The organism is Planctomycetia bacterium, assembly GCA_015075745.1.
Classification (GTDB): Bacteria; Planctomycetota; Phycisphaerae; order UBA1845; family UTPLA1; genus UTPLA1.
In genome coordinates, this window is record JABTTW010000001.1 from 2,018,499 (window position 1) to 2,133,841 (window position 115,343).

Annotated in this window: 90 protein-coding genes, 4 tRNA genes, 1 other RNA gene and 3 pseudogenes (1 of these 98 only partly in view); 45 read left to right on the forward strand and 53 right to left on the reverse strand. The window is 59.0% G+C overall.

Translation table 11 applies throughout. The features are described 5' to 3' along the window. Both HS101_07920 and HS101_07925 read right to left on the reverse strand, forming a co-directional pair. On the reverse strand, window positions 1-81 hold the start of the coding sequence (locus tag HS101_07920; protein MBE7506201.1) for a hypothetical protein. It extends 246 nt beyond the left edge of the window; the window shows 81 of its 327 coding nt (coding positions 1-81); it begins with the start codon at window positions 79-81; its stop codon lies beyond the left edge, outside the window. Then, entirely contained in the window at window positions 60-1,790 is a 1,731-nt protein-coding gene (locus tag HS101_07925; protein MBE7506202.1) for a right-handed parallel beta-helix repeat-containing protein, read from the reverse strand. Before HS101_07925 ends, HS101_07920 begins: the two co-directional genes overlap by 22 nt. A gap of 224 nt (window positions 1,791-2,014) precedes the next feature. On the opposite strand from HS101_07925, the gene HS101_07930 reads away from it, so the two are divergent. The 3 genes from HS101_07930 (at window position 2,015) to HS101_07940 (ending at window position 4,894) form a co-directional block, all read left to right on the forward strand. Beyond that, the gene (locus HS101_07930) at window positions 2,015-2,599 is read left to right on the forward strand and encodes a PEP-CTERM sorting domain-containing protein (protein MBE7506203.1); all 585 of its coding nucleotides are present in this window, start codon (window positions 2,015-2,017) and stop codon (window positions 2,597-2,599) included. Between the two features lie 783 nt (window positions 2,600-3,382). After that, entirely contained in the window at window positions 3,383-3,700 is a 318-nt protein-coding gene (locus HS101_07935; protein MBE7506204.1) for a helix-turn-helix transcriptional regulator, read from the forward strand. 138 nt (window positions 3,701-3,838) lie between these two features. Further along, the gene (locus HS101_07940) at window positions 3,839-4,894 is read left to right on the forward strand and encodes a prepilin-type N-terminal cleavage/methylation domain-containing protein (GenBank protein ID MBE7506205.1); all 1,056 of its coding nucleotides are present in this window, start codon (window positions 3,839-3,841) and stop codon (window positions 4,892-4,894) included. Between the two features lie 521 nt (window positions 4,895-5,415). On the opposite strand, the gene HS101_07945 is transcribed toward HS101_07940, so the two are convergent. The 5 genes and pseudogenes from HS101_07945 to HS101_07965 all read right to left on the reverse strand — a co-directional run bounded on the left by HS101_07945 (window position 5,416) and on the right by HS101_07965 (window position 9,488). Further along, a complete protein-coding gene (locus HS101_07945; protein MBE7506206.1) occupies window positions 5,416-6,492 on the reverse strand; it encodes a hypothetical protein in 1,077 nt (358 codons plus the stop codon). After that, the gene (locus HS101_07950) at window positions 6,482-6,931 is read right to left on the reverse strand and encodes a hypothetical protein (protein MBE7506207.1); all 450 of its coding nucleotides are present in this window, start codon (window positions 6,929-6,931) and stop codon (window positions 6,482-6,484) included. The genes HS101_07945 and HS101_07950 overlap by 11 nt, the downstream gene beginning before the upstream one ends. A gap of 387 nt (window positions 6,932-7,318) precedes the next feature. After that, on the reverse strand, window positions 7,319-8,080 hold the full coding sequence (locus HS101_07955; protein MBE7506208.1) for an HNH endonuclease: 762 nt from the start codon (window positions 8,078-8,080) through the stop codon (window positions 7,319-7,321). A gap of 115 nt (window positions 8,081-8,195) precedes the next feature. Then, window positions 8,196-8,282 (reverse strand) — tRNA-Leu (locus HS101_07960). Window positions 8,283-8,305: 23 nt separating this feature from the next. Then, window positions 8,306-9,488: pseudogene (locus HS101_07965) on the reverse strand (site-specific integrase). 442 nt (window positions 9,489-9,930) lie between these two features. On the opposite strand from HS101_07965, the gene HS101_07970 reads away from it, so the two are divergent. Then, window positions 9,931-10,170, forward strand: coding sequence for a hypothetical protein (locus HS101_07970; GenBank protein MBE7506209.1), 240 nt, complete (start codon window positions 9,931-9,933; stop codon window positions 10,168-10,170). Between the two features lie 8 nt (window positions 10,171-10,178). Beyond that, window positions 10,179-10,598, forward strand: coding sequence for a type II toxin-antitoxin system VapC family toxin (locus tag HS101_07975; protein ID MBE7506210.1), 420 nt, complete (start codon window positions 10,179-10,181; stop codon window positions 10,596-10,598). 329 nt (window positions 10,599-10,927) lie between these two features. Here HS101_07975 and HS101_07980 read toward each other — a convergent pair whose 3' ends face one another. Beyond that, window positions 10,928-11,236 (reverse strand): hypothetical protein, encoded by a 309-nt coding sequence (locus HS101_07980; protein MBE7506211.1) that lies wholly within the window; start codon window positions 11,234-11,236, stop codon window positions 10,928-10,930. 265 nt (window positions 11,237-11,501) lie between these two features. Between HS101_07980 and HS101_07985 the strand changes: the two genes are divergently transcribed. Then, entirely contained in the window at window positions 11,502-11,684 is a 183-nt protein-coding gene (locus HS101_07985; GenBank protein ID MBE7506212.1) for a hypothetical protein, read from the forward strand. A gap of 361 nt (window positions 11,685-12,045) precedes the next feature. Continuing rightward, window positions 12,046-12,372 carry an ankyrin repeat domain-containing protein gene (locus HS101_07990; GenBank protein ID MBE7506213.1) on the forward strand — a complete coding sequence of 109 codons (327 nt, stop codon included), beginning with the start codon at window positions 12,046-12,048 and terminating at the stop codon, window positions 12,370-12,372. Here HS101_07990 and HS101_07995 read toward each other — a convergent pair. From HS101_07995 to HS101_08015, 5 genes are all read right to left on the reverse strand, one after another. Further along, the gene (locus tag HS101_07995) at window positions 12,353-14,041 is read right to left on the reverse strand and encodes an FAD-dependent oxidoreductase (protein ID MBE7506214.1); all 1,689 of its coding nucleotides are present in this window, start codon (window positions 14,039-14,041) and stop codon (window positions 12,353-12,355) included. The two genes, HS101_07990 and HS101_07995, sit on opposite strands and share 20 nt — an antisense overlap. A gap of 3 nt (window positions 14,042-14,044) precedes the next feature. After that, the gene (locus HS101_08000) at window positions 14,045-16,606 is read right to left on the reverse strand and encodes a hypothetical protein (GenBank protein MBE7506215.1); all 2,562 of its coding nucleotides are present in this window, start codon (window positions 16,604-16,606) and stop codon (window positions 14,045-14,047) included. An 851-nt stretch (window positions 16,607-17,457) separates the two neighbouring features. Beyond that, on the reverse strand, window positions 17,458-18,330 hold the full coding sequence (locus HS101_08005; GenBank protein MBE7506216.1) for a DUF1738 domain-containing protein: 873 nt from the start codon (window positions 18,328-18,330) through the stop codon (window positions 17,458-17,460). Between the two features lie 388 nt (window positions 18,331-18,718). Next, window positions 18,719-19,609, reverse strand: coding sequence for a DUF4263 domain-containing protein (locus HS101_08010; GenBank protein MBE7506217.1), 891 nt, complete (start codon window positions 19,607-19,609; stop codon window positions 18,719-18,721). 41 nt (window positions 19,610-19,650) lie between these two features. After that, window positions 19,651-20,343, reverse strand: a complete 693-nt coding sequence (locus HS101_08015; GenBank protein MBE7506218.1) for an HNH endonuclease — start codon at window positions 20,341-20,343, stop codon at window positions 19,651-19,653. Window positions 20,344-20,915: 572 nt separating this feature from the next. Here HS101_08015 and HS101_08020 point away from each other — a divergent pair. Next, window positions 20,916-21,167 (forward strand): hypothetical protein, encoded by a 252-nt coding sequence (locus tag HS101_08020; GenBank protein ID MBE7506219.1) that lies wholly within the window; start codon window positions 20,916-20,918, stop codon window positions 21,165-21,167. Between the two features lie 338 nt (window positions 21,168-21,505). On the opposite strand, the gene HS101_08025 is transcribed toward HS101_08020, so the two are convergent. From HS101_08025 to HS101_08035, 3 genes are read right to left on the reverse strand one after another with little or no spacing between them, the layout of a single operon-like run. Further along, window positions 21,506-22,270: a site-specific DNA-methyltransferase gene (locus HS101_08025; protein ID MBE7506220.1), complete on the reverse strand. Its 765-nt coding sequence runs from the start codon at window positions 22,268-22,270 to the stop codon at window positions 21,506-21,508. Then, window positions 22,267-22,479, reverse strand: coding sequence for a hypothetical protein (locus HS101_08030; protein MBE7506221.1), 213 nt, complete (start codon window positions 22,477-22,479; stop codon window positions 22,267-22,269). Before HS101_08030 ends, HS101_08025 begins: the two co-directional genes overlap by 4 nt. A gap of 59 nt (window positions 22,480-22,538) precedes the next feature. After that, a complete protein-coding gene (locus HS101_08035; GenBank protein ID MBE7506222.1) occupies window positions 22,539-22,748 on the reverse strand; it encodes a hypothetical protein in 210 nt (69 codons plus the stop codon). A gap of 526 nt (window positions 22,749-23,274) precedes the next feature. Between HS101_08035 and HS101_08040 the strand changes: the two genes are divergently transcribed. From HS101_08040 to HS101_08050, 3 genes are read left to right on the forward strand one after another with little or no spacing between them, the layout of a single operon-like run. Next, a complete protein-coding gene (locus tag HS101_08040) occupies window positions 23,275-24,270 on the forward strand; it encodes a relaxase domain-containing protein (protein MBE7506223.1) in 996 nt (331 codons plus the stop codon). Continuing rightward, window positions 24,249-25,856, forward strand: a complete 1,608-nt coding sequence (locus HS101_08045; protein ID MBE7506224.1) for an AAA family ATPase — start codon at window positions 24,249-24,251, stop codon at window positions 25,854-25,856. Before HS101_08040 ends, HS101_08045 begins: the two co-directional genes overlap by 22 nt. 54 nt (window positions 25,857-25,910) lie before the next feature. After that, a complete protein-coding gene (locus HS101_08050; GenBank protein MBE7506225.1) occupies window positions 25,911-26,324 on the forward strand; it encodes a hypothetical protein in 414 nt (137 codons plus the stop codon). A gap of 44 nt (window positions 26,325-26,368) precedes the next feature. Here HS101_08050 and HS101_08055 read toward each other — a convergent pair whose 3' ends face one another. Continuing rightward, the gene (locus HS101_08055; protein ID MBE7506226.1) at window positions 26,369-26,758 is read right to left on the reverse strand and encodes a hypothetical protein; all 390 of its coding nucleotides are present in this window, start codon (window positions 26,756-26,758) and stop codon (window positions 26,369-26,371) included. A gap of 209 nt (window positions 26,759-26,967) precedes the next feature. On the opposite strand from HS101_08055, the gene HS101_08060 reads away from it, so the two are divergent. Both HS101_08060 and HS101_08065 read left to right on the forward strand, forming a co-directional pair. Next, window positions 26,968-28,443 carry a hypothetical protein gene (locus HS101_08060; protein MBE7506227.1) on the forward strand — a complete coding sequence of 492 codons (1,476 nt, stop codon included), beginning with the start codon at window positions 26,968-26,970 and terminating at the stop codon, window positions 28,441-28,443. 497 nt (window positions 28,444-28,940) lie between these two features. Further along, the gene (locus HS101_08065) at window positions 28,941-29,429 is read left to right on the forward strand and encodes a hypothetical protein (GenBank protein ID MBE7506228.1); all 489 of its coding nucleotides are present in this window, start codon (window positions 28,941-28,943) and stop codon (window positions 29,427-29,429) included. A gap of 19 nt (window positions 29,430-29,448) precedes the next feature. Here the strand turns inward: HS101_08065 and HS101_08070 are convergent, their stop codons facing one another. Then, a complete protein-coding gene (locus HS101_08070; GenBank protein ID MBE7506229.1) occupies window positions 29,449-30,798 on the reverse strand; it encodes a hypothetical protein in 1,350 nt (449 codons plus the stop codon). A gap of 543 nt (window positions 30,799-31,341) precedes the next feature. On the opposite strand from HS101_08070, the gene HS101_08075 reads away from it, so the two are divergent. Continuing rightward, the gene (locus HS101_08075; GenBank protein ID MBE7506230.1) at window positions 31,342-31,623 is read left to right on the forward strand and encodes a hypothetical protein; all 282 of its coding nucleotides are present in this window, start codon (window positions 31,342-31,344) and stop codon (window positions 31,621-31,623) included. Between the two features lie 33 nt (window positions 31,624-31,656). On the opposite strand, the gene HS101_08080 is transcribed toward HS101_08075, so the two are convergent. Together HS101_08080 and HS101_08085 are read right to left on the reverse strand one after the other, a co-directional pair. Further along, the gene (locus HS101_08080; protein MBE7506231.1) at window positions 31,657-34,950 is read right to left on the reverse strand and encodes a protein kinase; all 3,294 of its coding nucleotides are present in this window, start codon (window positions 34,948-34,950) and stop codon (window positions 31,657-31,659) included. An 11-nt stretch (window positions 34,951-34,961) separates the two neighbouring features. After that, entirely contained in the window at window positions 34,962-35,540 is a 579-nt protein-coding gene (locus HS101_08085) for a sigma-70 family RNA polymerase sigma factor (GenBank protein MBE7506232.1), read from the reverse strand. Window positions 35,541-35,751: 211 nt separating this feature from the next. Here HS101_08085 and HS101_08090 point away from each other — a divergent pair, with 211 nt between their 5' ends. The 6 genes and pseudogenes from HS101_08090 to HS101_08115 all read left to right on the forward strand — a co-directional run bounded on the left by HS101_08090 (window position 35,752) and on the right by HS101_08115 (window position 40,675). Then, the gene (locus HS101_08090) at window positions 35,752-36,570 is read left to right on the forward strand and encodes a ParB/RepB/Spo0J family partition protein (protein MBE7506233.1); all 819 of its coding nucleotides are present in this window, start codon (window positions 35,752-35,754) and stop codon (window positions 36,568-36,570) included. Between the two features lie 154 nt (window positions 36,571-36,724). Further along, on the forward strand, window positions 36,725-38,218 hold the full coding sequence (locus tag HS101_08095; protein ID MBE7506234.1) for a type IV secretory system conjugative DNA transfer family protein: 1,494 nt from the start codon (window positions 36,725-36,727) through the stop codon (window positions 38,216-38,218). 94 nt (window positions 38,219-38,312) lie between these two features. Continuing rightward, a complete protein-coding gene (locus HS101_08100) occupies window positions 38,313-38,912 on the forward strand; it encodes a hypothetical protein (GenBank protein ID MBE7506235.1) in 600 nt (199 codons plus the stop codon). 26 nt (window positions 38,913-38,938) lie between these two features. Continuing rightward, window positions 38,939-39,232, forward strand: a complete 294-nt coding sequence (locus HS101_08105; protein MBE7506236.1) for a hypothetical protein — start codon at window positions 38,939-38,941, stop codon at window positions 39,230-39,232. Window positions 39,233-39,535: 303 nt separating this feature from the next. Beyond that, window positions 39,536-40,129: pseudogene (locus tag HS101_08110) on the forward strand (recombinase family protein). 216 nt (window positions 40,130-40,345) lie between these two features. Continuing rightward, window positions 40,346-40,675, forward strand: a pseudogene (locus HS101_08115) (recombinase zinc beta ribbon domain-containing protein). Here the strand turns inward: HS101_08115 and HS101_08120 are convergent. Together HS101_08120 and ssrA are read right to left on the reverse strand one after the other, a co-directional pair. Next, window positions 40,604-40,993, reverse strand: coding sequence for a hypothetical protein (locus HS101_08120; GenBank protein ID MBE7506237.1), 390 nt, complete (start codon window positions 40,991-40,993; stop codon window positions 40,604-40,606). The pseudogene HS101_08115 and the gene HS101_08120 overlap by 72 nt on opposite strands. Before the next feature lie 152 nt (window positions 40,994-41,145). Continuing rightward, window positions 41,146-41,499, reverse strand: a transfer-messenger RNA (tmRNA) gene (gene ssrA, locus HS101_08125). Between the two features lie 275 nt (window positions 41,500-41,774). On the opposite strand from ssrA, the gene HS101_08130 reads away from it, so the two are divergent. Then, complete coding sequence (locus HS101_08130) at window positions 41,775-42,077, forward strand: YggU family protein (protein MBE7506238.1); 303 nt, start codon at window positions 41,775-41,777, stop codon at window positions 42,075-42,077. Window positions 42,078-42,184: 107 nt separating this feature from the next. On the opposite strand, the gene HS101_08135 is transcribed toward HS101_08130, so the two are convergent. Beyond that, the gene (locus HS101_08135; GenBank protein MBE7506239.1) at window positions 42,185-42,967 is read right to left on the reverse strand and encodes a hypothetical protein; all 783 of its coding nucleotides are present in this window, start codon (window positions 42,965-42,967) and stop codon (window positions 42,185-42,187) included. A gap of 752 nt (window positions 42,968-43,719) precedes the next feature. Here HS101_08135 and hslV point away from each other — a divergent pair. The 6 genes from hslV to HS101_08165 all read left to right on the forward strand — a co-directional run bounded on the left by hslV (window position 43,720) and on the right by HS101_08165 (window position 53,551). Continuing rightward, window positions 43,720-44,265 (forward strand): ATP-dependent protease subunit HslV, encoded by a 546-nt coding sequence (gene hslV / locus HS101_08140; protein MBE7506240.1) that lies wholly within the window; start codon window positions 43,720-43,722, stop codon window positions 44,263-44,265. A gap of 188 nt (window positions 44,266-44,453) precedes the next feature. Then, a complete protein-coding gene (locus HS101_08145; protein MBE7506241.1) occupies window positions 44,454-45,755 on the forward strand; it encodes a PEP-CTERM sorting domain-containing protein in 1,302 nt (433 codons plus the stop codon). Between the two features lie 194 nt (window positions 45,756-45,949). Continuing rightward, a complete protein-coding gene (locus tag HS101_08150; protein ID MBE7506242.1) occupies window positions 45,950-46,255 on the forward strand; it encodes a tetratricopeptide repeat protein in 306 nt (101 codons plus the stop codon). A 105-nt stretch (window positions 46,256-46,360) separates the two neighbouring features. Continuing rightward, complete coding sequence (gene mfd, locus HS101_08155; protein ID MBE7506243.1) at window positions 46,361-49,792, forward strand: transcription-repair coupling factor; 3,432 nt, start codon at window positions 46,361-46,363, stop codon at window positions 49,790-49,792. Between the two features lie 329 nt (window positions 49,793-50,121). After that, window positions 50,122-53,409: a hypothetical protein gene (locus HS101_08160; GenBank protein MBE7506244.1), complete on the forward strand. Its 3,288-nt coding sequence runs from the start codon at window positions 50,122-50,124 to the stop codon at window positions 53,407-53,409. Window positions 53,410-53,479: 70 nt separating this feature from the next. Beyond that, window positions 53,480-53,551: transfer RNA gene (locus HS101_08165), tRNA-Thr, on the forward strand. Between the two features lie 51 nt (window positions 53,552-53,602). On the opposite strand, the gene HS101_08170 is transcribed toward HS101_08165, so the two are convergent. The 17 genes from HS101_08170 to HS101_08250 form a co-directional block, all read right to left on the reverse strand. After that, complete coding sequence (locus HS101_08170; GenBank protein MBE7506245.1) at window positions 53,603-54,247, reverse strand: hypothetical protein; 645 nt, start codon at window positions 54,245-54,247, stop codon at window positions 53,603-53,605. Between the two features lie 51 nt (window positions 54,248-54,298). Beyond that, on the reverse strand, window positions 54,299-55,375 hold the full coding sequence (locus HS101_08175) for an NAD-dependent epimerase/dehydratase family protein (GenBank protein MBE7506246.1): 1,077 nt from the start codon (window positions 55,373-55,375) through the stop codon (window positions 54,299-54,301). A 304-nt stretch (window positions 55,376-55,679) separates the two neighbouring features. Further along, entirely contained in the window at window positions 55,680-56,033 is a 354-nt protein-coding gene (locus HS101_08180) for a nucleotide pyrophosphohydrolase (GenBank protein ID MBE7506247.1), read from the reverse strand. A gap of 128 nt (window positions 56,034-56,161) precedes the next feature. Next, window positions 56,162-57,328, reverse strand: a complete 1,167-nt coding sequence (locus HS101_08185) for a PEP-CTERM sorting domain-containing protein (protein ID MBE7506248.1) — start codon at window positions 57,326-57,328, stop codon at window positions 56,162-56,164. 188 nt (window positions 57,329-57,516) lie between these two features. Continuing rightward, entirely contained in the window at window positions 57,517-57,984 is a 468-nt protein-coding gene (locus HS101_08190; protein ID MBE7506249.1) for an EVE domain-containing protein, read from the reverse strand. A gap of 11 nt (window positions 57,985-57,995) precedes the next feature. Then, window positions 57,996-59,333, reverse strand: a complete 1,338-nt coding sequence (gene glmM / locus HS101_08195) for a phosphoglucosamine mutase (GenBank protein MBE7506250.1) — start codon at window positions 59,331-59,333, stop codon at window positions 57,996-57,998. 113 nt (window positions 59,334-59,446) lie between these two features. Further along, window positions 59,447-59,947: a hypothetical protein gene (locus HS101_08200; protein ID MBE7506251.1), complete on the reverse strand. Its 501-nt coding sequence runs from the start codon at window positions 59,945-59,947 to the stop codon at window positions 59,447-59,449. A 169-nt stretch (window positions 59,948-60,116) separates the two neighbouring features. After that, entirely contained in the window at window positions 60,117-60,956 is an 840-nt protein-coding gene (locus HS101_08205; protein MBE7506252.1) for a tetratricopeptide repeat protein, read from the reverse strand. A 5-nt stretch (window positions 60,957-60,961) separates the two neighbouring features. After that, on the reverse strand, window positions 60,962-62,737 hold the full coding sequence (locus HS101_08210; GenBank protein MBE7506253.1) for a protein BatD: 1,776 nt from the start codon (window positions 62,735-62,737) through the stop codon (window positions 60,962-60,964). Then, window positions 62,734-63,708, reverse strand: a complete 975-nt coding sequence (locus HS101_08215; GenBank protein ID MBE7506254.1) for a tetratricopeptide repeat protein — start codon at window positions 63,706-63,708, stop codon at window positions 62,734-62,736. The genes HS101_08210 and HS101_08215 overlap by 4 nt, the downstream gene beginning before the upstream one ends. Beyond that, entirely contained in the window at window positions 63,705-64,751 is a 1,047-nt protein-coding gene (locus HS101_08220; GenBank protein MBE7506255.1) for a VWA domain-containing protein, read from the reverse strand. The genes HS101_08215 and HS101_08220 overlap by 4 nt, the downstream gene beginning before the upstream one ends. Next, window positions 64,748-65,833: a VWA domain-containing protein gene (locus HS101_08225; protein MBE7506256.1), complete on the reverse strand. Its 1,086-nt coding sequence runs from the start codon at window positions 65,831-65,833 to the stop codon at window positions 64,748-64,750. The genes HS101_08220 and HS101_08225 overlap by 4 nt, the downstream gene beginning before the upstream one ends. Beyond that, on the reverse strand, window positions 65,830-66,888 hold the full coding sequence (locus HS101_08230; protein ID MBE7506257.1) for a hypothetical protein: 1,059 nt from the start codon (window positions 66,886-66,888) through the stop codon (window positions 65,830-65,832). Before HS101_08230 ends, HS101_08225 begins: the two co-directional genes overlap by 4 nt. 6 nt (window positions 66,889-66,894) lie before the next feature. Then, entirely contained in the window at window positions 66,895-67,770 is an 876-nt protein-coding gene (locus tag HS101_08235) for a DUF58 domain-containing protein (GenBank protein MBE7506258.1), read from the reverse strand. A gap of 112 nt (window positions 67,771-67,882) precedes the next feature. Further along, window positions 67,883-68,254 carry a four helix bundle protein gene (locus tag HS101_08240; GenBank protein MBE7506259.1) on the reverse strand — a complete coding sequence of 124 codons (372 nt, stop codon included), beginning with the start codon at window positions 68,252-68,254 and terminating at the stop codon, window positions 67,883-67,885. Window positions 68,255-68,341: 87 nt separating this feature from the next. After that, the gene (locus tag HS101_08245; GenBank protein MBE7506260.1) at window positions 68,342-69,226 is read right to left on the reverse strand and encodes a MoxR family ATPase; all 885 of its coding nucleotides are present in this window, start codon (window positions 69,224-69,226) and stop codon (window positions 68,342-68,344) included. Window positions 69,227-69,509: 283 nt separating this feature from the next. After that, complete coding sequence (locus HS101_08250) at window positions 69,510-71,411, reverse strand: hypothetical protein (GenBank protein ID MBE7506261.1); 1,902 nt, start codon at window positions 71,409-71,411, stop codon at window positions 69,510-69,512. 152 nt (window positions 71,412-71,563) lie between these two features. Between HS101_08250 and HS101_08255 the strand changes: the two genes are divergently transcribed. Both HS101_08255 and HS101_08260 read left to right on the forward strand, forming a co-directional pair. Then, window positions 71,564-71,636, forward strand: a tRNA-Ile gene (locus HS101_08255). A 461-nt stretch (window positions 71,637-72,097) separates the two neighbouring features. Further along, complete coding sequence (locus HS101_08260) at window positions 72,098-74,617, forward strand: matrixin family metalloprotease (protein ID MBE7506262.1); 2,520 nt, start codon at window positions 72,098-72,100, stop codon at window positions 74,615-74,617. Window positions 74,618-74,707: 90 nt separating this feature from the next. On the opposite strand, the gene HS101_08265 is transcribed toward HS101_08260, so the two are convergent. Continuing rightward, entirely contained in the window at window positions 74,708-78,295 is a 3,588-nt protein-coding gene (locus HS101_08265; GenBank protein ID MBE7506263.1) for a DUF5110 domain-containing protein, read from the reverse strand. Between the two features lie 381 nt (window positions 78,296-78,676). Between HS101_08265 and HS101_08270 the strand changes: the two genes are divergently transcribed. From HS101_08270 to HS101_08285, 4 genes are all read left to right on the forward strand, one after another. Next, window positions 78,677-78,749, forward strand: a tRNA-Lys gene (locus HS101_08270). Next, on the forward strand, window positions 78,718-80,034 hold the full coding sequence (locus tag HS101_08275) for an RHS repeat-associated core domain-containing protein (protein MBE7506264.1): 1,317 nt from the start codon (window positions 78,718-78,720) through the stop codon (window positions 80,032-80,034). The genes HS101_08270 and HS101_08275 overlap by 32 nt, the downstream gene beginning before the upstream one ends. Before the next feature lie 57 nt (window positions 80,035-80,091). Next, entirely contained in the window at window positions 80,092-80,637 is a 546-nt protein-coding gene (locus HS101_08280) for a hypothetical protein (GenBank protein MBE7506265.1), read from the forward strand. Window positions 80,638-80,674: 37 nt separating this feature from the next. Next, the gene (locus HS101_08285) at window positions 80,675-80,956 is read left to right on the forward strand and encodes a hypothetical protein (protein MBE7506266.1); all 282 of its coding nucleotides are present in this window, start codon (window positions 80,675-80,677) and stop codon (window positions 80,954-80,956) included. Between the two features lie 137 nt (window positions 80,957-81,093). Here the strand turns inward: HS101_08285 and HS101_08290 are convergent, their stop codons facing one another. The 3 genes from HS101_08290 to HS101_08300 all read right to left on the reverse strand — a co-directional run bounded on the left by HS101_08290 (window position 81,094) and on the right by HS101_08300 (window position 84,160). After that, entirely contained in the window at window positions 81,094-82,002 is a 909-nt protein-coding gene (locus HS101_08290) for a hypothetical protein (GenBank protein ID MBE7506267.1), read from the reverse strand. A gap of 15 nt (window positions 82,003-82,017) precedes the next feature. After that, window positions 82,018-83,514 (reverse strand): hypothetical protein, encoded by a 1,497-nt coding sequence (locus HS101_08295; protein ID MBE7506268.1) that lies wholly within the window; start codon window positions 83,512-83,514, stop codon window positions 82,018-82,020. Between the two features lie 160 nt (window positions 83,515-83,674). After that, window positions 83,675-84,160, reverse strand: a complete 486-nt coding sequence (locus HS101_08300; protein MBE7506269.1) for a hypothetical protein — start codon at window positions 84,158-84,160, stop codon at window positions 83,675-83,677. Between the two features lie 166 nt (window positions 84,161-84,326). Here HS101_08300 and HS101_08305 point away from each other — a divergent pair, with 166 nt between their 5' ends. Next, complete coding sequence (locus HS101_08305; GenBank protein MBE7506270.1) at window positions 84,327-85,421, forward strand: hypothetical protein; 1,095 nt, start codon at window positions 84,327-84,329, stop codon at window positions 85,419-85,421. 349 nt (window positions 85,422-85,770) lie between these two features. On the opposite strand, the gene HS101_08310 is transcribed toward HS101_08305, so the two are convergent. Further along, window positions 85,771-87,054 carry a NupC/NupG family nucleoside CNT transporter gene (locus tag HS101_08310; protein ID MBE7506271.1) on the reverse strand — a complete coding sequence of 428 codons (1,284 nt, stop codon included), beginning with the start codon at window positions 87,052-87,054 and terminating at the stop codon, window positions 85,771-85,773. 1 nt (window position 87,055) lies between these two features. Continuing rightward, the gene (locus HS101_08315; protein ID MBE7506272.1) at window positions 87,056-87,628 is read right to left on the reverse strand and encodes a thymidine kinase; all 573 of its coding nucleotides are present in this window, start codon (window positions 87,626-87,628) and stop codon (window positions 87,056-87,058) included. A 182-nt stretch (window positions 87,629-87,810) separates the two neighbouring features. On the opposite strand from HS101_08315, the gene HS101_08320 reads away from it, so the two are divergent. Further along, window positions 87,811-88,395, forward strand: coding sequence for a DUF1579 family protein (locus HS101_08320; GenBank protein MBE7506273.1), 585 nt, complete (start codon window positions 87,811-87,813; stop codon window positions 88,393-88,395). 103 nt (window positions 88,396-88,498) lie between these two features. Beyond that, window positions 88,499-89,992: an AAA family ATPase gene (locus HS101_08325; GenBank protein ID MBE7506274.1), complete on the forward strand. Its 1,494-nt coding sequence runs from the start codon at window positions 88,499-88,501 to the stop codon at window positions 89,990-89,992. A 32-nt stretch (window positions 89,993-90,024) separates the two neighbouring features. On the opposite strand, the gene HS101_08330 is transcribed toward HS101_08325, so the two are convergent. The 3 genes from HS101_08330 to HS101_08340 form a co-directional block, all read right to left on the reverse strand. Next, window positions 90,025-93,798: a hypothetical protein gene (locus HS101_08330; GenBank protein MBE7506275.1), complete on the reverse strand. Its 3,774-nt coding sequence runs from the start codon at window positions 93,796-93,798 to the stop codon at window positions 90,025-90,027. 19 nt (window positions 93,799-93,817) lie between these two features. After that, window positions 93,818-94,342: an HAD-IIIA family hydrolase gene (locus tag HS101_08335; protein MBE7506276.1), complete on the reverse strand. Its 525-nt coding sequence runs from the start codon at window positions 94,340-94,342 to the stop codon at window positions 93,818-93,820. Between the two features lie 130 nt (window positions 94,343-94,472). After that, the gene (locus HS101_08340) at window positions 94,473-95,639 is read right to left on the reverse strand and encodes a PLP-dependent transferase (GenBank protein MBE7506277.1); all 1,167 of its coding nucleotides are present in this window, start codon (window positions 95,637-95,639) and stop codon (window positions 94,473-94,475) included. A 115-nt stretch (window positions 95,640-95,754) separates the two neighbouring features. Between HS101_08340 and HS101_08345 the strand changes: the two genes are divergently transcribed. Beyond that, window positions 95,755-96,339, forward strand: a complete 585-nt coding sequence (locus tag HS101_08345; protein MBE7506278.1) for an aminodeoxychorismate/anthranilate synthase component II — start codon at window positions 95,755-95,757, stop codon at window positions 96,337-96,339. Window positions 96,340-96,408: 69 nt separating this feature from the next. On the opposite strand, the gene HS101_08350 is transcribed toward HS101_08345, so the two are convergent. Continuing rightward, entirely contained in the window at window positions 96,409-97,350 is a 942-nt protein-coding gene (locus HS101_08350) for a CvpA family protein (GenBank protein ID MBE7506279.1), read from the reverse strand. A 204-nt stretch (window positions 97,351-97,554) separates the two neighbouring features. On the opposite strand from HS101_08350, the gene HS101_08355 reads away from it, so the two are divergent. Beyond that, window positions 97,555-99,477: a HAMP domain-containing histidine kinase gene (locus HS101_08355; protein ID MBE7506280.1), complete on the forward strand. Its 1,923-nt coding sequence runs from the start codon at window positions 97,555-97,557 to the stop codon at window positions 99,475-99,477. Between the two features lie 169 nt (window positions 99,478-99,646). Continuing rightward, on the forward strand, window positions 99,647-100,618 hold the full coding sequence (gene xerD, locus HS101_08360; GenBank protein MBE7506281.1) for a site-specific tyrosine recombinase XerD: 972 nt from the start codon (window positions 99,647-99,649) through the stop codon (window positions 100,616-100,618). 42 nt (window positions 100,619-100,660) lie between these two features. On the opposite strand, the gene lpxD is transcribed toward xerD, so the two are convergent. Next, window positions 100,661-101,713, reverse strand: coding sequence for a UDP-3-O-(3-hydroxymyristoyl)glucosamine N-acyltransferase (gene lpxD, locus HS101_08365; protein ID MBE7506282.1), 1,053 nt, complete (start codon window positions 101,711-101,713; stop codon window positions 100,661-100,663). A 213-nt stretch (window positions 101,714-101,926) separates the two neighbouring features. Here lpxD and HS101_08370 point away from each other — a divergent pair, with 213 nt between their 5' ends. Together HS101_08370 and HS101_08375 are read left to right on the forward strand one after the other, a co-directional pair. Then, window positions 101,927-102,640 carry a response regulator gene (locus HS101_08370; protein MBE7506283.1) on the forward strand — a complete coding sequence of 238 codons (714 nt, stop codon included), beginning with the start codon at window positions 101,927-101,929 and terminating at the stop codon, window positions 102,638-102,640. Between the two features lie 61 nt (window positions 102,641-102,701). Next, window positions 102,702-103,919, forward strand: a complete 1,218-nt coding sequence (locus HS101_08375) for an ABC transporter permease (GenBank protein ID MBE7506284.1) — start codon at window positions 102,702-102,704, stop codon at window positions 103,917-103,919. 18 nt (window positions 103,920-103,937) lie between these two features. Here HS101_08375 and lexA read toward each other — a convergent pair whose 3' ends face one another. Next, complete coding sequence (gene lexA / locus HS101_08380; GenBank protein MBE7506285.1) at window positions 103,938-104,612, reverse strand: transcriptional repressor LexA; 675 nt, start codon at window positions 104,610-104,612, stop codon at window positions 103,938-103,940. Window positions 104,613-106,594: 1,982 nt separating this feature from the next. Here lexA and HS101_08385 point away from each other — a divergent pair. The 4 genes from HS101_08385 to HS101_08400 all read left to right on the forward strand — a co-directional run bounded on the left by HS101_08385 (window position 106,595) and on the right by HS101_08400 (window position 113,141). Then, window positions 106,595-108,151 carry a hypothetical protein gene (locus tag HS101_08385; GenBank protein ID MBE7506286.1) on the forward strand — a complete coding sequence of 519 codons (1,557 nt, stop codon included), beginning with the start codon at window positions 106,595-106,597 and terminating at the stop codon, window positions 108,149-108,151. A 110-nt stretch (window positions 108,152-108,261) separates the two neighbouring features. After that, window positions 108,262-108,582, forward strand: coding sequence for a hypothetical protein (locus HS101_08390; GenBank protein MBE7506287.1), 321 nt, complete (start codon window positions 108,262-108,264; stop codon window positions 108,580-108,582). Further along, a complete protein-coding gene (locus HS101_08395) occupies window positions 108,542-110,833 on the forward strand; it encodes a hypothetical protein (protein MBE7506288.1) in 2,292 nt (763 codons plus the stop codon). The genes HS101_08390 and HS101_08395 overlap by 41 nt, the downstream gene beginning before the upstream one ends. A 202-nt stretch (window positions 110,834-111,035) precedes the next feature. Continuing rightward, complete coding sequence (locus tag HS101_08400; protein MBE7506289.1) at window positions 111,036-113,141, forward strand: chloride channel protein; 2,106 nt, start codon at window positions 111,036-111,038, stop codon at window positions 113,139-113,141. Window positions 113,142-113,188: 47 nt separating this feature from the next. Here the strand turns inward: HS101_08400 and HS101_08405 are convergent, their stop codons facing one another. Next, window positions 113,189-115,246 (reverse strand): polysaccharide biosynthesis protein, encoded by a 2,058-nt coding sequence (locus HS101_08405; GenBank protein ID MBE7506290.1) that lies wholly within the window; start codon window positions 115,244-115,246, stop codon window positions 113,189-113,191. Window positions 115,247-115,343 lie beyond the last annotated feature (97 nt).

Here is a 115,343-nt window from a genome sequence, read left to right on the forward strand (position 1 = left end):
GAACATGCTGGAGTTGATGAAAATGCCTTCTTCAAAATCCTCGTCGGTCGTCCAGCGGCTTAAGGCGGGGCGATCTCGCATACGTCGGCGGATTCGTTTTCGTCGCAATCGTCGAGCGATTGCCCCGAGTCGTCGATGCAGTCGTGATTACAGTCCTCGAATTCGCAGTCGTCGGGGACGCCGTTCGTATTGCAATCGAAGCTCGTTCCGGAAGCGATGTCGCAATCATCGGGTACGCCGTTGCTGTTGCAGTCCGCGCCGCTGCCGATGGGAGTTACGTCGCAAATGTCCAAGATTCCGTTGTTGTTGCAATCCTTCGATGGGTCGGCGGCGATTTCCACGTCATCTGCCGTGCTGTTGGAATCGCAGTCGGTGGGGCCGCTGAGCGTAAAGGCCGATTCGTGCGCTCCCCGGTCAACCGTCGTGTCCATGATTCGCATACGGCCGTCAATGTCGGTCGAGACGCCGCTTACGTCGCTGTTGTTTCCGGAGTTCACACAACCTGAGCCTGCGGAGCCCAACCTGAGGTTGCCGACAGATGGATTAATGAACACCGGGTCGGTGTCAATGTTGAAGTTCGGCGAGCCGCTGCCGTATGGGATTGATCCGCCGGGAGCATCGTCCTGGATACATGAATACTTCACGTCAGGGCTGTTGCTGTTATCGTTGAACTGCGTCGCGCTGGACGCAGTTCCGTCTTTGTCGTGGTTGGACCACAGGACGATGTTGCGCAAGGTCATGGTGCCGTTCTGCATCCAGATTCCGCCAGCCTGCCATGCGGCGGTGTTTTCGCTTAAGGTGCAGCTACGGAGGGTAAGCGTGCCGAACGAGTTGCTATTGCTGAAGTTGTTGATTGCGCCGCCGTTCTGAGCCGACTCGTTTCCAATGAAGACGCAGTTGGTCAGCGTGGCGAGGCCTCCCTCATTGGAGATCGCTCCGCCGCCCTTGTAGGAATCGATTCCTTCGCCTGGGGCGGCATAGGCGATGTTATCAATGAACCTGCACTCACGAATCTGGACGCCGGGAGAACTTGTATAGTTGAGATTCTCGATTGCTCCTCCGCGCCAGTAAGCGACGTTGCCTTCGAATCGACATCGCTGAATTGTCGGAGCGAATGTTGACACCGAAGGCAGCCAGATGGCCCCGCCTTGTCTGGCGCGGTTGTTCTCGAAGACGCAGTCAATGACCTGTGCGGCGCTGTTTCCCTGAAAATGAATTGCGCCGCCGAACGAATCCGAACTGAAGTTTCTCGGGCCATTGCCGATGAATCGGCAGTTGACGATGGTCGGACCGCTTCCGCTAATGATAACCATGCCAGCTCCGGAGGTTCCAACGCCACCCGTAATAGTGAAGCCGTCTAGGATGATAAGGTCATCGCTCGTCTCATCCCGGATGACGTTTTCGCAATCGTCGGTAGTATCCGGAATGTCGCCGGTCAAAACCGACTTGTAGGTCAGAAAGTCGCGCTGGGCTTTCGCAGTCTCGCCTCCGCCCAGGCGACTTATCCCCTGAAAACCACCGTAGAGCGATAGTTCTGGAATCGATGAGATAAGGGTAAAAGAACTCGTCGGCGATGTTCCAGGCAAGTACGTTCCATCAGCGACCCATATTTCATCGCCGTTTGCTGCGGCGGCGAGGCACGACTGAAGATTATTGAACGCCAGTCCCCACGTGGAACCGTCTCCACCCGAGGAATCTTGGTCAACACGCAATATTTCCGCGTTTGCCGCAGCCGAGAAGAAGGCCAACAACACGACACTGATTCCCAACCTGTAATGCATTCTGGACATTTATTCTTCCTTTCTTCGTTCCCAAACTTGATTTTGATTGACCATGCACAATAGACTTAAGGGTTATTGGAGCAGCGTGAGGCACCATGTTTTGTTGGGGATGCGTTATTCCATACTTGCTCTTGCCCGGATTGCTCAGCACACAGGCTGATGCAAACTCCTTTTCAATTGACAATTGGGTTCTTGACATTCGTGTTGATGATTCCATCGATCGTGTCCGGAGCGTGCTTTTTGGGCCAAGTCCATCGCCGTTTCAGTCATCGCATCAAGTCGTCCGCAGTCCATCGCAGGCGACAAGTTATTACGATTTTTCCTGGACTCCCGATACCGCCTCCTTTCTGGTCGCCGCGTCGCACGTTGCTTTCGACGGAAACGGCGGAACACGTTCTGCCTCGACCGGCAACATCTACCTCACGCCATCCGTCGATCTGCTTCTGACCGCCACCGGCACCTACGCCTACGACCTGCCGGGGTGGGATATGGATGTTCGTTATGCATTTGTGGCCTATGACGGAAGTTTTGGATCAAGGTTCAGTCAGAGCCTTGGTGACTTCACGTTCAAAGGACCCACGAGCGGCAATTTCACGATTTCCAAGAGCGGCATCCTCCCGGCAGGTGAAGTCAGCATTCTCAATTACACGATCTATGTTGACGGATTTGATTCCACCGGCCTCCTCGCCACCGGCTCCGGCGACATTCTGTTCACGCTTCAACCAGTACCCGAACCCTCAACCATAGTTCTGGTTATTGCGACGACTCTTCTTAGCCGTCGCCGTTCCCGAATTCGCATCCGATGCAACAATTCCTAATGCTGGCCAACTAGCCCGCCTTAGCCTCGGGCAGTGGCGCTAGTTGCTTTCAACAATGATCTGTTACCGCATCGCAGGCGCTATCGCATCTCGTACTCAAGTCAACCTGTGATGGTTCATTCTTATTCTCGGGAAAGACATTTCACTTGAGGCATTGCCTGCGCGCGGAATCCGTGACCGGCATGACGTACTCCTATCCAAGGGCGTCATTACCGACAGACCGTCTTCGGCGTGGGCAAGGAGTCGTGCTGAGAGGGATTGGGGACAGCGAGCGTTGGCACTGCCGAACCGCATCTTAATAATCAGAATGAATCAATAGCGACTGGGGGCCCTCAAATGACTCGTCCATTGCCCGCGCGGACGAATGCTCCGATCCAAGTGTAGCCCATAACCAGGAGGCGGCAAGTTAATAATAAGAAAACTGAAGTACGCGCGTGAACTCGGTTGATCGAAGCGCTCATTGCGAATCGCGCACACGATCTGAGCGAATTGGTTGGGAATTAGCCATCGCAAAAGCTGGTGAGAAACGCCTCTGTGCATTGGTCCAACTCGCGTATAATTGACGAGCCGGTCTCGCGTTGCGAGTTCGGCGACAATTTGAATTGACGCGTTGTGCGTCAAGACGCTGCTTTCAGAAAAACCGCCAAATTTCCTTGTAGAGAAGCAGTGCCTTGAGCCGCGCCCCGAGACGGGGCGTCGGCCGGGGTACGTTCTCTACGCCCCTTGGCGGGGGTTTCTGGAGCGGCCTTGGTTCGACGCCCTCTTTGTTTCAGGGTGTGGCCGATGGCTCGAAAACGCCGAAAACCCCTTCAGAATGCGGCTTTGCTGCCGCGCACGCCCAAGCTCGACGACGACATCTGGGCACTCGTCGTCGAAGCACTTGGCCTTTCACCGCAACAGGCTCGCATCGTGGCGCTCATCCTTCAAGGTCATTGCGACAAACAAATCGCGTGCGAACTCGGCAAGAGTGTCGCCACCGTGCGAACGCACCTGGGCCGCATCTTCGAGCGAAACGATCTCGGCGATCGCGGCGAGCTCATCCTGCAAGTCTTCGCCGTCGCGCAGTCGTTCTGGATGTCGCGCTACTGTCATCATCCATGATGACATCACGCACGATGTAAACAGAATTGCCGTATTTTTTCTGCGGTTGGACTTGCGTACTCTTGACGGTGCGAGCGGCGAAGCTATCGGAGCAGCCGCGCACGCCCGGAACATTCCTCGCCCAAGGGAGAATCTCGCATGTCCACCAAGAGTCGCTCGGCGTTCACGCTTATCGAACTGCTCACCGTCATGGCCATCATCACGCTGCTCATCGGCATCCTGACGCCAGCGCTTGGCGCTGCCCGTGACCGGGCACGTCAGACCGGGGTCAAGGCTCAGATCAACGCCATGACCGTCGGCCTGGAGGCCTTCCACGCCGATCAGGGTTTCTATCCGCCGTCGAACGCCGGTCAGTACACCACCGACCCGTACAACACGGCCGGGACGCGCGCCGCACAGTTGGCCGATTGGGGGTTGGCCAATGGAGCGAACGTGCTTCAGGGCGCGAACCTGCTCGTCGATGCACTGGTCGGCCGTGACATGCTGGGGTACGATCCGAATCCCAGCGTCGCAGGTACAACTTACGACCGCTGGAATTCCAACAATGATCGCAGACGCCAATACTACAGCCCCGGCGACGGCGTCAGCACTTCCTCGATCAACAGTCCGCCGAGCGACTTCGGCGGGACCATCCCCAACACCCTCGGCGATCCGCAGCCGACCATCACCGGCAACAATCCGCAGCCGGGCAGTGTGCCGCTCCTGTGCCGAGTCTTTGTCGATCAGTTCGGCTGGCCGCTTCTCTACTACCGCGCCAAGCCTAGTGCCAATGCGAATACACCGATCATTTCGCAGTCAGACACGATGCCTCCGCCCGTCGATCTGAATCTGGTCGGCAACGGCGTTTATGACGGCCTGGATAACGAAGTGTTTACCAGTTACGACCAATTGAGCCCGTACACTCAGCGGCACCGCATCGCCGATGCTACATTTCCATTGGTGACGGCGGATTACGCCGGGCTGGGTGCAATCAACAACAAGATACCGGGGTCAGGCGGGCCCGGGTTCGCCGAGTTCATCCGCTCCCTTCGGGCGTCGACCTACACCTATCCGGCGGCCCCGGCTCCGCAAGTGATCCAGACACCCAGACCTGTCCGAATGGATAGCTTCATCCTGCTCTCGGCGGGCAAGGACGGCTACTACGGCAACCTGGACGATGTCGCCAACTTCTCGGTACTTTCGATGGATCGGTAGCGCCAGTATCAGGAATGGCCATTGGGGCGATGCTGATTCTCTATTCGGTTACCGGCTCATTCTTGAAGTGAGCGCTTCAACTTCTCGAATTCATGAAGACTGCATTACTGCTTGACGGCGATTGTCATCGTGTTAAGACGAAGACCTGTAATCTTCACTTCGACGCGAGCGTGGCCGACTCAAGCTCAATATTCATCATCGATCAAGATCAGTTGTTGAGAGATAGCGGGCTGATCGTATCTCAGCCAACGCGTCGTCTCGCAATTGCAGTTACTGACGAATGGAGCGAGACGCGAATTGGGGAATATCTCTGTTCTACATATGGTGCCACAGCGGAACGCACGCACATGAATCAACTGATTGCCTCGCGTACAGGCCTCGATACTGTTTCACTTGACAGCGGTTTTCTACTTAGATTCCTGAGCGACCCGAACATTGTTCATGCATCGTCGATTAGCGACATTCCTAAGAGAATGCGTCCGATCGAAATCGGTACAACCCCATCGCATTGATCCATGCTGTCAGTCACAGGTCGCCTGATAGGCTTGCAACAGGTTGTCTAGCGCCATTCGGCATTGGTGCTCGTCTACGATTGTTCTATATAGGGCTTGCCTGTTGATTTCACTCATGAGTGGCGGTGGAATAGCATCCTCCGCCGATGTTTTTTGGCCAATTCTTGCCTGCATCAGCGTCAAGTCTGAATCGAAGATTTTTCGGGCATGATGCCCGATGTGAGGATCATCTAAAACTCCCGCGAGCCGATTCAGGCGGCTGATTCGGTTAATGGTAAATGGGTGATCCATGGGGCCGTCGCCGGACAAGAATTCAAATTCTGAGAAGAGTTTGAGTGCAGTCCACACGAAAACAATGAATGCCGGTCTTGCCTCCGGAACTATTGCGTCGTAAGCAAATTGGTCGGCCTCAAATTCCTGCGCCTTTTGAGAGTTCATTGACTCGCTGCATGCCAGAAACGGGAGAGTTTGTTCGTGAAGAGCTGAGTCGCTCTTGTAGTGATTGAGTGCAAGGTGGCCAAGCTCATGAAAGAGAACGAATTGGAGCATTCCGCCGTGCCCCAATGTGGCATCCCGTTGAATATCTGGGTTCAGCTTGTCAACAATCCTGGGAAGTTGTCCGCCGTTTCGTAGGAAATGAATCGGCAGTAACACGGCGCGCACGGCATTTTCCTTGTAAACCCGCTCCGTCATGATGCCCAATTCAGTCAACTTCGGCAGTTGATGACGGAGGGCAGAAATTAGGTAAGAGGCTTCTAGCCTAAATGCCATTGCTTCAAGGAGGCCCTTGAAGATGATAATAGTCTGAGTCTGGGGATCGGCAATCGCATTGCAAATAGGCTCGCGGAAAACCTGTATCTGCGTCTGCTGAAGCATCTCAAAGTATCTTGGTCGTATCATGAATCGAAACGTTTCGATTGTCTGACGGATTGTGCCTGCTACATCCTCGTCCGGAGACAACGGAGAATCACACGCAAGGATGGCATTCACCGTCCGTTCGGTCAGCCCCCGGATGATTCCTGGCGAGTGTGTTGCACAGGTCTCGACCAACGAGCGCAATTGCTTCGCGTTCAATTCAGCTGTCATTCAAGAACTTGTCGATCAAGGGCATCAAGGTATCGCGCTCAATCGAATATGGGTCAAATTCGATTCGCCGACTTGCTTTGGTGACCACAATCTTGACCTTTCCGGCCTTGGAGAATGGAATCTGCGGATGACCACGCTTGCCGGTCGTTTTCCCCCCGACCAATTGCTCGCGCCCCTGAACGACTAGTTCCCAAAGGTAACTCGCCAATAAATTAGCCAAGGTCGCTGCCGGTATGGTTGATACTTGAAGTACGCCTATCCACTCAACGAATCCCTCCCAAAATCCTCTGTGCAGGACTGGTTCTCCCCACTTCACCTCCAATTGCGGCACATCGGGATTAGCAAGCGTATGCTGTTTGAGTTGATCCTCCAACGTCTCGGTTGCGGAATGCTCAATACTTGGCAGACGGTAGAGGCGTACTGAAATGATTATCGACATCTAGACTCACCCGTTTAAGCAAGACCACCTTGCCTCTAAGAAGATAGAACGCTTAAGACCTCGCCTATTGGCCTCGTCGGGAAAGTCTACCACAGCTTTGATCCGCATGACGCGACATATTCGATCAGGAGGGCATAAGCGACTTGGTTTCGCGATAGAGGCATTGTGGGTAATGACCCGAAAACGGCAAGATCTAAGGTCACAGGAACGCATACATATTGGGAGGGGATTCAATCTTACCCGAATCCGCAACCTTTGACGAAGTCTCAGTTTATCGCTCAACGTCAAGAGCGACAAAAACTTCGCGCGTTTCGCCGATGTATTACCTCGCCACGGTTTTTCAACGTCCTTTGGCGCGTTTTGAGGTCAGTTTGATGGCAGGCATGTTCAAGGACTAACGGCAGTCGTACCTTGCGGAATTTCCAATTTGATGATGCTGGGATCGGAAGCCCGAACAATTCTGATTAATGAAACTGGCCATGCTGACGAACCGAGTTTGCCTCCATCAAGACACTGAACCTCTCGCGCTCCGAATACCCAAAAGCCTGCCTGCTCAAGCTGCTGCAATAGGGCATTCAGTCTGAAAACGGCTCGTACACGATCTCCGGCTTCAAGATCTGACGATAGGTCAGCCCAATCTTGCAACTCTTGAAGGAAACCACTGAAGAGTTCGACCTCCTCTGGGGATTCTGGATCGTCGTGATCGAACGAACCAGCACAAGCATTTTCAACGATGGCGATTACGTCTCGGCCTGTCCTCAGACGGAGTAGGTGTTGAGGGACGTTTTCCTGAATCCGTCGAACCCGAACTTGTGGTTCATCGTCAAGGTGAGCCGAAACCCATTCTTCATGCTTAGATCGTAACGATTGAAGCTTCTGGACTGAAAACTTTTGATGTTGGTCGTCGACCATCTTGTGATGGACACGACACAAGAGAATTAGGTTGGATGGATCATCCAATTTCTCAGCGGGGTACTCGGGGTCATAACGCGGACCTTGGGGGCGACCGGAAACAATGTGGCACTCGTCGCCTACAATTGACTCATCGTCTCTCGAACTTGCCGCAATGAGTAGTTCGTGACGGCAAAAGGCGCACCGATTACCTGATCTTCCCCAAAGAATCTTTCGCGTCTTATCCGCAATCGGCATGGCGATGGATCCTTTCTTAGGTAATCGCGCGGTCAGTCATTAGGCCCTCAGCCATATGAGGACACAATTCTAGTGTAATCTCGCACATCGGCCAGAACTAGGTTGATGCTGATCTTGGTGCGGGCGGTCGGAATCGAACCGACAATTCCTTACGGAAACGGGTTTTTGAGACCCGCGCGTCTACCAGTTCCGCCACGCCCGCCCAGGTCGCTCAACCAACAGGAATCAGGTCGGATCGTCAAGTTCTTTCGTATCCGGCTTCGGTTTCCCCTTTTTGGGGCGGCGAACGTTGATAGCCGCTGCGTCTATGGTCGTCCTGATGTGGGCGGCGTAGTACTTTTGGATCATCTCGACGCTGGTGCGGCAGTTCTTGGCGATCTGGTAAATGTCCGCGCCCTCCATAAGCCGGAGGCAGATATACGTGTGGCGTAAGCTGTAGGCCGTGCGGCGGTTGCCGTCGCGGTCGGTTTTCAGGTCAAGCTCGTCGAGGATGTTGTTGAAGAGAATCCGGTGATTACCCGGAAACAGCCGATCTTTCGGCTTCGGATTGTTTCTTTTTTGCAATCGCTCGAACGGCACTACAGCCCCAGATGTGCTTTTGCAGAATCCGAAGCCGCGCTTCCCTCTGACTTCGATTTCGAGAATCGTCTCGCCGGTAGCCTCGTCGTCAACGATGGACACATCGCGGTATTCCAGACGAGCGGCCTCATCAGGACGCAAACCGGTGTTGGCCATGAATAGGACATAGTCGTGTAGTTGCTCGCATGACCAACGCCAGCGATTATTGAGCGGTCGCTTCGACCTCTTTCGGGTCGCCTCGTAGAGTTGGCGGTACTCGTCGGGCGAAAACCATGCCCGGTGTGTAATCTTGCCGGAAGTCTTGTAGGGCGGCGATAGGTCAGGAACGAATTGTATCCAGCCGTGCCGCTGAGCCGTCTTGAGAATCTGCCGCAAGGCCACGATTTCCTGATGAAGTGTGCTGCGCGCCCGGTGGCTTTCCGGTCTTGGATGTCTCGGCGCGATGAATACGGTACTCCTGGACCTTGCCGGGCGTGACTTCGGAAAGGACCATCGGGCCGAAGTACGGCAAAAGGTGAACGCGAATCCTTTCTTTTTGACCCTCGATATACTTCGGGCTACGTTGACCCTGCGTGATAATCTCATATTCACGCTGGAACGCCTCGGCCGCGAAACGAAATGTCTTGCCTCCCTTGATGTCGCCGGATCGGTGTTTGCCCTTGAGACCGAGATACCAGTCCTCGGCGAACTCCTTCGCAAGCGAGAGACTCTCCTCTTTGGTGCTGACGCGCCAGTTCTTGCCAGCAAGATAGGTCGAGCATTGCCAGTAGCGGCTGTTTTCTCGCCTGTAGACGTGGAGTCTTCCTCCATACAACTCGTGCTTTTCCATGCGATAGATTTATTGTCAGACGTGGCTGCCAAAACTGTGAATTGTGTAAGTGTTGTGAAAGGGTATATCACGCCAGAACTGATGTCAATGAATTCATTAACCAACTGATAATCATGAATATTTTCTGGTATGACCAAATACAGATATCCAATTTTGAGTCTTCTTGCATCTGCGGTAAGCATTTGAATTACATATGAAATTCTGAATCAATTTTGTGTATGTGTAAGAACACGTGTAAGAATTGTACGTCGAGGCGCACCGAATCTCTATCCTTTCTGATTCGATTCTGGGTGCCAATCATTTCGCACCTTGGCTCACAAAAAACCTGTCGTCAAGGGGGCTTGTCTGGGCACAAATCTGACTATTGCCCGGAAACAATTTACTTGCGCTCATCTTCACGATATGGCATACTGAAATCAGTTGACCTCACTTGATTAGAGATATGGCAGATATTCGCGTACGTAACCTCGACGAAAAAGTCATTGGCGAGTTCAAGGACCGCGCTAAGCGGCATGGACGGAGCCTGGAGGCTGAGCTGCGTGAATTGCTTACCAGTGAGGCTCTCCGCCCCCGCCGCGAGCTCATTGGGGACCTGAAGGAATTCCGTCGAGCCCTTCGGGCCGAGTATGGCGAATTACCAGACTCGACGCCGATCATTCGCGAAGAACGCGACAGGCACTAATGCTCGTCGTGGACGCCAGCGTAGCGGTGAAATGGCTGTGGCCGGAGCCTGGAGAGGCAGAAGCGGCCAAACTGCTCGACGGCGGAATACGGCTAGTGGCTCCGGCGAACATACGGACGGAGGTTGCGGGAGCAGTCCTTAGGCGCTTCCGCGAGAAGATGCTGACCGAGAATCGGGCACGATCAGCCCTAAGCTATTGGGATCGTGTTCTAAAAAACGAAGTCGTTCGCCTTGTCCCCGTCGAAGACCTATACGATCTGGCCGTAGCCGTCTCATTCCTGTCTCGACATGCCTTAGCTGATTGCCTCTATGTTGCGGCCGGAAGTGACCTGAAAATCCCGTTGATTACCGCTGACGAGTTGCTACATCGCCGTTGCAAGGAGGTCTATGGCAAAATCCAACTGCTTGCGACGCAGATGGCACATTGAAAGTTAGCCATTTCGATAGTGCGATTGTATGAGTCTAGCAGAACTCTTTTGCAAATCTGTCTGGGGTCAGAAGACTTTGGGGGAGCCAGCAACTCCCCAGCATTCAGGCTTTTCTCTGTTCAAACACAGTTTCAGTCATTTCATTTCCGTCTTGGCAGACTCAAGAGGTTTTTCGTTGTAATTCAATGGGCCAGTCATCGCCGTCTACGAATCCCATTACTGGTGGAATTCGCCCGTCCATCAGGAAGAGGTCATGCAATAGGAAAGCAGCGTCAGCCCGAATGATGTACCGCCCCAGGCTTACTTGGGTATCCTGCAATAGTTCCACGCTAGACGCCGGTACAAGGCGCTCCAAACGTCTGGCGATATTCCTCCATTGCCGCGTGGACGGGTTCAAGAGTGCGGCTGGACTCTGGAAACCCGGCGATCAACTCATCACATTCGATTTGGACATCGTCAGATTCGAGAGAAAACAACTCTGATTTTCCAAACGGAGGTTTGAATACCGTAGGTAATTCCCGAGCGGGTCGGTTGCCGAAAAGCAACCTCGCCACGTCAATCATCATGCGCAGGATGTCATCACGATGCTTGACACAATAGCCAGACCACTCCTCTTCCGTTTGCTCTTGCTCATCCATTGATAATGAATCTTACAGCCCGGCCAAGGAATCAGGCAAGGTGAACTTTCCCCGGGAAATTCCTAACAGAGCACTGTTAGGGGAGAAGTCTGGGACCGCTCAATCGCAAATGATCTAATTTTCTACGCTAACGAATGAACGAGTTTCACGGGGAAACTTGGAATCAAAGAGGGACAAAACCCCATTCTGAAACAGTCTCGCAGTCAAGCAGGTATTGCTCGATCGGATGCTCTAAGATTGGTCGAACTACTTGTGCCTCGGCGCGGTGACGCAGTCCTCTCGGGCGCTGGACTACCACGCCCGCGAACGGCTGCGCAGGTGGCACTGTCGCAAGCATGGAGTTGATTCAAGGGGACCGCTCCTGTTCCCCGACCAGCATCTCCACGATGAATTGGGGCTGGTCAAGCTGTGCTTGCGAACCAAGGGCTTCTCGTGGGCGAAAGCGTGATTCCTAATCCGAGTTCCGGATGCGGGAAAACCGCCCGTCCGGCTCGATGAGCGGAGTGTGGAAACGGAACGGCTAACTCGCCGTCTCCGCGCCACACCTCTACTCTGCTTGCTGAAGTCAATCAACTAGGCAAATCATTCCTACATGGCAGCTCAACGACTTCACTCGAGACACGATTGTCTCGATCGTGTCCAAATAACCATTTGTCTGCGAATCTCCTTTGACAGTTTTTCTTGCGCCTAGTTGCCACAACTGGTACATTAAACGTTACAAACAGATAAAGTCATGTGCGATAATTGCGCCGCCATAGCTGAGTCATGGGCGGCTAAGCCATTCTAGTTTGCGAGGATCGATATGGATAATGAGTGATAACCACTTGGGCTCTCCGCTGCATTTAGCTGCTGCGACCGGTGATCCCGGCGAAGTTAGAAAGCTCCTACATGCTGGTTCTGATGTTAACAGCCGCGACTACAACAATCGAACACCTCTTCACATCGCAGCGGCTCACGGCAATACTGCGGCATTAAGGCTCTTACTTAACGCTGGCGCCAACACGCAATTAGAAGATGTAGACGGATTAACTCCCCTGAATCTCGCTGTAGCGCACGGCCACAGGCTGCTTGCCGAACGAATGCAAAAGCATATGTTATCTATTAGACGATCCCGGACTAGTTCTCGATCTCTTTAGAATGTTCCTTTAGCCTGCATTTCAACGTAAAGGACTTGCGGACCGCGCGTATGGTCGCAATGACAAATCGATCCGCCGGTGCGGCCAAAAGCGCTTCGAATGACGGACCATTTGTGCACTCTGAAACAGTTGCATTACTCTCGCCGTCCAATCTGTACTTTACCGCCAAAGCATCGCTCGGTGCTCCCGAGATAGCGACTTGCCACCAGTAATGCCGTATTCCGTAACTTAGGAATGAAGGACTTGTTCCATCCTCGTCCTTCATGCAGGATACTGTCAACCGGATTTGTTCGGCATCGTCTCGATTCGTAATAGATACATCATCGAGAGTACGTCGTAGAATAGAGCGTTTCTTTGAGGTGATGCCCTTCGCAGGAACGAACATGCTATTAGGCCACAGGCGCTGCGCGCGTTCTATGGATGGTAGAGGAGCGCGTTCTCGAAGCCGTTGCCACACGTCCGGAAAACTGGCGAGAAGCGCTGATTGCGTCCCGTGTCTAATAACGACATGATCGACGAACAATCGCTCTTTTCTTCCCCTCATGATGCCTGCGGGAGCTTCGAGGACAACATCGAATCCGAAGCCCTTAGGGTCTACCTTGCGCACTACTCCTGTCCGGTAATTGAGCCCGAGCTTCAACAGCCTGCTAACGATTAGGCGATTATGAATTGCTGTGGACAGTGTGAATGGGCTTCTCTTCGGGCCTACCAACGTGACATGACAATGGCGTTGACGTGCACGAAGTTTTGCGTCAAACCACGTCGGTACCACAAGTGCCTTATATTGGCGCGCTAGATAAGATTCGGCGGCGGCATGGTCGTTTTCGGCCAGTGCATTAGCCGTTTCTTCAATGCCTTTCAATGTCTGTCCGAGCTCTAACATTCCCGGCCCAGACAAGTATTCTTCTATCAACGTCGAATGGTCCAATTCTTTTAACATGGCACGGGCAACATCCGTAAGGCCGCCATCACCGATGCCAGAAATTAGGAAGCGACAATTAGGCTCATAAAGCGGAGTCTGTCCTAGTGTATCTAAACGCCAATATGAAATGCGCGGAGCGAACTCAACAACCGCTTCGAGGCCGAAGCCAACGGCTAGGATTACGACTTGATAAGTCTTTGATCTGGAAGACCGTCTCCACAACCATTCAGCCCTCCACCTGTCTCGAGTACCAGTCTCACGCTGTATCGACAAGTTGCCAATCTCACAATACGGTTCGGGACCGCGCGCGGCTCGATACCCCGCGAGCAATTGTGCGGATACTCGATCAGCAGTATTCGCGGACCAATTCATAATTGGCAGGTTTGCTTCTTTTTGACTCCACTCTGCTCGCAAAGGCCAATCGTACACATGTGGATGCAAGAAACGCGTTGAGCAGCCTCTTTGCATGTGAAGTGGTTGATCCGAATGGTCTAACACATCGACTGTGGCACCCAAATGACGCAGCGCCGCCGCACATGTGAGGCCAGCAGCACCCGCACCAACAACTAACACGCGAGTACGCCGCTCCAGCGCCTTTGAGGCGTGGAGTAAATAGGCTAGGTTTATCGCTCTGGTTTGTTGAGAATACAGAGTCACTCGGCGTTCTAAGCATCCGAGGACAAACAGCTGGTCGAGGCCGGGAACAACAAATGGCAGAAGCAGGTCGCTAAAATTCCGTTCCATCATAGTCTACCGTTTGCGTCGTGCTTCCATGAGAGCAAACTCCGCATCCGTAGCAGCATCATACAGAGCGTCCAAGAATTCGCGAATGAGGTTCTGACCAGAATGTCGCTGCATCGGCCAGATGTAAGGATTCATGATGGCTGCACGCAAGATCTTAACGCCCTCGATCTTATATTCATCCTCGGTTCCAGTAACGTTATTTCGGTCGAGAAAGCGCTTTACGAAGTCATACTCATACTCCGGAAGTGACAGCTCATGATGTGATAGAAAAAAAGGTTGTGCATAGCTGTAGTGCCGATCACCGAGCTCCGTTCTAATTGAAAACCGCTCATAGACCGCATCCGTCATAAAATTCAGCCAGTGTAGAGTAGGAAAGCCCTCTGCCATGACAACAAACGTTACAACATTTGTGTCCGGAGGTGTTGGCGCAACTGGAATGAAACGGAACGGATGCACCCGTGACGAGGAAAGGACAGCAGTTGAGCGACGGATTAACTCATAGAGTTCTCGAGCGGCGAGCAAAGACGATCGAATGATGGCACCATGGTTTGTGATCGTTGGTGGTATTACGCGCGTCGCGAGCCAAAGCGAGGCGGCAGCCGCTCCAGGTCGTGACCCCTCTAGAATAAAGGGAGCTAGGGCCTCTACAACTAATCGGTCTTTGCCTTCGCTTTCTGGTTGGGGAGAGCCGGCTTCAGGAGCTTCGATATAGCGTGGCGGCAGATTAGCATCATCGCGACCGCCGAGTGCAGTAATATACGGCGCCTTTTGGCGAATAAACTGACGGACCTGATTATCACGAAAGGCAACTAAGCCGCCCGGATACACTGCATAACCCATCTTATGAGGATCGCATACAATTGAATCGGCATCGCGCGTGCATAGAAACGATTTAAGTACAGTCTTATCATTCCAAGATAACGTTACGTCTTCTGACCAGCCCTTCCAAGAGAGAGGGACCGTGGCGCTGACATATTGCTGCACTAATCCAAGGATGCGATCGTCATCAAAGGCAAAAACGTTTTCCGGAATTGGAAGCGATGCCTGTCGAAGCTTAGTCACAAGACGCTCGATGTGTTCTGAGATTCCACGGGTTCTCTGCTCTTGCGCTTGTTTTCCGATTTCATGCAGATCGGATAACCAAGCCGCCTCTTCTTTCGGGGAAGCGTTCTTCCGTCTGAATTGTCGAATTGCCGCTGTAACCTTAGCGAGCCATTTAGGATCGCGTTTCTTGATATTCAGGTCCAGGCATTCTGATATCCATAATAGAGCCTCTTCCCAGACCTCATCCTTACTCCAATTAAACAAGCTGCGGATAAACCCACCCCAAGCTGCATCCACATGAAGCCAAAAGCTAGCTCCTCTAGTTTTCTCCAATTCTCGGCGATAGGAAACGATTTCATTTAGCGGATCGACTGCCCCTTCCTCGGTGGTTCCAAGAATGGCAAAGACCATCAAAGGAATCCGGTTGCCGTCCAAAACTTTCTTAAGATTTTCCTTAAGCGATTCCATATCCATCCTAAAACTGTCGTCCATATCGATTTGAACGACACTTGCTGCACCCATCCCAAGAAGGTCAGCAGCCTTTCGCAGACAATAATGAGCAGCGCCTGTTGCTAGGATTACAGGCGGGAACGCTGCGAATATCTCACTACAGCCCCTCGTCACGATATCGCGAGGGCATTCGCGCAACTCGCGCCATGCTTCTTTTGCGGCACGCTTTAAGCTAATGTTCGCTTCGCCCTTGGAACGGAGGAATAACGTATACGTTCGGATATATTGACCAAGAAGTGAAATCGCATGTTCGGGATTTATCAGCAAGAGTTCTAATTCTTCGACTTCTACGATTGACTTGACCTCACCGCCAGCGAGTCGAACCGTAATCTGCAAGTCACAAGCGCGCGATACATGGCGAATTGCAAGAGGAAGATACTTAACCGTTCGCGCTACCCAAATCGCTTCCATTGTCGCAGTTGTGCCATCAAATGTAAGGTGGGACCAACCAAATTTTGGAGGAAGCGCACTTGCGTAGTCCTTCGCCTTTTGATCCTTGGACGGGGCCGGAGGAGCCTGGAAGCCCAGCATTTCCATCGCCGCATTACACGAATCCAATTCCCATTCAACGGTAACCGGAGCTGCTTCTGTGGTTACATTGTTTGGATTGAAGAGCATACCCGCAAAGTAGCCAATCATGGAAGGCATTGATGTGTCGGACAGCATATGGGCCAAATAGCGTGGACTGTAAAATGGGAAATTGCGACGCAAATGGGCCATCATTTGATCGACATGAAGTTCTAACGAGTCTGTCGTGTGCTGGAGTGCACGTTCTATTTGCGGAGTTAATAGTAAGTCATCGCCCGGATAATAATTCGCGCGCCAGTGAACATAATCGCGTAGTATTGTCAGAAGCAGATTCTCGAAAACATTTCTGTTCTCCGCTTTTGGGCCCAAGAATGACGCGAGATAGCCATAGGTTCGCGCGAATTGGTCTGAATTTGTAAATTCCACATCTGCCTCCTTAGAACTGGCCGTCAAAATCGCCAATAACGCAATGAACAAGCTGGCCACGTGAATGGAAGCCGTGCATGTCTGATGTTGTGATCGTGGCGGGAGAGAATGCGCTGGATGTTCGTAGGCAAGTCGATAGTTCGCTCGGTGATCCAGCCCTGCCGATATTCGCCGCAACGCACGGTCATTTTGCAAGGATGGTTTGGTGAATGTCCTGCTTCAGCATCGTCACTACCTACGGCGAGGCCGAGTCGAAGTGACTTCCGAGAAGGACATGTGTGCGACTTCGACACCACCCCAGTAATTGGCCCCTTGCCCCGATTGAGTGGTCCGTCTCTGGGGCCTGGCACGAATGCCGCATCTGCGAGGACTTCGTTCCAGTCGATTCGGCTGCGTTCAGCCTGTGCGGTGTGAAAACGTGCGCCAGATGCCTTTCCGCGCGTCCTGACATAATCATCGCCAACACGTGCTAGGGGTGTGATAGGACTCCGACAAATCGCGCAAGCGTGCTCCGGTGCGCGACGCCCTGATGATTCCCATGAGATCAAGCCAATCATGTGCGCGCGGCCGACGCGTTTGACGTTTGGGCTTTGAGAGAGGGGTGTTGTTATTCTAACCGACTGTTCATTCATGATTCCGACTTTCGCGCTGTTCATCGAGGCGCTTTTGGCAGGAGTCAAGAGTAGACCGTAGGTTCAGGTATTGCGCAAATTTACGCAACAAGGCGTATTGAAACCGCTTCTAGATCAGATTGCGAGAGAATGCAAATGTCCTCAAATGCTATTGTCTAGGGTCCTTACTTGACTGAATTGCTGGTCCTATAATTGGTAATAACCATACTCCCACTGCAAATTTACGGCTTTAACGATGTCCGGCGAGGCCGCGATTTTTTGAGCGGTTGCCGGTGCCGGTCATTCGACCGGCTTCCGCTCGCCGCGAATCCAGTCGGATGCCTTCTGGGCGGCAGCGGCGGCGGTGACGACAAGTTTCTTGTCGCCACGAAGCTGCTTCAGCCAGCCTTGCAGATATGCGGCCTGGTTCTCGATGGTCGCCGGCTGAATGCCCGCATGGGATGTAAGGTACGCGGCAGCCATTTCGGCGACAAGTTCTTCCTTGCCGTAATCCGGCGAACCGAAAGGCTGCGGCTCAGTGTCGAGTTTGCGGTCAAGCCGCTTGCTGTGGCCGGTTGAGTGGGCGAGTTCATGGAAGAGCGTCGAGTAGTACTCTTCGCAGGTGGCAAACCGGCTCGGCTCGGGCAAGCGGACGATGTCGGTTGACGGTCGATAGTACGCCCGCGTCCCGCCATGTTCGATTGGCGGGCCATCGGCGTACCCTTCGACAATCGCTACGGCGGCGTCGATGGGCCGAAAGTCGGTCGGCGTGAACGTCGCGGCATCCGGTGCGGCAATGCCTTCGCATTGGGCGACGTTGAAGACGCGATAATATCGCAGGACGGGGACTTTCGTCGGTTCGCCGGTCTCCTTGTCGGTCGTCTCGTACTGTTTCCAGAAAATGACGAATGACGATTTCTCGCCCTTCTTGACGCTGCCTTTCTTCTGCTTCGCCTGATTGAACGTGAGCCAGTATGCCGATTCGTAGCCGCTCGCCCAAGCGGTGAACGCCAGCAGGAACACGTTTACGCCGCGATACTCCTTGCCGCTTTCCAAGTTCTTCGGCATTCCGGCGGACTGTCTGCCGAGAATGGGAGAACGCCAGGGAACGACGCCCTTCTCCAGCATGGCGATAATCTGGTCGGTGACGTTCTGGTAAATGTCGAATTGCATGGGTGAATCCTCCAATCGGTTATGGCCTTCGGCGGTGAGTGCGAACGACGCACACGCCCGCCTTGCAACCGATAGGTGGCAAGCCCCAGCGACCGCGCGCCGCAGTCACAGGTGGAACCGTCGGAGAAGAGGACTCCTTTGGAGTAGTACCTTGACGGCGAGCACGGTCGCTAGAATGAGGGCTCTGATTTGCAAGGCGGGAGGGTGTTGAGAATGCACCGAAGCCCGCCATGCCCGGCGGGATTCGATTGGCGAATTGAGATTCTGCTTGATGCTGTCGAAGGCGAGTGTGGGTAACTTCAAGGCCTGTTTAAGTAATCCCGGTTTCGTCGGATTACCGGCTCTTGAAGCCGTGTCGATGTTCGCTAATGACTATTCTTGTCGCTTGTCACTCGGCGTGACCAGGACAACAGCGGCGGGTTCCATCCTTGAGTGCCCATTCTTTCCAATAGGGAAGCCGTTCACAAAGGAATTGCTTCCGTTCGCTAGAAATGCTTGGGCTTTGATTTATAGCCTCGTCAAGCGAAATAATATGAGCGGAGATGTCAGCATTCATAGGCCCTATTGTAAAGGTAGGTGGGACTGCAATCGCTCGAAATTTTCCATCGGGGTCCACGTGCGCTGTAATCATGTCAGAAAAGGAGTTGTTCGGAGCAAGTCGGTCAAAAGAGGACAAGTGCTCATCCGCCTGCGAAAGTAGACTTGACCGATGTCGCTGTAAACTCTCATTATCTTCAAACTCCTGCCTACGTCCAAATACGAGCAGGAATCGCAAAGCTCTCGCTTGCATCTGGTGCATTTCTTGAGTCCGGTAAAACCGATTAAATAGCAAGGTATTCTCCGGCACTTGAAACCACGTTTTCCACTGATGTAGCTGATTTCGCGCCTGGTTGAATTCTTGTTTTGGGAGGTCCTTAGATTTCAGTGCCGCCGAAAAGATTCTCTTACTTGGCTTCTCGATTTCTACGAGCGTTAAGTACCATGTTGCACTGTCGCGCAAGACCCACATAAAGTCAGGTTCCTTGCAGGTGATTCCTTGAAGACGCGGCTTGTCGATCAGTGCAAATCTGAACGGCGGCGTGGCCATGCCGAATGAGGGAGAACCAACTCCGATGAGAAACGAGGGATTGTCTCGGAAGAATTTATGGAGTGAGTCTTCAGGGGGATCGGATGAAAGGAGCTGCTTGTAGCGGGTTCCATACTCCGACATGTATTGACTCCAACTCATGGCGGGGGGGCCATCCGTTGCCAACTTGTACGTGACGGGTTCAAAGATCATTTCGAAATCTCAGCCTCCTTGAACAGACGCGAGGCCCAGTCTTACTTGGCCGTTGAAGCCTTGAACGCCATCATTGCATCTGCAATGAGAAATGCGTCGTAGGTAATACGGTAGTATGATCTGCTCACGTATTCGCATAACCCTACGCGTTGAAGCTCTGCGAGCGCGGCGCGAAATCTAGCTGCTTCCCGTGCATTTTCGCTGTCGAGGAGTTCATGGTCGCCGGCCGTGATGACAAGTCCACCGGCAGCTTCGATCACGATGATATCGCCCTGCTTGGAACTCGCGGCGGCGAGCAACATTTCAACCGCTGCCGCGCTAAGTGGAGGATCAATTACCCTGCCTGAAGCGATTGTGAAAGAACGAGGAATCAGTGGGCGGTCAGGGGCAAGCAATCCAGCCCAAGTTCGAAAGTCCTCGGACGAGGGCTGAATACGCTCGCGCGTAGCAGGCACGAGTTTCCCCTCTTGGACCAAACGGCAGACCTGTTCGCGATGCAGCTTGAGTTCGGCGACGGAAAAACGCCTCGTGAATGGTCTTTCCGTATGGACATCGGAATGGCAGGTGATACACAACGCTATTAGGTTGTCCTCGTCGTTAGTTCCACCCTCGCTCCGAAGTAGAATGTGATGCACTTGGAGCATCGTCGGATCGAAACGGCGACAGATGCAGCAACAACGTCCACATTTCGCCAAGATGCGGGCGGCGATGTCGTCAGGGACTCGGTCGGCCATATTAGGGCGTCATGATACGATCCAGCGGCAAGGGTGCAAGGGAACAGGAGGTGCGTGAAAGATGGTGGGAGGAAGCGCTCGTCCGTAAGGCCACATAGCCGAGCGTTGTATCAGGGAAGCGACCGGACTCCTGCGAAGCGCGCCTACACGTCGCCCCTCGTCGGGCTTGTTCCGAAACAAAGGACTTCGCATTGGGCTTCGTAATCCTTGCGGATAATGGCGAGCAGGTCGCCGGCCGGAAACAGCGCGTCACTCTTGGCGAAGCCGATGCCGGCGGGCGGAAGGTAGTCGCATTCTATGGGCCAATAACTTGTGGCTATGTGGATTTGTCCAAGAGGGCGACGATTCCGATGATGGAAATGCGGTCGGTGATCACTTATTACTTTGCCCCAGATTTCCGATACGGACGGTATTCTAGTATGTGCAAGCAGGCTGCCGCGACCGCAATCGAAGCAATCATGCGCGTTTCGTCCGGTGACATTGGGAATCATGAATGGACTCGCCAGATGGCAGTAACAGCTCTGTTGAAACGGAGATGAATGCCGACGTAGTGTCCTGCGCTAATTGTCTTCATGTATTCCATTGCAGCGGGATTGAAGGTGGCGGAAAAATTCGATGTCCTCAATGCAATATGCCCACGTGTGAGCGATATCATCACGATGATTGCAAGAGTGAATCTGTTTTCAGCGTTGAGGCGATTGTGGAACCGCAAACCGCGCAAGTCACAAGATCGCCGAGGCAGCGAAATAATAACGGTAGTGCCAATCTACATGGCAAGACTGGAGGAATGTGGTTTCTTTTGGGTACGCTTGTCTTCTGGTTGATATTGGCAATTGCCGAAAACAGAGGAACGCGATCAGTAACTCGGCACGGCCTTCCACATCAGACAGACGCCTCTGACATACTGAAGAGCTTTGACCTGGACCAAACGAGCGATGGTTACGATTGGGATAAGGCCAAATACGGGGATAGAATGGCCTTGTGTCATAGGTTTGCGGAGAATCTCGCACGCTTCCCGGGCAAGAGAAATGCCTACTGGTACTATGAACTCATTTCTGCATATTATGAGCGGAATCCACAGAAATCACTCCTGACGATCCATGAGGTCGTTTCGTTGGGTGTTACGCTGGATAGCACGCGGTAAGTCTCGCTGATCGCGGACTTAGATTCTGTGATTGTTCGACGGTGGTCTACCATTCTGCTCTCCGGCGATCCGCCGACACGCATACTCGAAATACACCGGGTCTTGCTCGATGCCGACGAATTGCTTGCCTGCAAGAATCGTAGCCACGCCAGTGGTCCCGCTGCCCATGAACGGATCGAGGATGGTGTCGGCCCGGACGGAGTCGCAGAAGTACTGCACCTGCGACAAGGGACGCGGACACGGCACCGGGTTCTGACCGGCGTAGCCATCCCAGGGGCGCAAATCGTCCACATGCCAGTCGCGCGGCAGGTGTTCGCGGAGAAGTGACTTGCCGCTCCAGAAGATGACCGGATCCCAGCTTAGGCAAACACTCTTGCCCGGCCGCTGCGGATAGACCTTGCAGGCGGCAACGATGCGGTAGCCCTTCGGGAAGTACTCGTGCCAGCGGTCGGCCTTGAGCGGGCTTTGCCAGACAAAGCACGGCCCGTCGTTGGTGATGCGGACGAGTTCCGGCACGAGACGCTCCATGAGGGCGTCGTACTTGGATGGGGCATCATCGTAGCTTCGGTATTCAAAACCAATGCCGTAGGGCGGGTCAGTGATGACCGCACCGATGCCGGAGAGCGTTGGCAGGATGTCAAAGCAATCGGCCCGGTACAGCGTGGCATTCCCGATCACGCGCTTCTCGATGGGAAGCGGGGAAGTTGATCGGCGCTGTCTCGGTGCAGCCCGCCGGGTTTGGCGGGCCGCGTAAAACGGATTGACGGTAGTGGTCGCAGTCATAGGGCACCTCCCCGCTCTTCGTCGAGTTCACTGAGGTAGTGGTCGTAGGCCAGCCGGTCGAGCTCGGCAAAGTCTTGGCCGTTCCGATCACTCCAGTGCCGGGCGTCGGCGAGTAGGTCCACGAGATTGTCGGCGTCGGTGTCGCCGGTCTTGTAACGGGCGAGGACTTTGCCGATCCGCGCCGCACGATGTTTGTTGGTGAATTTCATATCAAAAACCTCCTGATAGATTGCGGGGCGGGCGACGTGCGCCCGCCCCGTTTGCTCGGTTAGTCCTTCTTCTCGGTGGCGACGCGAAGGACGATGCGTCCATCCAGCGGCACTGATTCCAACTGAACGTTGAAGCCGTTGCCGTCGGCATGGGCCCAGGCCGAGCCGATGCGAGTCCAGAAGCCCTTGCTTCCTTCGCGGTCGCGGACTTGATAGGCGACGTGGCTGGGGGCCTTCGACGCGGTGGGTTGTTTTTCAGTCTTTGCCATGTGAGTTCTCCTTCTTAAGGTTGTCCGGCCGCGCCCATCGCGGCCTGATGGCACGGGAGAAAAAGCCGCCTACAGCCGGAGTGATCGATAGAGAGCGCCCCAGTCCAGTCTGAAAATTGGGGGCGACCTTTAGGGGGAACCGATTTTCTGACTTGACGGGACCGGCGGCGGCTTTACGTGTCCATCGCACAAGGCCGCAAATGGGGGTGGAAGGCAAACCCAGAAGGAACAAAGAACGAACAGCGAATGACGCAATCCAAGCGCGCCAAGAGAAGGCACTATCAGCCCTGCGCAAAGTCAGACCGCAGGGGGCAAGGCACAGTCAATCGCACCCTCGGCCATGCGCCGCTGTCATCGGCGTGACACGTCCAACATCGAATCCCGTTGGATTCTCAACCGTCCCATGTCGCGACAACGTAGAAGAAGGCGAGAGCCGGCGGGCGTTACGCCGCTAATCCCTGCAATCTCAGGTTGAAGGTTTACATAAATTAACCAATTGGTAAGTGTCGGCGTGGTAAGGTGAAAAATGCTACGCATCATCGAGAACGCCAGCGCCGCCGGGGCCAAGAGCTACTACAGCGCAGCGGACTACTACACCGAGGGCCAGGAACTGGAAGGCCGTTGGCACGGCGAGGCGGCCAACCGGCTGGGACTATCCGGCAAGGTGAACCGCGAGGCGTGGGATGCCCTCTGCGACAATCGTGATCCCAATACCGGACAAACGCTGACGCTTCGGCAGAAGGGCAATCGAAGGATCGGCTACGACTTCAACTTCCATTTACCCAAAAGCGTGTCGGTGCTGTACGGGCTGACGCAGGACGAGCGAATCCTCGAAGCATTCCGGGAGTCGGTGAGGGCAACCATGCAGGACATGGAAGCGGAGATGAAGACCCGTGTACGAAGCGGCGGAAAGAATGAGGACCGAACGACAGGCAACATGGTCTGGGGCGAGTTCGTGCATACCACGGCCAGACCGGTGGACGGGATTCCCGATCCGCACCTGCACGCCCACTGCTTCGTCTTCAACACCACTTGGGATAAAAAGGAAGGCCGCTGGAAGGCCGGGCAATTCGCTGATTTGAAGCGCGATGCGCCCTACTTCGAGGCCGTGTTCCATGCGCGACTGGCGCGGCAGATGGAACTGCTGGGGCTACCCGTAGAGCGAACGAAAAAGGGCTGGGAGCTGGCAGGGACGCCGAAGTCGGTGATTGAAAAGTTCTCGCGGCGGACGGCGCTGATTGAAGAGACCGCAAAGCAAATGGGCATCGTCGATCCGGCGGCCAAGGATGAGCTGGGGGCCAGGACGCGGGAGAGTAAGCGCAAGGACCTCACGTCGGATGAGCTGCGGGCAGAATGGGAATCCCGGCTGACGGAAGATGAGCTGAGTGGGATCGAAGGCATCACCGCCAATCTCGGTGGGCCAGCCATTGCCGAGAATGACCGTCTCTCACCAAGGCGGTTGAACTGGCCATTGACCATTGCCTGGAGCGAAGCTCGGTGGTGCCGGAGCGAAAGATACTGACCGAAGCACTCAAGCGCGCCTTTGGCGCGGCGTCGGTGGAAAGCGTTCACCACAACTTGGAAAAAGAAAACCTCATCATCGGGATGCGCGAAGGACGACGGATGGCCACGACACGGGAAGTGTTGGCGGAAGAGCGCCGCATGATTGGCTTCGCCCGGGAGGGGCGCGGCACCTGCCGGCCGCTGGGTGATGCCTTGTACGCCATCAAGAGAGATTGGCTCAACGACGGCCAGCGCCGGGCGGTGCGCTACCTGCTGACTTCTAAAGACCGGGTGATGTTGATCCGGGGCGCTGCGGGGACGGGCAAGACCTCGATGGCCCAGGAGGCCGTGGAGGCGATAGAGGCAGGCGGCAAACGCGTTTTCATGTTCGCCCCTTCTGCGGATGCCAGTCGTGGCGTCTTGCGCGAGGATGGCTTCGCCCATGCCGACACGGTGGCAAGGCTGCTGTTCGACGAGCGAATGCAATCGGAGGTCCGGGGACAGGTCATCTGGATTGACGAGGCCGGACTCTTGGGCAGCCGCCAGATGACGGAGGTCTTCGACCTGGCCGATCGGCTCACTTCGCGGGTCATCCTCTCCGGCGACCGGAAACAGCATGGTTCGGTGGAGCACGGTGCGGCACTTCGGCTCCTGGAAACCGAAGCCGGTCTCATCCCCGCCGAAATCCGCGACATCAAGCGCCAGCAGGGAGAGTACAGGCAAGCGGTTGAAGCTTTGAGCGAAGGCCGGACGGAGGATGGCTTCCGCGAGCTCGATGAATTGGGCTGGATCAAGGAAGTGCCGACCCTGGATCGGTACAAAACATTGGCCCGGGACTACGTCGCCGCCATTGCCGACGGTAAATCCACGGCGCTGGTGGTATCGCCGACTCACCTGGAGGGAGAATGGGTAACGGACGAGATACGCGCCCAACTGAATGAGTCGGGCGAGCTGAAGGGCCAGGAGCGGCGGGTCATGGTGTTGGAGAACACCAACCTCACCGAGGCCCAGCGCGCCGATTCGGTCAATTACGATGAGGACTGCGTCCTGGTCTTCCATCAAAACGCCAAAGGATTCCAGAAGGGGGAGCGGGTAGCGGCGGGGGCACGTGCAATTCCGATCTCGGAGGCGGCGAAGTTCCAAGTCTTCAAGAGGGATGTCCTCCCGATCGCGCCCGGGGATGTGATTCGGATTACTCGGAATGGCAAGACGTTGGACGGCAAACACCGGCTCAATAACGGCGCGATTTTCCCGGTGAAAAAGTTCGACGCCAACGGCGACATCGTCCTGGCCAACGGCTGGACGGTAGCTCAGGATTACGGGCACCTCTCCCATGGCTATTGCATCACGTCGCACGCGGCGCAGGGCAAGACGGTGGATCACGTCTTCATCGGCCAGTCTTCGCAGTCCTTTCCGGCGTCTTCGCGTGAGCAGTTCTACGTCTCCGCTTCGCGGGGCGCAAAAGCGTCACCGTCTATACCGACGACAAGGAATCGCTGCTCGATGCCGTCGGCCGCTCGGACGACCGGCTGTCGGCGACGGAACTGGTCACAGGGCGCGAACTCCGCGAGCGCGGCGCGACGTTACACAGGCTGGAGCATCTAAAGCCGTCGTCACCACGCCACGACGGGCGAGTGCATCGGGAACGCGAGGCGGTCTATGAACGATAGTCTCATCGATAGATTGGTGAGCCGGGAACTGGCCACCGGGCCGAACGGCCACGAGCGCGACGATGAAACCGACATCGCCGACCTCGGCACGTTCGGGTTCTTGCGGGGCTCGCGCGAGCGGGCGACGATGCTGGAACTTCGCAAAAAAGACGGCAACATATTGGCCGTCGCCTACGGCTACATCGACAAGGCCGAGTTTAATCCCTCCGAAGGCATTACCCTCCACCTCGCCGGCCACAAAATCCGCATCAAGGGCCGAAACCTTAACGTCGAAGCCATGCCGAAGGTCAAACTCTTCGAGGCCATCACCCGCCACCGGGTCCCGTGGCTGCGCGAAGCCGACGAACCTGGACTACTCACCGCCTGCGAAAAGGAGGCTGTAATTGAGTCGATTGAGTGGTAGGTACGGGAATGAAACGACTCGCGAGGCCGGGCTGCGGCGGATGATTATTTGATCGATAAACCGGCGCTGGAGGCAAGCGACGGAAGGGTAGTCGCTAGACCTGTACCGGTCTTTAGCTGATTGGCGGCGGTTAGGATATGCCCGGCGGCTAAAGGAACGTCTAGAATCGCGCGGGATACATCCAGTAACGTTTGGGGGCCGTTTCCCAGGCTCTGAATATCCCCCCTCGGGGAGAACAGCGCATCCGTTGCCTTGTTCCAGCATTCGGTGGCAAGTCCGATTTCTTTGTGGGCCGTGGTAAAGAAAGCTGGAATCCCCGCCCCGACGACGACGCCTAACGGGGCGATTTTGCCAGCCGCAACCAGCGACGAGCCGATTTGCAGCAATTCTGCAATGGTGCTGGCGGGTATGCTTGGGCGAAAATCCATGTTCACAGGATAGCATCGCGAGTCGCGATTGTGTGTGAAGATTCTGTGACAGTTGCGGTTCCCGCCTAATTGCTCGAAAAACCAAGGCGTTAAGGCGTCAGGCCGTCAACTGCCCTTCGACGGGGCGGTGGCTTTTTGGCCTGTGTCCGGGCAGTACGGGTGAAAGACAGCGACGGGGGTTATACTGGGCCGCGTAGGGGTCGGAGAATCGAATAATGAACATTATCAAGAAACAGGCGCGCCGTGCCTTGGCCTTAAGTTGCGCAGTTGGCTTCATGATCTGCGCGGATTCGGGGGCCGTTGAACCCGGAGGCAGAGCGGTGCGCGCGAAGCGCACCAAGGCTCAAAGCCCGACGACCCCCTTGTTGGGTAAGTGGGCCTTGTCCGGCCAAGACGCGTCCGGCAAGAAATGTTCCGCGACACTTGTATTTACGCGACAGAACGGAAATGCGGTACGTGGTTACTTCCGGTGGCGCTTCGGGTCGAGCCAGACTGCATTGGAGTTATTCTCAGGATTTTGCGAGCGATCGTCGGGAACGATTCGCTTGGAAGGATACGAGTTGCAGGGGCATGGGAGATTCGTCGGTTTCCGGTCATATGAGGCGATTTTGAGTGCCTCAAAGGATGAGTTGAGAGAAGGCTCATGGCACATGTTAATGGGCGCACAGGGGACAGGCACATGGTCGGCGCGGTGGGTGGATAAGGTTCCGGACAAGTTGCCGGATTCAGCCTTGGAGAAGGAAAAGGGGGAATGGGCTATTCTTTGCCGAAATCTCTCGGGGGGATTCGTCAAAAAGGGATTAAGTGTCTGGAGGTACCCCTGCCGGAATGCCCTTCGCATTCTAAGCTCGTCGGAGGCAGCTGACATTGTGGCTCTTGCAGAATTGCGCCTAGGCCTCGAGTGCCTTCGGGAAAAGATGCTGAACACGCGGGCAAGCCCGGACGAGCAATCGCTGCGGCGCGCGGCCGAAGTTGGGCGGATGATTGTTGATTTTACTGCCCACCAATTCGGAAGGGACAATGACGCCACCGATCTTGTACGGGATGTGACTGACGAGCACAGTTCGCTCTACAACGAGCAAATGCATCGCGCCCAAGCGATGTGGATGTCGGTGGTGGGGCTTAGCGGCGAATCCCTCGTGCGAAGTCGCGTGATTCAGGCGGCGAGAAAGCGCAGGAAAGGTAGCGAATTTCCTGACAAAGAGATTCGCGCAACGTTTAAGATCGTCAAGCCAGATGACGGGCTGTTGACCGTTAGGAATTGCGCGAAAAAGGATCTGCACCATTGCTTGATCATCACGGAGCTCGCGGTTGATAAGGCGAAAGTTGCTGAGGCTGCGTTACGTCAAGCCAGGGGTGATGCAGCAAATTATCTGCTCGGACCGCTGTTGGGAATTGACGATGCGACGTTGAAGGAAACGGCAAAGCTCCAAGCGGGGTATTGGGCATGGGTGGGTATCGACAAAGGAACGGTAACGTACCTTCACACTTGGAAGGACGGTACGGGCCTTGATGTTGGACTTTCTCCTTTAACATCACTTGCTATCGGTGGTGAGGCAGCAAGTCTTTCCGTTTACAGTGATGAGGGCTGGACCGAAATCTCACTGCCTGTTTCGTCCATGAAAGCAAAAGCTGTGGCCGCGATCAAACCAAAGCCGCGCTCACGTCCAAGACCAAGAACAAGACGATAGGTTTCACTCATTAATGAGTTGAGGGGTGCTTCTGTGTTGGTTCGGGTGGCGAACACCGTCTCATCGGGCGAAGACGCATTCGCATTTAGTTCGCTCTGATTCGGCGTGGCAGACAATGCTGTCTGGGAATCACCCGCTGGAAACAGGTCGACGTTGCGGCTTTGCGGTCGGACGGGGTCACTCTTCATCTGGCCGGACTCGAGATTCGTACCAGAGGCCTGAACCTCAACGTCGGAGTCCATCCGATAGTGCGGCTCATTGAGGTCATCTGCCGCCACCGCGTGCCGTGGCCGTGCGAAGTGGACTGGCCGAAACCTCTGACAGCGAGCAAAAAGGCAGGGGTATTCGAGTCGATTGAGTGATAGGGGCACTCTTCACATCGCGGATTGACACTGCAATTGGCTGTGGCAGAGCCTCGTCTGGCAGCAGTCAAGGCATAGAACTGATTGCGCGGTAGATTCGGTTGTGATATAATCAGGATAGTAGAGGAACGGAAGATGACTGACGATAAAATCGAAAACGTCGCGTCCGAAAAATACGACAAGCATTTGTCGTTGCCGCAAGAGGCGGGAAGCGAAATTGTGGTTCGGGAACAAATTGACCCGGCGTTGATGCAAGAAAAGAATATGCAAGTGCAAATCGAGCACAAAGTAATGGATGTTCCTACGGCCAAGCGAAACGATTCCTCATTAACGCGCGATAAGTATCAGGCAACAGAGCATTCGGTTCCTCAAGGACTGGTAACCGAACAGCTTGATCCGGCGTTGACTCGTGATAAACACCATTCACCGCAACCGCGGCGGGACGTATCGGATTCTCTGGCGAATCTTGTAAAGGACGAACGAGAGGGCGGAGTACAGGCTACCCGTGAAGGAATCAGCGGAGGCGAGAGTGTGAATCTCAATGACATCCTTATTCCGCTTACGACACCCAAAGACGTAACGCAAGTTGTCAAGACCCCGCCCAAGAGTACGCCGGGCCGGTAGCGCGAAGGGGCGGACGCTGCTACTGCCGCCTTTGTTCGTATGTATCCAATACACTTCCAATAAACTCGGCGAGTTGGTACGCATTCGCAACTGATGGGTCTTCTTCGCGTATTCTTGCGATTAGCGCGTCCCTTGCCGTGGCGGATGTCCAGTCATCAGCGGTTAACCTACCGTCGGCCCCCAAAATAATGATGTTTGCAGCGGCAGAAACTGTGAGTTGGCTCTCATTGGGAAACAGGTCAGATATAGCCTTCCGGATAGCGTCGTTTCGTCCCCCTTTCATGAGATCGTGTACGAACGCACCTCCGAGAGAACCGTCATTTGCTCTATTACCCGCCTCATCAAAGAGTAAAGCAAGGACGACCATGCTCAATGCGGACTGTAGTTGCTCCTTACTTGGTCCGGCGCGAACAACCGACAAGTCGCCAGCGATATCACTGGCCCAGCGGAATCCGCTTGCCGGTCGCCAGTTACCTTCGGCTGACCCTGATACCACGTATGATGCGGTCGGGTGCGGAACGCCTGCCTTCCAGGTGACCGACAGACTCTTGGGGTCATCCGGATAAATCCAAGTAAAGCCCGGCAAGGGATGCCATTTGCCGGGCGAATCGCCCGCCTCTAAATTCGGATGATCGGGATCACGTGCGCCTGGTTGCCATTGGACGCTAAGAGAATCCTTCGATGTGAACGCATACCCCGCATCAGCTACCCAAAATCCCTCTTTCTGGCCGGAGCTGATATTGGAATAAGCTGGATGACGATTTCCCGAAACCCAGCGTACTGAAAGATTGTCCGGACTCGCGGAGACCCAAGTGAAACCTGGTGCTGGTGATAGTTTTCCGTCCTCCGATCGTATGACGTTCGGAGGAATGGGTCGTATAGGAGGTGGCGTGGGTACCGATTCTAAAGCAGTTAGTGCCAGCTGGTCTCCTGCCGCCGCTTGGTTCGCCGTGTGAAGAATTGACGATTCAGGGGACGAGTTAAACGTAATCGCCAGAGTCGCAACGATTACGGCGATAGAGATGATGGAAGCGGCGAGCTGGTACTGACGACGAGTGATTTTCGCAGGATTCGACGGATCGGCATTATCTAGGGCGTCGGTAGGTGTAGAGCAATGCTTCGTACGGGAGGTAGTGGAAGAATAAGCTGTAGCTGAAGTCGCATTAATTTCTGATGGATGTCTTGACTTCGCTGTGATGAGTCTTGAATCCGGCTCCGTACCTGCACTCACGCTCATGTTTGAGCCAGGACGTGGAGTAATGCCCTTTCGGATCAATAAGGCAATTGCATCTTCTAGTGAATTTGACTTAACTTTCGCTTTGATGCGCTCCCCTGTTTCGACTTTTATCCCACTAATCTCAAAGATCATGAGCATTACTCCAATTCAGCCCATTTGATTCGGAGTCGAGCAAACAACTTTTTCGGCCCTAATCAAGCCCATTGTTCCAAGTTGGCCGTGAAGGGGTGCAGGCGACGGGATTGTCCCACAGGATACAGAAATACTCAACCATGGAAGTGCATATCGCCTATACACTCATGCTAGGCAATGGGCGGATCGCAAGTATATCCGTGGTAAGTACTTAAGAGTGTCGAAAATACTATCCGTAATTGCGGCGAGACGGAATGGGGTCACAAGGAGAAAAAACGTGACAACACTTCATGCGCGTCTTATACGTTGTATTGGTGCAGGTTGTGCTACCTGTTGGTGAACGCATGATACGGACATCTCGTGGCCAATTCGGGGGTAAACGATAGCGACGCGGACGAGCTTCGGAAGATTGTCCGAAGGATAATCGAAACCGGGCCGAACAACTTCAATGACCGTACCGCCCGCGCGCGGGCGGTCAAATCGCTGATTGCGGCCGAAACGGCCGCGTGTCTTGAACCCTTGCTCAATGCGGAAGCGGATGCGATGCCGCAGAACACGCTCGCCGAAAAGCGCAGGCTGGCAAGTTGGATTAACCATGAACTGCGTCATTTGGGTTTGGCGATTCGCTGCGACCCATCCGGGCTTCCCGGCATTCTTGTGGCGATGCCGGGGCGCGGTGATCGCGAGGAGGCGAGCCGATTCCGGGTCGAAGCCCGCGATGAGGACGGCCGAAGGTTTCAGTCATCGTCGCTGGGGTGGGCTCCGCGACTAGAGCTTGTCGAGGATCCAGCGCGGCGCGAAGGTCGGTCGCGTTTCCGGGAGTAGTGCCACCAGCTGTGCACAGCCATGTGTGGGATTCTATTCAGGATTGGATTCGTCTTGCGGTTCTGGGGGAGACGCCGGAGTCCTGGATTCGCCGATCTCCCATACGACGACTCTCCCCGGTTCGATGGTGGATTGAGCGGCTGGAAGCGCGTTAGCCGCAGCAAATAGGTGCTCACCGTCGCCGCTCCACGCGACTCCCGGATAGATGTCGGTACTTCCCGCCGAAAGCTCCAAACAAAGTTGCCCAACAGCGAAATCCCACAGTCGTACCTCTCCAGGCTGCGTACTTTCGATCCGCAGCAAACCGCTGCCGCTTGCCAAGCGGAGGCCGTTTGGCGAAAACGCAAGTCCGCCGATTTCACGGCGATGACCCTGAAGTGTGGCTATCGACTCCCATTGTTGGCAATCGAATACGTTGATGCGGCGATCCATTCCGCCGGTTGCCAGCCATCGTCCGTCAGTCGAGAAAGCCAGTGAGGTCATTTCGCCTTGGTGATGAGGAAGGGAGTGAGCCTTTGCTATGCGGGTGGCGTCCCAGATTTCCAGATCGCCATTTTCGTAGCCAATCGCAATCAATTCGCCGTTTGGATTCACTGCCAGTGCGGAGTGCTTAGGGATAGATCGCAGGATTTTTTCCCAATCGAGTGAGTCGGCATTGGGCGCAAGGCGGAACGGCGACGTGCCGAATGCAAAACCGTTGGGCAGGAGATTCAATTCGTCGGTCTGGGAATGCTGTTTCAAGAGGCGTTCCGTCTCGCCAGACCGAGTGTCGAAGAGCGCGATCTCGCGCCAATCTGACCGCCCGTATGACGGCCCGTGCACGCCAATGATCTCGTCAACACCCAACTCATACAGAATTGCCAAACGGTTGCCATTTCCATGCATGGCCCGAATACCTCCCTTCTCACAGAATACCGTGCGGGCGGAGCCTGAATCATCTATTGGCCAGACACGCAGATTACCGGTGGCGTCGACTGCGGCGATGAACATCCCGTTTTGACTCATGGTCAAGGCGTGCACACGTGAGCCGCTGCCGACAAACTGCCCCGTCAGATGTCCCCGAGGGATCTCCCAGCGTTGGACCGCAAACGGCCCGGTCGTGATGATTTCATTCTCATCTGCGGAAAAATACGATCTCAGGAATCCAAGCTGGAGATACGAAAGGTTCGAATCTACTGATTCATGCATCACAATTTGATGATGAGGCTCAATGGTGCAGTCCGTCTTCCCATTTGTAGGATTCCAGACAAAGACTTGGCCGTTAAGCCAGCGACCGGTCGGCATGTTGTAAACGCCATAACTCTGGCTAACGAGGCGCGATCCTTCGTTGTCAAACGAAATGCCGGTGACCGGTCCGGTATGCACAGGTCCTCGCGTCGTAATTTCAGCACTTGGAATATCCCAGACCTGAGTCACGCCGTTCTCAAAGCCAATTGCGATCTTGGAATCGCGAGGGTGAAAAGTAGCCGCAGTCACGGATCCATTCTGAACATCCAGGCTGCGGTTGAACATGCCTCGCTTGTGGTTTCTCGCCAAGTCAGTCGAATCAAAACTCGGTATCGACCAGATTTGAAGATCGTTTCCGGGACTGCCAATGAAGCATGTGCTCCCATCGGGCGACAAAGCCAAACAACTGGTTATGAATCCCGTAGGCGACTGGCGGGTGACCGCCCCGGTGGCGGCATCGATGATGATGAGACGATTATTGTCGGTAAGTGCGATGGCACGGCTTCCTTCTGGAAAAAAGGCGAAATCCGTGATGCGATGATCATCATGCTTGGATAACTGAGTACCATCCTCCACGCGGAAAATGGTCAAACGGCCTTCCTGATCGGTGCACGCTATTTTGTCGCCTTCCGCGCTGAGCGCGATCCGATTCCAGATCGTGCCTTTGCGTGTAATGTTGGACGGCGATGGCGAGGCTGCAACGCGGCGCAGGTAGTACCACTCAAATCCCCTAGGGTCATCATCAGTGCCAATGTGGACATACTTGTCGAGTAGCGCGATTGCGACGGGGGTTTCTCCTCTGTTCAGCGCCGTCTGGGCGTCTCGCATGTCGGCGATGTACTCTCGCCGAATCCGGTCGCTGGTAGCTGTCTTTTCGCGGATTTCCGCTGACTGGGCGCGCGTGGCGAAGTGAATAGACGCGGCCGATCCGCCGAACATGGCAAGCGCGGCAATTGCCAAGACGGTGGTAGCGACGGGCCGCCGCGCGCACCATCGTCGAACCCTGAGGATGCGTCCGGGCATCCGCGCGGCAACCTGCTCTCCGGCAACGAATCTCCGAAGATCTGTGGCGAGATGGGCCACAGTGGCGTAGCGGTCGAGCGGTGATTTTTCAAGACATTGCAGACAAACGCGCTCAAGGGCCTGGGGCACGGCAGGATTGAGTTTGGCAGGGAAAACGGGACGGTCCCACGCGATCTGGTGTAGGGTCGCATCACTGCCTACGCCTGCGGTGACAGGAAACGGGGGACGGCCGGTAAGAAGAAAATAAAGCGTCGCGCCTAAGCCGTACACGTCGCATGACGGCGAAATCGGTCCGAGTCGGGGGTCGGCTTGTTCGGGCGGCATGTAATGCGGCGTACCGAGTCGTTGGAGGGATTTGGTCAGTTTCGTTCCCGCGTCAAGCTGCTTGGCCAAGCCGAAGTCCACAACCAATACCCGACCGCCTTCTTCGACGAGAATGTTTTCCGGTTTTATGTCGCGGTGAATGACGCCCGCCTCATTGGCGCTGTGGCAGGCATCGGCTGCATTCGCAACGATACGGGCGGCGAGATTGGGATCAATCGGCTCGGCGCGCGTAAAACGGTGAAGGTCAACGCCTCTCACGTGCTTCATGGCGATAAACGGCCGTCCATTTACTTCGCCGATTTCGTGCACGGGTACGATGCCCGGATGTCGCAACCGGGCGACGATCTGCGCTTCCTTGCGGAAGCGTCTCATCACTTCCGGCTGACCGATGTGCTCGTCACGGAGAATCTTGACGGCGAACGCTCGTTGCGAGTCGTTGCGGGTAGCGTGATACACTTCGCCGAATCCGCCGCCGCCAATGCGACTGCGAAGAGCGTATCTCCCGAACGACCTTGGTCGGTCTGGCAACCCTTCGGTGTCGCTCGAGCCGCTTGATGCCTGTTGGGTGACGGGTATTCTCGCGCGCATGCGGGCTTGGCGTACTTTGACCGCGTTGGCGATCTCCTGGTGAAGCTCGGGCATCGCGGGATAGGCCGAACAGAAGGCTTCGATGTCTGCCGATGTTTGGGACGGTCCGGCGAGAAAGGCGTCTATCAACTGGGAAATCGCAGCGTTTTGTTGGTGGCCCGCCATGACGTGTGCCGCTACTCCGACGAAAAGTTAAGCGATGTGGAACCGAGCGTCTCCCTTAGGACTTCGAGGGCACGGCTAATACGCGAGTTGACCGTCGCTCTTTTTACGCCGAGCGCAGTGGCGATTTGCGACAGGGTCATACCCTTGAGCCGCAATTCGAACATCGCTTGCGTGTCTTCGGGCAGCTTGGCGATGGCGGCATTCAACCGTTCGTAACGCTCCTTTCTACGCTGGAGCTTGCTCGCCGTAGGCCCTTTTTGGGGTGCTGCGTCCATCACGTTACTGGCCAAGTCAAGCAAGGCGAGCTTGCGCTTGCGGCCGAAATGGCGGACGGCGTTGTGAACGACCGTCGCCAGCCATGCTTCGAATTTCTTTTGCGGATTTTGCCTCACTTCCAGCCCCTTGATGAGGCGGAAACACGTCGTCAAGGCATGCTGGACGATCTCGTCGGTATCGGCGTAGCGACGCAACTGGAGCGATGCCGCATGTAGTGCGACTTGGCCCATCCACGGTCGATAGCGACGCAGGAGCTTCTCCAGCGCTTCGCCATTCCCTTGGGTAGCTTGAAGGATGTGGTCTTCCTGATTCATGCCAGAACCTGACTCAAATAAAAAAATCGGCAAAGAATGAGAGCGCGCGGGGTGGTCGCGCACTGGATAAAGAAGACGGCAGTGCCATACGCGGCACCGTGGAATTGTGGTGGCAACGGACATAACGGCCTTGGCGAGAAACGCATCTGTGTCATCGAGAAGTCCGCTTGGCCTCTAGTTCCGGTCAAACGCCAGCATTTGGAGAAGTGTAATGGAAGACAAGGTAGTTCAAAACATGCCAGTGGATACGCTCGCGTCGCGGCCACAGGTGCGGGATGAATTCAGCCAGGAATCGCTGATTGGGCTGGCCCAGACTATTCGGGAAACGGGGGTCCTTCAACCGCTGATGGTCCGCCGTGAAGGGGCTGAGATCATAGTTGTCGAGGGGCATCGGCGACTTCGAGCGGCCAAGATGGCGGGGCTGATCCAGGTGCCGGTCATTATCGACGACCGTGAACTTTCGGAAAGCGAAGTCCTTTACCGGCAACTGGTCACGAATTGTCAGCGGCAAGGGCTGACGCCGCTTGAAAAAGCGCGGGCGATTGACAAGCTCATTCTCGAATCGGGTTGGTCGCCGTCGGAGGCAGCGGTGAAATTGGGTTTGTCACCCTCCACGATTTCCAAGTTATTGGCGATCCTTTCACTGCCATCAGACATCCAGGACCGCGTGGGTAGTCCGGGCCTGGGACTCAGCGCCGCCTATCAAATCTCCCTGGCGGGTAATGCCGAAGCGCAAGCGCGCATGGCTGACGAATTGGCGAGTGGCACACTGACCCGTGACGACGCGGCGGCGCGGACGCGGGTTCGCAAGTCGCGACGCCGGCCGTTGGCGAAGCGCGAGCGCAGCCGGGTCGGACGCAATCGGGTCGCGATTGCGCTGGGGGACAAGCGGGTCGTGACCATCGCCGGGCCGGGTCTGACGCTCACGTCCATAATCGAGTGGATGTCGGGACTCTTGGACCGCCTGCGTGGGGCGGCCGACCAAAACGTGGACTTGTCCGAGGCCGTCAAGCTGGCCTCTGGCGCGTGAAGGAAGGATGGCCATCGTGAAGCTGATTTCAAGACTGATCAAGCTGTTCGTGTTTGAGTTTTTCAGGGGTCTTGTGTTTGGGCTGGCCCGGACGCTTCGCCGCCGCTGAAGCGCGGGACTCTATCGGAGTTTCTCCGAGATTGGAAGGTTTGGCATGTTGGGAACATTGCTGAAATGCATGTCGCGCAAGCGCCCGAAAGTAGATACATGGAACCTGACCGCTCCATTGCTGTCACTGGGGAAGTATGAGTCCATCTCTCGAATGCGGGCCATGTCCGGCGTTTTCATCGCCGGCCAGACCGGCAGCGGAAAATCCACCTCATCGGCTGCTCACCTAGCCCACGCCATGCTGCGGGCGGGGTTCGGTGGGCTGGTCTTGAGCGTCAAGAGCGAGCGCGAGAACTGGGTGCGGCTGTGCAGCGAAGCCGGAAGGCTACGAGACCTCATGATCGTAGATGCCAACTGCAATTGGCGGTTCAACCCGATCGATTTTGAGGCCACTCGACCCGGGGCTGGGGCCGGGCACACTGAGAACATCGTGCATTTGCTCACGACCCTGCTCCAGACAGCGGGCCGTGCCAACGGACGAAGCGACGGACGCGAGGACAGTCACTATTGGATGAACGCCAACAAGCAGCTTCTTCGCAACGCCATCGATTTGGTCATGCTTGCCCACGGGCGCGTGACGGTTCAAGATCTTTATCAGATCGTCATCTCGGCCCCGAGGTCGCCCGAAGAGGTGCGATCACTCGATTGGCGGAAGCAGTCTTACTGCTTCCAGTGCATGGAGCTGGCGGACAAGCGAGAGAAAACACAACGGCAGGCCAACGACTTCGCCCTGGTGGCGGACTATTTCCTGATTGAATATCCCTGCCTCAGCGACAAAACGAGAAGCGTCATTGTTTCGACTTTCACGTCACTGGTCGATTGCCTCCAGCGCGGAATTCTGCGCGATCTCTTCTGCACCGACAACACCATCACACCGAAGGCAGTCGAAGACGGCAAGATCATCCTGGTGGACATCCCGGTCAAGGAATTCGGGCAGGTCGGCTTATTTGCCAACATGATCTGGAAACTCTCGTTCCAGAAATCCATCGAACGCCGCAACATCCAGTCGAGCCCGCGCCCGGTCTTCCTCTGGGCGGACGAGGGCCATCATTTTATTCACAACGAGGATTCGTTGTGGCAGTCCACCTGCCGCAGTTCGCGGGTGGCTTCTGTCCTCATCACTCAGAATATCCCAAACCTCGACGTGGCCCTGGGCGGTGGCGACACCGGCCGTGCAGAAGCTGAGAGCTTGATTGCAAACTTCGGCACGCTTGTTTTTCACTGTAACACCTGCCAGCGGACCAACGATCTGGCGGCGGGACTCATCGGGAAATCGCTGCGTTGTTTTGCCAACGGCAACATGAGCCATCAGGTGGACGACTGGCCGATGGCGACTTTGGGACTGGGAAGCAGTGGCCAAACCAGTGGGGGATTTAGCGAACAGCTTTCGTACACCGTCGAGCCTTCCGAGTTCACTTTGCTCCGCACCGGCGGGCCGCAGAACGGCTGGGAGGCTGACGCCATCGTTATCAAGAGCGGAGAGACATTCAGGAGTACAGGCCGGATTTACATGCCGGTGACGTTTAAGCAACGGATTTAGTCAGTCCAGCGTTCGCAGTGATTTGAAAGACGGCCTTGGGCCGTCCACGCGGAGAGTCCGCGCACGGATTTGGAAGAAAAACAGGAGCTGACCCATGAACATGAATCAAGATCAGAATCAAATCTCATCCGGCCCTATGCAGTTCAAGACTTTCCTGAGCTGGGTCGTCTTCATTGCCGGGGCGCTGGCGACTTCGGTGGAGGTCTTTCTCCATCGCCGCTTCGGCGAGCGCTACCTGGGCCTTCAGGCGGCGGTCGTTCTGCTGATCGTGCCGTTCTATTCCCTCTTCTGGGAGGGTCATGACCCGACGCCGCTGTTGCAGTTCCTCGTGGCCTACGTCGGCATGTGCTTCCTGGCTCGGATCGGCATCATGGCCCGACTGCGCCGGGGCGGGGCGCAGGAACACTCCCGTTACAACGGCTATCCCCGATTGATGGCCATCACGCGCCGAATCAGCGAGCGCACCATCAAATGCGCCGTCGAACCCTTGCTCGTCTTCTTCGTCGGCGTCTTCACCATGCCGACGAGCGAGCCATTGGGCGGCTATCTGATGCTGGCGGCGCTGGGTCTTCTCATCTCAACCCAATTGACGGCGGGCTACGAGCGCATCCGCGCCCTCGACATGTACGACGCCTACATGAATCAAAATGAAGTGGCTCAGGGTTTTCGCGACATGCGCGGCGAGCGCTGGTGATGTTTCCCAACTGAAAGGACTGCGCCATGCGAAAAGACACTGAAGCGCCTCAACCCAAGATAGGCAGCGGACACGCCGGAGCCATGTGGCGTCAGGGCCTCGCGGAGTTACGCGGAGCCTTCTTCAACGAGTCCAACGTGGCGCAGCCGACGCAATACGGCGTCTGGGGAACGCGAACTCCGGGCGAGGTAGCCGAAGCCCGCCGCGCCGATGCGCGCGACGCGGAGGAAGAAAAAGGATCCATTCTCGACGACTGTCTGCGTCGAGCCGGTGCCCGTGACGATTACGGGAGAGATTCCAGGCAACTGGAGAAGGAGTGACTGCCATGATTGAGTTCCTGATGTGGGTGATGTTCCAGGTGGTGACCACCGTGCTGCTGTTCAAGTGGTATGCCGTCAGGCATCCCGCCGAAGCCGCCATGATGGTGGAGAAGTGGAAGGGCATGTTCTCCAGGTCGTGAACGGCCGTCCGTTCGTGCGGGCGGGGCGACACTGCGATAGTCACCCCGCCCGCCTTCTTTTCTGCCGGGAATCCACAGGTGAATCCATGCCTCCACCGACATCCAATGGCGATAATCCTCGCCCCAGTGCGTTGGATGAGGCGGTGCCGCCGGGCAGTCCGGCATGGATCACGCCGGAGCTCATCCGCGAGACCATTCGCGTCTGGCAGCCGCATTATTCGGCCTCTGTGACCCCCGAGGACGCGGTTACAATTCTCATGTGTGTCGGAGAATTGCTGCCGGTATTGGCAGGGGGTTAACCATGAGTAAGAAATTCGTCGCCTGGGCACGCGTAAGTTCGGTCAAGCAAAAGAAGGAAGGCTTTAGCTTAGAGGATCAGGAATCCCGACTTCGTGAATTCGCTGCCCGTCTGGGTGGAGAGATAGAAAAGCTCTTCAAGATCGCCGAGACGGCGAGCAAGCGGGATGAGCGTGGCACCTTCCGCGAGTTCACTGCCTACGTGAAGCGGCATGCCCGATCACTCGACGGAATGCTCTTCGTGAAGGTAGATCGCGCCGCCCGCAACATTCGGGACTGGTCGGATTTGGAGGAACTCGTCGAGAGTACCGGCGTCCCTCTCTTCTTCCCCGATCAACCGACCGGCGAGACCCCGGCCGGTCGCATGCAGCGGCGCATGTCGGCGGTCTTCGCCTCCTATCAGACCGATCAGCAGGGGGCGGACATTCGGGCCGGTCACAAGCGCCGTATCGAGAGCGGCCTGCCGCTGGGCAACCACTTCGGCTACCGCCACGTCCGCGTGAATGGACGGGGGCTCATTGAGCACGATCCGGTCAACGGCCCGAAGATCAAACGTATCTTCGAGCTCTTCGCCTACAAGCCAATGTCGCTGGATATGCTGGTAGATGCCCTGGCACGTCAAGGCATCGTCTATACGGATCGATATCCGAGATTCGCGCGATCCAAGCTGCATCGCATCCTCTTGAACCGGGTCTATGTCGGCGAAGTGAAGTTCCACGGCGAGTGGTATCCGGGCAAGTTCGAGCCCCTCGTGGATCGCAACACGTTCGAGCTGGTCCAGAATCGCTTGGGAAACAAGGTCCAGCACAAGCAGCAAATCACCTTCACCGGAAGCCTCATTTCCTGCGGCCACTGCGGTCACTTCATCACCGGCGAGAAGAAGTTCAAGCAGTCGCCGGATGGCACGATCCGTGATTATTCCTATTACCGCTGTTCACACTACGCCCGGTCCGGCCATCCCAAAGTGCGGCTGACCGAAGCCCAGATAGATCGGCAGTTCCTCGACCTGTTCGGCAAGCTGAGAATCGACGACCCCGAAATCCGGCAGTGGTTCGTCCAGGTAATTCGCGCCCGCGCCCATGCAGGACAGGAACAAAACCGGGAGCATCGCAAGGAACTGGAGCGGCAGCGCGATCAGGTCGAGGCAAAGCTGAGCGCGCTTCTGGAACTGCGGATGGATGGCGAAGTGTCGCCCGACGATTATGCCACCAAGCGCCGCGAGCTTCACGAGCGGCAAAGCGCGATTCGCCTGCAACTCGAAACGACCGATCAGGATGACAAGGAAATCGCAGACCTGGCGGTCAAGGCGTTTGAACTTTCGCAAAGCCTGACCGAGCGGTGGCTTACGGCGGACTATGCATCAAAACGCACGATTCTAGGCATCATGTGCGAAACGGTGCGTTTGAACTCGAGAAATCTCGAAATATCCCTGAGAAAACCCTTCAATGTGCTGTGTGACGAAGAATTCGTCCCACTAACTGGAGGCGGTGGGAATCGAACCCACGTCCCGAAGCACTTTGGAAACGGCCTCTACGTGCGTAGTCGATTGTTTGTTGTCGATGCCCTGGACGCCAATCGACAGGCTTCCGAAGCATCCAGCTCGACTGTGTCTCGCCGGTTAGCGGCCGAGCAGCACGAACCGGCCAGCCTGCTGATTACCGTCGCCCCGCCTAGCAGGCGTTGGCGGATTGACGGGTAGCCGTTTTAGGCTGCCATGCTCAACTGAGGGTTGGCACGTAAAATTTTCGCCAGGTGTTTAACGAGGCCGCCTGACAACCTCGGCACGCCACACATCTCCTCAACTTGCCCGGTCGAAGCCAATTCGCCCCCGGGATAGCGATCAATTAGGATCGCACTGGGATTGTAGTGGGGCGCGGGGGAATCTCAAGTTGGGGGCCATCGTGACGACGGCGTGTCGATGGGGTTCGGAGCGCGCGGTGGTGGAAGGCTCTGCCGCCCGTTCGGGGCTCGATTGAATGCGTTCGTCGTCGTCTACGGGCTCGCGCCCGCGGCTACGAGCTGTCGCCCCCGTTGGGGGCTGAACTTGAGATGGCGCAGACCGGATCGTTTAATACGGGCTGAGCGGGCGATGAGGGCAAGGTGCAATGAGCTCGCCAGAGTGCATTCGGGCTGTCAAGGGCGGGGTGGAGATCGAATTGAAGGTTGTGCCGGGCGCGTCGCGCAGCCGAGTCGTCGGGCTATTGGGTTCTGCGCTGAAGGTGCAGGTGGCCGCGCCGCCGGAGAAGGGGAAGGCGAACGGGGCAGTGGTGAAGCTGATCGCGAAGACGCTGGGCGTCGGCGAGAAGGCGGTGCAGATCGTGAAGGGGGATACTTCGCCGAACAAGCGGATCAGGGTCGCGGGGGTGACACCGGATGCGGCGGCGAAGGCGCTGGGAGTTGGCGCGTAAGTTCGGACGTCGATGGTGGGATGCGTCCGGCAGAGGCGCCGGACGCTACGTACGGCGGGGTTCGTCGGCCCTCCACAGAGAGCGGCCGGTATATAGGGTGGCGGGTGCTACTTCGAGTCTGATGTTTGTGGTGCGGATTTCTGCTTTGGCGGGCCGCCGATGAGTTCGTGGACGATGAGGTTGTTTCGGATGACGAGCCTGCCTTTGAAGTAGGCGATGGTTCCCTTGCCGCCGTTGATCGCCCAGGATTCGGGCTCGATTTGACTGGTGATGATGTTGATGAGGCTTTGGGCGAGTTCTTCCGGGGTGCCTGACTTGAGTTCGAGGGACGGCCTGCCGGAGGACAGGCCTACGCCCGGGGTGCCGCGGCCGGTGGGCGTTCCGGCGTCTCGGGCGGCGAAGTCGGGCACGACGATGAGCAGGTCCTGAATGTCGTAGGTGCGGGTGACCAGGTCTTTGTAGAGGTCGCGCTTGGTGGAGATGATGATGGTGTTGTCGTCGGCCTTTGCGGCGAGCTCGACCTTGTCCAGTCCGGCGGCGAGGTCTTCGAAGACTAGTTCGATGATCTGTCGGACGGTGACGTCGTGAAGCTTGAGGTTGATGAGCTTGTCGACGTCGATGCCGGCGTCCTCGATGACCTTCCAGCGGACGATGACGTTTGCTTTTCCCTGGCGGGCGAGCCACTCGGTGAACTCTTCGAAGGTCATGTCCTTGAAGGTGGCGTTCTTGACGACGGTGCGAAGAGTTTTGAAGGCGAGGCCGCGCGGGGGTTTTTTCTTGACGGACCTGGTTGATGATTTGGAATCGCGGTCGTCGGACTTTGGCGGAGCGGAGAGGAGCGGGGCGGTGAAACCGAGCAGGAGGATGGCGACGAGAAGGCGGGAAGACATCGGACTACCTCCTGACTGGTGACTTTTCCGTGTCGACGGACCAGACACCATTGGGGGAACGAATCAGATCAATGACTTTGCCTCGCCTGCCAGATATCTCAATGCCTTGGCGGTCGATTTGCAAGTTCCAGGGGCCGGATCTCGGAGCGCCGGACGGCAGCTTGTGGAGATTGAGCGTGAGGCGCTGGACGTTGTCGGTATGGACTTCGAGTCGGCGGTTGCCGGTCCATTTGCCGGTGAGGGAGATTTCTTCGGATGGATTGAATGGATCGTGGGAGGCAACCCAGGGGATGGAAGGTTGGCGCGTTTTGTTGGGGAGAGGTGGTTGCGCGTCGGCGTGCGCATTTGGGGGATCGACCTGCGATGATGCGGCGGAGGATTTGGGTGAGCGGGCGGCGGTTGGCGACGAGGGTTTGTCGCGAGCTACTTCGGAGGGTGGACCGTAAGGGGCAGCGCTGCGAGCGATGGACGAGGATTGCTGAGCGGGGTCTGATGAAGGTTCGGGGATCGTTGAAGAATCGTGGTTTGGCGCGCGCGTGTTTGTGGGCTGGGGGGCAGGCGAGTGGGTTGTCACTTCAGATGATCCGGCATTGGGGGCGGCGCATGCGGAGAGGAGAGCCAGCGTGAGGGTTGCTGACGAGCGCAGGATATTGAGCGTACAGATACGCGGCACGACGCGAGCTCCTATCATGACGGCAGGTGATGGACTCCCAGAGATGATATACACTGTGGGGAGCATGAGGTCACAAGAAATGACAAGGGACAACGGGCGAATTCGATCGACGACGATACTTTCGGTGCGCCGCGATGGGACCGTCGCCATGGGTGGGGACGGGCAGGTGACGCTGGGGGATTCGATCGTCAAGTCGGATGCGGTGAAGATTCGTAGACTCTATAAGGGGCAGGTCTTGGCCGGGTTCGCCGGATCGGCGGCGGATGCGTTCGCGCTGCTGGAGCGGTTTGAGGGCAAGCTGGACGAGTTCAAGGGGAATACGAAGCGAGCGGCGATTGAACTGGCCAAGGACTGGCGGACCGACCGGGTGCTGCGGCGGCTGGAGAGCCTGCTGGCGGTCGCGGACGGGCAAACGAGCCTGATCATCGGTGGCAACGGCGACGTGATAGAGCCGACCGATGGGATTCTGGCGATCGGGAGCGGGGGGACCTGTGCCCTGGCGGCAGCGCGGGCACTGGTGGCCCACACGAAGCTTACATCTCAGGAAATCACGGAGGCGGCGCTAGGAATTGCCGGTGAGATCAACATTTACGCGAATCAGCATATCACCGTCGAGACGCTTTGAACTTCGGCATTGTGAATTGTCCCCGGAAGGATTGACTTAACCCCCGATAATTTCTTATTATTAACGTTAACATTCCGCCGGGCGCGGGGTGCCGGGTTGCCGACAGTGGAGGAAGGTACCACTTCGAACCCATCACCACCTCAGAATATGAATTCTCGAGTCGAATTGGCTCGGAAGGGAGTTCGACGATGCGCAGTGTCGTGTTAAGTCTCACGCTGTCCGTGGGGATGCTGGCGAGCATTAGCGATGGCGCGAAGGGCGTGGTGCCCGCCCAGCTCATTGTGAAGGTCGGTGACATCCACGGTGGGCGCACCGTGTCGGCGTTGAATTCACCATTTACGGATGGTAACGGCAAGGTGGGATTCGTCTCATCCTTCAGCGACAGCACGCGGGGGGTATGGCACAGCAGCGGATTCGTTTTCAACAGCAGCGACCTTTTGCCGAACACCGCAACTGGAAGCGAAGGCACGATGGGCGTCAGCAACACCGGCGGGTTCATCTACAGCCCTTCGTATAACGGCGAAGACTCCGTCGTGACACACGGCGGGAAACTTCTGGCCGGCGGTGACACTATCATGAGCCTGCCCGGTCGGTTTAGTACATTCAGCAGTCGGCCGCGGATGCTTCCGGACGGTACGGCATACTGGATCGGCGGCAGTTCGGCGACCTCCGGCGGAAGCTCGTCGAATCGGCATCTGCTCAAGGCGACGGATCCGACCGACCCGATGAGCATTACGGCTGTCATTTCCGGCGGTGATGTCATTGACGGGAAGACGGTTGAAACCGGATCGTCGAATTTTGATTTTGAGATGTCCGACAACGGTTTGCACCTGGTTCAGGTCCTGGACATGGCGACGGGTTCGTCGGCGAACGACATGCATGTATATCGCGATGGCTCGTTGATCCTTCAGGAGGGCACGGCCGTTGGCGACGGAACCAACTGGGAAGGGCTGGATATCGTCGCGATCAATAACCTGGGCGACTGGATCCTCACCGGAGACACGACAGGTGCGACGGCCACCGATGAGTTCGTCGCCTTCAAGGGCGAGATCAAGGTTCGCGAGGGCGACACGCTGGACGGCACCACGATTGCAAGTGGAGCGAGCCTGCGTGCGGCGAGCATCAATAACCTCGGCGGCGTCGTTCACATGTGGGGCTGGGGCAGCGGCGCGACGGCGCAGGAGCATTTGTTCTATGGACTGGGAGACACACTTCAGAATTCGATCCGGCTCCTGAGCGTCGGCGATATTCTTGACACCAATAACGACACGATGGGCGACTGGCTTATCACCGACTTCGAGGCGAGTGCGACGATCGGGCCGGGTCTCGATTTGGCGGATGACGGCTTTGTGCATCTTGAAGTGAGCATGACGCCGGTCGGCGGCGGCGATGAAGTTGAGGCGATTATTCGCCTCGCCGTGCCGGAGCCGGGCAGTCTTTCGCTGCTGGCCCTGGGCGTTCTGGCGATTGCCCGACGCAGAGGGCGGTAATCGGACCGCTGCCCGATTTTTTGTACATCAGAGCCGTCTCGTTGCATCCTGCGGCGAGACGGCTCTTTTTTGTTTGGGAATCCGCAGGCGGGGATGGCCCCTTGTCGTGAGACGGCGATGTGCAACAATCAGGTGAGACTGAATCGGCAGCAATCGACAGCTCCTGACCCCAGTGTTTGAAGACGAGGTGAAGATTGTCGAGACTCGAACAGCTTCAGAATCTGCTTGCGAAGGAACCGGAGGATGCATTCCTGAACTTCGGCCTGGCGATGGAACTGGCCAAGAACAGTCGATTTGACGAGAGCCTTGTTCAGTTTGAGCGCGTCATGCAGTTCGACCCGAACTACATCGCCGCCTATTTTCAGAAGGCCAAGACGCTGCTGACGATGGGGGATGAAGACGCGGCGAAGGCCGAGCTTCGCCGGGGAATTGCGCAGGCTCAGGCATGCGGGGAAATGCACGCCAAGGGCGAGATGGAAGAGCTTCTTAATTCCCTCTAATGTTTCGCACGATTGACGGCGCGAGCCCTTCGTTCGCCACAATCATTCCACGATCGCGCACGCTGCCTGTGTTGCGTTTCAGCGTTTCCCCGCAATAATCTCTTTGTGCTTCTTGCGAGCACGATTTCCGGCGATCCTGCATTTAGGGCGATTTGCAGCCGACTGGCGGTCGACAAGACCCCCCTCGGTGCAAACGGCCTGTGGGGATCTGCTGCGCCTGTTGCGGCCGCGCTAATCAGCGAGAAGACCGGTCGTCCGCTTCTGTATCTGACCGCCCATCCCGATCAAGCCGACGATGCCCGAGACGACATGGAGACGATCCTCGGCCGCCCGGTCGAGCTTTTTCCCGCGTGGGAGACACTGCCCGGCGAAGGAAGCGCGGCCGGGGAGATCAACGCGCAGCGCGCCGGTTTGTGCAGTTTCTTGCTGGAAAGCGCGCGCGGTCGGCGGCGCGAGGTGCGGCCGACGGTCATTGTCGTTCCCATCCAGGCGCTGATGCAGCCGGCGCCGTCGCCGGAGAGTCTTGATGCCCACACGTTGACCCTTCAGACGGGCGAGGCGCGCGAACCCGAGGACGTGGCGGCATTCCTTGCACAGCGAGGATTTGAGCGATTGGATCAGGTTGAGGAGCCGGGCGATTTTGCTTTGCGTGGGGGGATTCTCGACGTCTTTCACAGCCCGGACCTGGACCCGCTGCGAATTGAGTTTTTCGGCGATCAAATCGAGTCCATTCGCCAGTTCGACGTGAGCTCGCAGCGATCATCGCGGACGATGGATGTTGCCCGAGTCACGCTGCCGCCGAGCCCGGGGGCGGCGGCCCCGTCCGAGACGACGACGTTTCTGAATTATCTTGGCGACGATGTGATCGTGGCGATCAGCGAGCCGCTGGAGGTTGTGGAGACGGCGAAATTGATTCTTGATCGACTGGGCAATCCGGTCGGTCACTATCCGATTGAGGCGGTGCTGCGAAAATGCGGGGAGTTTGCACAGGTGCAGCTTTCGCGATTCGCCGTTGCGTCGGTGGGCGATGATCAGACGTTTCGATTTGCATGCGAGAGCCTTCCGACGTTTGAGCCGAAGGCGACCGATGCGGTGACGCAGCTTCTGCAGATGGCCGCGGCGGAGCCGATCGAGGTCTATTGCGACAATGACGGCGAGGTCGATCGGCTGGGCGAGTTGACTCAGCAGGTGCTGGCGTTGGCGGCGAAGGAGGGACTGGCTCCCGCGAAGACGCCGAAGTTCGAGACACAGATCGGGCTGCTTCATACGGGGTTTCGCTGGAAGGTGGGACCCGGCACTACGCAATCGGCCGCGAGCAGTATTGTCGCCGTCCCGCATCACGAGGTCTTCCGACGTTACACGCAGAAGCGCCGATTGCGAAAGGTCTCCGCCGGGCGGCCCATTGAGACATTCCTCGACCTGAGCGACGGCGACTATGTCGTGCATGTCGTTCACGGGATCGCCCGATTCACCGGCATGAAGACGATGCGCAAGGGCGACTCGAAGAAGAGCGAGGAGTTCCTGACGCTTCGCTTCGCGGATGACGCGGTGATGCACGTTCCGGCGTCACAGATCGACCTTGTGCAGAAGTACATCGGGGCGAAGGCGGCGAGGCCGCAACTCTCGAAACTCGGCGGCACGAGGTGGCAGGCGACCAAGGCGAAGGTGGAGGAGGCTGTCGATGAACTGGCGGAAGATCTGCTGCGCATCCAGGCGGTTCGTGAGTCGCAGCCGGGCATCGCCTTCCCGCAGGACACGCATTGGCAGACGGAATTTGAAAACGCCTTTCTTTATACGGAGACGCCGGATCAGGTCACGACGCTGCGGGAGATCAAGGGCGACATGGCACGGGCCCGACCGATGGACCGATTGCTGTGCGGCGACGTGGGATACGGCAAGACGGAGCTGGCCATCCGAGCCGCTTTCAAGGCGGTTGAATTCGGCAAGCAGGTCGCGGTACTGGTGCCGACGACGGTGCTGGCCGAGCAGCACTACCGCACGTTCAGCGAGCGCATGGCCGAGTACCCGTTTGTCGTGGGTTGTTTGAACCGCTTCCGATCCGCGAAGGAACAGAAGGCGATCATCAAGGCTGCCCGGCAGGGGCAGGTGGACATCCTGATCGGCACGCATCGCATTTTGTCGAAGGATGTCGGGTTTACCGATCTTGGCCTCGTTATTGTCGATGAGGAGCAGCGATTCGGCGTGGAGCACAAGGAGCGTCTCAAGCATTTGCGTGCGACAGTGGACGTTCTCACGCTGACCGCCACGCCGATTCCGCGCACGCTGCACATGGCGATGATCGGCCTGCGCGATATTTCCAGCCTATCGACGCCGCCGATGGACCGGCGCTCGATCACGACGAGCGTGTGCGTGTGGAACGACGAGATGATTCGCGAGTCGCTTGTCCGCGAACTGAACCGCGACGGGCAGGTGTACTTCGTCCACAACCGGGTCCATTCCATCAAGTCGATCGCGGCGAAGGTCCAATCCCTCGTTCCCGACGCGCGGATCATCATCGGCCACGGACAGATGCCCGGCGAAGAGCTGGAAGAAGTCATGTTCAAGTTCGTCAGGCGCGATGCGGACATTCTGGTGTGTACCTCGATCATCGAGGCGGGATTGGACATTCCCAACGCGAATACAATGTTCATTGATCGCGCCGACATGTTCGGCCTGGCGGACCTTCATCAGCTCCGCGGTCGCGTCGGGCGATACAAGCATCGGGCTTATTGCTACATGCTGCTGTCGCCGAGTCGGCCGCTGACGAGTACCGCGGCCAAGCGGCTCAAGGCTATCGAGGAATACAGCGAGCTTGGCTCCGGGTTTCGCATTGCCATGCGCGATCTGGAGATCCGCGGCGCAGGGAACATCCTGGGGCCTGAGCAATCGGGCAACATCGCCGCGGTGGGCTACGAGCTTTATTGTCAGGTACTTGAAAAGTCGGTGAGGCGAATGAAGGGCGAGGCGGTGCCGGATCGGGTCGCCGTTCACCTTGAGCTGGATGTTGAGGCGTATATTCCGAAGAGCTACATCGCCTCGGATCGTCAGCGCATGGAGTGCTACAGACGATTCGCCGCCTGTCAGAAGCCGAACGAAGTCGATCAACTCGCGGACGATCTTCGGGACGCATTCGGCGCGTTTCCGGAGGTGGTCGATACGCTGCTGACTCTGGCCGAGATCAAGACGCGCGCCGTTGCGTGGAAGATCAAGTCGATCATCCGTAAGGAGCCGGACCTTATCTTTACGATTGACGGCGAGGTGCGAAGGATTGAGCCGCTTTTCAAGGGAGCCTCCGGATCGATTCGGATTCCCGATGGATACACCATTCACTGGCGGCTGCCGGAAAACTATTTTCACGGGTCGAGCCTGCTAAGGATTCTTGTGAATCTGTTTCGGCGGGCGGATTCGAGTGGAGAGGGGTCGAATCGCCGACCGCCATCGGAGCCGAACCTCCCCGAAATCGTCCGGCCTGAATCGGTGGGAACGGAAAGCCCCAAGAACCCCGCAAGGGGGCCCGCACGCCGAAATCAGCGTTAGCTTCGGTCACCGCATTATTTCGACGATCAAGGACGCATGGGGTCTGCGCCGGGACCGCTTGCGGTTGGAAAATGATCGCGAAAATGAAGATTATCGGTCGCCGGGATTTGGGAGACAGGTGGCGTCGGTGTATGATAGATATGCGTCGAGAAGGGGCCCAATAAGCCTGCTCCCCTGCCGTCCCTCAGTCTCTCCCATACGGTTCGGACTTCTCGGCCTGCACGCGGAAGAAGTGAGAATCGACCTCCGAAATCGACACAAACGCCCTCGCCGATCAGAGAATCGGGCTTGATCTGACCGAGGATCGCATGGCACGGGGATATCAGCGAATGCGCCGGAAATACCCAACGATTCCTGCCGATGGACTTCGTTGCTACGCCGCCCTGCTGATCTGCGCGACGATCGCGTCGACCGGATTTGCTCAGGCGGTCTCGCCGATCGAGTCGACACAGGCCGATTTGCCGAGAGGACCTCAGGCGAGGTCCACGCCGCGCGCTCGCGCGAACCCGCTTCCACGCGGCGTCGATCCGTCGACGGTCTGGTCGATTCCCCTTCAAAACGCGGCGCCGCGCGGCGGCAATACGTGCGAGTTCGACAATGGAATGCCGCTGGATGACTTTGGCGATCCATCGAGCCATTTGAGCGAGCCGCCGGCTGAACCCGCGTGGCAGTTTCTCGCCGGGGCGGCCGATGATTTCACGTTTATTGAGCCGATGCCGGCCGAGCCGAATTGCCGCATCACGACGATCCGCGCGGCGTTTCACATTGACGACCAACTGGGGCTCGCCTCTCCCACGAACACCTGGGACAGCGTCCTCGTCACGGTCTATCCCGACAGCGTGATGAATCTCCCCGCCGGCGCGCCGACGAACATGGGAGGCGTGCTGGGTTCTTACATCCGGACGCTGGAGATCCCGGTCTCGTCGCTGCAAAACGAGACGCTGGTCGGCGTTTGTCGGCCGAGCTACGTGATTGACATCCCGGTCAGCATCGTCGTTCAGAAGAATACGCGGTACTGGCTCTCGATTATCCCGCGATATGCCGCGCCGCCGCAGAGCTTCTGGTGTCTTTCGGAGTCGAATACAGACCTGGATGCGGTGTTCGGCTTTCCCCTCGATCCGATGTTTCCCTTCTGGTCGGCCTTTGGCGGCAATCTCTCCGCCTGCCCGGACGCGCCCCTGCCCGGTGTGAATGTGAATTTGTCATTCTCGCTGACGGCGGTGAGCGAAGCCGACAAGACCGGTGCATGCTGCGACGACGCCGTTCCGGGATGCACTGATGGGGTGAGCGTTGTCGTGTGCCAGCAGTTGACGCAGAGATTCGCTCACAGCCTGAGCTGCGCGGATATGCCCTTCAGTCCGCCGTGCGGGACGACCGCGCCGGGGGCGTGCTGCATGGGCGACGCCGGTTGTTTCGACATGCAGACGCCTGCCCAATGCGAAAGCCTGGGCGGCACCTATGTGCCCGGCGATTGCATGAGCGTGAGTTGCCCAGGTGCGTGTTGTTTAGGCAGCGCCGGGTGCATGGATTCTCAGACGCCCGAAGAATGTGACCTACTTGGCGGAATCTTTCTTGCTGGCGATTGTATGAGCGTTACATGTCCTGGTGCTTGCTGTCTGGCCAATTCCAGCTGCATGGACATGCAATCACTCGAAGAGTGCGGCCTTCTTGGGGGGACTTTTTTTGAAGGCGATTGCTTGAGCGTCACTTGCCCTGGTGCGTGCTGCATGGGCGATGCGGGCTGCATCGACATGCAGACGCCGGCGCAATGCGAAGGCCTGGGCGGCACTTATGTGCCCGGCGATTGCATGAGCGTGAGTTGCCTCGGCGCTTGCTGTCATGTTGATGGTTCGTGCGAAGACCTTTCGGAGAATGACTGCGTGGCGGTCGGCGATGTGTTCGGAGGTCCGGACACGCTGTGCGGCATCTTTGTTTGTCCGCCGCCCGGCGGGGCGTGCACGGTGGACGCGCCGATGGAGGTCTCGGGCAGCGATTCGGCCGTGGATGAGTTGTTCGGCGATTCCGTAGCGATAAGCGGCGATGTGGCCGTGGTCGGCGCTTCGAATCATGTGAGCATCGGCGCCGCTTATGTCTTTCTGCGGTCGATGGGCACATGGTCCGAGGATGCCAAGCTGACGCCGGTGGACGGGGCCATGGGCGACGGATTCGGTGAGGCCGCTGCGCTCGACGGCGACTCGGCGATCATCGGTTCACCGCGGGGACCGGGGGCGGTCGCGGATTCCGGTGCTGCGTATGTGTTTGTGAACTCGATGGGCGGCTGGATGCCGGAGCAGAAGATATTCGACTCGATGGGGACGAATGTGCAGCTCTTCGGGCATGCGGTGTCGATCGACGGCGATAGCGCTCTAATTGGAGCGCCCGGCGATACGGCCGGCGTGGCCGCTGGGGCGGGCGCAGGGTTTGTCTTTACGCGAACGGCGGGCGTTTGGTCACCGCAACAGAAGCTGATCGCGATGGATGCTGAACTGAACGATCAGCTTGGCTGGTCGGCGGACATCAGCGGGGACACCGCGATCCTCGGGGCCATTGGTGAGGATGATGGTGGAAACGGGGCGGGTACTGCGTACGTCTTCACCCGATCGGCCGGCGTGTGGACGCAGGAGATGAAACTGGTTGCATCGGATGCGACCATGGGCATTGCTTTTGGATGGTCGGTCGCTGTCGACGGAGATACGGCCGTCGTCGGCGCCCCGATGAGTACCGGCGGCGGCTCGGCGTATTTCTTTGTTCGCTCGGGCGGAATGTGGACTCAGCAGCAGAAGCTGACCGCTGACGATGGGGCGGCCGGCGATCAGTTTGGCATGTCAGTCGATGTTGATGGAGAAACCGTCATTGTCGGCGCGCCCGGCGATGATGACGGCGGTTCGTCGGCGGGCTCGGCATATGTCTTTGTTCGCACGGCGGGCGTCTGGACGCAGCGACAAAAGCTTGTGGCTAATGATCCGTCGGGTGACGCTGAATTCGGTGAGGTCGGCATCCGCGGCAATTCGATTGTCGTCGGAGCGAAGGGCGGCGGAGTTATGACGCCGGGCTCGGGCTCAGCTTATTTCTTCAACCTCTCGTGCGAGGGGGCTTGCTGCCTGGGCGACGGGATGTGCCTTCTCTTGACGCCGGAAGATTGCGCGATGATGAGCGGTACTCACCTGGGTAATGGGTCTTTGTGCGGGCCGGATTCCTGTCTCTTCTTGACGAGAGGTTGCGCCGGCGACCTGAACAACGATTGCGCGGTGACGGAACTCGATCTGCCGATTTTCGTTGACGCCCTGCTCGGTATGGTTGTGTTATCTCCGGCGGCTGAATGCCGTGCCGATGTGAATGCAGACGGCGATCTGAACGGGCTCGATATTCAGCCGTTTATTGACGCGCTCTTGGCTATGAGCGTCTGCAACTGCTGCCGCGGCGATACGAATCAGGACGGCGTGCTCGACGGTCTGGACCTTCAGGGGCTGGTTGATGCGATCCTGATGCCGCTTGACCCCTGCTCGCTCGACTACGCCAATGCCGACGTCAACGCCGACGATTTCGTCGATCTTGCGGATGTCGATGCCATGGTTGCGAAGCTGATCGCGGGGGAAACCTGCCCGGTCGGGCCATAGGGTTGCAGCGAGAATCAATCTGTTAACTTGACGGAAGATCGCGCCTAACCGATCATACCTCGGTCCATTCGCCGACGTAGCTCAGCGGTAGAGCACGGCTTTCGTAAAGCTGAGGTCGTGGGTTCAAATCCCACCGTCGGCTGTCATTCCTGACAGCTTGTTTACACTTGAAACTCGATCCGAAAACGGGCGGTCACTCGGAAACTTCAGCGACGGGGTCTTTCTCGGTGGAGGCGCTGACGCCCAGCAGCTTGACGTCGCGACAGAGATCATTCTCATCGAAGCGCAAGACACAATAGCGCGCGCCGCGGGAGTTGGTCCAGTTGCGGATGTTGTAAACCCGCATGATCTCGCCGGAGTCGCGGCTGCGCAGCGTGGCGAGAGGCTCTTCCAACTCGGCATCACGGCGGCAATCCTCGGGCGACTTGCCCATGACTTTGGGCTCGATGGCCGCCGCCTTGATGACGTCCTCGACTCCGTCAATGTTGCGCTTGACCCGCGACAGCGCGACAAGCTTGCCCTTTCGCGATTCGACGACCCAGTTTTGCGAATCCAAAAGATCGCCCTTGACCGGGTATGTGATCAACTCGCGATGGGCGTCGTCGGCATAGACCAACGTCTCCTGGCGATCGCCGAACATTTCGTCGGCGGCGGAAACAGGTTGGTCATAGAGCTTTTCCTGTCGCTTTTTCACGTCGGCATCGTTGATGGCATCGCCGATGGCCATGGATGCAAGGCTGGCCGGATGCAATCGACAGCCGGCTGACAGCGCGAGCATCAATCCGAGCGCCAGCAAGCTGGTTTTCCTGATGCCGCACTCGTGCGTTCCCAAGAACATGCTTCGCTCCGCTAAAGGGTCGCCCTGCCTCAGATATGGCTTCGACGGTGATTATGTATGGGCCATTTCGCGAACCGGAGGTGAACTGCTGATTGCGCGTCCGCCTGTGGCTGCGCGGCCGGTCCGGTTTTCCTCGTACCAGCGAATGGTCATGGGGATGCCCTCTTCGTAGCCGACGGTTGAGGTCCATCCCAATTCTTTGCGCGCCTTTTCGGCGGAGAAGAAGGTATCGCGGCCCATGAGCCAGACAGCGTATCGCGTGACGAGCGGGGGTTTCTTGGTCTTGAAGAGGTGACCGAAGCACTCCATGAGAAAGGCGGCGCGATAGGCCACTTTGAACGGCACGCGCTTTGTGACCGGGGGTTCGCCGATCGCCTTGGCGATGAGGTTGAAATATTGTCGCTGGGTCAGCTCGCCGTCGTTGCTGCAGTTGTAGGCCTGGCCAACGGCGCTGGGATTATCCGCGGCGAGAATGCAACCTTCGGCGACGTTTCCGGCGTAGACGACGTTGAGGCGGTTATCGCCGCTGCCGAGCAGCTTCGCCTTGCGATTTCGGATCATCGCCACCAGCCGCGCGATCGTTGCGCGATCGCGAGGCCCGTAGAGCCAGCTCGGGCGGATGACGGAATACTTCACTTTTCCACCGGCATTGTGACGTCGCCAGAGGTCCTCCTCGACGATGACCTTTGCCCGGGTGTAGTAGGACCACTTAAAGAGCTTTTGCCCCAGGGGGGCGGTCTCATCGAGGACGAGGCCCTTCTGGTTGACGTGGCCATAGACGCTGATTGAGCTGACGTGAATCAGCCGGGGGACGCCGGCTCGCTCAGCGGCTTCGAAGAGGTTTTTCGATCCTTCGATGGTCACCTTCACGAAGTCGGGCCAGGGTCCCCAGTCGCCGACGCGGGCCGCGGCGTGATAGATGCATTGGACGCCGTCGCAGGCCTTGAGGACGGACGCCATGTCGGAAAGGTCGCCTTCGACAAGCTCGACGCCCTGGCTGCGAAGCCAGGTGGTGTCGGCGGTGGGCCGGACCAGGGCGCGCACGGGCCGTCCGCGTTTGCGAAGCTGCTCGACGATATGGCTGCCCAGTAGGCCGGTTCCGCCGGTGACGAGATTCATGGTTTGTATCTGCTCCGAAACAAGACGGCCGGCACGGAGGCCGACCCAAACGAGCCTGGGGGGCCAACTGCCCACCGATAGCCCGATGACCGTAGGAGGAGAGCCTGGACCCGTCAAGGACGGCTGATCCTGACGGGCGCGCCACTCTTGGAAACCGGCAGTTAACGCGACACAGCAACGTTTTTTCTTGAGCCTGGCGCCATTTAATTCACAGATGCAATTCGCGATGCCCGGGTGGGGCCGTCGCGATGGTCGATGGCTGGGGCGGCAATTGTAAAGGCAAGCACAGCCGTCACTTCAGACGGCGAGCACGCTATCTCCGAAAGCGTCCCCGAAACTCGTCGGCGGGATATTTCTTTGCGTTCTTTACCATCTTCTCGCGCAGGGCCTCGGAGATGTCGATATCCAGGGCGTTCGCGAAGGAGAGGGCGAAGGCGAGGATGTCGGAGAGTTCTTCGCGGACGAGCTGGAAGTCCTCGGGTGCTTCGCGGATGTCGCGCGTGCGTCCTCCCTCGGCCCACTGGAAGTGCTCCATGAGCTCGGCGGCCTCGATGGCGATGGCCATGGAAAGATTCTTGGGATTGTGGAACTGGTTCCAGTCGCGCTCGTCGACGAACTTTTTCATCATCGCCCGCAGATCGGCGATGGTGGTGGTTTGGTCACTCATGTTAATCCTCCGCGAGACATGGTAGCGGAGATTGGGCGATGTGGAATCGTGGAAGTGTGAAACTTGCCGATGACCGGCGCCTGTGCCACAAGTTTGTTTGCGATAAACGCGATTCAGCAGCTTCTGCCTTAAGCAATGCGATTGCGCGGCCGCAGAATAGCGAAGACGATAAGAAAGGGGGCGATTGACACAGGCTCCGGAATAACGGCAATCCAGGCTTCCGTCTGTCCGCCCGGATTGATTCCGGCACCCGTTATTACGGTTCCATCCGACGATATACCGGTTGCTGAAATGAGCTGCCAGCCCGCCAGGTCAAGGCCGAAATCGATGCTTAGCACAGTCTGCAGCTCACGCATTCCGCGTACCGAGTCCCAAATGAAAGCTGCCGCGCGGCTGTCAGGCGTTGCAAATCCGACGACAAGTGAGCCATCTCCAGAAACCGCGCTTGCCTGACTGCTGGTTCCAAGGCCCGGAAGATCGCCGAGCCCAATCATTCCCGTTGCGCCTGACCAGAAGAACGCCTCTACTCCGTTCGCAGAATTGCTCCTTCCCACGATGGCGTTTCCGTCAGCAGAGACCGCGTAAGCGCGGCTGTCAAAGCTGCCCCCGGGAAGATCACCGAGTCCAGTCATTCCGCCTGACTGCGTCCACCGGAAGGCCTCAAATCGAGAGAATCCGGCCGCTGCGCTCTGTGCTTCTCCTACGATTACCGAACCATTTGACGAGATACCCCATGCGGAACTATCGACGCCGCCACCCGGCAAGTCTCCTAGAATCGTCATTCCAGTAGCCTGCGTCCAACGAACGGCATGGCGGCTGGACAAACTACCCCAGCCAGCGGAAACACTTCCATCAATGGAGGTACCCGTAAGACAACTATCGAATCCAAAACCCGCAAGGTCGCCCAGGCCGATCATTCCTGTAGCCTGGGTCCACCGAAATGCTTCTCGCCCGAGCGACGAGTTTCCACAGCCAACGATGAAAGTGCCGTTCAACGAAGCCGATCGGGCCTCGCTCCTTAAGGTTCCGCCAGCAAGGTCATCTATGCCAACCATGCCAGTCGCTGAAGTCCACCTAAATGCCTGGGAAGTAGATACGGCGAAGTCGGCCATTCCAACAACCGTGCCCCCGTCCGGCGAGATGCCCCAGGCTTGGCTATTAAAGACACCACCCGGCAGATCGCCCAAACCCATGAAGCTCGGCGCAGGAAAAGAAAGGGCGGCCTGAGTAGTGATGCTGATGGTCACGAAAAAGGTGACCACCCACAGAACAAAACCTCGGTTCCATATTCCCATGGCCCAAGAGCCTCCTTAAGCGCCTCAATTGAGACGCTTCTCCCATCATCTTAACAATAACAGCGATTCCCGTTCAACGCGGCGGGGGCACGATTTGGCAGCCAAGGAGGGCTCTTTGCGCCCGGCTGGCGATAACATTCCCAGTGTCATGCGTCCGGCAGGGGCGCCGGACGCTACGAGCTGGCACACTACGCCTTGGTCAGATTGCGGACGATTTCGAAATGCGTTGGTTCGACGGGCATGACTGACAGGCGCTGGCCGCGCTGGAGGACCAGCATTTTCTCAAGACCCTTCGTTTTTCTCAGCGTCGAAAGCGTGACAACTTCGCCGAACTTCTCGACAAACTCGACATCGACCATCATCCAGATGGGGTCATCCTTCGTCGACTTGGGGTCGTAGTGATCGTTCTTCTTGTCGAGGGCGGTGTGGTCGGGGTAGGCCTCGCGCGCGACCCGGGCGACGCCTGCGACGCCGATAGGGTCGGCGCTGGAGTGATAGATCAGCACGCCGTCGCCGAGCTTCATGTCGTCGCGCATGAAGTTGCGGGCCTGATAGTTTCGCACGCCGTCCCAGCAGGTTCGCTTATCACGGGCGAGGTCGTCGATCGAATAGGTCTGCGGCTCGGTTTTGAGCAACCAGTATTTGGCGTCTGCCATCGTTTGATTCGCTATCTCAAGTCCGCGACGCGTTTGGCCAGGGCCTTGCCGGTGGTTTCATCTTGCGCTTCGGCGATCAGGCGGGCGATCGGTTCGGTGTTTGACGGGCGGACATGCACCCAGCCCTCCGGCCAATCGATGCGCACGCCGTCGACATTGCTGATCCGCTGGTCGGCGAAGTTGCGCTGGATGTGATCGAGCCAGTCCCGCGTCTGCTGGGGCGAAAGGTCGTACTTCTGCTTGATCATCGTGTAGCTCGGCATCTCATCGACGATCGCGGCGAGGGGCCGCCAATCCTCGGCAAGCAGGCTCAGCACCATTCCCATGGATGAGAGACTGTCTCTCACAAGCGTGATGCGCGGGTCAATCACGCCGCCGTTGCCCTCGCCGCCGATGACACAGCGATGAGCCGTAATCGCGTCGACCACGTTTGCTTCGCCGACGGCCGTACGATGAACGACGCAGCCCCTGCCCGCCTTCGCCGCGATGTCGTCGATCATCCGCGAGGTCGACAGATTCGTCGCCGCGGCGCCCGGCGTCTTTGAAAAAATGTATTTTGCAGCCAGGGCCAGGGTGTATTCCTCGCCGATGTAGCGGCCGGTGTTGTCGACGATGGCCAGTCGATCGGCGTCCGGGTCCTGGGCGAAGCCGATGTCCGCGCCGCTCGCCTTGACCGCTTCGCACAGGCTGACGAGGTTTTCCGCCGTCGGCTCGGGCGTGTGCGCAAAGCGGCCGTTCGGTTCGGCGTTCATGTGCTCGACCCGGCAGTCCAGCCGCTCCAGCAGCATTCGACCGCTGGCGCCGCCGGCCCCATTGACGCTGTCGAGGACGACGTGGAGCTGTCGACGCCTGATGGCGGCCATGTCGAGTGTGCGCATCACCTTGGCCACATGGCGATCGTTGGTACTTAAGTCGCGTTCCATTCGGCCGATGTTCTCGACATCGGCGAAGCGCGTTCGCTTCGAGCGGTAGATTGAGAAGATTTCTTCGGCGGTCCTGGCGGACGGGGCGCGGCCGGGGGCGACGAGAAACTTGATTCCGTTCCAGACGATCGGATTATGGCTGGCGGTGATGACGATCCCGCCCTTGGCGTTGAGTTCGCTGACCATCAGGGCGACGCCGGGCGTGGTGGCGATGCCAAGTTCGACGACGTTACAGCCGACGGCGAGCAAGCCGCTTTCAACGGCGCCCTTGACCATCTCACCGGACGGCCGGGAGTCCATGCCGAGAACCACGGCGCCGCCGTCGAGAAACGTGCCGAACGCCGCTCCCATGCTCGCGGCGAGCTCGGGCGTCATGGTCTCGCCAATCAGCCCACGGACCCCGGAAACGCTCATCATCAAGGCCATGTCTGATCCTTTGAGGCCTGTACTACGTAATAGCTGTTATTCTAACGTGAGATTCGGTGCGCGCCCCATAGCGCATTCGGGCGGAGGTTCAGCATGAGGGGCAATTGACTACGTCAATCGGCGGGCTGGGTCGTCGGCGCGGGGGTTGCCGCCTTGTCGTCGGCCGGAGCGGATGCAGGTGTCTCAAGCGGAACACTCTCATCGGGCACGGGGTTGTGACCCAGGACGATGCGTCCGCAGACGGGGCAGATGGTGTCACCGCTTTTTCCGAGGGTCTCTTTGAGGACGACGTAATCAGGTGTTTCCTTGCGCTTGCCGTCGGGCGTCCAGAAACACCGCTCGACCGGGTAGCCGGTCTTTTTTTGAGTGAAAGGTGATAGGACAGGCCAATGATCGCCCTCCTTCATCGAGTACTCGAAGACTTTGTTGGTCTCGATGCACATGAAGGTGCCGGGAATCGGCTCAGCCTCGGGAATCGGGGCTGTCGTAAGCGTTTTGTAGGTGAGGTAGCCCGCCGCGCCGAAGAGGGCGAGGAAAACAATGATCCCAAGTCCGCCGCTGAGCGGTCCCGCCGCTGACGGAGAGGATGGACGAGGTTTTGAAGTGTTGGTCACGGAATCGGTGCTGCTGTTCTCAATAGTCAATCTGCACCTATGGGTCTGGATGCCGATTCCATATTATCCGGTCGGGCCGCAATGACCAAACCCTTTTGATGGCGATCCGCATTCATTATTCTTCATAGGGGAGTCTTAACAATCGAAGGGCAGGGACCGGGGCATTACGTCAGACCAAGTCCGCCTGATCCGCACGAATCCATCCATCCTTGCCGTCGGAGAGCTGTATTCGATACCAGTCACGTCCGTCCACGTCCTGCCGCAGTTCGAGCATCTGGAACTCAACGCCTGCCGGGAGCGGTTTCTCGAATTGCGGGTCGTAGTATTCTCCATTGCCCTTTCGGACGACGATATTCTCTGAAATGAGGACGCCCTCACGCCGGGCCGAGGGCCGGATATCCCAGATTGCACTGGCGCCGACGGCGATGGCCAGGACGGCGGTGGTCACCTTGAGCCAGGACAGCGCGGGTATCCGCCGATGGAGAAAGAGCGATCCGAGCGCCAATAGCCAGAATAAGCAATACGCGGCAAGGGCGACGCGGCAACGCGCGGCCGTGGAAGTGGAGAAGTGCCAGAAGAAGAGTGTCTCCACCATGGCGCTGGTCGCCGGTTTTCTGATCCGGACCTCGCAACGCTTGCGGGCGAAGTCCAGGTTTCGCTGGATCTGTGCGTCGCCGGGCATGAGCTTCAGCGCGCGCTTGTAATTCAGGATCGCTCGGCCGACATCGCCGAGGCGCAGGTAGGTGTTGGCGAGGTTGTAGAAGAGTCTTCCATTGCGGACTCCGCCATCGACGAGCGACTCAAACCCTGCGAGCGCGGAATGGTAGAGCGACTGAGCCTCAACCGTACCATGCTGGCCGGTCGCGACGGCAGCCTCGAAATCGGCGAGGGCTTTGCGGAGCACCGCACGTTGATTTGTCGCATCCGCGCCTTGCTGCTGTGCCTGCGCGCGGGGAGGAAGCAGGATGCTGACGACGCAGACCATGAGCAACGTGGCAAGCCGGCGCATGTGTCTCACCTTAAACCTGCCCGATCCAGTTCGCTGACCAGTTGTGCCGCGACAGCCGCTCCATTCCGGACGGCGGAATCACCGCCTCCGTACTGGGCGAATTCGAGATTCTCCAGCGTCTCATCCAGCCGAGAGACGAGGTCATCGTTGATACCTTTTTCCCGAGCCAGCCGAACCGCATCGTTTCGGGTGAGACCGCCGGCGGGAACGTTGCAGCAATCCGCCACGTATCCGAGCAGTGCGGCACGTATGTCACCCGAGGCACTATCACCGTTCGCACTAAGCGCCTTCTTCGCGTTGGCGAGGGCCATGCTTCGACGACGCAGCGCCTGATTTTGGCGATATCTCTCGGATCGACGATGCACGAACCACGTCACCAGATAGGCGGCGGGCATCGCCAACAGGACGATCCACACCAGCGGTCCGAGGCTCGTTGACTGAGACGCGAGGATTTCATCGGGGTTGTCGAAGTTCGCGAGCAACCCCTCGGTTGTTTCAACCAGCGGTGCGAGAACGCCTGCACCGGGTGAGGCGCCGCCCTGGGCCGAGTCGGGCATGGCCAGCCGCTGTGCCGGCCGGACATTGATGGCGATGGGCCGACTCAGGGCTGTCTCAAATCGCTCCGACTTCGGATTGAAATAGCTGAACGGAATGGCCGGAATGACTTTGACGCTCTCGCGAAGCGGCCGGATGGTGAGGACGAACTGCTTACGGTCTCCAACGATCTCGCCGGCAGGGACGTCGCCGGAGACTTCAAAGTCCCTAGTGAGGTTTTCGACCCGATCAAGCTTTGGCGCGGTGAGGCGATCCAGCGAGCCCTGTCCGCGAACCAGCATGGTCAGGGTAATCGGGTCTCCGACGGGGACGTCGGTCGGCTTGGCGTTGGTGATGATGGAGTATTCGCCGATGGCGCCGCTGTAATCCGGCGGGCGGCCTTCAGTGGGGATGGACTTGACGACGAGCTCCGGCATCTTCGGCGCGCCGATGACCTGGCGCGATCGCTCGACGTTGTAGCCGAACAAATTGCGCCCCAGTTGGACGGGGTAGTTGTAGACGAACTCGATTCGTCCGAGGTCCAGCGGTCCGGACTTGTTCGGATAGATGGTGGTCATTACGTCGTAGCGATAGAAATCTCGGGGAACGCCGGAGTCGTCATTTCGGCGGACCTGCTGGACCTGCGGGGCGACGGTTCCATCGGCGAAGACGCCGAGGGATGTCGCGCCATCCTGGAGCTTCCACATGTCGCTGATATTCATCGTACCGAAGCCGGCCTGCTGGAACTGGCGAATGTAGATGCTGAGCGTCAGGTCAACGGGTTGTCCGATGAAGACTGTTTTCTTACCGGCGACGATTTCGCAAAGAACCCAGGGGCCGGAGACGGCGCGGCCGACGCTGATGGTGATCGGGCGTGAGGAGAAGGCCTTGCCCGCTTCCTGATATCTGAACGGCGGAATGACGAGATTGCCGGCGCGCAGAGGTCTGGCCGTGTAGCGATAAGTGTATGTCGATTGCTGCGTCGTCCGACCGTTGATGATGCTGATGTTGTTACTGACGGTTGGCGGATTCGGGCTGATGCGAATATCGAAGTCGCGCGTGTTCGGCGGGGCCGGGGCGCTGGCCTGCTTGGGATTGATGATGCTGACGTAGACTTCAACCACTTCTCCCATTTCGACCTGATCGTTGGTGACTTCGGCGCGGATTTCCTGGCTCCGGGCGGCATCAGCCATGACGACGCCTGTGAACAGGAAGCATGTAATGACGCGGATATGCCTCACGATCACCAGTCCTTATCCACCGGGATGCGGCCGCGCATCCGCATCATCTTTGCCCGGCGAGCCTCGCGTCGATCGCGTTCGGCGTCGCGGGCCTCCTGCAGCATGGGCTCGGCCTCTTCCTCGGACATCTTATTGTCGCTGTCCTTCTGGTCGCCCTTTTGCTCGTCGGCCGACTTCTGATCGCCCTTTTGCTCGCCTTGCTTTTTCTCGTCTTTTGACCCGTTCTGCTGGTCCTGCTGCTCCTGGTCGCCTTGCTTATCGCCTTTTTTTTCGTCCTGGGACTGCTGGTTCTCGTCTCCCTGTTCGTCCTGCTTCTCGTCGCCCTTCTGCTGATCCTGTTTGGAGGGCTGAGATGAAGGTTGCGAGGTCGGCTGGGAGGTCGGAGGCTGCTCGTCGGGCTGAGACGTCGGCTCGTCGTTGGGCCGGGACGATGGCGACTGTTCCTTTTTTTGTTCCTGCTGCTGCTCGAGCCTTTTCTCCAGATAGGCTCGGAGGCGTTCGGCTGCTTCCTTGTTTTTGACGCCATCGGGGTCCTGTTTCGCGATCTGAAGCGCGTCATTGTAAAAGCTGATCGCGCGACCGAGGTCGTTGATGGCGTCGGGCAGATTGTCTTTCTTCTCGATGGCCGCCGCGTGCGCTGCGCGTCCGAGGTTGTATTTGGTCTTTGCTTCCAGGTCGAGGCGGCCCGGCTCAAGTGCGTCCTGGAAGGCCTTTTCCGCCTCCGCGTACTTGCCGAGTCGATACAGGGCGATGCCGCGGTTGTAGGCGATCTCCGGCGTCTCGGGCGAGTCCTTCATCGCCTCGTCATACTTTGCCAGGGCTTCGTCAAAGCGGCCGGCGTCGAGCAATCTGTTGCCGTCGCGGACACTCTCCGCAGCGGCGCGAGCGCCCGCACCCTCGCCGCGCGCGATCGCAGGTGCGCTCAGCAAGACCGCGATCACCGAGACGATCCTCTTTCGATGAATGCAGCGAATCATGCCGTTAATCCTCCATCACGTTCGCGCTGAGTCGACCGCCGCTCGCTGACCATTGTCTCAATCATCAACAGGGCCAGCGCCAGGCCTGCGGGCCAAGCGAAACGCGGCTTCTGGCTCGGAATCTGCTTCTTGCGCAGATCGGCCTCCTGCATGGGCACCAGCTTTTCGGCGTAGATCCATTCGAGCGTACGCTGGGTTGCATTCACCTGGCCGCTGGGATGATACTCGCCGCCGCCGGCCAGCGCGATCGCCTTGAGCGTTTTGGGATCCATTTTCGACCAGACCTGTTGGCCGTCATATACAAGATAGCTTCGCTGTCCGTCCTGCGTCATGGGAACCAGGGCCCCTTTTTCGGCATCGCCGATGCCGATCGCATAAACGGCGATCTGGTCCTCGCGTGCTTTTTTTGCCGCGGCGATGGCTTTCTCTCCGTGGTCCTCGCCGTCGGACATGACGATGATGGCGCGATGGTGTCCCTTGCGGTCTCCCAGAGCCTTGGTCGCCGTCTCGATGGCGTCGCCGATGTTGGTGCCGCCGAGCGGGGCGCTATGGACGCCGACATCGTCCAGGGCCAGTCGATAGAAGTCGAAATCATCCGTCAGCGGACAGATAAGCTCGCTGCGGCCGGCGAAGGCCACCAGGCCGATCATGCCGCCCTGAAGCTTGTCCAGAAGACGCTTGATGTCATCCTTGGCCCGGTTCATGCGCGACATGCCCGCGTCCTCTGCGAGCATGCTCTTGGAAACGTCGAGGCAGACGATGATATCGAGCTGCCGGCGCTGGACTTCCTCGAAGTATGCGCCGTAGCGCGGGCCGATGAGCGCCAGGACGATGGCGATCATGGCGACGAGCACGAGGATTGACTTCGTGAATTGTCGTGCGCGCGAGACATGCGGCGCAAGGAGGCTGAGCAGATTCGCCTCAGCGAAGACCCGAAGCGCCCGGCCCTTCATGGCGAAGCCGTATGCGACGACGGCCCCGCAGCCGAGCACCAGCAGCAACCAGTTCAATTGCTTCAGGTTTTCGATGGCGAACTCGTTCATGGAATCCTTCGCAAACGCGTATTGGCCAGAACGATCTCGAGGGCGAGCAGCAACAGGGCGACGAGCAACGGCGGCGGCAGTTTGACCGGGCCGAGCTCCGCCCATCGGTAGGCAAGCTCCTCATATCGGAAGTAACTTTCCTTATCGATCTTGCTCCGTTCCATCTTGTCGATCTCGGCATAGATCGCCTTTAAGCTCTCGGCGTCCCGGGCACGGAAATACTTTCCGCCGGTCAACTCGGCAACCTTCTGCAATTCCTCTTCATTGACTTCCACGGGTACGCGGCGGGTGCCGAAGAAGCCCATCTGGCGATTCTGGAAATCGGGCGCGGCGCCGATTGTGTATATCTTCACTCCGACGGCGGCGGCAGCTTCCGCCGCCTCGGCGGGCTCATACTTGCCGCGGTTCTGTTCGCCGTCTGTCAGGAGAATGATAGCCCGACTGGTGATCTTGAAATTGTCGTCATCCTCAAAGCGGCGCTGCATTTCGCGGGTTCGCTCGATGGCCAGGAGAAGTGCGTCGCCGATCGCGGTGCCGTCTTCATCGCGCCGGTCGGGGCCGCTTGGCACTTCGACCAACTTCAGCGCATTGAGCAGGTGCTTGTGGTCATGCGTCAGGGGGCACTCGGTATCGGCGTAGTGAGCAAAGACGATGAGGCCGACCAGATCGTTCTCGCGGCCTTTGAGTTCGTCTCCATCTCCGGCGACGAATTGGCGGACGACTCTCTTGACCGCACTAAGCCGCGTTTCGGGTCTTCCTCGCGCATCGACGAAGTCTTGTTCGTCCATGCTGCTCGAACGATCGACCACAAGCTGCAACGCAACGCCCTCGGTGGAGACTTTGGTTTCCTCATCCGCCTTTTGGGGTCGGGCGAGCGAGAGCACAAGCAGGGCGAAGCTCAGCGTGCGCAGTGTCGGCAGGGTATGACGACCGTAACGGGTCAGCACCCCTGCATCACCGGCCAGGCGCGCGGCCCCGGCAAATCGTATAGCCGCCCGACGGCGCGGATTGAGGTATGCCCACCAAATCAGCGGGATGAACGCGGCGAGGACGAGCATCCAGGGATGGGCGAGGCTGATCATGCCGACGCCTCCTGAAACTCGGTCTGAGGCTGGTCTCCACCCGTGCCGTCGGTGCGCTGCGACTCCTGCGGCGCCGCAGTCTGCAACACGAACTGTCGTGCAGTCGTCTGGACCCAGTCGATCTCCGTAGTGTCGGGCTGGTGCTTAGCGTACTTGACCGGGTCACACGCAATGACGAATTGTCGCAGCACATCTTTATGCTGCGGAGCAAGAACGGCGGAACGCTGCAGTTCGCGGACGAACTCTTCGCTGGTCTGCTCGCCGGCCATGAGGCCGAAGCGCAGTTCGATGTACCGCCGCACGATGAAGTTGATGCGGTAGTAGAAGTCCTGGATTTTGCCACGCTCTACGAGCCCCTCGGCCGCGAGCATATCAAGCTGGGCCAGAGCCCACTCGTGTGCGGGGACCTGTGGGGCTGATCGGGCCGTCGGGGCGGACGGTCCGCGACGCAGCCATCGAGATAGCAGCGCGACCACCGCCATCGCGCCAAGAACGCCCAGAATCCAAAAAAGAATGGTGTAGGCCCCGGGAATCGGCAGGCTCGCCGGATCCTTCACGTCCGCGAGGTTCTCTATGACGCGAACTTCGATCGCGGGGGTCTCGACGCTTCCGGACATCTCACCCTGCGAGCCGTCGGCCCGCTCACGGGTGTCGCTGTAATTGATGGTCAAAGATGAAATGGACGAATCACCGGACAGGGCGGGCTCCAGGGTGATCAGCCATGACTGGCGATCGTGCATGTCGTCAGAAGTCGATGACAACTTCGCCACGCTCTTTACGAGGAAGTCACCGAGGACGCCCTTGAGCTCGGGAATCGTCACGTTGACGCCGCGCTCGGACTCGACCGTGAGCGTCAGTTCGACAGGCTGCGGAACAATCACCGTGTCTCGATCGGCCTCGACCGTGACTTTGACCGGTCCGTTCTCGGCGGATCGGCTGACCGGCACGGCCTGTGTCGTCGTGATCGGCTGTTCGCCGCGCGGCGCGGAATCCCGGCAACCACTGAACGCGGCAACGATTGCAATGAGAAAGATGGGGCCTCGCGCGTATTGCATCTTCGGTTAGAGCCTCGCCTCCCGCGCGCGGAAGAATCTCGTCAGCGGCTCGATAAACGACTGTCCGGTCGACAGGTCGATCGAGTCCGCCTTGATCTTCCTGAATTCCCTTTTGCGAGCGGCCGCATCGACGAGTGCGCGCCGTCGGTATTCGCGACGAAACGCGGCGCTGGACGTGTCCACGGTCACGAGGTCGCCGGTCTCACTATCGACCATGTCGATAAAGCGCACTTTCGGTATATCGAACTCGCGAGGGTCGGAGACGGCGATGGGGATAAGATCATGCCGCCTCCGAACAATCTGGAGTTTTCGCTCGTAGCCCTCGTCCTGGAAGTCGCTGATGAGAAACACAACCGCCCGACGCCGGCTCACGCGATGGAAATAGTCCAGCGCTCCGGCGATGTCGGTTCCGCGGCCGGTCGCTTTCAGCGTAAGCAATTCGCGGATCACGCGAAGGACGTGCCGCGTCCCCTTGTCGGGCTTCACATAGCGCTCAATCCTGTCGGAGAAGCCGATGAACCCGACCTTGTCGTTGTTTTTGATGGCGCTGAAGGCCAGGGTAGCGCCGAGCTCCGCCGCGAGCTCGCGTTTGAGCTGACCGACGGTGCCGAATTCCTGCGATCCGGACACGTCGACGAGCAGCATGACGGTGAGCTCGCGCTCCTCGCGAAAGCGTTTGACGAACGGCCGGCCCTGGCGGGCCGTGACGTTCCAGTCGATGCGCCGAATCTCGTCGCCGGGCTGATACTCGCGCACCTCCTCGAACTCCATGCCTTGCCCCTTGAAGGCGGAGTGGTAGTGCCCCGCGAAAAAGTCATTCGCGATATGGCTGGTGCGGATGTGAATCCGGCGGATTTTCTTTAGTAATTCCTTGGGTTCCATAGTATCCAAACGTCGAAACGTCGAAAAGTCGAAACGTCGAAATCAAGACGCCTGCGGCCTGCGAGCCGACCCCATTTTGAGAATCACGTCGATCTGGCGGTTCCTTTTTTGTTCATTTGGTTTCTCTGATTCGATTCTGTGTCTTTCGCACGATTGCCGAGAGTATGCTGACGAGTTCGTCCGCTTCCTCGATGATTGGGCCGAGAGCTTCATCTTCAAGCAATTCGGTATGTGCACACAACTCAAGCCAGTAGTGAGTCTCCGAAGCTTCTTTACGTGCAATACTGCACTTGTAGGCAAAATCGGCGTCGGTCAGGGCGTGGTCGGCCTCACGAATATTCGCCCCAATTGACGTTCCACTACGGATGAGCTGTTTGCCGATTACCCACCCTTTCGTGTTATTGGGAAAATCGTCCAAGAGCCGCACGATCAATCCAGCGAATCTGAACGACCGAACAACCAAATCTCCCTGAATTCGGCCCATTGTTTGACTCTGCCCTTTTTGCTCAATTCTGATGCCTTTTGCGGCACCAATCCCCTCACTTTCGACGTTTCGACTTTTCGACGTTTCCTACGGGACCGGTACATGATCAAGGATTGTCTTGACGACGTCGTCGCTTGTCTGCTCTTCGGCCTCGGCCTCGTAGGTGATGATGACGCGGTGGCGGAGGACTGCCGGGGCGATGTCTTTTACGTCCTGTGGTGTTACGAAGCCGCGGCCTGCGAGAAACGCGCAGGCCTTCGCGCCAAGCGTGAGCATGATCGTCGCACGCGGTGAAGCGCCGTATTGAATCAGGTGTTTGAGGTTCAGGCCGACTGAGTCGGGATCCCGCGTGGCCACGACGAGACTGACGATGTAATCCTTGATCTTGTCGTCAATGTAGATCTCATCGAGGACTTGCCGGGCCTTGGTAATGTCCTGCGCCTGCATGACCGGCTCGATGGACTTCTCGGCATTTGTAAACGCCATCCGATCGAGAATGAGCCGTTCTTCCTTCGGAGTTGGATAGACGACGGTCGTCTTGAGCATGAAGCGGTCGACCTGCGCCTCGGGCAGCGGATACGTTCCCTCCTGCTCGATCGGGTTCTGCGTGGCCATCACCAGAAAAGGCTGCGGCAACGGATAGGTCTGGTCGCCGATGGTCACCTGCCGCTCCTGCATCGCTTCGAGCAGAGCGCTTTGCACCTTGGCCGGGGCGCGGTTGACTTCGTCGGCCAGAATGATGTTCGAGAAGATCGGGCCCTTCTTGACCGTGAATTGACTCGTCTGGGGTTGATAGATCAGCGTGCCGATCAGGTCGGCCGGCAGCAGGTCCGGCGTGAACTGGAGCCGCGAGAAGCCGGTGTTGATGCCTCGCGCCAGGCACGAGACGGTCAGCGTCTTTGCCAGGCCGGGCACGCCTTCGAGGAGAATGTGACCGTTGGCGAGGATGGCGATGAGCATGTGCTCAACCATTTCGTCCTGGCCGACGATGACGCGCGAGACACTCTGGCGAAGCCGGGCGAACGGGTCACTGGCCGCCTTGATGATCGGGCCGATATTTTTGACGTCGAGCTGAGTCACGGTGCGAAACCCTCACTTGTCCAATGGATCAATTGCGCATGTCTGCAGGGGCGGTGGCTCGTCTCAGAGTAGACGGTGCATCCCCGGTGTTTCCTGTCATGACGAGACGGGAATGGTAGAAGCAGGCGGGCGATGCGTCCACCGGCGCGCGGAGGCGGCGCGGACAGGACAGTCTCTATACGTCGAGGCGGCGGGCGGGTTCGCGCGGGAAGACGGCGGTTTTCCGGCCGATCAGCAGAATGATGATGGCCAGAATCGCGGCGGCGATGGACGTTCCGAAATAGACGTTCCATGTGTTGTTGTAGAAGGTCGGATAACTGCGGATGAGATAGAAGTCGAGGAGGTCGGTGCAGAGAAGCCCTACGATGGCGGTGACGAAGGCATAGGGCAGTTGGGTGCGGACGTGCAGCCCCAGGTCGCACTCCGTCGCCATGGCGGAGAGCACCGTCGTGTCGCTGATCGGGGAGCAGTGGTCACCGAAGACGGCCCCGGTGAGTACCGCGCCGATCGTGGCACAAAACAGCGGCATGGCCTGCTCAACGGGCAGCGGTGCGAGCAGGTTCGCGGCGATCGCCACCGCCGTCGGACACATGATTCCCATTGTTCCCCAGCTTGTTCCGGTGGAGAAGGAAACGATCGCCGCTGTCACGAAGATGACGGTTGGGAGCATGGGCACCGAGAAGTGGCCGCTGGCGACTTTAGCCTGAAGGAAAGATGTGGCTGCTTCGCCGAGCTGGAGATCCTGGGTCGCCGTTGAAATGCCCCAAGCGAGGATCAAAACGATCTGCGCACCGAAGATGCGCTGCATGCCGCCGGTCATGCCATCCATGGTTTTGGCGAGCGTCAATTTGCGGGAGAGCACGGACATGACCGCCGCGAGGACTGCCGCGGCAAGGCCGCTGTAGAGCAGGGCCGTGTAGGAGTCGGCCTTGCCGAGCAGGTTCATGATGCTCGTGGAGATGTCGCCGATCGATCCGTAGGCTCGGGCGATGCCTTCCTTGTCGCATCCCTGAGCGCCGGTGACAAACAGCAGCGCGATGGTCATGGCGACCAGCAGGAAGACCGGGAAGAAGCCGAGATACCAATAGCGGCCTTCGTCATCAGTCGACTTTGTATCGACGTCGTCGTCTCCGCCCGATCCAGCGGCCGCCTCCGCCTCCGCTTTTCTCATGGGCCCAAAGTCGCGCCCTGTCACGGCGACGAAGAACACGAAAATCAGAGCGAGCCAGGCATAGGTGCGATAGGGAATCGACGCCCAGAAGGCGGCGGCGCCGTTCATGCCTTCCATGAAGGCGGGCCGATCATCACCGAGCCCCTTGATCGCGCCATCGAGGAAGTCGATCTCGGCGGCCAGCCACGTGCCGATGAACAGGGACGCGACCGGCGCGGCGGTTGAATCGACGATGTAGGCCAGCTTGGCCCGCGAGAGGCGCAGGCGATCGAAGACGGGCCGCATGGCAGGCCCCAGGATGAGTGCGTTCGCATAGTCGTCAAAGAAAATCAGAATGCCGCCGCCCAGGGCGCCGAGTTGTCCGCTGCGGCGCGACTTCATCAGGTGTGTCACCTTGGCGACCATGGCGCGCGTGCCGCCGTTGGCCTCGATGATGCCGATCATGGCGCCGATGAACTGGGTGAAGACGATGACGTGAAGGCGGTTGTAGCCGCTGGAGAGCCGCTTGAGGTCGGTCTGGTCGGCCGGAATGAAGACGCCGAGCAGATAATGGCGAAGCGCGTAGATGACCCAGTTAATCGGATTATGGTCGCCGCTCATCCAGCAGAGCATGGCGGCGGCGGTAAGAATGCCCAGCGCCAGCGAAGGGACGACTTGTTGCGTGATCACGGCGAGCCCGATGGCGACGAGCGCGGGGGCAAGAGACCAGAGGGCGTAGTATTCCTTCGGTTCGCGGATGGCCGGCGCCGATGTCGGCGTGACGGCTGAGACGGTATTGGCGTCGGGCAGGGTTGCAGGAGACGACGTGGTCTGGCTGAAAACGCCGCTCGGCGCGAGGATGATCGCCGCGAGGATTAGGAGCAGGCACCAGGGGAGGATGCGAGGGCCGGTCGCGCGAGTTGGCATCAAGAGCCGGTTCGTCACGGTCGGGCAATCTACCGATGTGGCGCCAAGGGGTCAATCGGCGACTCTCGATCGGGTCAGCGGTTCTTGTCAATTCACGGCCCCGCGGCTAAAAAGACGAGTCGATTGCTCGCGGGTTTCATTGCCCGATTTCCGGGCCCGTAGCTCAATGGTTAGAGCAGGGGACTCATAATCTCCGGGTTCTCGGTTCGAATCCGAGCGGGCCCACTTTTGCACCCACCGCGCTGCGAATATGCCCCGAATATTCGTCACAAGAGCCACGATGAAGAAGAGCACTGTTCCCCGCGAGCCGGTTCGAGGATGCATGAAGCGCGGCATTGAGCGGCGCATGAAGACACGATTACCGTGCAATAACACACGAATCAGGCAGTTTCTCGCGACAATTCCCGGCGTTCCCCGCTCCAATGGTTGAGCGAGGCCACCGATTCAATTAACATAAACAAATGGTGGAGTTCGACGGTTCTCGGACCGCATCGCGGGGGGGCAAATAATCTCCATCTTGTCCCGATTCGCTGCGCAAGCCCCGCACGAAACATTGTCCTTTGATGACGTTAACCGCAGGCAGCCTTTTGATTGTCGCGGATTTCGCCATCAGTAATCCCGCTCGTCACGACATGCACGCCAAGACGGTCATCGTGGGTTGAGCAAAACCGAAGGAGTTCCGCAAAGTGATACGATTCTCTCGAAGCAAGCTACTTGGAACATTGACGATTCTCGCGATTGGCGCGTCGGCATCCTGGTATGTTCGTCCGCTCGCCGATGGCTCCACGGTGTTCGAAAGCACGACGGATAACTCCGTCACAACCGGTGACGACCAGACTGCCGAAGCCCTTTACGCGACGATCTCACATTTGATCGGCCGGCAAACTTATCTCAGTCTTCCGCCGGCTCAGCAGCGGCTTCTGGTCGGAGCCTACGAGCGCGGTCTGGCCAAACAGGTCGCACCGTTCGCTTGTTTCACGCCCGACACGCCGAATGAAGTCATCCAGGCCTTTGATATCGCCCTCGGCGCCGGCCCGCGTGCCCAATTGACCGGCCGATGGTCCTCCACGGCCACCAACGGCGCGGGGCTCACACAGGGAACGCCGACCGCGCTGACCTTTGGATTTGTTCCTGACGGCACGTTCGTCCCGAATCTCATCGGCGTAACCGGCAACAGCAACTTGCACGCCTGGCTCGACGGCATTTATGGCAATCAGGCCACCTGGCAGCCGCTGTTTGAGCAGATGTTTGCCCGCTGGTCGGAGCTGGCCTCGCTTACATACGTTTACGAGCCCAACGATGACGGCAGCAATCTCAATGGTGCAGCAGGCGTACTTGGCGTTCGCGCGGACTTGCGCATCGCGGCGATTACGATCGACGGCAACTCGGGCACGCTTGCCTACAACAACTTCCCCAATGACGGCGACATGGTGCTCGACAGCGCCGACAACTTCTTCAACAACACGACTTCCAACTCGCTCCGGCTTCGTAACACCATCGCTCACGAGCACGGGCACGGCATGGGTCTCTTGCATGTGTGCCCGATCAATCAGACCAAGCTCATGGAACCGTTCATCTCATTGGCCTACGACGGTCCGCAGCATGATGACATTCGCGGCGCGCAGCGCCATTACGGCGATCCCTCGGAGAATGACAACTCTTCCGGTGCCGCGACGGATATCGGTGTGCTCAATTCCGGCTCATCCATCGACGTTGGGGCCATCAGTCCGCCGACGAATGGATCGGTGCTTAGCATCGACGCCAACGGAGAGAGCGATTGGTTCCGCTTCACGACTTCCACGTCTGTGTCCGTCACGGCTACCGCCACGCCCGTCGGCCTGAGTTATGACGACAGTGCTCAGTCTGGGTCATGCGGCGGTGCGGGAAATTGTTGCAGCGGCAACATCATTAACAGCGCGTCGATTGCAGACTTGAACGTTGAGATCATTGATACCAACGGCGCGACGGTTCTCGCAACCGGTAGTTCGCAGCCGATCGGCAGCGCCGAAACCACAAACCAGGCGGCCCTGATCAATCCCGGCAATTACTTCGTTCGCGTCTTTGAGGGCAATGCACCCTCGCAGGCGCAACTGTACCGGCTCACCGTGACTGCCGCTCCGCTCCCGCCGCTTCTCATCTCACTGCCCGACGGCCCTCCGGCGGAGTTAATTCCCGGAATGGTCACTAACTTCTCCGTGAGCATTATTGACGGCAGCGAGACGCTGGTTCCCGGCAGCGGCACGCTTCACTATCGCTACGACGGGGGCACGTTTCTCACCGCGGCGCTTGCACCGGCCGGCGGCAATTTGTTCACGGCCTCGCTTCCTGCCGCTGATTGCGGGGACAATCCCGAGTTCTACGTGACGGCGGATGGAAACCTCGGCGGCATGGTCGCCGAACCAGACAATGCACCTGCCAGTGTCTTTACCGCCCCTGTCGGCGAGACGTTCACTTTCTTTGCCGACGATTTCGAGTCGAATCTTGGATGGACCGTGTCAGGCACGGCGCCGGACGGGCAGTGGGATCGCGGCGTGCCGGTTGGCGGTTGTGACCGAGGAAATCCTGACTTCGACTTCGACGGCTCCGGCTCCTGTTATCTCACTGACAACAGCGCCGCCAATGCGTGCAACAGTGACGTGGACGATGGAACGACGATTCTCACCTCGCCTGTCATGGACGCATCCACCGGCGGCAACCTCAGCTACGCATACTGGCTCAACGACGTGCCTAATGGTCTTCTGACAGCCGAAGACGATCTCGTTGTCGAGCTTGCGACAAATGCCGGCGGCACGAATTGGACGGAGGTTCGGCGTTATGAGACCGCCCTGGGCGCATGGCGAACCGACACCATCGACGTCGCATCGGAGGTCGGCGCCACGGCGACCCTTCGGGTCCGCTTCATCGCGCAGGATCTTGGCACGCAGAATGTCGTCGAGTGCGGCGTGGACGCCGTCAGCCTCACGAACTTCGAATGCATCGCAGTGCCGCTCGATTGCGACACGATCCTGAACGCGGACATGAACTTCGACACTTTCGTCGACGGTCTCGACATTCAGCGATTCGTGGACATTCTCACGGGCGTCGGCCCTCCTCCGACAGACGAGGAGAATTGCGCTGGTGACGTTGGTGCAGTGCCCGACGATGTCATTGGCGAAGACGATCTGTCGAACATCGCCGACTGCGTGCTGTCGGGCGGCTGCCCCTGATCAAGGCCGGCGAATTCGCACTTCTCTGAAGCGCGCGTATCAGTCATTCCACAGCGCGCCGGCATCCGGCCGGTGCGCTGGGATGCACGACTACTTCGATTGTGAGGCCCTCGCCTTGACCGCCGGAAGCGGCCTTCCCTCCGGCGTTTCCACGTGTACGCAGAGCCCCCAGTCGCCGCCGCCCTGCTTTACTTTCACAAGCAGCTCGTTCGTTCCCTTCTTGAGTTTCACGGGAATCCGATCCGACTTCGATGAATAGGCCCGACCGGTGTCGATGCGAAACACTTCCGCGCCGTTCAACCAAACGACGGCTCCGTCATCGCTGCCGAAGCCAAGCGACGCATCCATCTCCTCCGGGCTCTCCAGGTAGGTCAGTGCGTAGCACGCCGCCTCGTACACACGACCGCCGAAGACGTCGTCGAAGTCCATGAAGAACTCGCTCGACAAGTCCTCTCCCGGCTTCACGACGCGTTCGACTTTCTTCCATCCGATTTGATGGCCGTCCTTGCCGACGTATTTCGCCGTGAGGTCGATCTTCTCCTCAGGCGGTAGTTTCATTGACAGGGCCGTCTCGAACGGCGCATCGAACGGGCCGATCACCTGCCACGCGTTGATCGACGGCAGGATCACCGTCTCAATCGGCAATTCCAGCGAAACGCCGGCTCGCCTTAGCGAAATCCTCGCACGCACTACCGCCGTGTTCGCGTCGCCGCCGGATAGCGAGGCCTTCAATACAACCGGGGCACGCTCGGCAATGCCGATGAAACTTTTTTCGGTTTCGCCTTCGACCCTCCACGGCTTGTCGGCCGTCAGCACCGCCGAGCCGTCAAATTCCTCCATCGCGGGAATCGGTTGCAGTGAGCGCAGTGAAAGCTGCACGTCGTAACCGCCGCCTCCCTCCTTCGGGGTGATCGCCAGCTTGTGGTGCAGCCCCAGCAATTGCAGCAGCGCCTTGGTCTCCTCCTCCGGAGTGAGCCCCATCCCACGCACACCGTCCAGGTTGGCCGGCCACGCTTCCTTCCATTGATCGATAACACTGTCCGCCCGGCCACCCATCAGCTTGAAGACCCATTCCTTCATGCCGCAATCATACGGCGTGCCAAGCAAGGCCCCTTTCGTCGTCCGGTTCGCCGCGCACAAGTCGAACATGAGCCCGCGGAATCCGTTGAGCGACGAAGCCGCCCGATGAAGTTCCTCGGACTCGCCGATGACGATCTCAATTCGCCGATTGGTCGGCCTTTCCGGGATGCGAATCGAGGGACCCATGACGATCGGGTTGTACCAGAAAAAGGGTTGATCGCCGCCGACGTCGCCGCTCTTGGCGTTCAACGGCTTGCCGTCGAGCAGCACCTCGTAAATCAGCGGCGAACGGTCGAGTACGTGCACGAGGTACGAACGCTCCTTCGGCTTGCCCTCGTACTCTCCATCGCTTGGTTCGATCGTGATGGTGCGCCGGCCGTTGGTCCACTTCTGCGAAATAAGCGTTCTGGCGCACTTGCCCTCCGCGTAGCCGCTGCTGATTCCGTCGTCCTCGTAGAGTACCCTCTCACTCGAATCACCCGGGAATAGGACAAGCTCCAGTTCATCGGCCGGACCGTCCGCGCGGTGCCGTCCGTGGGGCAGCATCGGGATGATCGCGCCTTCGCGGGCGAATATCGGGATCTGATCCAATGGCACAACCTGCGCCGCGATCGTCGGCCCTTCGTACTGGCGGCCTGTGAACCAGTTGATCCAGCGGCCCGGCGGCAGCCACACCTCGACCATCGCGCATCCGCTCACCAGGTCGGCCGGCTCGGTAATCGGCGCGACAAGCAGATCGTCGCCGAACAGATACTCATTCTTGTGCGCGTAGGATTCCTCCAGCTCCGGCCATTCGTAATAAAGCGGCCGGCAAAGCGGCAGCGACGTGTCGAAGCACTTGCGGGCCATCGTGTAGATGTACGGAATGAGCTGATAGCGCAGGTCGAACGCCTTCTTCATCGCCGAGAAGTACTCCGGGGCAAACTTCCATATCCTCCGCTCTGCCTCGGGATTCTTCGTGGTGTGCGTTCGCAGAATCGGCGACATCGCCCCCCATTGGATCCAACGCGTGTAGAGCTCCGGATCGACCTTGCCCGGCTGGTGCCCGCCGATGTCGTGGCTCCAGTAGTCGTAGCAGACATTCGCCGCGGTCGATGTGAAGTACGGCTGAAACGCCAACGATGGCCAGTTGCAAAACGTGTCGCCCGAGAACCCGATCTGGTAGCGATGATTTCCCAGTCCGCCCCAGCGCGAGAAGATCAGCGGCCGCCGACCGGTCTGCGATGCGCGACGCTCCATGTCCGTCCAGTGCAGGTAGTTCAACCACCAGAGCGGATCGAGCCCTTTGATTTTTGTGTCCGTCCCCTGCTGCCAGTCCATCCACCAGAAGTCGATGCCCATCTTCTCCAGGGGATGGTGCAGGTATTTGAAGTACGCATCGACAAACTTGCGATCTGCACAATCAAATGCGACGCGATCGGTCTTCTCCGGGTCCAGGCCCATCGCCTTGCACATCTCCGGGAACGCCGCCTCGTGCTTGCCCACGCCGTCCGCCGGGTGCAGGTTCAGCGTCACTTTCAATCCTTCGCCGTGGGCCCAATCGAGAAAGCCCTTCGGATCGGGAAAATACTTCGGATTCCATGTGTAGCCGGTCCAGCCGTCGAGGTGCCAATCCATGTCGATGACTAGCACGTCGAGCGGGACATCGAGCGACTTGAAGTCGTTTACCAGCTCTCGCAGTTCGGCATCGGAGTATGCCCAGTAGCGCGACCACCATGCGCCGAAGACGTATTTCGGCGGCAGCGGGACCCGGCCGGCGATGCTTGTGTAATTCGCCAGCGCGCGCTTGTAGTCTCGCCCGTAGGCGAAGAAGTACCAATCGGTCGCGTCCTCGCTGTGTCGCTGGGTCGCCCAGGGCCAATCGCTTTCGTCGAGGACCAAAGTCTTCGAGTCGTCGAGAAACGACCAGCCGTAACGATTAAGTAGCCCGCGATCTATCTCGCACGCACCGGAAACGCCGTCCAGCGTGCGAATCGTTCCCCCGAGGTTGGCACACTGCTCAAACGGCGGCGAACCAACCCACCATTCCTCTGCTCCACCGTCGCCGACGCGCGCGCGGACAATCAGGTTCTCCTTGTTAAACGGCTTGCCGTCACGCCGATACCGGATATCAAATCGATCCGTGCGGATCGCCAGCACCTTCGGGTCCGGCGTCGTTTCCTCCTTCGACTTTCCCGTGGGATCGAGCGCCTCGCCCTCCGACTTTTCAAACTTCACCGTCGGCAGTCGCCGATTGACCACAACCTGCGAGGCCCGATCTTCGAACTTTCCGTCCGGCGACCACTCAAGACGAATCAGGTCAGGCGCGAGAATCGTGAATCGGGCGTTGCCCTCAACAACGATCGACAAAGGATCCGCCTTGGGATTGAGCGTGTCGCCGCGTACCGGCGCTGTAGCCGAATGAACTGCGGCCGCCAGGATCAGCGGCATGACTGTGGAGAAGCGACGGCGCGTTCTTCGCCGTGACTGAGTCCTGTCGACCCAAGTCTCAGGCGGCTTATTGCAGGTGTTGTCGAATGCGAGCGGCCCTCGCTCACGACGAACTGCGGCTCGAATCGATTTGGATGATGGGCACAGGATGGTCAATGAATCTCGCATGGTCGTCGTCTCCTCCGTTTGACGACTATGATTCTATTGCGATTCATCCATTCTCGTAACGCCTCGTCCCAGTCAGGAAACGCGAGCGCCTTGACGAGAGCTTTGCGTCGGCAAAGGCAACCGTGCATCGGGAGCAACGCGAACAAGGCGAGATCAATCAGGGTCGTTTTCGTAGCGCGGCGCTTATGAAAAAGAGCATAGATGAGGCGGCGGATCGGCCGGAATTGCAGGTGTTGTCGAGTCGCTAGCCGGCCTGACCGTGGTAGGAAGGTCCAATCATGCCGGCCTGACAAACGCCGTGCCCGATTGCGATGCTGCTTGTCAACAACGCGGCGCTCGGCTATTTTTTGTTTGAACGGTCCCGTCGAACGGACCCTTTGGGGGAGCGTAGCTCAGTCGGTAGAGCATCGGCCTTTTAAGCCGTGGGTCCTGGGTTCGAGTCCCAGCGCTCCCATTTTTCCTGGAACAATTCTCTTCCGTTCGGCGATAGGACTTTCGCCCAGCGGACCGACGGCGTCGGGGCGAACCCCGCGCCGCGCAAGACCCGGCACGTCTATTTCGGCCTCGAAGTGATCCAGGAATACGAGTGCGGCGGGGCGCAGAGCGTCGGCTCGTGCGGTTCCGCGCTGCTATTGGTCCGCGACTTTGTCTGGGGCGACCCCGAGCGATATCCTGAAGTCGTGGCCATGCAGACGTACACGATCAACTTCCCCGAGCCGGAAGACCCGCCGGTCTCGGTACCGTCGGCAGCCTATCACTATCTGCACGATGTGCTGGGCAGCGTGATCGGCCTCGTCGATGAGACGGGGCTCATGCGGGAGCGGTACACCTATGACCCCTACGGCAAGGTCTTCATCGAGAAGTGGGACGCGGCAGCGAATGGTGGGAGCGGCGCGTGGGCGGCGAGCGAGACAGACTGCGGCTCGTCCACCTGCGGCAAGCTGCCGGTCTCGTCGGTCGGCAACCCGTTCATGTGGACCGGCCACCGCTACGACGCGGCCGTCGGGCTCTACGCCACGCACTTCCGCACCTACTCGCCAACCCTCGGCCGCTGGCTGCAACGCGACCCGATCGAGTACGACGGCGGGTCGATTAACCTTCACGAGTATGTTCTTTCCTCGCCACTGTCTTGGATCGACCCGCTGGGGCTGGAAACGCGTGTGAAAGACGGCCCGTGCGGGCCACCACCAGATGAAGAAGATGAGGAAAAGGAGAAGTGCCTTAGAGCCGCAGAGCAGTCGCGAAAGAACTGCATTAAGGGGGCAATCTCCGGAGATCCCTTAGCATCAACTGTAGAGGATTGCATCGACAACTATAATAAGTTTCGGAAAGCATGTGAGGACGGAACTGCTGGACAACATGACGAGAAGGTAATGCGAGGTTGGGACTATGTGGACTGCGTTGGGCGCTGCATTGACGCTGGGGGCGGCAGCCTTACGGGAGCCGGAATCATGATTCTGGGAAAGAATGCCGGTGGATTTCCAGTTCTCAAGAGCGAAGCTGACAGCTTTCTCAGAGACATGACGGGACGCGGTTCTGGCGGACTTGGTGGTCCCGGCAAATCGGCATGGACGACATCGGGAAGCATTCAATCCACAGTACTTCAAGAGGGTGGACGCAGCTGGAGAAGAGTGATAGGTCGAATCGCCGCGCCTTTGTGGGTCATCGACACTGCGTATACCGTTGGACTTGAAGGCTATTGTGCCGTGGCGTATGGCGCAAATAACAGGGCGTTTTGAAAATCGGAGTATTCCTCAGACCAAGAAAGGGATTCAAACTCTGTGAGTTCGAGCCAAATGTCTGCACTTGTCGGCCTTGGCGGGGTGTTTTTCGCAAGCGCCTTATGGTTGTTTTCTGAAAATGCAGCCCTTCGAGCCATCTGCCTTCCCATTGCTGTAGTTTTTGGCGGTTCGTTGCCAATTACGTGGCGCATCTACCGAAATAGTCCTGCTGCGCGTTTATCCAGCCGCGACGAATTGTCAACTTCAGAGTTCATCCGCCTCTATGGCCAAGGACTCGTGCTACCGGAGGCAGTAATAGAATACTCACTTCGAACAATTGGAGAGGCTTGTCATGTGAAACCGGGCCGACTCCGCCCTACGGATCGGTTTGATTCAGAACTGATGAGCAGTGGTCTCCTGAATGTTGCTGATGAGCCGGAGTTTGTTGGTGAGGCCTTTCGTCGCCTGATAAGAACCGTCGGCGAGGATCAACATCCTCAATTCATCGAATGGCCAGACACGGTGGGGTCGTTTCTCGAAAAGCTATCGGTCGCATATGCGAACAAGGTCTCCGCCCAGAATTCTGGGAGTCGAAACACAGAAAAAGACCAAGGAAAGTAACGCTTAAAATCCGGATCGCAATCCTGAAGTCGTGGTCATGCAGACGTACACGATCTACTTCCCCGATCCGGAGGACCCGCCTGTCTCTATGCCGTCAGGAGCCTATCATTACCTGCACGACGCCCTGGGCAGCGTGATCGGGCTGGTCGACGCCCCCGGCGAATTGGTCGAGCGGTACACCTACGACCCCTACGGCAAGGTGTTCATCGAGAAGTGGGACGCGGCCGTCGGGCTCTACGCCACGCTCTACCGCACGTACTCGCTGACGCTCGGAAAAACGGTCCGCAACCCGCGCACTATGCGAATGAGGCCATCCTAGCGATCAAGTCACGTTTCTCAGGGTCGAAAACACGGATACCGGCCAGGAAAAGTTCTACTGGCGTCCCAGCGCTCCCAGTTCACGTTACACACTTCGAACGCCGTGCATGCAATCAATCGGCGGCAGTCGCGAGTTTTTTACGCACCGGGCTTCTTTGAGGCCTTGTCCTTTGATTGGGTAAGCACTTCTCTCACACGAATGTCCGCGTCTGCCTTGAGACGCTTCAGCACGTCGGGCGCAGCGAGCTCGGGATGCGCGGCGACCATTGCTGCTGCGTACATTCTCACCCACCATCGCGGATGAATGGAGAGTCGCGCGATCTCGGCCTGAGTCGCGTTATCAACGAAATCGCGTTCGACGAAGCCATATCTTCGTTTCCATAAGAGCTCCGCGACGACGTGCTCGGCCCAGAGGATGGGCTTGATCTCATCGGGGTCTCGAAGCTGAAATGCCCTAACCAAGGTCTGCAGGGCGACGCCGGGGTCAGAGTCATACATGAATCGGACGAGGGAGTTTTGCGGCTCTCGTCCGGCCCGCGTGTCGGCCTCGATGATCGCGCGGTAGGCCGAAAAATCCGGCGGACGCGTGGCGGATTGATCCTCCAGGCCGCGGAGCAGACTTTCGACGTTAGACCGTATGGCCTCGTTCTGATTGTCCAGATGCGGTGCGAGCGCAGCTACGATGACCTCCTTGGGCGCGCTCAGTCGCGCGAGGACCCTGCCTACAACTGCATTGCTCTTTGCATCTCCCGGGCGCTTTGCGGAAAACCACATCAACTGCGGGATGAGTCGATCTGCGTCTTCCTCATGGCGGTGAACAAACTGATCCACCCGAGCGTCCAACGTCGCTCGATCCGGCGCGGCAGCCATCTCCGAAAGGGCCGACTGGTACGTATTATCCGGGACGATCTCGATGGGGCGATCTGCGACCGCCTCCACTGCGCGTGGACCGTGCAGAAGGGCGGCTATCGCAATCGCCAGGCCGAGCCACCGTGAAAAGCTTGATGATGTCCTCACGTCACTGAGTTGGATGATGTTGCGTATCATAAAAGGCTCCAGTCTCTACGGTGTCAGGCGGGTCGCCAGATTGCTCTCGATGAAACTGCGTACCTGCACGTAATCGTCCACGAGAAAATGCGTCGCTCCGGCGCCCCACGGCGTCGTCTCCACGTTCAGGCCGCTGGGCGGAGGGTCGGAACTGGGCACAGGGCCGCCATCAAGAAAGAAATCGCTTAGGGTCCCGACTTGGTAGTGGTTGGCGTGATAGGCCGTGCTTGGGGGCCGGCGGCGTTCCTGCGAGACGTCGAAGTCTGAATCGTTCTCGACACCATCGACGTATGACGTCACCTCAATTTCAAACAGCCCGATGCCGGGGCGGTCGTTATCGAGTCGCTCGGCGAGGTCATAGGTGGAACCTCCGCCGTGGCTGTAGCCGAAAATGGAAACCTCATCGACGAGCCTGCTGCCCACCGCGGTGACTACTTCGTTAAGGACGATCCCGGATCCGTTGGGCGAGACGTTGTCCTCGTCATACAAGTGAACGTCGTAACCCCGTCCGTAAAGTGCTGTCGCCACGACGGCGGTGCCATTGTTGGGATCGACCGGCACCGAGGGAACCTGATCCTCACCGCCCAGAGCCATCACGATGCTTTGAAACGTGTGGAATCGAAGTGTATCCAGTGAGTAAGCGCCGCCGAGCGGCTCAAGGCGCAGATCACCTGCGCCGTGCACCGCCGCGGCCCATTCCACCCAGAGCGTCAATGATGTGCCGCCGGTCAGTACGAGTGCATCGGTTGTGTCGTTGGTGAACGCAACCTCCGTGCCGGGGAGCTTTGTGCGCGTGGTCCACAGACGAAGCGCACCATTGGTCCGTCGCAGGACGAGCGAGATTTCGGGCCGGTCGTTTTCGATGAACAGCTCAATCAGATCATCCTCGCCGGATGGATCGCTGTCGCCGGGGGCATTAATGCGGATGCCGGGGCCGGTTGATGCGATCTCCTCGTCGGCCTCGGTGACGGCGGTCTTTGCAAATGGAAAATAACCCGTGCCGTGCTGGGGCCGGTATGCGGTTAACCCGGCAAATGCACATTCGCCGGACTGGCAGGCGCTCCCCTCACCGAGCCAGACGCCGACGCAATTCTGCTCGGTGGTCAGTGCGCACGTTTGAGCATCGCTGCAACAGGCGCCGATCGGCTGCGGCGCCAACAGGCAGTCGATGAACGGTTGAATGTCCCGGCCGTCGACGAACCCGCTTGCGTCAAGGTCTCCGCCGCAGGGCGAACATGCGGACGCCTCCAGCACGAGGGTATCGACGAAGGGCTCGATATCGAGCGTATCGCGGAAGCCGTTGCAATTGGTGTCACAGGCGTCGCACGGCGCCCCAACCGATGACGCGGGGGCGGACACGCCGTCGTCGCCGATCGCGGTCGTATGGGGCGGTTCGTCGATGTGATTGACACCCGGGACCTGCGAATCGTGCGCGACGGCCGCCGAGACCCACAGTATGCCCGCGACGACGGCGGCAAAACGCGGCGATCCACCGAGAATATTGAAATTCATCCCTCCGCTCCTGTGCATGACCGGCTCTATCATAACATCTTTGCGCGAGCGAAGAGCCTGAACACGATTTCTTGCAGGCGACCGGCAGGATCGACACTCCGACATTCGGCAGGATGCGTCTTGGCAACATCTCGACATGCCGCCCCGTACGTCGGGAGTTTTACCCCATCCCGTGCCGCGCCAGGACCGTTACCGACTCGCAGAGTACGGCGAGTTCGTCGTCGCCCGATGGGTAATGGTCATCGAGACGGTCGCCGCCGCCCTCGGTGATGGCCAGGCAATCGGCCAGCCGCCACGTCGCCTTTCCGCGCGACATCTTCATCTGAACCTGCCAGCCCATTGCAGCGAGGTGCGATCGGAGATGATCTCGAATGCTCTGTGCGGCGAGCGCGGCATCGACCTGGACCGCCTCGTCCCAATCAATCGCAGAGGCACTTTGAGCGAGATGCGATTCATCGCCAGCGCCAATCGCCGGCGATTCTTCAGCCCCAAGCGGCATCATAACCCAGGATGCCGGCTCGTCGCGATCCGTGGGGACGAATCGCAGCCCCTCAAACTGCCCTGTGGTCTCCGGCGCGGGCCATCGGGGCAATCCGGTGACCGCGATCGCCGCATTTGTCAGTTCGTACAGTTCCGCCGCTTGCATTCTGACCTCAATCCACGCCACTCGGTGGCGGGAACGCGATTATCGACCAATTCCACCGATTCAGTCGCGATTCCGTGTATTCGGCATCTCCTGCGCCGCATAAAGCAAGTGAAACATCAGAAAACAAGCCTTCCTTGTACGGTCAACCCTCGCGGAGACATAGCTCATGGTCGCTTCGACGACTCGGCAAACCAAGCCCCTGTACCTCGGAATCTGCGTCGTGCTACTTGTCGTCGGCTGCGGGACCACCCCAATGCCGAATCCATTGCCTTCATCCAACCCGGTGCCTGAAACAATCGAGAACACCCTACTCTCTTCCTCGCCCACCGCCCCGGCAGGCTATACCTTCTCCGGCCTGACCGCTTCCCCACAGACCGGAAACGCCTGGCGAAACAGGACCAGCATGACGTTTGCCCGATCATACGCCGGAGCAACTGAGATTGGGGGGAAGATTTATGTCGCCGGCGGCTTCAACGGCCTGACCATGCAGCCCATACTCAATCGGCTTGAAGTTTACGATCCGGCAACAGACCAATGGAACACGCTCGCCAACATGCCGATCGCCCGTTGGGACTGCGACGCTGCCGCGACAAATGGAAGGTTTTATGTAATCGGCGGCAGGATAGCCGGAGGCGTGCCGACCAAGACCGTTGAAGAGTATGACCCCGCGACCAACATGTGGACGACAAAGACGAGCCTGATCGCCGCGAGAGCCGCATCCTCGGCCGTGACAGTTGACAACAAGATATACGTCATCGGCGGCGACGCATCGACCACCATCGAAATGTACGACCCCGTGGCCAACTCCTGGGTGACGAAGATTTCCATAGCGCCACAACTCTCGCCGGCACAGCATGAGTCCGCTGCGGTCAACGGTCGCATCTACAGCGTCGGTGGGTTCTACAACGGCGGCACGTCGTTCGCGGTGAGCGAATACGATCCCGTACTCAATATCTTTACAATCAAGAATCCGATCTCGGCGGCCAAGTACGGGATCAGCGTGGCGGCGCTGGGCGGATTCGTCTATGCCATGGGCGGCGCCAACGGTCCACCCATTTACTACAACCGACTAGAGGCCATCGACGTCGCGTACGACATCGCTTCATTTCGGCCGGGGGCGACGATCACCCGGGCAGGCGCGAATCTCGTCGCCGCAGGCGGCAAGCTCTACGCCATCGGCGGAGTCAACGAAACCGGTGACCTGAACGTCAACGAGGAATACACGCCCGCCCCGGTGCTCTACGTACATAAGAAGAATTAAGGCGGAGGCGAGCTGCCGATCTCACCGCCGCACTCGGGACAATGACCACTGACGTTGCCCGTGAGGTCATAGCCGTAAACACGACAGCACCCAGCAGGATAAGAACTCTCTGACAAGGTCCGTACGAACTTCCGAGCGCTGCGGAAGGTCAGCAACCCAAATCCGATCATCCCAAGGATCCCAGTTATCTCGCAGAATTGCCATGTTCCACTGGGCTCGCCGCGCTTATGCGCGCTCATCGGCCCCTGCTCATAAAACCAAAAGCTGAAATAAATGAATGTCAGCGATAAGAGTGCGCCTAAGGAATACCAGATTCTTCGCCAACGCACTGACATTACTCACCGAGACGTTAGACCAGCACCCCTGCGATGCAGCCGGTCATCCAGCAGGCCATCGCGCCGCCGAGCATGGCCCGGGGGCCTAATTGCACCAGGTCGGCCCTGCGATCCGGGGCCAGTCCGCCGATGCCGCCGATCTGGATGCCGATGCTGCTGAGATTGGCGAACCCACATAGCGAGTAGGTTGCGATCAGCGTCGAGCGCTCGCTCATGCCGCCGTCGCGAATGATCTGCCCCAGGGAGGAATACGCGATGAGTTCGTTCGTCGCCATCGCTTTGCCCAAGAGGCCGCCGAAGGTGCGATAGTCGCCGCCGTCCACGCCCGCGAGAAATGCGACCGGCGAGAAGGCCAGACCCAGCAGCCCGTCGAGGTTAAGTTCCTTGAGCCCCATCGACGCGACGACCGGCTCCATGAATGAGACGTGCCCCAGCGCCGTCAGGGCGATGTCCACGACCTTGATGATCGCCACGAACGCGATGAGCATCGCCAGCACGTTGATGGCTAGCTTCATGCCCTGGCCGGCCCCGGTCGTCGCCGCGTCGATAAAGCTGCGCGTCTCGCGATCCAGCTTCACCTTCACTGTGCCAGCAGTCAGCGGCGTACCTGTCTCCGGAACCATGATCTTGGCCAGCATGAACGCCGCCGGGGCGGACATGAGCGAAGCGGTCATCAGGTGTCGGGCAACCTCCACCATCCTATCGGGATCCTTTTGTCCAAGCATGCCCACATAGACCGCCATCACGCCCGCGGCGACCGTCGCGAACCCGCCGGTCATCATGGCCATGATCTCCGATCGGGTCATGCTGGAGATGTACGGCCGCACCAATAACGGGGCTTCCGTTTGACCGAAGAAGACGTTTGCCGCGCCGGCCAGCGCCTCGGCGCCCGAGACGCCCATTGTTCGGGTCATCAGCCAGGCCATCGCCGAAACGATGCGCTGCAGGATGCCGTAGTGGTAACCGATCGACGAGATGGTCGCGACAATGATGATCGTCGTCATGATCTTGATGCCGACGATTGCTTCCCATGCCACGCTGGGATGATTGCCCGTCAGCGGCCCAAAGACGAAGTCCGCCCCCGCGTCGGCCCCGGCGAGCACGGCTGTCACGACATGGGCGATCGCGTCGAAGAAGGCGCGACCGGGCTCCGTCTTTAAGACCAGGAGCGCCAGGAGCCACTGCAGGGCCATCCCGGCGGCGACCGTCTTGACCGGAAACCGCCGGCGATTCGATGAAAGAAGCCAGGCAATGAAGACCAGGACCCCGATGCCGAATAGCCCGCGTGCAACACCCATGTCACCGGCTCTCCGGAGGACCCGGCAGCGGCGTGAAGTGCTCCGCGCACCGCGGCTCGTAATCCGACAGACCGCCCACCATGTGCAGCGTGTCCACCGGGCTCATGCGCTGGGTGAAGGCCGCCGGTTCGCCACAGACGCGGCAAGGCGAATACTTCGTCACCACTTCGTCGGCCATGTTCATGAGCTGCGGTATCGGGTCGAACGGGCGTCCCCAGGCATCGTTGCTGATCCCGGCGACGAGCACGGATACGCCGCGACCGAGCAGCTCTTTAATCACCGGCACCAACGGTTCTCTGAAGAACTGGCCTTCGTCGATGGCGATCACGTCGGCGTCCGTGGACTGCGCTAAGACCGCCGCGGCGTCCGGAACGGGAATGGCATCAAAGCGGTCCTGCGTATGTGTCACCAGGTGCGTTGCGTCATAGCGATTGTCGATCGAATGCTTAAACGCTTTAACCCGCAGCCCATCCTTGCGCGCCTGCCGCAGCCGGGCAATCAAGTGCTCCGTCTTTCCGGCAAACATCGAGCCGTGGACGATTTCCAGCCGACCTTTGTGCGATTGGGCACTCACGATGGGCGATTGTGCCCGGTAGAGGCATGGGGTTGCAAGGAGCTTTTCCAGGCTATTCGGCGCAATCGAATCGTCTCCCGAAAAGCTTGACGCACTGTTATGCCATGTTAGGATTCCGGTCGGTATGAGCCGCATTGGGCGGCCTCGCGTCAATCAAGCCATCGCCGTAGGGAGAGATTCTCATGACTCGAAGATTGTGTGCCTACATGCTTGCCCTGACACTTAACTTTGCTCTCGTCGGATGCCAGCAGCCCGCCGGAAACATGCAGGATATGTCTGGCCCTCCGCCGCGACCAGCGGAACTCGACAAGCTTGATGCCTGGGTCGGCAATTGGACCGGTACCGGTGAACTCACCATGTACACGCCTGAGGGCGAGCAAAAGATGACGACCACAGGCAATGAAAAGGTCTCTTGGGTTTGCGACAATCGTTTTCTGATGTCCAATTATGAATGGAGCATGGGTGAAGAGAGCAAATACGCAGGCTACTCCTTCATGACCTATGACCCCGATGAAAAAGAGTATCAGTCATGGTCGTTCAGCAATTTCGGATCTGCCGGTCGCAGTGAAATGAAATGGGATGAGGCCGCCGGCCTTTGGCGAATGGAGGGCAAAGAGAAGAAGCCTGACGGATCGGTCTCTATTGGCGAGGGCACCGTCAAGATGTCGGCCGATGGAAGTACAAATGAGTGGACCTACACGGAGTGGGAGAACGCGTGGAAGTTTAAGAAGACGATGGAAGTCAAGGGCACCAGCAAGAAGCAGTAGCTCCTCGGGCCCGATTTTCTACTCCTATCGAAAAACACCAGCAGGCCCACGGGTGCGAATCCGTGGGCTTGTTTTTGCGCTCAGGTCGCACGAAGATGATCCTGTGAACCCCACCGATCTCGAACGCTTCCAACATCTCCTGGCCGCGCGCTACCCGTGCATTCACATTCCCACGCTCGAGGAAGACGACGCCCTTTCCCTGGTCCGCAATGCAGTCGCGAACATGCCCTACGCCCTGCGGTTGTGGTCCATTGTCGGCGGCGTCCGCGACGGCCTCGTCTCCGATCAGCCTCCCATCCCCGAGACCGAGCACCCGGCCGCCGCGCTCTACTATATGACCCGCCAGTCTGAAGTCAGCGTCAACATCATGCTCGACCTCGCCGGTCACCTGCGCGACGAACGCACCCAGCGTCTTTGCCGCGACGCCATCCGTCACTGCCGGGAAACGTCGAGCCATCTGGTTCTTATCGATCATCAGGACGAGCTTCCGCCGATCATCGCGGCACAGGCCTTGCGACTGGAAATAACGCTGCCCGATGAGAAGGAGCTTAAGGACCTCATCCGCGACACCCTTCTGCAGATTAACTTTGAGGGCCGCGTCAACACGCAGATCAGCAAGGGCGCCTATCAGGCGATCATCCGCAACCTCGCCGGTCTCTCCCGCCGACAAGTTCGGCAGATCATCACCGAGACCGTCGCCGAAGACCGTAAATTCGACGAGGCCGACCTGAACACCGTGCTTGCCCGAAAGCGTCAGCTCGTGCATCGCGGCGGCCTGCTCGAATATGTCGAGACCCTCGCCGACATGAAACAGCTCGGCGGCATGAAGCGCCTCAAGGCCTGGCTCGAATCGCGCCGCCATGCCCTTACAGACGAGGCCGCCGCCTATGGCATCTCCGCCCCGCGCGGCGTCCTGATGCTCGGCGTCCAGGGAGCGGGCAAGAGCTACTGCGCGAAGGCGATTGCCACGGCATGGCAGCGACCGCTGCTGCGCATGGATGTCGGCGCGCTGTACGACCGGTACGTCGGCGAATCCGAGCGCCGCCTCCGCGACGCGCTTCATCAGGCCGAGGCGATGGCCCCGATCATTCTATGGATTGACGAAATCGAGAAAGCATTCGCCTCATCCGCCAGTCGCAGCAGCGACGGGGGGCTTTCACAGCGCATGTTCGGCTCGCTATTGACCTGGATGCAGGAGCACACGGCCCCGGTCTTCCTCGTCGCCACGGCCAACGATATCGAGGCGCTGCCGCCGGAGATGCTTCGCAAGGGACGCTTCGACGAGGTGTTCTTTGTCGACCTGCCGTCGGAGCCGACGCGTCGAGAGATTCTCGCCATCCACCTGAGCAAGCGTAAACGCGATCCGGGCAAGTTCGACATCGCGGCCCTCGCCTCCTCGGCCGAGGGCTATAGCGGCGCAGAGATCGAACAGGCCATTCTCTCCGCCCTTCACGACGGCTTCGCGGCCGGCCGGGAGATCGATACCAGCGCGATTCAAAAGGCGATGAAAAGCTCACCGCCGCTGTCAGTGACGATGTCGGAAAGGATGCTCGCCCTCCGCGCCTGGGCCCAGGGTCGCTGCGTTCCGGCGGACTGAGGTCATGACAACTTCGTATCGAATGGTGTGAATCAGCGCCGGCTGGTTCGAATGGTGGCTTTCGGCGCTTCGATGCGATTCTTTGCCCGATCCCAGATCAAGACCGGCCCACGCCACATCATGAACCGGCCGGAGCCCTCCTCCTCGTCCATGATGGTTGCTTCGTAGTTGCTGGCCCCTTCGAGCCGGGTCTCTCCGGAATCGGCGAGATACTGAAGGTGCTCGCCGGTCAGGCTCTTGGTGTCTTCCTTGAGGTGAACCGACTCCTTGGCAATGAGACGTGCCAGATCCGTGGCACGGGCGCCGGCCTGGGACTTGCCCTTCTTCGGCTCCTTCTTCGCGGTCTTGAACTCCAGCAGGAGATTGCCGCATCGCAACGTGGCGATGCGCCCCTTGCCGATGTGCTGAAGCGAGGCGTCGTCAAGGCCCATCGCCGACGCAAGCTCGCCCTGCATCACCATCTCCCGACCGCTGCGGTGGACCATCGAAACATCCTTGTCGAAGACAACAAGGCTGCGGTCCACGAAAAAGTCCATCGAGTTCTGCCAGGTGATCGCCGTCTGGCTGGGTCCGTCGCTTCGCAGGCTGCTCATCATCGGCGCCGCCTCCGCGCTGGCCTGCGACTGCTTCTTTCGCTCTCGCGGATCAAACTGGTAGTCTTCGATCAATAGGGTACCGGCGCTGGGGATGTTCATCTGTTCGGCGACGAGATCGACTGCAATCTGCGGCGCGGCGATCCGAACCCGGGACAAGAGACGACCGCGCAGCCCCAGCCGCGTATCGGGCGCGTACTCCATGCTCAGCGCCTCGGCGCGACCTTCGGCGACCACATAGACCGGCCGCTTCCTCTGGCCTCCGACAGCCGCGAGCGATACTTGATCGTCCCGGCCCCTATCACCGGACACTTCCCCGAACTTGGCAAGGATCCGCTCCTGCGGCAAACCGCAGAGCAGGCGCGTCGCGGTAAACGCCGCGACCACCGGCGTCGAAAAGACCGCCCCGACGTAACCGGCCTCCTCGCGCACGTCCGCCATCAACTTGAAAGGCGAAACCTCGCCGCGCGCCTTGCGCAGCGGAGGCGGTGGAGCATTGCTGAATCGAACCGTCATCTTTTCCGACGTGAGCCGGAAGTTCGGAGTCTGGCTGACGATGTCGCCGAGAAAGACGCCGTAGTTCCTCTCCAATTGGAACTCCATCCGATCCTTCCAGGTCGTCTTCACGGTCGTCGTCTCGCTCAGCTTGCGACCGCTGAAGTCCTCCTTGGTCCGGATGTACGACGAACCGGGGCCCGGCACCACCATCGACTGGCGGGTCATGTCGATGTCGATGCGTTCGCCGTGCAGCGCGACATCCCCAAATCGGGCCCTTGCAGGTCGATCTGCCGAAGCGCCCAGTATCAGCGCCGTGGCAAGCTGGCCGCCTGCGTTCATCGTGGCCTTGAGCGACTCTGCGCGGCTGATTTTCAAATTCTGAGTCGGGTCGATGATGAAGACGTCGCCACCGGCATCGACCGTCTGGATTCCGATTCGTGACTTGGCCGGAGCCGCGGGCCTGCCGTCCTGCGCCGGGCGCGGCTTGCCGGGAATCTGAGCCAACTCGACGTGCATCTTCTGCGCGCGAATCTCTCGATTCGCCTGGCGAGCCAGAACGTCACCGAAACCGTCAACGCTGCGCGGAACGCTTCGTCCGTCAGGCGTCAGCGTCATCGCGACGTCCAGCCGATCGCCCGCAAGCACATCGTCGCCTCGCTCCAGCCGGACCCCGCCCGACATATTGAGGTGCTGGATGTGGTCGGCAACATCCTCGCCGGAGCGGGGCTCGCCAAATGTCGCGGCGACCTCTTCGCCCACGAGTCGATCCTCGCCCTGCTTCATCGAAACGGTTCCGTGGAACCAGGCGCGGCGAAGATACTCTTTTTCCTTGTCTTCCATCGCCCCTGTGTCGGGGTTCATCTGCCGAACGTGTCGCCGACCAATTTCGAGATCGACGCCGCGCGCCCAATCAATGCGAACGGCATCACGCGCCGACTTGGATTTGGCGAGATCGCCGGATGCGTCTGAATCGCCCATCAGGCCGTCCAGCCGGTCGTCTTCCATATGACCGGGCCCTTCGACGCGGCCGAGCCCCCGCTTCTCATCAAAGAAAATCTCGCGTCCGCTCAGCGTGCCGGATCCACCGACATTGATCTGAACGGGCCGCGCATCGGTCGCGGACATCCATACTTGGCGGCGCTCATGCCGGTAGACGAGTTGATCGCAGGTGGCCGTCGCCTTTTTTGGATCGCCGGCCTCGCCGCCGGGCGCGACCTGGTCGCTCATCAGCCTGACCGGATTACCGATCGCGACCGCATCGAAGCGCTGGCCGGTCTGCTCCTCGGCATTCACGCGGATCGGTCGCATCTCCAAAGGGCCGTTCCAGGTCAGGGTGAGTCGAGTCTGATCGTCCTGGCTGAAATCCGCAGGCAAGCCGGCAGTGGTGCGGCCGCTGCTCGTTTCCGACGCGGCGCCGGAGGTATCGCCGTCTTCCGGCTCCACTTTGGCGGCGCCCTGAGGACGCGGGCCGGTGCTGGCCTGCTGGCGCTGTTTGCGACCGAAGTCAAAATTCACTTCGAGGCTGTCAGCTTCAATCTTGCCGATCGTTCGCAACCCGTCTCGCTGCTCCACCACGACGTTGTTGGCGAACACGGCGCGGTAGGTATGCACGCGCGACCGTTCCTTGACGGACTCCGCCTGTGCCAGGGGCGTGCCGTCAACCGCTGACCGCGCCTCCGTGGTCATCTGCTGAACCGCCGCGGTAAGATCGTCCGCGCTCTTCAACTCGCCAACGGGGGTATGCACGGCGGCAGCGGCGGATGGCAGCGACCGGGGCTGATTGGCGGCGACGGCCCCGCCTTCCAGGCGAATCTCCGCGGCGGCCTCGGCGGCCGTGATCGCGGCGATGGACATCGGCTTCATCGCCTCGGCGCGAGGGGCCACCATTTGCCCCTTGCCCTTCAAACCGGATGCGGTCGCTTTCTTGCCTCGCTTCGCGTCGCGCGTCGTGCCGGGCATTCCGAAGTCGATCATCTTGCCGCCGCGCCGCAGAATCATCCGACCGCCCTGCTCGAAGCGCAGCATGTCGATGCGATTATCAACCTGGTCCCACTGAACCGTCAGGCCGCGACAATCTTCAATCCGCGCCTCGGTGCTATCGACCAGGACATCGCCATCGGCAAACAGTTCGGCGCGATCCATGTCAAAGCGCGCCTCGGGCAGAAAGATACTGATGAGGTCGTCAGGGTGAGCAAATCGCTCGGCAAGTTCCGGATTCTCCTCGCGCCACTTTGTCGTTGTGCGGTCAATGACCACCTTCACGTTGCCCCAGAGGCGACCCCGCTTGGGATCGACGCGCGTACTGGTTCGTCGCGTGATGGTTACTTCGGCTTCGTCGGCATTGATGTAGGTGATCTCGCCGCGCGGCATGTAAATCTGGATCGCCAGCTTGTGAAGGTGAAAATCCGTCTCGGTGATCGGCTCCCATTTCTCCGCCTCGAAGATGTACTTGAGCCGGCCGGAAACATCGTCGTAAATTTTCACACGCGTCTGAGCGCCGGGGCTTAAAGGAATGCGCGCGTCCGTCATACCCTGAACCGCGACCTGCGTTGTCGCCGCGGCACGAGTCACAAACTTGTGAACGACGTCGGCGGAATTTCCGGCATCCGGATCGACCGTGGCATGATCGGGGCTGGAGAACACGACATAGGCCGCGACCGCCATCAGAAACGTCGCGCCCATCAGCAGGATTTTTTTCGGTAGTCCTTCTCGCATATTCAATTCCGCCGATCCATTACGTATCCGTAGACGCTCGATCGGCCGACCAACGCTTTGCGACGCTCGACCAGGTTCCATTGCGGCGAAGCAATCGCTCAACCGCCTCTGCGACCGCGCCGGACCCACCGGCTCGCCGCGTGACATACGCAGCGGCTCGCTTCACCAGCGGCACCGCGTTGGCGACGGCGATGGGGTAGCCGCACTTTCGCATCGGCGCGATATCCAGCAGATCATCACCGATGAACGCCGTCTCGGCGGAGGACACTTTCGCCTTTTCGCAGAACGACTCGAACGCCGGCAGCTTGTCGCCGACGCCCTGGGCAATCAACTCAATATCCAACTCAGCCGCACGCGCTGCGACAGCCGCGGACTGCCGGCCGCTGATAATCGCAACGCAACCACCGGCCTGCTGCCATAAACGAATCGCCCCGCCGTCCTGCACGTGGAATTCCTTGATCGCGTTGCCATGCCGATCGTAGGGGAGGCCGCCGCTGGTCATCACGCCGTCAACATCGAGGATCAGCAGCTTGATAGGACGCAAGTGCACCATTCCGTCGTCGGCGAGACGTCTCTCGTTTCGGCCCCCGAAGATCGCCCGCCGGAATCATCCAGCGATGAGGATTCTAGCCCGATTCCACCATCCTCACAACCAACCGCGCCCCGGCGAAAAATCACCCTGAGACGGCCGCCAGGGCCTGATACAGGTCGGCCTTCAAATCCTCCACCGATTCAAGACCTATGCTGATGCGGATCACCCATTTGCTCTTGCCGTCCGACGGATCGGCGACCTCCAGCGGCACGGCGAGGCTCTCATAACCGCCCCAGCTCACGGCGATGCCGAAATACCGCAGCGCATCCACCACGGCGAACGCCGCCTCTCTGCCGGGCGTTTTCAGGGCGAAACTAATGAGCCCGCTGTGGCCGCGCATCTGCTTTCGGGCCAGGGCCGCATGTGGGTGCGACTCCAGTCCCGAGTAGTACACGCGTGCCACGCGCATGTCGCTCTCCAGCAGCCGGGCGATCGCCGCGGTGCTTCGCGAATGACGCTCCATGCGCACGCCAAGGGTCCGCAAGCCGCGCAGCATCAGCCAGCAGGCGAACGGATCGGCCACGCCGCCCAGCAGCTCACCCTCAAGGTTGACAATGGACCTCATGCGCTCCGCCGAGCCGACGACGAGCCCGGCGATCACGTCGCTGTGGCCGCTGATGTATTTCGACGCCGAGTGGACCACCAGATCGACGCCCAGCGTCAGCGGATTCTGATAAACCGGCGTCGCGTTGGAATTGTCGCAGATGGTGGATATCCCGCGCGACCTGGCATGGGCGCAGATAGCCGCGAGGTCCTGCACCTCGAACAAGATGCTGGACGGAGACTCCAGATAGTAGAGCTTGGTATTCGGCCGCGTCGCCGCTTCAAAATCCGACGCTTCCGTCCCACGCACGTAGGTCGTCTCAATCCCGAAGCGCGGCAAATAGTTCGTCAGCAATTTCCGTGTCGGACCATACGCCGTCCCGACACAGACGACATGATCTCCCGACTTCGCGCACGACAAGATCGCCGCGGAAATCGCCGCCATGCCCGAGCCGAATGCCCGAGCGGCCTCGCCCTTCTCCATCGCCGCGATCTTCTCCTCGAGCAGCCGCGCCGTCGGGTTTCCGACGCGCGTGTAATCAAACCGCTGCCGGTCTTCGGACCGCGAGTGAAACGATGCGCTGTCGGGAAAGGTGAAGGTGGACGATTGATAGAGCGGGGGAGCCGCCGCGCCGAGGTTGGTTTCCCGATTCTCCGCATAGTGGACGCAGAGTGTCTCGATGCCTGGATGTTGTCCGTCGCCCACGTCTATACTCCTTGCCGCCGTGCGGATAGTGTTACGCGATTGTCAGGACGCATCGTAATATCGCCTCGCGTCCGATTCAAAGGCGTGCCCGCGACCGGGAGAAAGCCGTCGTCTTATGCTCGTGCTGATCGATAACTACGACTCCTTCACCTACAACCTCGTCCAGCGCTTCGGCGAGATCGGCCTTGAAGACTCCGCCCTGCGCCACGAAATCCGCGTCTATCGAAATGACCAGGTCTCCGTCGAGCGCCTCGCGCAGGACAAGCCCACCCACCTCGTCATCTCACCCGGCCCCTGCACCCCGGCCGAGGGCGGCATCAGCAACGATGCGATCCAGCATTTTTTCAGGAAGATTCCCGTCCTCGGCGTCTGCCTGGGCCACCAGTGCATCGGCCACACCTTCGGCGCAGCCGTCGTTCGCGCGGGGCGGATCATGCACGGCAAGACCAGCCCCATTCATCACGACGGCAGGACCATCTTCGCGGACATGTCGAACCCCTTCACCGCAACGCGCTATCACTCATTAATGGTAGACGTCGCGACGCTGCCGCCCGAGTTTGAAGTGTCCGCCCGAACCGATCAGGGCGAATGCATGGCACTTCGCCACAAGTCCGCGCCACTCGAAGGCGTACAATTCCACCCGGAGAGCTTCCTCACCGACGAAGGCGCCAAGCTGCTGGCGAATTTTCTGCGGATGTGACAAACCGAAAGAGATAAGGCAAACGGATCGGTTCACGGGAAGCGGTACTGCGCGTATCCGAATCGAGACTTATTCTTTCGCCTGATTCAAGACCTTCTCCAGCGAGATGCCGCCGCCGGCGCCTTGCAGCACCGGGTTCAGGTCGTTTCCAGTGGGCAGGTTCTTGAGCAGTTCGCGGAGCTGCTCGGCCATCTTCGGGTCGATCTGTTCCGGCCGAATCTGACCCGTCGTGTTCAACTCGTGAATCGCGTCGCGCAGCGCGGGAATCTTCGCGATTGGATTCGTCCCATCCGTGACGCTCGCCATCGCTCCCATTCGCGATTCCTGCGCCAGCCTGAGCATTGTCGCACCGACCTGGGCGCGCGGCGAACCCTTCGGGGAGACCTTCTCGTCGGTCATCAGCTTCGCGAACGGCTGGAGCGACGTCGAGAACCAGCAAAGACTCAAGACGATCGCCACGCCCTCGGCAAGTCCCAGCGCAGCACCGCCCACTCGATCGACCGCAAGGAGTCCGCCGCGCCGCATAATCACGCGCCTGCGAAAGCTCTTGGTCCCGAAGTGACAAACACACCAAAGCGCCGTGGCCCCGAGAGCGGTCAGGACGAATCCCCCCATGCCGGGAGGGCTGCCCGTGGTCTGGGTGACGAGGTTAGAGGTAAAGGCCTGGATGGAAGGACCAAAGACGACCATGACTACGGCGAACGCGAGCATCACCAGCTTTCGAAACCCGCCGCGCCAAAGCCCGTGCAGCGTGCAGGCGGTGAGCGCCGCCGCGGCGATCTGGCCCAATAGGAGCCCGCGCTGGAGGCTCATGAACAGCATCGCGCCGCCAAGGCCGATGGTCAGGATGCTAGAATAGACCGGAGCGACCGGTGCAAAGGGCGCTTTGGTCGAAGGTCGGGCGGAGCGAATCATCGGGGGGCGAAGCGCGTCGCTGAGCCGTGTTTCCGGTCCCGGGCCGGCCGGCTTCGAGCGAGCAGTGGCATCAACCGGTGGTTTCATGGTGATCACGACGGTTTTCCCCCGAATTAGGATAGGGCGGCCAAGCCGCACGAAAAAGACATACCATCTATCGGTCAGGGTATTCGCCGCCAAAGCCGAATTATTTACGATCGCCGCACAGCGTCGGATAATAGGTGGTCGCACCGTTCGCCGTTTGACCGTCCGGTAGGCAGGCGACCCGTTTCGGACTTTGAGCCGCACAGGGAGAATCACGTGACGCCGGTCAATACCACACGCAGACACGCGACGATCGCCATTGCGGCGGTCTGGGTGCTCGTCTGCGGCGGCCTGGCCTGGGCGACGAAGTCGGCGATTCAGTTGGACCGAATCGAAGCGCACGATGCGATGCGAAAGGCCGATGACATTCGATTCGAGCGCGCCATGGCTCGCATCGAGACCGAAGTCGCCCCGATCGTCTACGCCGAGCGGGCGCGACCCTATTCGCAGTTTCGATCCTTCTACGTCACGACGGGCGCGCGCTTCCGAGGCAATCATCACGATGTCAGTCGCGACATCGAAGTTGTCTCTCCGCTCAAGGACTTCAAGGGACCCGCCTGGCTGCTTTTGCACTTTCAGGTGTCGGTTGCCGAGGGTTGGAGCAGTCCTCAGCTCGGCGACGAGGCCGACTACGCAATGCCCGCCGGCTCGATTCTTCCCGCCCACCGTGCCACCGAGGCGACAGCCGAGAACTGGTTCGCGGCGTTGAGAGAGCGCTACACGCCCGATTCCCTGGAAAAAGTGCTGATAGAAACGCTGATGAACTCCAGTCGCGCCGGCTATGACAAGCCCGTCAGCGAACTGGACGCTTCGGCAGAAGAATCCTCGACGAGTGAGTCGCAGATCGGCACGAGCGAGACGGCTCGACGCGCCGAGCGACTGATGCAGTTGCAGCTTGAAATCCAGCCGGAGTCATCCTGCGAGCCGGAGCTTGTTGCCACTGCCAATCTCGAAACCGGCACCGCCAGGAGTAACTCGCGATTGACCGACACCGGGGCCTGCATCCCCGTCCGCACGCCTTTAATGACGCCGGTCTGGCTCGATCTCACGATGGATGGCGCTCCGCAGCTTGCTTTCGTACGTGCCGCTTCTGTCGAAACGGCCGAGCATTGTACTCTGCAGGGTTGTCTCATCGATTGGGAGCAACTCAAGTCCACGCTGGAAAAGCAGATTGAAGACCTCTACCCGGAGGGACGGCTGGTTCCCGTTCGTCATGAATCCTTGGCCGCAACGGCCAATGAGCGCGGCATGGTGCGGATGCTCAACGCCCGGCTCATTCCCGGCCACCGCATGCCGGTCGTCGCCAGTGGGATTTCCGCAAGCCTTGTGCAGGGCCTCGCCGTCGGATGGACCGCGACGTTGCTGGCCCTCGCGGCGATCACCTACGGCGTCCTGAAGTACCTGGCCCTTGCGGAACGGCGAATGAAATTCGTTGCGGCCGTGACGCACGAGCTGCGCACGCCGCTGACTTCGTTCCAGCTTTACAGCGATTTGCTGAGCGACATGAAAGTGGAAAGCGGAGAGCAGCGACACAAATACGCCGGACTCCTGAAGGCCGAGTCCCGTCGTCTGTCCCGGCTCGTCGAAAACGTGCTGGCCTATTCTCGCGTGGGCGACGCTGCTCCCAAGCTGAATCCGCAAACGACAAGGCCCGAACAGATGCTTGAGGCAGCGCGAGAGGCGACTGCGGAAACGTGCGCCAAATCCGGCAAGCAGCTCATCATCGAAAACCGCTGCGCAAGCGACGCCGTCGTCGACACCGACACCGAGTACGTCGGCCAGATCCTCACCAATCTCATCGAGAACGCCTGCAAGTACAGCGGTGGCAACGGCAATGCCCGCATCTGGCTGACCGCTCGACCCGCTCCGGGCGACGGCATCATCCTGGAAGTCGACGACGAGGGACCGGGCGTATCTCCAAGAGAGCGGCGCGATGTCTTTGAGCCGTTTCGCCGAGGCGGAGGATCGGACGATCGCCGCGCCGGCGGTGTCGGACTGGGGCTGTCGCTTTCACGCTATTGGGCCGAGTGCCTCGGCGGCGCGCTGATGCTGCGTCGAAGCGAGCGTAATGGCTCACACTTCTCCTGCTTCTCGCTCATGCTGCCCGCGCGAGGGCGCATCGGCGAGAGTCGATCTTGAGTGAATTGCCAAGGCGGGTCTTTACGGCCTCACGCACGATCTGCACTTCTTTGCGCATTTCCCGCCGATATGTCGACCCCTGCGCGAACACTCCATATTTCGCGCGCCACGGCCGATAGACTGCTAGGACATTAGCTCACACGAATCGACACTGATCCGAAACACCAGCATGAGTGCAACACCTTCGTATCGCATCGCTCCGCCGCCTCTGCCGCAGCCGGCTCAGGCGCCTTCGACGGCCCATGCCGATTGGCCGCGCCTTCTCCGGCAGTTCGTCGAGTACCTCGTCTCGGAATGCGGCCTGGCGCCGAACACGATCGAGGCCTACCAGCGCGACCTGCGCGAGTTTGTCCACGAACTGGACGCACGGGACATCTGCTCCGTCGCCCGAATAGATACGCTGGTGATTCGCGCGTTTCTCGTTCGCTTGTCCGAGCGCAAGCTCGCGCTTTCGACCATCGCGCGGCACCTTTGCTCGGTCAAGATGTTTCTGCGGTATCTCTTCATCGTCGGGCTGTCCCCGGACGATAAGGGCGCGCTTCTGGAGTCGCCCAAGAAGTGGCGGCGATTGCCCGGCACGCTCGGCAAGCAGCAGGTCGATGCCATGCTCGCAGTGCCGCAGCCGGGAGAGCCCTTCTACGCCCGCGATCGCGCCATCCTCGAACTGCTCTATGCAACGGGAATGCGCGTCTCTGAATTGGCCGGTCTCAATGTCAAGGATGTGAATCTAAAGGTCGGCTACGTGCGCTGCCTCGGCAAGGGCAACAAAGAACGGATCGTGCCGATCAACTCGCACGCCACCGATGCGGTCAGCGAATATCTGCGCTCGCTGCGCGGCATCCTCACCGAGGCCGCGCCGCATGTAGATGCCCTCTTCGTGTCGCGCACCGGACGAGCGATGGATCGGACCAATATCTGGAGACTCGTCAGCCGCTACGCCGGGCTCAGCGGCATCACCGAGCCGGTCGGCCCGCATACGCTGCGCCATTGCTTCGCGACTCACCTGCTCGAGGGCGGAGCAGACCTGCGCATCGTGCAGGAACTGCTCGGCCACGCCGATGTCGCAACCACGCAGGTTTATACCCACGTAGACAGATCGCGTCTGAAGTTCATCCACGAACGTTGCCACCCCCGGCAGTAAGCCCCCGTCACCCGCCGTCGACGAGCAGTCGAAGCGGCCCTTTCAACTGCTTAGTTTTTTCCGAAGCGCCTCGACCTGCGCTTCGAGTTGCTTGATCTGTTTGGCCATGTCCGGAAGCCGGGCCAGATAGGAAAACGACCGCATCGCATCCTTGATGGGAACGGCCGGAGCGCCCGCTACTGATGTGCCCGCGGGAACGTCATTCATGACGCCCGACATGGCAGCGATCTGAGCCTCGTCGCCGATGTGCAGATGTCCCGCGACGCCGACCTTGCCCGCCATGGTCACGTGCCGGCCGACCGTCACCGATCCGGCGATGCCCACCTGGGCGACGAACATGCAATCCTCGCCGATCTTCGCGCCGTGGCCGATGGCGATGAGATTGCTGAACTTCGTCCCGGAGGCGATCACGGTGCGGCCGAGCGTGGCGCGATCGATCGAGCAGTTCGAGCCGATTTCCACGTCGTCGCCGATCTCGACGATGCCGATCTGCGGGATCTTGTGCCATTTACCCTTGACCGGCGCATATCCCAGGCCGTCTTCGCCGATCACGCTTCCGGCGTGAATCGTGACGCGATTGCCCAGGACACTGCCCTCGTAGATCGTCACGTTCGGATACAAAATACAGTCGTCGCCGATTTGGCAATCGCGCGCCACATAAACCCCGGGATACATCACGGCGTTTCGGCCGATCGTGACATTTGCGCCGATGGTCACGTTGTGGCAAATCCCCGCATTTTCGCCGATCTTCGACGTCGGATCGACCACAGCGCGCGGGTCGATGCCTTTTCGCTCGTGCTTGCGATAGCCATGAACGTGAACCATCACGACGGTCACGGCGGCATAGGGGTCCGGCGCGCGAATCACGCACAAACCGCTGGGAATCTCTTGCTCCTTCGAGACAATCACGACGCCTGCTTTGGTCGTCGAGAGGGCCTTTTCGTATTTGGCATTCGAAAGAAAGCTGATTTCCGTCGGGCCGGCTTCGTCCAGGGTCGCGACGCCGGTGATCTCGCGATTCGGATCGCCGACAATCTCGCAGGGCATGTTGAACTGGGCCAGAAGTTCCGCAAGGGCGGTGAGGCGGTGGGGCATCAGAGGCGCGTCCGTTTCATTTCAACCCCTGCCGGGGCATGTCTCATGAGGCGCATCTAAGTATGAAACCGGGCCGTACAGGTGTCAAACAACGCCCGTTGGCGAAGCTCGATTCGACGGGGCGCGAAATGGGCCCTGCGGCTACAATGGCAGAATGCACTGAGGAGCCTGATGGCGGGTTGATACGACTCGCGTCGCGGAGCAATCGATCGCGTGGCAGCACAGCAGATTGTTGTAATTGAGGACGAGACAGCGATTCGAGACGCGGTGGTTCAGGTGCTGCGCAACGCCGGATATGACCCCGTCGACGCCGCCGACGGCGCGGCCGGGCTTGCGGCGGCGAGGCGGCCCGGCGTTTGCCTTGTCCTGCTGGACCTGCTCATGCCGAAGCTCGACGGCATGGGGGTTCTCGCGCAACTTCGTAAGACGCATCCGACCTTGCCGGTCATTATTCTCACGGCGCGCGGGACCGAGGACGAGCGCGTCGCGGGACTCAAGGCCGGCGCCGACGATTACGTGGTCAAGCCATTCTCATCCAAGGAGCTGATCGCCCGAGTCGAGGCGGTATTGCGCAGAAGCCCGGAGCGACCGGAGATTGTTCACCTGCTCAAGGCGGGGAAGGCGACGGTCGACCTGGAGCGCCGAGAGGTGCATGCCGGGGACGAGCCGCGGACTTCGCTTTCGGAGACGGAGTGCGCTGTGTTGTCGCACCTTGCGGCGAATCCCGAACGGGCCATCTCGCGGGAGGAATTGCTCACTCGTCTATGGGGTCTTTCGGGCGGGCAGATTGAGACGCGCACCATTGATATGCACGTCGCCCGGCTTCGGGCGAAGCTCGCTTCGATGGGCGGGGATGACGGCGAGCAGTACATCGTCACGGTTCGCGGCAAGGGATACATGCTGGGGCCGTTGGTCAAGTCGCAATGACGCTCGACATCAAACCGGCTAGAATAGGACGCTGTCCCGCCCCAAGGAGCTGCGCCGTCGGATGAATTCGGGAACCCTTATCGCTGAAGCATGGATCAGCCTCACCAAGAACAAGGTGCGCACGGTCCTGTCCATGCTGGGCATCATCATCGGCGTCGGCGCGGTGATTATTCTCGTCGCGATGGCCCAGGCCACGAAGCTGCGCATTGAAGACGAGATTGCCCGGCTGGGCGACGATTGGATGTTCATCCGTAATTTCAGCGTTCAGGCATCCGGGCTGGCGAAGGCCGACGTTCAGTCGAAGCCGATGCAGACGAAGCACGACGCAGACGCCATCAACGAGCAATGCACACTTGTCCGGGCGGCGACGCCGTCCAATCGCATGACTATGCAGGTCAAGTCGAGCTACGCCAATTACTCGGCCAACGTGCAGGGGGTCTATCCCAATTACCACGACATCCGCCGATGGGAAGTCATCAGCGGCCGGAAGCTGGACGACCGCGACGAAATCGCCAAGCGGCCGGTGTGCGTCATCGGTCTGACCGCCGCGAAGGAACTTTTCGGCTCGATGAATCCGGTCGGCGAGGAGATCACGGTCAAGAGCGGGCGGTTCAAGATTGTCGGCCTGCTGGAATTCAAGGGCATGAGCGACCAGCGGGATAATGACGACGTCATCCTTTTTCCGTTTTCGACCTTCGAGCGGAAGATTGCCGGGGCGGAGGTTTCGCAGACGCTCATCGCGGCCGCGGCGCATGGGGTTGATCCGAAACTGGCGGAAGATCAGATTCGGCGGCTGCTGCGCGAACGGCACCGACTTCGCCCGGGGGACGCGGACGACTTTCGATTGTTCGCGCTGTCCGAGTCTGCACAGGTCAAGGAGGAGTCGAGTGCTTCGTTTTCATGGCTTTTGGGCATGATCGCGGGGGTGTCGCTGGTGGTGGGCGGGATCGGCATCATGAACATCATGCTGGTCAGCGTGACCGAGCGGACGCGGGAGATCGGGCTGCGGATGGCCATTGGTGCGAGCAACGTCGACATCATGATGCAGTTTCTCATCGAGGCCATCGTGCTTTGCACGGTCGGCGGCATTTTGGGGATGTTCGGCGGGTGGGGATTCTCCTTTGTGCTGACTTCGTGGAAGGGCTACGAGACGGCGGTGTCGTATTGGATCGCCGGGATCGCGCTTGGATTCGCCTTTGCCACGGGCGTCTTCTTCGGGTTTTACCCGGCATGGCGGGCGAGCCGGCTGGACCCGATTGAGGCGCTGCGATACGAGTAGCCGCAAGCCACGTCGCTGCTAAATCGAACGGCGAATCAGGCCGATCATCACGCCCTGGATATTCACCGAGTTTGTGTAGATCGGTTCGTACCTGGCGTTGGCCGGTTGGAGGCGGATGCGCCCGCGTTCGCGGTAGAAGCGCTTGAGTGTCGCTTCGCCATCGTCCAGGAGGGCAACCACTGTTTCGCCGTTGATCGGCGTTGTCCGCTGCTCGATGACCACGTAGTCGCCGTCGGCGATCTGATCTTCGATCATGCTGTCGCCGCGGACCTCGAGCAGGTAAACGCCATGCTTGGAGGTGAAGACCTGATCGAGATCGACCACTTCGGGATTCTCAATTGCTTCGATGGGCGAGCCGGCGGCGATGCGGCCGATGAGCTTGAGGCGGCCGGGGCGATCGTCGGGCAGCTCGAGATGGTCAGCCAATTGCAAAGAGCGAGCCTTGTGGCGGTCCTTGGTCAGCAGACCGCGCTCTTCGAGAATGTTGAGATGCTCGAAGACCGTGACCTTTGAGATGCCGAACTCCGCGGCGATCTCGTCGTAGGTCGGGGAATAGCCATTTTTGTGGGTGTAGTCCCGGATGAAGGTCAGAATCTCTGTCTGGCGCGGGGTGGCCGGGCGAGTCGCACGCGACTGGCTGCGACTGCCGGCGCGGCTGCGCGACGACTTTTTCTTTCGACGATTCGGCGACATTTAGTTTCTCCTGATGATGCGGCCAGGCTCGGCCGGCGAGACCCTGTGGCCCGAGGATGAGAACGGGCAGAGGGCCGGCCGGCGGAATCTGGGCCGCGGTCGGGTCATGACGGCCTGGGGCGGACGCGGTGTCTTCCGCCCGCAGGCCGAATCTAGTACGGAGCGATGCCACGGCGGCGCGCATCGCTTCGAGTAAGGTGGCGGAGCTGCGGCTTCCGGGTTGCCAGGCGACCTCATAGTCGCCACCGGGGCCAAACGCACAGAGAGGCAAGACATCGAGAGACGCATCCATTCGCCACGACCCTTCAAGCATAGCCTAACTTCGGCCAAACGTCAACCCTAACACGAGGCGAAGTTCGGTTTTTTTCAGGACCGAGCCTGCCGGGGCGGAATTCTCTCTTCGCGACGGCCCGCCGGAGGCGGTTGTGGGCCATCAAATCCAGGTGACATAAGGTGACACAAGGCCTTGGGGAATCGTGCCAACGATTGTGGCGGGCAGGGGTTGGGGTGGTTCGGGTTTTGGGTGGTTTTTGGAGAAAAAGGCCTGAGACGCGAGACTGTAGGCGATAGGCTGAAGGCTGTAGGAGAAGGCGGCGGGGCAAGGGGCCGAGCGTGATGCAAGGGCGGCGACACTCGACGTGGCGGCGGGACGAGATTGCATTCGAGAGGTGACCCCTCCCTGACAGTCGGGGCTCTGAATGGGGCGCGGCGATTCGATGTTTTGCAAGGTGACAATAGGCGAACAAAAAGGGGCCGAGGGACCAAGGGGCTGAGGGGTCCAGGGTGAAGACCAGCTCGCTGATCGCGCGTAAGTCGTGCAGAATCGAACGTGACATATAGTGACACACGCGATTTTTTTTGTTTGCAACTCTTGTGGCGGGCATGGGTTGGGGCGGTTCGTGATTTTGGTGGTTTTTTGCGCGCACTCGAGTGACTCCTCCGCCCCTGCCGGGGCGGGATTTTCTGCGCGACGCTGACCACGGATTGCGCTGGTCGGGCGGTGCCCGACGACGCTGCATTTGTGGCTACAGGCCGGCGCCCCATTCGGGGCTCGAACGGGTGTGGGCGGGAAGGTTGCGCGGGCTGAGAGATTAATTGTTGGATGAGGGAGGTCTGCGCGAAGAAAAAAGACATGGGAAAGGATTCCCATTTTGGTGGGTGCGAGAAGGGAATCTTGCACCAGCCGCGGCGGAATCTCAGATTTGAGATTTGAGATTTCAGAAAGGGCGCGGGGAGTGAGCAGAGTCGAAGGTGACAATAGGCGAAAAAAGGGGCCGAGGGATCGAGGGGCCAAGGCGTCGAGGGTGAAGACAAGCGAGCCAATCGCGCGCAAGTCGTGCAAAATCGAAGGTGACAAATAGTGACACACGCGATTTTTTTCGCTTGCAACTCTTGTGGCGGGCATGTGTTGGGGCGGTTCGGGTTTTGGGTGGTTTTTGGTGAAAATGGCCTGAGACATGCGGCCTGGGGCTTGAGGCGCGGCGGCGGCGAAGCGCTTGGGGATCACCTGGCTAATGGGGTTTTGATCTTGCACGATGCGCTACCTCGCGGGGCAATGGTTGATTTGATCTCCATTGATGCATTCTTGCTCCGCGTGCGCGCCTGGCGGCGCGAGGAGGGCCGCAGCCTTTTTGGGTGTCGGTTGAGAATACACACTGCGCAAGGCATCCACGGGGGTTCTGGGAATCGCGCAAAGGAGTGGAGATATTCCGTGGCGAAGCGGGTTGTCGGTTTTCAATGTTCGGTTTCGCGGAATCGGCACGGAGTGGCGACGGCCCTCAGATACGTCACCGTGATTCGGCACAGGGCCTGCCGATAATCGCGGCTTCCAGATCGATGTCAGTCAATGGAATCAGCCTGATTCGCTTGACTTTTTTTTGGGACTTGGGATAGATTGTAGTTAGTGCGAGTGGAGCGGGTCGATCCACAAAGGAGGGCTTTCGCACGAGCCTCAAGCCTCAAGCGGAAGGGTGCGCGTTCGCATGTTGAAGCAAGCTAGTTTTGTTTCGTCCGTAGTTCTGTTTGTCTTCGCCGGTCAAATGGCGCTGGCCGGTCCGGTGCTGGACATTGACCCGGACCTGATGGGACTTCCACGCAGCGGGATCGTTGTCGATCGTCAGCCGTTTCCTACGGGTGGACCAGGAAGCGACACTAGTTTTTTCGATGTTGCCACGCCGCTCACGTCGCAGTTGTCAGCGGACGACTTTATGATCGATTCAGCTACCACAATTAGACATGTCACATGGTGGGGGTTTTACGGCGGGACGTTTACGAACCCGGCTGAACAGCCGCCCGCGACACAGACAATGCGGATTCGGTTTTACGGCGCCCGGGCTCTGGACAATTTGCCCGGATCGGTCCTCTTCGAAGAAAGCGTCATAGATCCTCCGTACGCTTGGACTGGGCGACAGATTTTGACGGGCGCCACTCCCAACGAATACAGGTTTGATGTGAACCTTACGATCCCCGCACAGCTCAACTCGTCAACGCTGTACTGGTTGGAGATCGTGCAGGTTGGGTCACAGCAAAGCGTTTATCGCTGGGAATATTCAGTTTCTGGTCGCGACGGATTTGCATTCCAGAACGATGCAACGGTCGATTGGGTTCACACACAGAATACGGCTGCCAATCTCGCTTTTCAGCTCTCGACGATTCCGGAACCGAGTACTGCTGCACTGATGTTAGTTCTTTGTTGTTGCTTCTCGTGTCGCGGGGGGAGAAAGGGGGCCCAGCGATGGGTCGGCAATCGAACCGGGGAGGATATCCGCATGTTGAGGCAGGCTAGTGTCGCGTCGTGTGTGATCGTGGTTGTCTTCGCCGGTCAAATGGCGTCGGCAGGTCCGGTGCTGGATATTGATCCGGACCTCATGGGCCTTCCGCGAGGGGGGATTGTCGTAGATCAGCAGCCGAATCTAACTGGTGGCCAGGGTTCAGATACGTCTTTCATTAACGGAGTCGGTGTTCCGTTTTGGCAATTGCTCGCGGACAACATACGGCTCGGTCAATCTGCGACCATCAGGCAAATCACCTGGTGGGGATTTTACGGTGGCGATTTCGATGAGGCACCGGATGCTCATGATCCTCCGACAGGCCCGGAGTCATTTCGCGTTCGCCTTTACGCCCCTCGCACTAGCGATGATCTGCCTGATAGCTCGAACATACTCTTTGGAGAGACAATCCTCAATCCTCCCAGGGCCAGCACGGGGCGCACGTTGTTGCTGCCAGGAATCCCAGACGAGTATCGTTATCAGGCGGAACTAAGCGCACCATTCCTTCTAGATGCGGATTTGCTTTACTGGTTAGAGGTTGTGCAGCTCGGAGACTTGGACAGCCATTTTCGGTGGGAGCGTGGAACGGGCCTTCAATTGGGTTTTTACTATTTGAATCCGGTTGTTTCGGACTGGACATCTTCGCCGGGTAGTTTCGCGTTCGAACTATCGACAATTCCGGAACCCGGAACTGGGGGTCTTCTTTTGATATGTGTTCCGATTGCGGTCCGTTTGTTGGGGCATGGGGGGAGGAGGGTACCTCCACGATAGACATTCCAGCCTGCTGATACTTTTCGCATCACATATGTGGCTTGCGCAAGCGACATAACGTGGCGTAGGCGCCAAGTCAAAACGTTCGACTTTTGCAAGGGAGGAAAACCATGTCAACTCTTTGCGCAGATTCCGCGCGCTCCAGAATTCCAGGGTCGTTGTTCCCTTCCGTTCTCCTGATCACGCTCATCATTCCCGTGACCTCAAACACCAATGCTCAGTGCCCCGACCCTGTCCCTGCGACACCGATCGAAGCCCAGGTTGATATTCTGTCCGACGGCGTATGCGTGGCCATGCGCGAGAGCGGAGAATTCGTGGTTGCGTACGCTCGCGCGCGACCGCAATACCGCGAAATCCGCGTTCAGCGGTTCTGCAAGTCCGGGGAGATACTTGGCTCGCTCGGGGGTACTCAGCGAACCCGGACACCATGAATGGCCGTCCATCGCGTCCAGTCGAACCGGGCATTATTCCGTCGCATGGATCGGTGTTGACGGGGCGATTTTCGGCGAGGTAAAGCTGTTTCTGACCGAGAACCAGTTTGATTTTGACGATTTCGAATCGATCATACCTGTGGAGAGCCCGCCATCATCTGCCAGTGGGGGCGGGGATGAATTCCCCTCGGCCGGGGCGTCGGATGCATTGATCGACCAGGCCACCGCGGCATGGGCGAATAACGATGAGAACCCCGGGCTTCACTTCGGCATCGACGGCGCCCAGACCGCCACAATCAGAAACTGCGACGTGACGACCTGTGGGGCGAGGGTCAACCAGTGGCTGCCCTGCGTATCGACGCGATCTGAAGATGGGGCGTTCGCAATTGCATTTGCCTACGATGAAGACCCTACTCTCGCAGACTCATTCCTGAATATCGCGTTGGTTCTTTTTGATGAGACTGGAGCTGTTCTGGAACAGCTTGCCGGACCAGACAGAAATGACCCCGACAAGTGGGTCAACAATCCATTGGTCGAGGATATTTCCACTGAGGATGAGTCAAACCAAGTGTCCCCGGCGGTCTCATTTGTCGGCAATGACATCGTTGTCGCGTGGGCCGGGCCCCGACTCGTCGCCTGCACCGGCGATCCTAACTTCCACATCTATGCCCGGCGGTTCAAGTTTGATGATAGCGCCCAGCCCGGCCAGCGATTGCGCGATCCCGCCGACGGCGAGGGTCGGTCGGGCGTGTTCGTCGTGGACACGGACGCAAACTCGGTCATCAACAATCCTCTCATTGCTCGCCCGGCCCTGGCACTCACGCTGGCCACGGACTCCAACGCAGGGCGGTTCGTGGTGGCATGGAACACGTTAAACAACCCCGAAGCACGGACGGAGATTCACGCCCAATATTTTGACAACCTGGGCCAGCCGCGCGGAAGTGAGCTTCGTGTGAATCAGGACACGAGTCCGACACTAAGTGGAAATGCACGATACCTTCAGCGCAGCGGAGGGCACACCATCGCGTACGGGGCCGAAGATCAACTTGTCGCCACGTGGGCGCACGAGAACACTTCAGGCGTACCTGTCGTATCCTACACCGTCCTCCCGCCGAATTACGCCCGGACGACGATTCCCGCCTGCGGCGTCTGCGAGATGAACCCGGAAATGTGCGACCCGTGCCTCAAGGGTGACGCCGACAACGACTGCCTCGTCAACCTTTACGACATCGCCCCGTTCGTCGACGCCCTGTTGTTCGGCGACTTCACCTGCGCCGACATCCTCGATGTGTGCCGGGTGGACATGAACAACGACGCGAGAATCAACGGGCTGGACATCCAGTGCTTCGTCAATACGCTGGTCGGCAACGAGTGCACGCTTCCCACCTTGCGGATCATCGACTGCAATCTGAACGGCATCCCCGACGACGAGGACATCGCCGCGCAGACCAGCAGCGACGTGAACAGCAACGGCGTGCCGGACGAGTGTGAGCCGGACTGCAACGAAAACGATGTGCCCGACGAATGGGATATCGCCCAGGCGACCAGCTACGACTGCGACACCGACGGCATCCCCGATGAGTGCGCGAAGGACTGTAACGACAACGGCATCGCCGATTCCTGTGACGTGGACCCGGCCGACCCGGACGGGAACTCGATGGTCAGCGCCGACTGCAACTTGAACGGCTACCCGGACGAGTGCGAGCCGGACTGCAACACGAACGGCGTGCCGGACGACTGCGACATGGACCCGACCGACCCGGTTGGGGACGAGTGGGTGAGCCCGGACTGCAACGGGAATGAGTACCCGGATGAGTGCGAACTGGCGCTCCCGCCGCCGTTTGGAAGCAGCGATTGCAATACCAACGGGATTCCGGATGAGTGCGACATTGCCGACTGCGAGAGCGACCCGGCCTGCGATGACTGCAACGAGAATGGAATCCCCGACGCGTGCGACATCGCCGCTGAGATCAGCGAGGATGTCAATACCAATGGCATCCCCGACGAGTGCGAGGGCGAAAGCCTGATGGGAGGCGGCGGTGAGTCGATGATGTCGTCGATGAGCGGTGAAGGGGATACGGGCGAGACGCCCATGCCACCCGATGAAGAGGCCGCGTGGGAGGCGTTCTACGAGTGGTCAATCGCTCAATGCTGGGGACCGAACTGCGAGAGCAGCACCGACGCCCAATTCGCGGCAATGATCGCCAAGCTGAGCGAACTCGGCCTGCCGACGGCGGCGGTCGGGCCGTAGGGAGGCAACAGCACTTCGCAAGTCAATGAGCCAACCCAAGGGGCTTCGGAGAGCAATTTCCGGAGCCCCTTCCATATAAACCCATGCACGCCCTCTTGACTCGCACCGCTTCATAGATGCTCATTGTGCGCGCCGACGCCTGAGACGGGAGGAGGAGTATGTTGCGTTCGCGGGTCGACGCTATAAGGTAGGAAGTTGACGCGTGATCCAGTTAATGCAAATCCTGCAGACGTTCCAGAGGCCCGCCGCGCGGTGGGGGATGCTGTTCGGGCTCGCCATCGTCGTGGGAGCGCTTGGCGGTCTTTCCGCGACGGGGCTTCACTGGGCGATTGAGCAGGGGTCCCATCTCGTCATAGACCGGTACGTGCAGGGTGTCGGCAGTGCGGCGGTGATGCATTTTCGGTGGCCGTCGCTCCTGTTTCCCGCGCTGGGCGGTCTCATTTCGGGTCTGGTCGTGCAGGCGATCTTCAAGCTGCCGTTCGGCCACGGGACGAATTTGTACGTCAGGGCCTTTCATCGCAATCTCGGCGATCTCCCGCTGAAGGAGCCGATCGTGAAGGGGGCCGCGGTGGCCGGGGTTTTGTCATGCGGCGGATCGACGGGTCCGGAGGGCCCTATCGCCGCGCTGACTGCGGCCCTTGGTTCGGCCATCGGCCGAATCTTTCGGCTGAAGGCCCGCGAGAGGCGCATTTTGCTGGTCGCCGGTTGCAGCGCCGGGGTGGGGGCGATCTTTCGATGCCCACTAGGCGGGGCGCTTTTTGCGACGAGCGTACTATACCGCGAGGAAGAGTTTGAGGCGGAGGCGATCGTTCCGGCCTTTGTTGCATCGGTCATCGGCTATTCCACCTTCATCGAGTTCATGGGACAGCAAACCTATCTTCTCGATCGGCGACACCTTGCATTCGGTTCGGCCATGGAGTTGATTCCCTATGCCGTACTCGGGCCGTTGTGCGGCATCGTAAGCGTGTTTTTCAGCGAGTGTCTGCATGTCATTGAAAAGCGGCTTCGTCCCCTGGTGCGCGGGGTGCCTGCGTGGCTGGTTCCCTGCATCGGCGGCCTCGGGACCGGGCTGATCGCGTGCGCTCTGCCGCAGGTCATGGATGGCCGATACGAGTTCATTGAGAACGCGATGAACGGATTTGCCGGCTCGAACCACGGAGATTGGTGGTGGGTTGGACTGTTTGGCGCTGTGGTGGTGGGCAAGTGCGTGGCGTCGGCGCTGACCGTCGGCAGCGGAGCGAGCGGCGGGGTGATTGGCCCGGGCGTGTTCATCGGCGGCACGGTGGGCGCTTTTCTTGGAGCAACGCTTAACGCGGTCTACCCCGAGATACTTGTGTCGCATCCGCAACTTCGAGAGGCACTGATCCCGGTGGGTATGGGCGGGGTTCTTGCGGCGGGCATGCGCACGCCGCTGGCGGCGATCGTGATGGTCAGCGAGATGACGGGCAGCTACGGGCTGATCGTCCCGTTGATGCTGGTCTGCATGAGCTCGTATGTCGTGGGGCGATTCCGTGGGCTGAATACCGAGCAAGTGCGCAGCTCCGCGGAGTCGCCCGTCCATGCCGGCGCTGCGATCGTTCATCTTCTTGAGTCGTGGAGCGTCAAAGAGATCATGGAGCCCTGCTGGGAAGAAACGGTCGGTCCGGAGGCCACCGTCGAGGAGCTCGTGAAGAGAATTCGCCCGGGAACGCGGCCGGTCTTCGCGGTGGCCAAGAACGGAGTTCTCGAGGGGATCATCTCGGTGACGGATATTCATCGCATGGTCGAACTGCCCGGTATGGCGGAAACGGTCATCGCCGCCGACATCATGACGGAGGACCTGGTGACGGTGTCTCCGGAGGAAAATGTATATGAGGCGCTGGAGTCGTTTCGCGCGAGCAATCACGATGTTCTGCCGGTCGTGTCCGTGGACGGCCGCCACGCCTGGTTGGGAATGCTCAAGCGCGAGCACGTTTTTGACGCGCTGCGCAAGAGCCTGGCCAATGTTCAGACCGCCATGTTCCGCGAGCACACGGGACTCGCGGCGATTGAGAGCGAGGGTCAGATTCAGCAGTTGGTGATGGGGGTCACGCCGATGCGCAAGGATGTCATTCAGCGATTGCTGGTGCCGATGGACGCGATCGGGAAGTCGATCCGCGAAGCGGATTTTCGTCGCAGCTACGGCGCACAGATCATCGGGGTCGAGCAGCCGGACGGGACGATCCAGTGCCCTCCGCCGCTGGACGAGCCGCTTCGGACGGGCCAGCGGTTACTGGCCATCGTTCATCCGGCGGAGGTTGCGCCGTCTGAGGCGCGCACCGATGGTTAAGGTGTGTCGGGTGGGGATGCCGTGATCGAAGCTCGATGGCTCGTTCGTCAGGCGACGGGTGATTCGCCGATCTGGAAATCGGTCTGCATTTTCGCGGGACTTGGTACCCGGGCGGAGGCGGCGGAAGCGTGATCCGGGGAAGGCGTCAAGTTATCGCTATTTTCTTTAGGCTGCTCGGGAGCGTATTCCGGAACGACCTCTGAGAGGCGTTCCTTCAGTTCGGCGAGAGACAGTCGGTCGGCATCGGCGACGAGGCGGTCGATCATCTCGCAGACGCGGGGCCAGTCTTCCTTGCGGTTTCGCCAGACGTAGATCTTTTCGTGCCTGGTCGGGCTGATGTCCTCGCCTTTGACGCTCAACTCTTCATAAAGCTTCTCACCGGGGCGCACACCGGAGAAGACAATTTCGATGTCCTCGCCGGGCCGCAGTCCGCTGAGGGTGATCATTTCGCGGGCGAGATCGACGATCTTCACCGGCTCCCCCATGTCGAGCACGAAGATGTCGCCGTCGCTGCCCATCACGCCTGCCTGAAGGACGAGCAGACTTGCCTCGGGGATGGTCATGAAGTAGCGAGTCATGGCCGGGTCGGTCACGGTGACCGGTCCGCCGGCGGCGATCTGCCTGGCAAAAATGGGTACGACGCTTCCCGAGGAGCCGAGGACATTTCCGAATCGGACGGTCATGTATTGCGTGACCGCTCCCTGGCGGAGCTGTTGGATGTACATCTCGGCGACGCGTTTGGAACAGCCCATGACGCTCGTCGGATTGACCGCCTTGTCGGTTGAAATCATCACAAAGCGAAGCACGCCGTGGCGCTTGGCGGCGTCGGCGACGGTGCGCGTGCCGAGGATGTTGTTCTTGATTGCCTCGCCGACATTTGATTCCATGAGCGGGACGTGCTTGTGGGCGGCGGCATGGAAGATGACGGCGGGGCGCTCGGATGCAAGAATGGCGTCAACGCGGTTGGCGTCGCAGATGTCGGCGACGTAGCATTCGCGGCGGACGTCCGGGGCCAGGGCTCCCAGCTCGCGGTCTATCTCGAACAGGTTGTTTTCGGCCTGCTCGACCAACACGAGCTTGCGTGGTTTGTAGCGAAGGATTTGTCGGCAGATTTCGGAACCGATCGAGCCGCCGGCGCCGGTGACGAGTACGAGTTGGCCGGCGAGGTATTCACGAATCTTGGCCTCATCCAGCGCGACCTGTTCGCGTCCGAGCAGGTCCTTGATGTCCACGTCGCGAATCTGATTGAAAGTGACGCGGCCTTCGATCACCTGGGCCATGGCCGGAATGGTACGGAAGCGGACGTTCTGGCCCTGCAGGGACTCGACGATCTGCCTGAGCCGCCGCTGCGGCGCGCTGGGCATCGCAAAGAAAAGCTCCTCGACGTCTTCGCTGCGGCAGATGTCCTTGGCCTCGTCGATGCGTCCCAGAACGGGCACGCCGTGGATCTGAGCGCCGTGTTTGGCGGTGTCGTCGTCGAGGAAGCCGGCGACTCGATATCGCTCGACCGGCATGCGAAGCAATTCCCGCAGGAGGGCCTCACCGGTGTCACCGGCGCCGAGGATCAGGCAGGTTCGCTGACCGCCGGAATCAACGGGCCTGAGTTCTTCGTGGTAGAGGCGAAAGAGAATCCTCGCTCCGCAGACCGTTGCAATCGTCATGCCCCAATCAAGGAGAAATGTTGACTGAGGGAAGGATGAGACATTGAGATCCGGATTCAATCTGGAATTCCAGACGTAGAGAAAGCCCTCGCCGTACCAGCGAATGTGCAGGTTCTCAAGGACGTAAAACACGACCACAAAAATGAACGTGCTGAAATGGGTGGCCTTGACGATGGAGAGCATGTCCCTCATGCCCACATAGCGCCACGATCCGCGAAACAACTGCATCCGAGCGAACACGGCCATCTTGATGACCACAACGATGGGCAGGAGAGGCAGGAAAAAGGGGCGGACCCAGAGGTCAAAACTCTTGAAGTTATAGGCGAGGCCAAAAGCACAGAAGTAGGCGAGGATGAATAAGAACAGATGCGACACAATCGTGAGCACGCCGCGAGAAACGGGCGAGAAGCCGCGTGGGCGATGGTCGGAATGAAGGGTCTTCAATTGCATGCTTCAAGGGCGGCAGCCCTAGCTTTTCCCAGTCTGCCGCATTCTCCCCCGTCGGATTCATCCCAATCGGCACAGGCTCTGACGCCAGCAT

Bases quoted from the DNA above. Each gene is read 5' to 3' on its own strand.
- HS101_07925 (MBE7506202.1), bottom strand. From the start codon at position 1,790: ATGTCCAGAATGCATTACAGGTTGGGAATCAGTGTCGTGTTGTTGGCC.
- HS101_07935 (MBE7506204.1), top strand. From the start codon at position 3,383: ATGGCTCGAAAACGCCGAAAACCCCTTCAGAATGCGGCTTTGCTGCCG.
- HS101_07940 (MBE7506205.1), top strand. From the start codon at position 3,839: ATGTCCACCAAGAGTCGCTCGGCGTTCACGCTTATCGAACTGCTCACC.
- HS101_07945 (MBE7506206.1), bottom strand. From the start codon at position 6,492: ATGACAGCTGAATTGAACGCGAAGCAATTGCGCTCGTTGGTCGAGACC.
- HS101_07950 (MBE7506207.1), bottom strand. From the start codon at position 6,931: ATGTCGATAATCATTTCAGTACGCCTCTACCGTCTGCCAAGTATTGAG.
- HS101_07955 (MBE7506208.1), bottom strand. From the start codon at position 8,080: ATGCCGATTGCGGATAAGACGCGAAAGATTCTTTGGGGAAGATCAGGT.
- HS101_07970 (MBE7506209.1), top strand. From the start codon at position 9,931: ATGGCAGATATTCGCGTACGTAACCTCGACGAAAAAGTCATTGGCGAG.
- HS101_07980 (MBE7506211.1), bottom strand. From the start codon at position 11,236: ATGGATGAGCAAGAGCAAACGGAAGAGGAGTGGTCTGGCTATTGTGTC.
- HS101_07990 (MBE7506213.1), top strand. From the start codon at position 12,046: ATGAGTGATAACCACTTGGGCTCTCCGCTGCATTTAGCTGCTGCGACC.
- HS101_07995 (MBE7506214.1), bottom strand. From the start codon at position 14,041: ATGATGGAACGGAATTTTAGCGACCTGCTTCTGCCATTTGTTGTTCCC.
- HS101_08005 (MBE7506216.1), bottom strand. From the start codon at position 18,330: ATGCAATTCGACATTTACCAGAACGTCACCGACCAGATTATCGCCATG.
- HS101_08010 (MBE7506217.1), bottom strand. From the start codon at position 19,609: ATGATCTTTGAACCCGTCACGTACAAGTTGGCAACGGATGGCCCCCCC.
- HS101_08015 (MBE7506218.1), bottom strand. From the start codon at position 20,343: ATGGCCGACCGAGTCCCTGACGACATCGCCGCCCGCATCTTGGCGAAA.
- HS101_08020 (MBE7506219.1), top strand. From the start codon at position 20,916: ATGTATTCCATTGCAGCGGGATTGAAGGTGGCGGAAAAATTCGATGTC.
- HS101_08025 (MBE7506220.1), bottom strand. From the start codon at position 22,270: ATGACTGCGACCACTACCGTCAATCCGTTTTACGCGGCCCGCCAAACC.
- HS101_08030 (MBE7506221.1), bottom strand. From the start codon at position 22,479: ATGAAATTCACCAACAAACATCGTGCGGCGCGGATCGGCAAAGTCCTC.
- HS101_08035 (MBE7506222.1), bottom strand. From the start codon at position 22,748: ATGGCAAAGACTGAAAAACAACCCACCGCGTCGAAGGCCCCCAGCCAC.
- HS101_08040 (MBE7506223.1), top strand. From the start codon at position 23,275: ATGCTACGCATCATCGAGAACGCCAGCGCCGCCGGGGCCAAGAGCTAC.
- HS101_08050 (MBE7506225.1), top strand. From the start codon at position 25,911: ATGAACGATAGTCTCATCGATAGATTGGTGAGCCGGGAACTGGCCACC.
- HS101_08060 (MBE7506227.1), top strand. From the start codon at position 26,968: ATGAACATTATCAAGAAACAGGCGCGCCGTGCCTTGGCCTTAAGTTGC.
- HS101_08065 (MBE7506228.1), top strand. From the start codon at position 28,941: ATGACTGACGATAAAATCGAAAACGTCGCGTCCGAAAAATACGACAAG.
- HS101_08070 (MBE7506229.1), bottom strand. From the start codon at position 30,798: ATGATCTTTGAGATTAGTGGGATAAAAGTCGAAACAGGGGAGCGCATC.
- HS101_08075 (MBE7506230.1), top strand. From the start codon at position 31,342: ATGCCGCAGAACACGCTCGCCGAAAAGCGCAGGCTGGCAAGTTGGATT.
- HS101_08080 (MBE7506231.1), bottom strand. From the start codon at position 34,950: ATGGCGGGCCACCAACAAAACGCTGCGATTTCCCAGTTGATAGACGCC.
- HS101_08085 (MBE7506232.1), bottom strand. From the start codon at position 35,540: ATGAATCAGGAAGACCACATCCTTCAAGCTACCCAAGGGAATGGCGAA.
- HS101_08090 (MBE7506233.1), top strand. From the start codon at position 35,752: ATGGAAGACAAGGTAGTTCAAAACATGCCAGTGGATACGCTCGCGTCG.
- HS101_08095 (MBE7506234.1), top strand. From the start codon at position 36,725: ATGTTGGGAACATTGCTGAAATGCATGTCGCGCAAGCGCCCGAAAGTA.
- HS101_08100 (MBE7506235.1), top strand. From the start codon at position 38,313: ATGAACATGAATCAAGATCAGAATCAAATCTCATCCGGCCCTATGCAG.
- HS101_08105 (MBE7506236.1), top strand. From the start codon at position 38,939: ATGCGAAAAGACACTGAAGCGCCTCAACCCAAGATAGGCAGCGGACAC.
- HS101_08130 (MBE7506238.1), top strand. From the start codon at position 41,775: ATGAGCTCGCCAGAGTGCATTCGGGCTGTCAAGGGCGGGGTGGAGATC.
- HS101_08135 (MBE7506239.1), bottom strand. From the start codon at position 42,967: ATGTCTTCCCGCCTTCTCGTCGCCATCCTCCTGCTCGGTTTCACCGCC.
- hslV (MBE7506240.1), top strand. From the start codon at position 43,720: ATGACAAGGGACAACGGGCGAATTCGATCGACGACGATACTTTCGGTG.
- HS101_08145 (MBE7506241.1), top strand. From the start codon at position 44,454: ATGCGCAGTGTCGTGTTAAGTCTCACGCTGTCCGTGGGGATGCTGGCG.
- HS101_08160 (MBE7506244.1), top strand. From the start codon at position 50,122: ATGCGCCGGAAATACCCAACGATTCCTGCCGATGGACTTCGTTGCTAC.
- HS101_08170 (MBE7506245.1), bottom strand. From the start codon at position 54,247: ATGTTCTTGGGAACGCACGAGTGCGGCATCAGGAAAACCAGCTTGCTG.
- HS101_08180 (MBE7506247.1), bottom strand. From the start codon at position 56,033: ATGAGTGACCAAACCACCACCATCGCCGATCTGCGGGCGATGATGAAA.
- HS101_08185 (MBE7506248.1), bottom strand. From the start codon at position 57,328: ATGGGAATATGGAACCGAGGTTTTGTTCTGTGGGTGGTCACCTTTTTC.
- HS101_08190 (MBE7506249.1), bottom strand. From the start codon at position 57,984: ATGGCAGACGCCAAATACTGGTTGCTCAAAACCGAGCCGCAGACCTAT.
- glmM (MBE7506250.1), bottom strand. From the start codon at position 59,333: ATGGCCTTGATGATGAGCGTTTCCGGGGTCCGTGGGCTGATTGGCGAG.
- HS101_08205 (MBE7506252.1), bottom strand. From the start codon at position 60,956: ATGCGCCGGCTTGCCACGTTGCTCATGGTCTGCGTCGTCAGCATCCTG.
- HS101_08215 (MBE7506254.1), bottom strand. From the start codon at position 63,708: ATGATTCGCTGCATTCATCGAAAGAGGATCGTCTCGGTGATCGCGGTC.
- HS101_08220 (MBE7506255.1), bottom strand. From the start codon at position 64,751: ATGAACGAGTTCGCCATCGAAAACCTGAAGCAATTGAACTGGTTGCTG.
- HS101_08225 (MBE7506256.1), bottom strand. From the start codon at position 65,833: ATGATCAGCCTCGCCCATCCCTGGATGCTCGTCCTCGCCGCGTTCATC.
- HS101_08230 (MBE7506257.1), bottom strand. From the start codon at position 66,888: ATGCAATACGCGCGAGGCCCCATCTTTCTCATTGCAATCGTTGCCGCG.
- HS101_08235 (MBE7506258.1), bottom strand. From the start codon at position 67,770: ATGGAACCCAAGGAATTACTAAAGAAAATCCGCCGGATTCACATCCGC.
- HS101_08240 (MBE7506259.1), bottom strand. From the start codon at position 68,254: ATGGGCCGAATTCAGGGAGATTTGGTTGTTCGGTCGTTCAGATTCGCT.
- HS101_08245 (MBE7506260.1), bottom strand. From the start codon at position 69,226: ATGGTTGAGCACATGCTCATCGCCATCCTCGCCAACGGTCACATTCTC.
- HS101_08250 (MBE7506261.1), bottom strand. From the start codon at position 71,411: ATGCCAACTCGCGCGACCGGCCCTCGCATCCTCCCCTGGTGCCTGCTC.
- HS101_08265 (MBE7506263.1), bottom strand. From the start codon at position 78,295: ATGCGAGATTCATTGACCATCCTGTGCCCATCATCCAAATCGATTCGA.
- HS101_08280 (MBE7506265.1), top strand. From the start codon at position 80,092: ATGTCTGCACTTGTCGGCCTTGGCGGGGTGTTTTTCGCAAGCGCCTTA.
- HS101_08285 (MBE7506266.1), top strand. From the start codon at position 80,675: ATGCAGACGTACACGATCTACTTCCCCGATCCGGAGGACCCGCCTGTC.
- HS101_08290 (MBE7506267.1), bottom strand. From the start codon at position 82,002: ATGATACGCAACATCATCCAACTCAGTGACGTGAGGACATCATCAAGC.
- HS101_08295 (MBE7506268.1), bottom strand. From the start codon at position 83,514: ATGAATTTCAATATTCTCGGTGGATCGCCGCGTTTTGCCGCCGTCGTC.
- HS101_08300 (MBE7506269.1), bottom strand. From the start codon at position 84,160: ATGCAAGCGGCGGAACTGTACGAACTGACAAATGCGGCGATCGCGGTC.
- HS101_08305 (MBE7506270.1), top strand. From the start codon at position 84,327: ATGGTCGCTTCGACGACTCGGCAAACCAAGCCCCTGTACCTCGGAATC.
- HS101_08310 (MBE7506271.1), bottom strand. From the start codon at position 87,054: ATGGGTGTTGCACGCGGGCTATTCGGCATCGGGGTCCTGGTCTTCATT.
- HS101_08320 (MBE7506273.1), top strand. From the start codon at position 87,811: ATGACTCGAAGATTGTGTGCCTACATGCTTGCCCTGACACTTAACTTT.
- HS101_08330 (MBE7506275.1), bottom strand. From the start codon at position 93,798: ATGCGAGAAGGACTACCGAAAAAAATCCTGCTGATGGGCGCGACGTTT.
- HS101_08345 (MBE7506278.1), top strand. From the start codon at position 95,755: ATGCTCGTGCTGATCGATAACTACGACTCCTTCACCTACAACCTCGTC.
- xerD (MBE7506281.1), top strand. From the start codon at position 99,647: ATGAGTGCAACACCTTCGTATCGCATCGCTCCGCCGCCTCTGCCGCAG.
- lpxD (MBE7506282.1), bottom strand. From the start codon at position 101,713: ATGCCCCACCGCCTCACCGCCCTTGCGGAACTTCTGGCCCAGTTCAAC.
- HS101_08375 (MBE7506284.1), top strand. From the start codon at position 102,702: ATGAATTCGGGAACCCTTATCGCTGAAGCATGGATCAGCCTCACCAAG.
- lexA (MBE7506285.1), bottom strand. From the start codon at position 104,612: ATGTCGCCGAATCGTCGAAAGAAAAAGTCGTCGCGCAGCCGCGCCGGC.
- HS101_08385 (MBE7506286.1), top strand. From the start codon at position 106,595: ATGTTGAAGCAAGCTAGTTTTGTTTCGTCCGTAGTTCTGTTTGTCTTC.
- HS101_08390 (MBE7506287.1), top strand. From the start codon at position 108,262: ATGTCAACTCTTTGCGCAGATTCCGCGCGCTCCAGAATTCCAGGGTCG.